This is a genomic window from Bacillus cereus group sp. N11 (assembly GCF_016483605.1).
Lineage (GTDB): Bacteria > Bacillota > Bacilli > Bacillales > Bacillaceae_G > Bacillus_A > Bacillus_A toyonensis.
The window spans coordinates 115344-208745 of sequence record NZ_JAEHBN010000011.1 but is presented as its reverse complement, the minus strand read 5'-3'; the positions used below and the strand labels follow the sequence as shown (position 1 = coordinate 208745).

The window sequence follows — 93402 nt, the reverse complement described above, 5'->3', positions numbered from 1 at the left end:
GGATCAAACTCTCCAATAAAGTTAGTTTGTCTAGCATCTAAAAATAAAAATTGACGTTTCACGTTGTTTGTTTCGTTCAGTTTTCAAAGAACTTGTCCGCCGCTTCATAAGCGACTTCATCATATTAACATCTTCATTTTTCGATGTCAACAATGTTTCTTAATTTCTTTTTGTCGTTTTCTGCGTTTCCGCATCAGCGACGTTTATTAATATACCATCGTGATTTCGAAATAACAAGTACTTTTTATAAAAAAAACAAAAAAATCACCTATCCTACTTTCTTCTATGTAAGGACTCCTTATCCTCTCTACTGAAAACAGGTATTTTGATTGTATACCAATACACTCCGAGCAACCAAACTGTAGGTCACAATAACTTCTCAGATTTTCATTCTCTTCTATATTAAAGTTCATAATCATTTACTCCCTATAGAATAACGATATAAATTAGCCGTAAGAAACGAATCAATCCACATTAAAAAGCAATTCGAACGAACAATTTCCTCCCCCATCAAAAATTGCACTTTATACAAATAATACAATCTCACCAAAAACATTAACTTAAGATTGTTGTTAGAATTTTTTTACATTTAATTAATGAAAAATATCCATTTTTTGTTATATAGTAAGAGAGTGCCCACAAAACTATAAATACTAATGGAGGAATTATCTTATGGATAGGTTAACAAAATTTTCATTAAAAAACCGAGCTGCTATTATTATCATGGTTTTTCTCATTTCCATACTCGGTGTTTATTCCGGCTCTAAATTACCTATGGAATTTTTACCAAGCATCGATAACCCTGCAATAACTGTCACAACATTATCTCAAGGGCTCGATGCTGAAACGATGACTAAAGACGTAACTGATCCCCTTGAAAAACAGTTTCGTAATTTAGAACATATTGATGGCATCATTTCCTCCACACACGAAGGATTATCACGCATCGACATTGCATATACATCCAAGGCAAATATGAAAGATGCAGCACGCGAAGTCGAAAAAGCAATTAATACGATTAAATTACCTAAAGATGTAACTAAACCTGTAGTTAGCCAATTAAATACTTCTATGATTCCACTCGCTCAAATTACCATTCAGAAGCAAAATGGATTTTCAAAAGCTGACGAAAAACAAATCGAGAAAGAAATCGTACCACAACTCGAAAGCATTGATGGTGTTGCCAATGTCATGTTTTTCGGAAAATCAACTTCCGAATTATCCATCGTTCTTGATCCTAACAAACTAAAAGATAAAAACGTAACATCAGAGCAAGTATTAAAAGTTGTACAGGGAAAAGAAACTTCCACTCCCACTGGAGCAATTACTGTTAATAAAGAAGAATACAATCTTCGTGTCATCGGGGAAGTAAAAAATATAAATGAGATTAAAAACATCACCGTAGCACCTCAAGTGAAATTGCAAGATATTGCTCAAATTGAACTGAAACAAAACTACGATACAATATCACACATAAACGGAGAAGAAGGAACAGGATTAATCATCATGAAAGAGCCGAGTAAAAACGCGGTTGCAATTGGAAAAGAGATTGATAAAAAAATTAAAGACATAAGTAAGCAATATAAAGATCAGTTTTCTATTAAACTTTTAGCCTCAACTCATGAACAAGTTGAAAATGCTGTTACTAGTATGGGAAAAGAAGTAATCCTTGGCGCAATCGCCGCTACTCTAATTATCTTAATCTTTTTGCGTAACTTCCGAACGACACTCATCGCTGTTGTCAGTATTCCATTATCTATTTTATTAACACTCTTTTTACTACACCAATCTAACATCACACTTAACATTTTAACTCTCGGTGGCTTAGCAGTTGCAGTTGGACGTCTCGTCGATGATAGTATCGTTGTCATTGAAAATATTTTTCGCCGTTTACAAAAAGAACCTTTCTCTAAAGATATTATTATCGATGCAACGAAAGAGGTTGCCGTCGCAATCACTTCTTCTACTTTAACAACGGTCGCTGTTTTTTTACCTATCGGCCTCGTATCAGGAGTAATCGGAAAATTAATGTTACCTATGGTATTAGCAGTTGTATATTCTATCCTTTCTTCTTTAATCGTCGCATTAACAGTTGTTCCACTTATGGCTTTTTTACTACTCAAAAAAACAAAGCATCGCAAGCCGAGCTCTTCACCACGATATGTAGCTACATTAAAGTGGGCTCTTTCTCATAAATTTATTATTCTACTAACTTCATTTTTATTATTTGCGGGATCAATCGCTGCATATATATTACTACCAAAATCGAACATAAAGTCCGAAGATGATACAATGTTATCCGTTAATATGACGTTTCCAGCTGATTATAATTCTGAATCTCAAAAACAAAAAGCCTTTGACTTCGAAAAGAAACTACTCTCTAATCCTGATGTAACAGATGTTATTTTACGAATGGGATCTAGCGCAGAAGATGCACAATGGGGGCAAACGACTAAAAATAATCTTGCCAGTATATTTGTAGTCTTCAAAAAGGGGTCTAATATCGACCAATATATTAAAGACTTAAAGAAAGATCATAAATCTTTTGAACCTGCCGAACTTGATTATATAAAAACGAGTTATTCAAGCTCTGGTGGGGGTAACAATTTACAATTTAACGTAACTGCTACTAACGAAACGAATCTAAAAAAAGCCGCTAACATCGCCGAAACCAAACTAAAGAGTATGGATGCTCTCTCTAAAGTAAAAACGAATTTAGAAGACTCTAAGAAAGAATGGCAAATTCATATTGATCAAACAAAAGCCGAACAATTAGGTTTAACCCCAGAATTAGCAGCACAACAAGTAGCATTCCTTATGAAGAAATCGCCTATTGGTGAAATTTCAATTAACAATGAAAAAACTACTATTATGATAGAGCACAAAAAAGAAAATATTAATAAACAAACAGATATTTTAAACGCAAACATACTGTCACCTATTAACGGACCAATTCCTTTAAAGGACATTGCAACTATTTCAGAAAAACAACTTCAAACAGAAATTTTCCATAAAGACGGAAAAGAAACAATTCAAATTACTGCTGAAGCCTCAAGTGAAGATTTAAGTAAAGTAAGCGCAGAAGTAAACAATGCGATAACCAACTTAGATTTACCTAGTGGAGCAAAAGTAAATATCGCCGGCGCCACTGAATCTATGCAAGAGAACTTCACAGATTTATTCAAAATCATGGGGATTGCAATTGGGATTGTATATTTAATTATGGTTATCACCTTTGGGCAAGCGCGTGCTCCTTTTGCAATTTTATTCTCCTTACCATTAGCTGCTGTCGGTGGTATTTTAGGATTAATCATTTCAAGAACACCTGTCGATATAAATTCTTTAATTGGCGCATTAATGTTAATTGGGATTGTCGTCACAAATGCAATTGTATTAATAGAAAGAGTGCAACAAAATCGAGAAAATGGCATGGAAACAAGGGACGCCTTACTAGAAGCTGGGTCCACGAGACTTCGTCCAATTATTATGACAGCTGTAACAACAATCGTTGCTATGCTCCCTCTCCTATTCGGTCAATCTCAAGCAGGGAGTATGGTATCAAAAAGTTTGGCAGTTGTTGTAATCGGCGGTTTGGCAGTCTCAACTGTTCTTACATTAGTAGTCGTTCCTGTTATGTACGAATTACTGGATAAAATCGGTAGAAAAAGACGTTCACGCAGAAAAATCAGTACTTCTACAGAAACACCTGATATTTAAAGTAAAAAGGCGTTATCTTCACGAATGAAGATAACGCCTTTTCTTTACCTACCCATATAATCCATCCTTCTTTTGCGCATATCGCTCTATAGGTTGACCAAAGTCTACAATAAGATATTCGTTATTTGAAGGTCTTTTACTCCCCCCCTTTATATCCATTTCTTCTATATTAAAATACAAAAAGAACCCCCTACTTATAAATAGAGAGTTCTTCTTTATAACTTATGCCGCTTTTACCTTCTTCGTCGTTTTACTTTTTCTTTTCGTTCCTGTAAAACGCTTATGCAATACAGATGCTATCAGGCGTGAAATAACATTGAATAGTAATACCATAATAATTAATACAGCTGCAGATTTTGTCGCAATCAACTTCGCATCCGGGATAATCCCTTCAGAATTCAACTTCCAAATATGAACCGCTAACGTTTCAGCTGGTCTAAATGGATTTAAAGGATGCGCAGGACTTGAGAAGTCCGCTGCTGAATTTAAAATTGGAGATGTTAAACCCGCTGTGTAAATTAATGCCGCTGCTTCACCAAATATACGGCCAGCCGCTAAAATAACACCTGTAATAATTTGCGGTAATGACGACGGGATAATAATACGCGCGATCGTTTGCCACTTTGTCGCACCTAATCCAAGACTCGCCTCTTTTACATTATGAGGAACTTCTGAAATCGCATTTTCACAAACACGCGTTAAACCTGGTAAGTTTAAAATAGTTAAAGCTAAAGCACCACCCATTACCGTGTATCCCCAGCCTGTCATTGTAACGAACACTAACAAACCGAATAAACCAACAACAATAGAAGGTAAAGACGCCATTGTTTCAATACATAAACGAACAAAACTTAAAAATCGACCTTGTTTTGCATACTCCGCTAAATATATTCCAGCACCTAATCCAAGAGGAATAGATATAATAAGCGTTATAACAAGCATATAGAAGGAATTGAATAACTGCGGACCAATCCCACCACCAGCTCTTGTATTGCTTGGTTCTCCAAACAAGAAATTAGGATCCCAAAATCCCCATCCCTTTTGTAAAATTTCAAACACTAAGAACACTAGCAAAGCTACAACTAAAGCCGCAACCGCATAAAAGATACCTGTCCAAACTTTATTTACCGTTCTTGCATTCATTATTATCGCTCACCTCTTTGACCAATCGCTCGAATTACTAAAATAAACAGGAATGAAATAACAAGCAAAATCATCGCTAATGTCCATAGCGCATTGTTCCAAGCTGTTCCGTTCAATGTATTCGTCATATCCATTGTCAGAATACCCGTTAACGTTGCTGTTGGACTATATATTCCTTCTGGTAATTTAATCGTGTTCCCGATTACCATTTGAACCGCTAACGCTTCACCAAAAGCACGCGCTAATCCTAAAACTATACCTGTTAAAATCCCCTGTTTTGCAGCAGGAACAATCACTCGACTAATCGCTTGCCATTTCGTTGATCCTAGACCATAAGAAGCTTCTAAATAATCAAATGGAACAGAGCGTATTGCATCAGAAGCGATACTAGCAATAGTAGGTAATATCATAATACTTAGGACAATAATACCCGCAATTAAACTAAAGCCCACTCCTCCAAACGAATCACGTAATAGTGGCACTAAAATCGTAACCCCTAATAACCCGTATACAACTGAAGGAATACCAACTAATAGTTCTAAAACAGGCTTCAATACTTTATTTCCGAACTTCGGCGAAATTAAATTCATAAATATAGCAAGAGCTATAGCAATTGGCGCACTAATAATAACTGCACCTATCGAAACCAATGTTGAACCTATAATAAAAATTACAGCTCCGAAGGTTCCTTCTTCAGCATTCGGATTCCATTTTGTCGATGTTAATACCTCAGTAAATGAGATACCACTTTGCGTAAAAGATTGAATTCCTTTACCACAAATAAACGCAATAATAGCTAATGTAACTAAAACAATAAAAATACCACAAAACGTAACGAGTGATCTTCCTATATATTCACTCTTTACGTAATTTATTTGTTTTTTCCCCTTCATCACAGGACAGACCCCACTTCATAAATTGAAATGAACAGGACTGACCTTGCAGCCAGCCCCATAAATTTTATTACTTATTTAATTTAGACATCGGAATGTAACCCATATCTTCTACTTGCTTTTCGAAATCTTTACCTTTTACATAGTCAATGTAAGCTTTTGTTGCTTCTTTTGCCTCACCTTTTGTTACCATGTACTCGTAAGACCAGAATGGATATTTACCAGCAGCGATGTTCTCAACTTTTGGTTCAGATCCATCAATTTTAACCGTTTGTAGCGCACCTTTTTTCTCACCAACCATGTAAGACATTGCTAAGTAACTCACTGAACCTGGAGTAGAGTTAATCGCTTGCTCTACAGCACCATTAGAATCTTGTGTTGTACCAGTTCCATCATTAATTTTCGCGTCTTTCATCACTGTCTTTTCAAAAGTAGCACGTGTACCAGATGAAGCTGGACGGTTAATTACGTTGATTTTTTCGTCTTTCCCGCCAACCTCTTTCCAATTCGTTACTTTTCCAGTGAAGATATCTTGTACTTGTTGTACTGTTAAGTTATCAACTTTTACATCTTTATTTACGACAAGCGCGAATGCGATACCCGCAACTTTGTTATCTACTAATTCTTTTGCTTTATCAGCATCTTTTATTTTATCTCCAGATGGAACATCCGAATTACCAATTTGTACTGCACCAGATGCTACTTGGTTAATCCCTGTTCCACTACCGCCACCTTGAACTTGAATAGAAACTTTTGAATTTTTCTCCATGAATTTCTTTCCAGCTTCCTCTGCAAGAGGTTGAAGCGCTGTAGAACCTGCAGCTGCAATCGTACCTGACAATTCTTGTTTTGCATTATCGCTTCCTTTAGCATTATCTTTACTAGCTGTATCTTCTGCTTTCCCACATCCAACTAATGCTCCTGCTACCACTAAAGCTGCTAAAGAAAATTTAATACCCTTTTTCATAACCATGTCTTGTACCCCCATTTGGATTATCACTTTTCACATTCGTCTACTTTTTTCGAACACAAATTCATTGTAGGACAACAATATTATGTGAGTGTTAAGCAATTTTTAATTTTAAGTAAATGGCGATAATAATCCTAAAAAGCTAGGAATCCCAACATTTGTAGTTAAAGAACCCAACAAAATCCACACTAAACGAGCTGTAATGTAAATTTATTCTTAATAATGTAAACTCAATGTAAATGTTTTTCTTTCTTTTCACCTTTTAGTTAAAAATATATTTACAAATCCACTATATTTTTAACTTTTACAATCTCATTTTATTTACATTAAACAGAATTTCAGTATTTTTTTTTAGTACAACTAAATAAATTGGAACAATTCTAAAAATAATTGAATATTTTTAAAGTACTAATTGACAGCATCATTCAATGTAGTCTACTATATTAGTAGCAAAAAGTTTACCTAAGGAAACTTTTTAAACTTAAACTAACAATATAGAGATGAGGTAACTTTTATGGTATCGGCTAATACAAGACCACTTTCTGCATTTAAAACAGGAGAGTTTGTACAAATTGAGAAGATACAATTAGAAGGAACTATGAAACGACGTTTATTAGATCTAGGGTTTATCCCTGGGGCAACGATTAAAGTATTACAGCGCAGTCCACTTGGAGATCCGGTCGCTTATCAAGTAAGCAATACAACTATTGCACTGCGTAAAGAAGAAAGCTCCCTTATTTTCGGGGTATTAATAGGAGATGATTTCAGATGAGCAACCACCGTATTGCTTTAGCTGGCAACCCGAATACCGGGAAAAGTACATTATTTAATACTTTAACAGGCTTAAAACAACATACTGGAAACTGGACGGGAAAAACTGTTTTAAAGGCCGAAGGGGAATATGAACATAACGGAAATAAATATACATTAATAGATTTACCTGGAACTTACTCACTATATTCAAACTCTGCGGATGAAGAAGTGGCGAGAGATTATATTATCTTTGAAAAGCCAGAAGTCACTGTAGTTGTTATAGACGCAACTGCTATGGAGAGAAATTTAAATTTAGCACTCCAAGTGATGGAAATGACGAGCAGCGTAGTTATTTGTATTAACTTAATTGATGAAGCTGAGAAAAAAGGCATCGTTATTGATGAAAAGAAATTAGCAACATCACTCGGTGTACCGGTAGTGAAGATTTCAGCTCGAAACCGAATTGGTATCGGGCATTTACTAAATGTCATTGCTAAAGTAGCAAATAAAAAACTAATTCCAACACCAATTAAAATTACTTACAGCGAAAAAATCGAAAATATGATTCAGGAATTAGAACCACAAATTTATAAAGTGTTCGGTGATGCGTATCCAGCACGCTGGATTGCGTTACGTATATTAGATGGGGATAAAAATTTCTTAACTACACTTCAAAAACACCATAATGAACCACTTGTAAGGGAGGTCGTAATAAATGGAATCTCACTCAGCCAGTAAAGCTCTTCCATTGGACTATATTATTCAACATGCACAAACACTATCAAAAGAAGATATACGAGATGATATTGTCGGAGATATTTACCGAACATCTGCAAGCATATGTAAAGAATCTGTTCAATATACAAATACTGATAAATTGTATCGTTCTGAAAAACTAGATAAAATTTTCACATCTCCAATTTGGGGATTTCCAATTATGCTAGGTATTTTATCTATTATCTTTTATCTTACAATTGCAGGCGCTAACGTACCATCTGATATGATTGCTGAGTTCTTTGGATGGGTAGAAGGATATTTAACATCTTGGTTCCAAGCAATGCATTCACCTGAATGGTTACATGGTATTTTAATACTTGGTTTATTCCGTGGTATCGGTGCTGTTATTAGCGTTATGTTACCACCTATGGCAATCTTTTTCCCTATGTTCGCACTATTAGAAAACTACGGATACTTACCACGTGTTGCGTTTAATATGGATCGTTTATTTAAGCGATCTGGTGCTCATGGTAAACAATCTTTAACAATGGCAATGGGATTCGGTTGTAATGCAGCTGCTATTATGTCAACGCGTATTATCGAATCGCCACGTGAACGTATGCTTGCTATCTTAACAAACAACTTCGTTCCATGTAACGGTCGCTGGCCTACGTTAATTTTAATGGCTTCACTATTTATGGCTGCTGGTTATACAGGTAGTATGCAAACATTTGTTACCGCTGGCGTTGTAGTTGGAATGGTTGTAATTGGTGTTATTATGACGTTAACCGTTTCTTGGGTACTATCGAAAACAGCTTTAAAAGGTGTTCCAACTCACTACACACTTGAGTTACCACCGTACCGTAAGCCAAAAATTTGGAATACAATTGTACGTGCAACACTCGATAAATCCATCTATGTTTTAAAACGAGCTATAGTTGTAGCTGCTCCTGCCGCTGCATTAACTTGGTTACTCGCTAATATTTTCATCGGTGACACAAGCCTGCTTATGTATTTTGTAAACTTCCTAGATCCATTCGCTAAAATGTTAGGACTTGACGGCTTTATTCTAGCTGCATTCATTCTTGGACTACCAGCTAACGAAATTGTTATTCCGATTTTATTAATGTCTTACTTATCAACTGGATCTTTAACTGAAATAGATGATTTTAATCAGATTAAAAATCTATTCTTAGAAAACGGTTGGACTTGGTTAACAGCGTTAAACACAATGTTGTTCTCCCTTCTTCATTTCCCGTGCGGAACGACACTAGTTAACATATATAAAGAAACAAAAAGTGCAAAATGGACATTCTTATCATTTGCAATCCCTACCGTTATCGCCATTGTTGTTACATTCCTCTCTACACAATTGGTACATTGGTTAGGGCTAGTATAAAGTGAAATTTTACTCAGTAGGGGCTTGTATTAGCCCTCACTAATCGGGCGTGTACGGGCAGTTGACTTCCTATCTAATACCTTGCTTCCACCGATTTTTTTAGGTAAGAGTCTTACTGCCCATTAACGCGGGAGAAAAACAAAGCATACATAGAAGGTATCCCCCTTCACATATGCTTTGCGCGAAAGAAACCTGAAAATCATTCAGGTTTCTTTTTTTCTTTCCACGGTTGCGCTCCATACGTTGTGAGTTTTTTATGGATGAAGTATATGGTTCCCGGAAGAACCGCCATTAATATCGTGCAACTAATTCCTAATCCAGTAAACAACTTTCATCACCTTATTTCACTCTCTTCGGTAAAGCTGAACCTGAATGTTCAATTATCGGATGAACATGAACAGTAATTTCAGCATCACTAAAATAATTCTGACCTTGATCCCAATTCTTACTTATTTTTTTCCACTCTTTATAATTATGTCTCTTATACACTTCTCCTAATTCTAATACATCTACCTTATATTTTTTTTGAACAAGCTTAATCGATTTTTGAATGCGTTTCTCCATTTCCTCCGAAATATCCTTCTCTAAACGCTTTTCATTCAAAACCTTTTTATGATCACTAAAGTGCAACTCCGCCAATGTGCCTTCCAGCGATATGTGAATATCAAACTTTGGTTTTGTAGCATTCATTGTGGATACTTTAATTTTCCGACGCAGCTTATGAATTTCATATGTAATAAGTTGGTCCTTTTTACGAATGGTAAAAAAACCTCCAATTTTTTTACCTATTATATAATTCATTCCTAATGTTTCTTCCCCACCCAAAATACCTACACACTTATTATCCTTCCCGCGAAACAACGCTGCCCCGTTCATTTGTACCCCTTGTTTTGTTAGTTCGAGAATAGGTAATACAAAACTCCGATTGGAAATCATCTTTTCCTGTACTTCACCAATTCTTGCAGCCTCAATCATTTGGGCATTTTTCGGAGGGTGTTCAGCTAACATATCGATATACTGCGCTGGCAAATTTTCAGGCTTGGCACTCTGCTTTAAAATAGCTTCTGCATTTTTCTTAGAAACGAACAAACGAATATTCCTTCTCATTTCATGATCGCGAATATATACATCTAACGTATTTTGCAAAACATATGGATTCGCTAGTAAATCTTTAGAAAAAATAATCACTTGTATATGCGGAAAGAATAATGAACGACTAATTTTTTTGGCGATAATTCGGATTTGCTCAAAGACACTATCTGCTTTCGCACTAACATTAATATAATTTTCTCCATCTCCATCACCTTGTCCACCTTGTTGCGACAATTTACTGGGCAGTACCATCTGATACGTCCCTTTCATAATTGGATTTGCTTTCTTTGCCTTTACAATATCGTAAGCTGCACCTACTACAAATCCTCTTTCTTCTATTTCTTCTAACTCAGAGCACCCACTTATAGATCCAGCTAAAACCATAACCATTATTATTTTAAGAAGGTGTTTCATTTTTACCATTCCTTCTTTTTATTTTATATACAATAAAAACTAACAAAGGCGCTAACACGACAAACCCCATATCTATCCAAGCTAAATAAGTCCCATAACTTGACAATTCCTTCAAATTACTAGGTATCATATTCACCATAAAAATAATCGGGGCACTTACAAAAATGAAAATATGTTTCTTCACTTTCGGAAACATAGCACAAAATAATAAAGATGCGACGTCATAATACATTGCTGTCGTGTTATAAATAGTAATAATCCAAGTAGTAAAAAAAATTGCATCAAATCTTTCTAAAAACCCTCCACCAATTTCAATTTCTTTTCCTAGTTCAATTGTTGGATATGTCAATCCACGTGTTGTCATATATGTAAAAACACTAATACAAGTTACATAAATTAAAATGTATGACAATACGTTCACCATCACCGCTTTTGCAACTGCCATTGGCGCTTTTTTCGCTGCCTTATCGTTCAACAACACAGCATAAAACAGAGCTACCTCAAATCCGATGAATGTAAAAATAGAATTTTTAACTCCTACAGCATATTGACTGACATTCGTTTGAAAAGCCGGTAGTAAATTATCTATTTCCATTAAGTTCACATTCAATAAAGAAAGAAGCACTATCGCAATTAAAACAATTGGCAAGAATAGAACATTTAACCTTAATAAAGCCGCTCTCGATCCAGCTACTCCATAAATAACAACTAATAAGAAGAAGAAAGACAATAGCTGTATTGGTGTATCACTAAATAAATATGTTTGTGAAATAACCGCAATCATTCGCGATTCATATGCTGTCAAAGCTGCAAATGTTAATACTAAGATGCTACTAATTGTGTATGCAACAGGTTTCGTCAAATGCGCACTCGTATATTGAACAAAGTTTTGTTTTGGGAATAAAATAGCTACCCTCGTTACAAACCAACCTAAAACCGCACATATCAATCCACCCAAAAGTAAAATAATCCAACCGTCCGAAAATAAAGTTTGATCAGCAATATCTCTCGGCATAGACAATGCCCCTATACCAATAATGGTTGACGATACCGCAAACCCAATTTCCCGAGATCCAATCTCTTCATCGCCATACTCAAATGGTTTCAATTATTTTCGCTCCTTTGGACGTATTGTAGAATCTTTTGTTTGTAAATATTCCGGTCTCTCTTTCAACATCGATTTTGGCATACGAATAAGTTCTTCTTTCCAATCTTTATAAAATGCAGGAGCAATAGGCGTTGTATAAGGAATACCAACACTCTTTAAATTCGTAATATGAATCGCAAGTGAAATAAGAGCTAAAATGATTCCGTACAATCCAAAAGCAGTTGCTGCTAATACAAAAACAAAAAGTAAAATTCGAAACGTAATTGTAATGCTATATACAGGCAGTGAAAATGTAGCAATTGCAGTAACTGCAATAATAATAACTAAGAACGGATTTACAATCCCTGCATTCACCGCCGCTTCCCCAATTACAAGCCCGCCTACAATCCCAATTGTTTGTCCCATCGGTTTTGGCAATCTAATTCCTGCTTCTCGTATTAACTCCATCGTTAATGCCATCATTAATGTTTCAATATATGCCGGAAATGGTACCCCTTCTCTGGCTCCCGCAATAGAATAAGCTAGTTTAGATGGGATAAGCCCTTGATGATATGATACAAGTGCTACATACATAGCTGGTAGCAAAACTGCCATTATACCAGAAACCATCCGTAAAACTCTCAATAACGTTCCAATCACCCAGCGCTCATAATGATCTTCGACAGATTGAAAAATATCAACAAATACAAGTGGAGCTATAAGAGCAAACGGTGATCCGTCCACCAAAATAGCTGCCTTTCCTTTCGCTAATGAAGCCACAATATTATCAGGTCTTTCCGTATTTAAAAACTGCGGAAAGGGTGACAAATTATTATCTTGAATTAATTGCTCAATCGTTCCCGTCTCAAAAATGACATCTGTCACTATGGATTGAAGACGCCGATCTAGTTCTTTTACAATATACGGATTAATAATATCTTCTATATATACTAAGGTTACTTCTTTCTGCGATCGTTTCCCCATAATATAAGATTGAAACCGTAACTTCGGATCACGTAAACCACGGCGAATTAACATTTTATTTACATTAATATCTTCATTTAACCCAACTCTTGGTCCACGTATTAAATCTTCTGTCACTGGAGGCTCCAGACTTCTTTTCTCCCAAGCTCTACTGTTAACAACAATAGCCGTTTGAATATTATCAATTAATATAACTGTATCTCCCGCTAAAATCGCATTTATAATATCCGGAAATGTTGTTTTCATACCGACTTCTGCGATAGAAATAAAGCGATCCAATAACGTTTGAACAATAGATGCTTCTTTTTTTATTTCTTCATATTGAAGCGTACGAACTACATATTTATAAACATTATCCTTATCTGTTAACCCACATAAAAAAATAACAGCGCAGCGCGTTAAACTACCAGCAAGAGCAACTTCTCTAATTGTTAAATCATTAGGTGAACCTAACTCATCTCTAATTTCCTCCATAACTTCAAACAAGTTACCTTCTAACTCTAACAATTCCCCCACCTAACTTCCTTTTCAACAAGTTTTTAGTTAGATTCCGCTAATAGAAGAAAATATATACAAAAAAGAGCTATCTCTTTTCAAAGATAGCTCTCGTGCACAGGTTATTTTTCTACTATTATATTGTCTGTTTTTATAGATACTCTTTTCGTAATCCCACTCACTACAAACATCACAATCATATTCATTAATAATGCGATTATACCTACGTTTAAATCTTTTATATACTGCGGGAAACTCGGAAACATCGTAGCTATAGTGGAACCAGATAAGGTAATATATGCAACAACTAACAGACCAATCGCCATTCCTGCAATCGCCCCTTGCTTCGTAATAATTTGACGTGGAAACAAACTACATACAAGTGCAGGGAAAAGTTGCGTTACAATACTGTATCCCATTAAAAGGAGAGCTCCTATTGTTTCTCCTCCTTTAAATGTAAATAAAACTGCTATAAACGTTACTACAGGCACAAATAATTTTGCTACTTTAGCCACTTGTCTATCTGAAGCAGATGGGATCATCGTTCGGTAAATATTTTTCGCTAACAATGTAGACGCGGCCATAACAAGCATGGATGCTGGAACTAATGCCGTTAATACCCCAGCACTACCAATAATTCCAATAAACCAAGGATCAAAAGTTTGTAAAGCAAGACGGAATAATGAAAGATCTACATCTGCTCCCTTTAATCCAGGAACTTGCAGGATAGCAGCAAACCCTGCAAAAAATACGAAAAGTAAAACTAAAGAGTACAATGGCATAATTGCCGCATTTTTACGAAATACTTTTTCATTTTTAGCAGAGAAAGCAGAAGCAAATGTATGAGGCCACATATAAAAACCTAGGGCCGTTAATATAATAGTAGAAACAAACCAAGAAATACTCATCCCTTCTTCAGGTAAAGATAAAAATCCTGGTTTCGCAGCTTCTACAGCTTCGAACATCGGCTGAAACCCTCCGTAATAATGATACGGTAAATATATACCTAAAAACATAACAATAAACAGGATCATAATGTCCTTCAAAGCGGCTGTCCAAGCTGATCCATGTATACCTGAAACCATTACATATATAGTTATAACAATAGCACCAATCCATACTGCAACAACGGGTGATACCCTTCCATAAGAAGCTTCTGAAACGATAATCCCCAATCCCTTCAACTGTAAAACAAGATATGGGATGATGGAAACAACACCAACAATTGAAACAATTAATCCAAGCGCTTTACTTCTATATTTCTTCGCAAAAAAATCTGGCTGTGAAACAAGGTTATGTTCTTTCGCATATTTCCAAATTGGCGGTAATAAGAAATACGATAAAATATAAGCTAGTGCGCCATAACCTAAAATATAAAAAGTAGGCGCTCCTTTACTATACGCCCATCCACTTCCTCCTAAAAATGTGAATGTCGTATAAATTTCGCCTGCCATAAGGAGAAATACGAAAATCGTTCCAAATCCTCTTCCTCCAACTGACCATTGCTCTAAATTCATATCTTTTCCACGCTGCGCCCGAATACCTAAAAATAGCGCTAGAAATAAGAATAAAATAATGATAAATAATGCTGTCATTCCATATCCCCCTTATTAGCAGGATCGAATACGTACACAATACCCATACAAAGAGAGGTAATAAGCACCGATAATAATACCCAAAATAATAAAAATGGCATCCCTAGTACGTAAGGAGTGACCGAATTTGCAAATACTGGTCCAACTACTAAACAAAGAACGGGAATAAGCGCTAGCACGTGTATTTTCTTCATCTCATTCTCCTTTATTTATGAAATTCATAATGGATGATACAAACACTTCCACGCCAATCGGCAGTGCATCTTCGTCAATCGTAAAACGAGGATGGTGATGAGGATATATAATTCCCTTCTCTTTATTTCCTGCTCCGATAAAAAAGAATGTCCCTGGTGCCTTTTGTAAAAATGCTGAAAAATCTTCTCCAGCCATCGTTGGTTGTAAACGAACAACCCTGTCTCGTCCATAAAGTTGCAATGCCGTGCGTTCAATAAGCTCTGTAACTTCATAATCATTTACAACTGGTCGGTATCCATATTCATAAAAAAATGTATATTTCGCTCCGTAAGATTCTGTAATATACTTTACAATCCGTTCAATCTTCCCCTCTGTTTCTTCTCTCAACTCATGTCTTAAACTCCGCACTGTTCCTTCAATTTCCGCTTGTTCTGGAATCACATTATGGGTTGTCCCGGCATGAAATTGCGTAACAGATACTACGAGAGAATCTAACGGATTCGTGAGGCGAGATACAATTTGCTGAAGTTGTGAAACAACTTGTGTACCGATTGCAATACTATCAATAGTTTCATGAGGGATTCCAGCATGCCCACCCTTGCCCTCAATCGTAATTTTAAAAACATCCGGCGCAGCCATTGCCGCACCATAAATTACACCTATTTTACCAACCTCTAACGACGCCCACAGGTGAGCACCAATAATATAATCCACACCTTCCATTACCCCCGCTGCAACCATTTCCTCTGCACCACCAGGAAAATTTTCTTCTGCATGTTGGAATAGAAAACGAATCTCCCCTTTAACCTTCTCTCTTTCCTCTACTAACTTATGTACCACACCAAGTAATATCGCCATATGTCCATCATGACCACATGCATGCATCACACCTTGATGTGTCGAAATAAAATCAAAATCATTTTCTTCATGAATAGGAAGAGCATCCATATCAGCCCGGACCGCAATTGTTTTACCGGGCTGTTTACCTACTAACTTTGCCATCACACTATATTGAGTCGGTCGTGACACTTCTAAATATGGGATTTTTTGAAGTATGTCGAACACAAACTGCGATGTTTTCTCTTCTTGAAAAGATAACTCTGGATACTTATGAAAATGCCTTCTCCACTCAACCAACTGATTTTTTGACAAAACAAGTTCCTTTGCAACATCCATTTCTCTTCTCTCCTTCTTCACCAAGTTAAATGTTATTATAACGCGAATTATTAACTTTTAAAAGAATATTCCGAATTTTCCGTGTTATAGACTTAAAAATAAAAAGCCATCTAAAAGATGACTTTTTCCTTATTACAAAATAGTAATTGCTTGTTTTCCCATTTGCTCCCAAGCTTTCTCAAATTCCGCTCGTGGAACAGCCAAACGTGGATTGTTTTTAAGAGGATCATTTACATATACAAAGTTTTGATCATATCCAATTACTACTGCACTATGCTCATAATATGTAATTTTTACTTCACCTGAACTCGTATTCCATGTTTCAAAACTACTTTCAGCTAGTGGCTTAAACGTTGTATTAATAATGACCCATACTGGAGATCCAGAACTAATTACTTTATATATATCTTGCATGTCTCTACCTGTTAAATTAATTACTTTTTCAGGAACATATTTTTCTGCTAAATTAAAGATTGGTTGATTATATACACCATATCCAGGTTCAGCCTTCGTATAAATGTTTCCAACGAATCCCTCATAAGGATTTCCACGCAAACCATTTTGTTCAAATGGAACACGATGGATTTCGCTAGCAAGCTGCATCTTATCTACTTGTACACCTTTATATTGCAGTAACATAGCCAAACTTGTCACTTCACATCCACGAGGTAATTCTGGTAATTGTTTTATAAATGGAACATCTTCAATCATAGCTGATTCTTTCATTTCAGATAGAAAATCTAAGCGTAGCACTTGCGCCTTTTGTATAATTTTATCTTTCCCTATAAAAAACGCGGCCGCAAGTATAATCCCAAAAACAAAAAGATATTTTAACTTTTTCATTATAAACAAAACTCCATTAATTATTATTTTACAGACACAACTCTTATCATTGTACCCTTCTTCTAACTAGTTTGCTAGAAAGATTCTGTGAATTATTATTCACATTTGTATCGTTATAAAATTCTAATTATTTTTAATAAAAAGAAAAAACAATATACTTTTTCGAAACATTTTGCTAAAATCGAAATTATTAACATAGTGAAGATATCACCTTGTTAATAAACATTCTTAGAGTATTTAGTCATAGTTCGTTTTTTACATACTCCATTCATTTCATAACAAATAAATTGAGTATGTGTCACATCCCCCGCTAATGATTAAACACTCAGAATGAAAACCAGTTAATACATACAAGAAAATAACGGGGTGAGGGGCATATGAATCAACAAGTAGAACAAACAAATTTAAAACGTACAATGAAAAGTAGACACTTATTTATGATCGCACTTGGTGGCGTTATTGGAACTGGACTATTTATGGGATCTGGTCAAATCGTCCATAACGCTGGACCTGGTGGTGCAATTCTTGCATTTTTAGTCGGTGGATTTGTTATGTATTTAACGATGTTATGTCTTGGTGAATTATCCGTTGCTATGCCAGAAGCAGGTTCGTTCCAAAGCTATGCAAGCAAATTTATTTCACCTGGTTTTGGATTTGTTGTCGGTTGGATGTATTGGTTAAATTGGGCTGTTACAGTTGGAGTAGAGTTAACAACTGTAAGTATTTTAATGAAACGATGGTTTCCAGACGTTTCTTCGTGGATTTGGTGCGTTACATTTGCAGCAGCACTTTTTCTTGTGAACGCTCTATCAGCAAAGGCATATGCAGAAACAGAATTTTGGTTCGCAAGTGTAAAAGTTGCAACAATTGTTATTTTTGTCGTACTTGGTGGTGCAGTTATGTTTGGTCTACTAGACTTTAACGGAAAACCCGCTCCAATGCTTCACAATTTCACTGAAAATGGCGGTCTATTTCCAAATGGTGCATTAGCTGTTCTTCTTACAATGATTACAGTAAATTACTCCTTCCAAGGAACAGAATTAATCGGAATTGCTTCAGGAGAAAGTGAAAATCCTGAAAAAACAATTCCAAAAGCAATTAAAAACACAATTTGGCGAACTTTATTCTTCTTCGTCCTAGCAATATCAGTTGTTGTAGGGTTACTCCCATGGCAAGAGGCTAATCTAGTCGAAAGTCCATTTGTACTTGTATTTGATGTAGCTGGTGTTCCATATGCAGCAGACATTATGAACTTTGTTATTATTACAGCCGTATTATCCGTAGCTAATTCTGGTTTATACGCAAATTCTCGTATGCTTTGGGCGATGGCAAAACAAGGAATGGCAAGTCCAGCTTTTACGAAGTTAACTAAAAAAGGGGTACCACTGAATGCACTCATTTTCAGTCTTATTTTTGCAAGCCTTTCTTTATTAACAAGCGTGTTTGCGGCAGATACTGTCTTTCTAGTTTTAACATCTATTGCAGCAATGGCCGCCGTTGTCGTTTGGATGTCAATCGCGGCTTCACAGTTTTTCTTCCGTAGAAATTTCGTGAAAAATGGCGGCGACATAAATGACTTAAAATATCGTACACCACTTTATCCAATAGTTCCAATCGTAGCGTTCTCACTCAACTTTATTACATTTGTTAGTTTAGCTTTCATTCCAGATCAGAGAATTGCTCTTTATTGCGGAATTCCATTTATGATTATTTGCTACATTTTATACCAAGTTAAATATAAAAAAGTTGTCACATTTGAACAGAAAAAAAGTATAACTCAGGAAATAAACTAAATATACAAAATATTCAGCTATCTTTCTTATAATAAGATAGTTTTTTTCTATTTATTGGATATCTTGGTATAACTTTATTTATCTTAAAATTTTCACAATCACGTTTTTCTCTGGAAAATAGTTTACAATATAATCAAGTTACAAATGATATTCACCTTAAAAAGTGTGCATTTGTGTCTATTTTTTAACAATATCTCAAAAACTATTGCCTTCTATAAATTAATAGGTTTATATTGTTTTATTGGCATAGTTTCAATCCAAGGAGAAAGGAGATTTTCAATCGTGCAACTAAAGAAAGCATTTTGGAAGTTGGCTTCGCTTCTTCCGTTATCATTACTTCTGTTCCTCGGTGGCTGTGATAAGAAACTCGCAGTATTAAATCCGCAAGGACCTGTTGCAAAAGCACAGTATGATTTAATTGTTTGGTCATTCTTGCTTATGTCATTAATTATCGCAATTGTATTCATCCTGTTTACAGTCATCTTGATTCGTTATCGTGAAAAACCAGAGAATATGGACTACGAGCCACCTGAACAACACGGTAACACATTATTAGAAATTATTTGGACGCTTGTTCCTGTTATTATCGTTATCGCATTATCGATCCCAACAGTAAAAGCAACTTATGCTTCGGAAGAGGTTCCGGAAGAGTCCAAACATATTAAACCAGTTGAAATTTATGTTACATCTGCAAACTGGAAATGGTTATTCAGTTACCCAGAGGAAAAAATTGAAACCGTTAACTATTTAAACATCCCAGCTGGTGTACCAATTCAATTCAAACTGACTTCTGTCGGCCCAATGAATGCTTTCTGGGTACCAGAACTTGGTGGTATGAAGTACACAATGGATGGCATGATTATGGATCTTTATTTACAAGCTGATAAGCCAGGTTCTTACCTAGGCCGTAGCGCGAACTTCTCTGGTGAAGGATTCACTCACATGGAGTTCGAAGTTGAAGCAAAAACAAAAGAAAAGTATGACAAGTGGGTAAAAGAAGTACAACAAACTGCTCCTAAACTAACAGAAGATAAGTACAACGAAATTGTTAAACCTGGTGTAGTTGGTCGTATGACATTCTCTAGTCATCACTTAAGTTATGTAGATCCAAAATCACTTGAATATTGTGATTACAACTACTACAAAAACAAAAAATAATAGCTATTATTCCAACAGATTGGAGTGAACACAGTGAAGCTTGATGAATTCTTTGTCACAGGTGACCCGATTATTTACGGTGCAGACGCTTCTATCGTTCTTGTGACATTAGCAATCATTTTCGTACTAACAAAGTATAAAAAATGGAAGTGGCTTTGGGATGAATGGTTGACAACTGTTGACCATAAAAAAATCGGAGCCATGTATATTATTTCTGCGGTTATCATGTTATTCCGTGGTGGTATGGATGGTTTAATGATCCGTGCACAATTAACATTCCCAGAAACAACTTATTTAAACGCTGAACACTATAACGGAATCTTTACAACACACGGTACAGTTATGATTCTTTTCATGGCGATGCCATTCGTTATGGGATTAATGAACCTTGTAGTACCATTACAAATTGGTGCTCGTGACGTTGCATATCCGTTCTTAAATGCTTTAAGTTTCTGGTTATTCTTTGTCGGAGCAATGTTATTTAACATCGCTTTCGTAATCGGTGGTTCTCCAGACGCTGGGTGGACTTCTTACTTCCCAATGGCAGGTACAGAGTTTACTTCTGGTGTAGGAAATAACTACTACGCAATTGCATTACAGATTTCAGGTCTCGGTACGCTAATGACCGGTATTAACTTCCTTGTTACTATCTTAAAAATGCGTACACCTGGTATGACTTTAATGAGAATGCCAATGTTTACTTGGTCAATCTTAATTACAACAATTATCATTATTTTCGCTTTCCCAGTATTAACAGTTGCTCTTGCATTAATGACATTTGACCGTCTATTCGATGCTCACTTCTTTACGATGGCGAGCGGCGGTATGCCGATGTTATGGGCCAACCTGTTCTGGGTATGGGGTCACCCTGAAGTATATATCGTTATTTTACCGGCATTCGGTATTTTCTCTGAAATCATTAGTACATTCTCACGTAAACGTCTATTCGGTTACAGTGCGATGGTATACTCAATGGTTGCAATTTCTTTACTAAGTTTCGTCGTATGGCTTCATCACTTCTTCACGATGGGTGCAGGTCCAGCGGTTAACTCATTCTTCTCGATTTCGACAATGGCGATTTCGATTCCAACCGGGGTTAAGATCTTTAACTGGTTGTTTACACTGTATAAAGGACGTATTCGTTTTACAGTTCCAATGCTTTGGTCATTGGCATTTATTCCAAACTTCGTAGTCGGTGGGGTTACAGGGGTTATGCTTGGAATGGCAGCAGCTGATTATCAATACCATAACAGCTACTTCCTAATTGCTCACTTCCACTACGTATTAATCGCAGGTACAGTATTCGCTATGCTTGCTGGATTCACATTCTGGTATCCAAAAATGACTGGTCATATGTTAAATGAACGCCTAGGTAAATGGACATTCTGGATCTTTATGAGCGGATTCAACATCTGTTTCTTCCCAATGTACTTCTTAGGTTTAGACGGTATGACTCGTCGTATGTACACTTACTCTGAAAGTCTTGGATGGGGATGGCTAAACCAAATCGCATCTGTTGGTGCGGTAATGATGGGTATCGGCTTCCTACTTCTTTGCTACAACGTAATTTGGAGTGCACGTCACGGTGAACGTGACACAACTGGAGATCCATGGGATGGTCGTACACTTGAATGGGCAACTCAATCTCCTGTACAACATTACAACTTCGCGAAGCTTCCTGAAATTAAAGAAGCTGATGCTTTCTGGTACATGAAAAAACGCGGAGAAACAGTTACGCCAGCAGCAGAAGATTTAAAACCAATTCACATGCCAAGTAACTCTGGTGTGCCTATTATTGCGTCTTTATTCTTCGGTCTTGCAGGTTTCGCATTAGTATTTAGCTGGTTCTGGCTTGCAGCAATCGGCGGCGTTGGTATTTTAGCTTGCTTAATCTATCGTTCATTCGATTACGACGATGGTTACTACGTAAGTGTTGATGAAATTAAAGAAACAGAACATATAGCATGAGAGGTGAAATGACATGGCGGCTTTAGATAAAAGCTTACCTTTGGAATATCAATCCGAACAAAGCAGATTGAATATCCTAGGATTCTGGATTTTTCTTGGGGCTGAAATTATGCTGTTCGCAACACTTTTCGCCTCTTATCTAGTCCTTGCTGGTCGTACGGCAGATGGCCCAACTCCAGCACAACTGTTTGAACTTAAAACGCTTTTAATTCAAACATTACTACTTTTAACAAGTAGTTTCACATGTGGTATCGTAATTCACGAAATGCGTAAGCACAACCAAAAAGCAATGCTTGGATGGTTCATCCTTACATTACTTTTAGGTGCAGGCTTCCTATTCTTCGAGATTGAAGAATTCATTTTATACGTTGGTGAAGGCGCAACAATTCAAACAAGTGCTTTCCTATCTGCATTCTTCGTTCTTCTTGGAACGCATGGTGCCCACGTAACAGGCGGTATCATTTGGGCAATTTGTGTTATTATCCAAATTTTAAAACGAGGTTTAACACCAGTTACAGCTCGTAAAGTATTCATTATCAGCTTATACTGGCATTTCCTTGATCTTGTTTGGGTCTTTATTTACACACTAGTTTACTTGAACGGGATGGTGGCGTAAATGGGTCAAAATAACAACCAAGCAAACGGGCATGCGCATAGCGGATTCCCTTGGTCACACGTTTTCGGATTTATTTTATCGCTTGCACTAACGTTTCTAGCGTTATACGTGGCACTTTACACAACGTTACCACTTTCAACAGTCTTAACAACTATTATTATAATGGCTGTTGCGCAAGCTTTATTACAATTAATTATGTTCATGCATTTAAAAGAAGGAGAAGGAAGAGTTCAAATTCTTACAATGATATACAGTTTCTTCGTTGCAACTGCAACAGTTGGTTTAACTGTATGGATCTTCTTCTCAATGTAATGTACATGAAAAAGACTGCTGAGATTCCTCAGCAGTCTTTTTTTATTCCCCTCCTCTATTACATCCACATTACAGCATTAACAGCAGAATCATGAAAAATATACTTATTATGACAAATGTTAAGAAAACTCTTTCTTTATGAAATCGAATCCATATGCGTTGATTTTCTACCTATTATATGGCTAAATAGGTACTATATTTATTTGAAGGGAGAGAACGCAATGGAACATCATACTTCTGTTCTATCACTTATGGTTGTAGTTGCAATCGCGTTTTTCGTTCCCCTTTTGTTACAACGCTTTAAATTAAAAGCACTTCCTGTCGTTGTTGCAGAGATCATCGCGGGAATCTTTGTAGGTAAAAGTGGGTTTAATATTATTGAGCCAGATATGTGGCTCCAAGTTTTATCAACACTAGGATTTATCTTCCTCATGTTTTTAAGCGGGTTAGAAATTGACTTTTCTATTTTTAAACAAAAAGGGAAAAAAAGTACGAAAAACGAACCGAACACATTCCAAGCAGCAAGCATTATTTTCTTGTTTATTTTCATCTTATCTTATGCCTTATCATTACTATTCGTATGGCTAGGATTTGTAGATAATGCAATGTTCATGACTTTAATTATTTCAACTATTTCTTTAGGTGTTGTCGTACCAACATTAAAAGAGAATAACTTAGGAAAAACCGCAATCGGACAAATCATTTTATTAGTCGCTGTTATTGCAGACTTAGTTACAATGATTTTACTCGCTGTATTTGTCGGATTAAATTCTGAAAGCGGCCAAAGCATGTGGCTCCTACTCCTTCTATTCGGAGCAGGTATTATCATTTACTTTATTGCAAAACGCTTCAAAAACATCCCATACTTAGATAGCTTAAAAGCTGGTAGTGTACAAATTGATACTCGAGCTGTTTTTGCACTTATCTTAATTTTAGTAGGGTTATCTGAATCTGTTGGTGCAGAAAATATTTTAGGTGCCTTCTTAGCAGGTGTACTCGTATCGTTATTATCACCAAATGAAGATATGGTTGAAAAACTTGATTCCATCGGATACGGTTTCTTTATTCCTATTTTCTTCGTAATGGTTGGTGTAAATCTAGAAGTCTGGTCTATTTTTAAAGAACCTTCTAGTATGCTAATGATCCCAATTTTAATTGTAGGACTCTTTATTTCAAAACTTTTACCATCACTCGTCCTACGTAAATGGTATCCGCGTAATATCGTACTCGGAAGTGCCATCTTATTAACATCAACACTTTCCTTAGTTATTGCGGCGGCACAAATTGGTGAAAAACTAGGAATCATCAGCCCAAGTTTATCCGCTTCTCTTATTTTAAGTGCAGTTATTACTTGCATTTTTGCACCTATATTATTTAAAAAGATGTTCCCAAAAGTGGAAACACCAAAACCGAAAGTATCTATTATTGGCGCGAGCAGAATTACTCTTCCATTATCACTTGATTTAAAACGAGAAGACTATGATGTAACGCTATATATGATGCACCAAAATAAAATAAATGATGAGGAAGCGAAATCACATGACTTCCCTATCGTGAAATTAGATGATATTACAATTGAATCATTAACTGAACGAACAGCATTTGATGCAGATCGCGTTGTCGTTGCAACAAGCGATGATGAACAAAACTTATTATTAGCAGAACATGCGAAAGAACTAGGTGTTGAACATGTCATTGCAAGTGTAGAAGATCCACTTCTACAAGAAAAAGCAACACAAGAACATATCGCTGTATTCTCGACTATTAACTCTACACGTATTTTATTACGTGCTCTTATCGATAAACCGAGTCTCGTTCGTTTAATTACAACAGCGAACGAAACAGTACGTGAAGTTGAACTACGTAGCAATAAATATAACGGCATCGAGCTTCGCCGCCTTCCATTTTTAGGTGATGTACTTGTCATCCAAATTTACCGAGGTAATAAAGCATTAATACCGCATGGTGATACGAGGTTACAACATGGTGACACACTGCTTGTAACAGGTTCAAAAGAACATATTAATACACTAAAAAACATATTAGAATAGAAAATGCCCCTCACATAATTGAGGGGCATTTTTTTCCATTCTATATGGTAAAATGTTACTATCACATATTATGGGGATGGATCACATTATGTCTATTGTAACTTTAGCTCTATTATTATTAGCGGAAGTACTCGTTGCTATTATTCTCATCGGTGTTAGCATTGAAATTTGTAGTTACGGCTGGAAAAAATCAACTGGCGTCAAATATACTTGTCTCTTGCTTTCGCTCCTTCTCGGAACCGCTAGCATACTCGGACTTTTCGCTGCACCTGCCTATTTCTTTATACAACTAACAGAAAAAGGCTTATAAGGAAGGATGTTAATATAATTACCGTGAAATGTATTGATGCATCTGAAACTTGCGTATTACGTCAAAAATTTTTACACCCGAATCAAACAGTAACAGATTGTAAATACTCTTCCGACTACGAAGCAGATACCTTTCACTTAGGTGCTTTTCTAAGCGATGAACCGATTAGTATCGCTTCCTTCTCAAAAAAATATACCTTGACTTACCAACAGGTATTCATTATCGACTACGTGGAATGGCAACATTACCTAACTTTCGAAACAAACACGCTGGAAGCTCTTTAATTCAAAAAGCGTAACAAGTCTTGCAAGAGCGTAAAGCAAATATTTTATGGTGTAATGGCCGAATTACTGTAACTGACTATTACAAGCGCTTAGGCTTCTAGGAACATGGTGTAATCTTTGAAATTGAACCGATTGGCCTTCATAAAGTATTGTATATAAAAAGATATAAGAAAAGTTTTCCGCAATACGGGAAAGCTTTTCTTATATTTCAATCTTCACTTTTTATTTTTTTCATATATATGTATACAAACAAACTAGGAACTAAAAAACAAGCAAACATAATAAGTCCTGTCATACTAATTTCCTTTATCGAAATATCTGGTGTTACAATGATACAAATAGCTAAAATCCCAATAATAATACCTACCGGAATGAATAATAGTTTCATAAAATAGCTGCGTGATACTCCGCCCGTATGCTCATACACTTGCACCGAATTTTTTAAGTTTAAAAAGTTAATACCTATTATCCCACACATAAATACCATTAATAAATCCGAAATACTTTCATATCCTGCACCTTGCAAAACATAGCGATAAAAAACAATACCTAGTATGACGATATTTTGTAAGATGAAAACGAGTCTAATATGTTTTAGCCCCTCAATCATTAAACGTTCATCTTTCACGATTCTCATCCCCTCACTCCTCTTCCTCCCAAAATAAATCATTTAATGTTTTATCTACCGCATAACAAATTTTCAAACATAAATCTAAAGACGGGTTGTATTTCCCCTTTTCAATTAAACTAATCGTTTGCCTTGTAACGCCTACTTTTTCTGCTAATTTTTGCTGTGTTAAATCTAACTGAACACGCGCGACTTTTATTTTACTTACAGCCATTCATGTTCCTCCTCTACCCTAATTGTAACATATATATTCCATTAAGTAATTTATATTTTGCGTAATTAATTTAATTTTCACTTTCCCCCACTATTTGCGGGTAATAAACCCCTCACTAATTATAGTTTCACTTTATTATACACAAAAAAGGAGCCTCTCATAAGAAGCCCCTCTTCTATATCTATATTATAAGAATAAATGACATCCAAATAAAATTGTAAATAAGTATAGTAACGGATGTACTTCCATCCCTTTCCCTTTCACAATCTTTAAGACCGGATACACTAAAAATCCGATTGCAATTCCATTCGCAATACTAGACGTTAACGGAATACCTACGAAAATTAAAAATGCTGGTAATGCATCTTCAAACTCATTCCAATTAATATCACGAATACTTTGTGCCATTAAACTACCGACAATAATTAATGAAGGAGCTGTAATAGCAGCTACACTTGATAAAGATGCAATTACAGGACTGAAAAATGCCGTTATAATTGTTAGTCCAACAACTACAATACCTGTTAATCCCGTTTTACCACCCGCAGCAATACCAGCTGACGATTCAATTGTCGCTGCTGTTGGGCTTGTACCAAAGATAGAACCTGTCGTTCCGCCAATCGCATCTGCAATAAACGCTTTACCAAAACGTTTCTCTGTATTATCTGTAATTAAACCTGCTTGTTTAATTAAACCGAGTAATGCACCTGTCGTATCAAATAAAAGTACAAGTAAAAATGAAAATACAACACCATATAATCCATACTGAATTACATCTGAAAAGGCATTGATTGGATTTGAAACGATAATACCCTCTGGTAAATGAGGCATCGCTACAATTTTATCCTCAAACTTCAGTTGCCCCGTAAAGAAGGCGATAATTCCTGTCACAATCATACTAATAAATAATGCACCACTCACACGTAATACCATTAATACCGCAGCTAAAATTAAACCAATTAAAGTTAAAATAACGGCTGGAGAATGAAAATCACCAATCGTAACTAAATTAGATGGATGATCCACGATAATTCCAGATAGACGTAATCCAATAAAAGCAATAAATAGTCCAATTCCACCTGCAATTGCATGCTTTAAACTATCAGGAATTGCGACAATTAACTTTTGCCTAAATGAAGTGAAAGATAATAAAAGAAAAATAATACCTGTTACAAATACTGCCGAAAACGCAATGACATATGTAATCCCCTCGGCCTGTTGAACAACAGAATAAGCAAAATATGCATTCATCCCCATAGCTGGAGCAATAACAATTGGATAGTTAGCTAAAAACGCCATACATAGCGTCCCAATAACTGTCGCAATAATAGTTGCTGTAAAAGCTTGATCAAATGGTACACCTGCATCAGATAATATTTTCGGATTGATGACAAGAATATACGCAAATGTAAAAAAAGTTGTGATGCCAGCTAAAAGCTCTTGCTTCACAGAAGTGTTATATTTTTGTAATTGAAACATGCTTATGTACCCTTCCTACATCTGAATTATTATCACACATTCTTTTCTTACTAGTATGTGAGAAAATATAATACTTAATCTTAACAATCAATAAAAAGAAGAGTCAATATATTCTCTAATAGTGAGAATTTTAAGTTTAAGTCTGACAACTTCAGATGTAGTACAGTTCTTTTCTGATTATTTTTGTAGCATAACAGATAGAAATGTTTTATAATTTGAAATAGTTAAATATTTAGGTAGCTCATTCTACAAGGGGGATTCTTCTTATGCAGCACACAAACAAATCTGGAACTTTAAATCGAGGTTTAAAAGAACGACATATTACTTTAATGTCACTCGGTTCAGCTATTGGAGTTGGGCTATTTTTAGGATCTGCTTCTGCTATTAAACTAGCTGGTCCTTCCATCTTACTAGGTTATATGATCGCTGGACTCGTTATTTTTTTCATTATGCGAGCGCTCGGAGAAATGGCAATTGAACAACCGGTTGCCGGTTCTTTTAGTAAATACGCTAATGATTATATCGGCCCACTTGCTGGCTATATTACTGGTTGGAACTACTGGTTCTTATGGGTTGTTACTTGTATGGCTGAAATTACGGCGGCTGGAATTTACATGCAGTACTGGTTCCCAGATATCCCGCGCTGGACTTGGGCACTACTCGCTCTATTATTAATGAGCGCTTTCAACTTCTTATCAGTAAAAGTATTTGGAGAACTTGAGTTTTGGTTTGCCCTCATTAAAATTGTCACAATTATCTGTATGATAGTAGTTGGAGCTGGCATTATTTTATTCGGATTCGGAAATGGTGGTATCGCTACTGGTATTTCAAATCTTTGGTCACATGGTGGCTGGTTCCCAAATGGATTTTCCGGATTACTACTTTCCTTACAAATGGTATTATTCGCTTATTTAGGCGTTGAACTAATTGGTGTTACAGCTGGTGAAGCTCAAAATCCGAAAAAAACACTCGCAAAAGCTATCGATAACGTATTTTGGAGAATCCTAATCTTTTACGTCGGGGCATTATTCGTTATGATGGCAATTTATCCATGGAACGAACTTGGTGAGAAAGGAAGTCCATTCGTATTAACATTCCAACAAATCGGCATTGCAAAAGCAGCAGGTATTATTAACTTTGTTGTATTAACAGCTGCACTTTCTTCTTGTAACGGTGGTTTATTTAGTACAGGGCGTATGCTATTTACATTGGCACAACAAAAGAAAGCTCCTGAAAGATTCGGTCGTTTAAATAAAAATGGGATTCCAAGTCAAGGAATTGTAGCAACGGCTATCGTTTTACTTGTTGGTGTTATATTAAACTACCTTGTGCCTGCAAAGGTGTTTACATGGTTAACTAGTATTTCAACTTTCGGGGCAATTTGGACCTGGGGAATTATATTAGTCGCTCAAATTAAATTCCGTAAAGGATTATCAACTGAGAAAAAAGACAAGCTAACGTATAAAATGCCTTTACATCCATTAAGCTCTTACTTCTCACTTGGCTTCCTTGCACTTGTACTATGTATAATGGCGTATTCAGAAGATACACGAATTGCATTAATCGTTGGCCCAATTTGGCTTATTGGCTTAGCTATCGTGTATTACATGAAAGGGTTTCATAAGATTGATGAAACACCTAATTCAAAGATTAGTTAAACAAGTTATCCCTTCCTTATTAATTGGAAGGGATTTTTTATTGTGTACATAAATATTTCTCAACAAAATTCACGGTATTTTTACAATTTTTTAATATTTTTTACGTTTTCTGTCTTTATTTTTTCAGAAAAATAAATTACATTATTAAAGCACATATATTTATTATTAGGGGGATTCTTCTATGAAGAATAAAAAATGGATTACATTTTCTTTAGCAACAGCAATTACACTTAGTATGGGGAGTTCTTTCATACCGTCTACTTATGCCGAAAGCTCTGTAGACCCAGCTCCTGAAATTGCTGCAAAGGTTGTAAATCAAAACAATGGGAAGAAAGTATTATTTGATAATACGCACGGTCAAACTGCAGGGACAGCTGACTGGGTTATTGATGGCGGCTTTTCTGATTTCGGAAACGGCATTGCCCAAAATGGATATCATGTAAAAGAACTTCGTAAATCAACACCTATTACATACGAAGACTTAAAAAATTACAACGTGTTTATCGTTCCAGAGGCAAATATTCCTTACAAAAAATCTGAACAAGATGCAATGTTACAATATGTAAAAAATGGCGGCAGTATCTTCTTCATTGCCGATCATTATAATGCAGATCGTAATAAAAATCGCTGGGACTCTTCTGAAGTATTTAATGGATATAGACGCGGTGCTTGGGAAAATCCCGCAAAAGGAATGTCTAACGAAGAAGCAAACTCACAAGCTATGCAAGGAGTAGAAAGTTCTGATTGGCTATCTAATAATTTTGGTATTCGCTTCCGTTACAATGCACTTGGTGATGTTTCAGCTAAAAACATTGTTTCACCTGAACAATCATTCGGAATTACACAAGGTGTTTCATCGGTAGCAATGCATGCCGGTTCTACTCTAGCAATTACAAATCCAAAACTAGCAAAAGGACTTGTTTATCTTCCAGAAAACCCATCAAAATGGAATAACGCTGTTGATAGTGGTGTTTATAACGGCGGTGGCGTTGCAGAGGGTCCATATGCTGCAATCGCAAAAGTAGGACTTGGAAAAGCTGCCTTTATCGGTGACTCTTCTCCTGTTGAAGATGCTACGCCAAAATACGTTCGTGAAGATTCTGGCCAAACAAAGAAAACTTACGATGGTTATAAAGAAGAAAACGATGCTGTTTTACTAGAAAATATCGTAAATTGGCTATCGAAACAAGAGACATTTACAAGCTTAGATCAAGTAAACGGTTTACAACTTGATTCACCTACTGCTTTACAAACATTTGAACAACCAAGCTTATCAACAGAGCCACAACCAGAACCTTGGAGTGCACCAAACGCTGGTTACCAATGGTTTAATACAAATACATTTAAACCTGGTTCATACGGATATAACGGCGCCGTAACAGCAAACGATTATGTGATTACACGCCCTAGCATTCTACCAAACAATGAAGTGTTCCAAATAAAGATTCAAGTAAACAACTTATTACCTAATACAACTTATAACAACTATTCTTTAGGTATCTTCACGACTGGCGGAACACAAGTAGCAAAAGTCCAAAATACAAACGGCACTTGGCCATCTACTTTCGGATATAGTAGCGCCTTCTCATTCACAACAAACAGCTTTGGTTCTGCTGAAAAAATTGTGAACGTACAACTTGATTCAAATACAACTGGACAAGCAACACTTCGTCTACGCCAAAATACAACTGCTAAATATAATGAAGCCGTAACGATTAATAAGAAGTAAAAGAAAAGGCAATCCACATGCGGATTGCCTTCTTCTCATTTCTCTTCTTTTGAGAAAAACATTCTGGAAATGACGATACCTATACTACCTACAATTAAGAATAACACTGCCCTGATCATCATTGAAACTTCTGGTAAGTCTAGAAGGAATAACTTTCCTATCGTTACTACTAAAACAACTAAGCCAGCATACAATATTTCATTCATATTTTTATTCCGTCCAAGCCAAACTGCAAATAATGCATATACCATCCATAATAACGATACTGATACGCTTATTATACTTCCATCTGTAGAAAGAACTTCGCCAACTCTAGTAATTGTAATAAATACAATGACCATGAACCAATAGAGAGCTATAGAATAAACATATTTTCCAAAACTCGTTAATACATCTTTCGCTCGTTTCATGCAGTAATAAAATGTACCTATTAAAATAATATGAGCAACAAACCCAGCTGAAACAAAATGATCAAACGGGCTAAAAATCGTCTGTACCATTCCAATCGCATAAATAGTGGCACTTACATACAGTTTAATTTGTTGTTTTGCTTTAATAGAAGTAACCATACCGAGAAAACCTTGTAACAATAATACAATTGCTGCATTCACTAAACTGTACTCGTATAAAATCGCTAAACTAAATGACCCCATTGCAAAACCAAATAAGAGATTTGCAAATATAGACTGTTTATTCTTCCTATATTCAAGTACAAACATAACAGTATGCACGAGTGCACTTATGACCAATCCCCACGTAGTAAAATCAGGTATTTTTGCAATAGATAAAATAAAGAAAACGGCATTTGTACTAAATATCGCTACTCTTGCTTCTTGTATAAACTCTCTCTCTGAAAACATATGCCAAAATAACAGCAAATGAATTACACCATATACAATCGTTAACTGTATTTGCAAATTCTCTACTAATATCGACATAACAGCAAAGAAGACAAACAGGACAATGGCAGCAACAACATAAGAAATCATATATAAGTACTTATAACGATTTTTCAACGCATACCATAATAAACTAAGTGTTAATATCGTCTCATATCCAAAGAAAATATAAGGATTCGGAGTCGTACTATTTAACAAGAACGGAACGAAGAAAGCTCCGACCGCTACGAAGATAGTAAGGTATTCCGATTGATACTTTTTCGCTAAATAAATCCCTAAAATAACCCATACAATATTACAGATAAACGCAATACTTGCTGGAATAAATCCATATAAATAATGTGCCGCAAACGTCGTTAAAACAATACCTGTAATACTTCCTCCAGCTAATACTAACCCTAACGCTTGCCGCTCTCGTTTAATTTGAATATCCCCTATATAATACAAACCGATAGATAAGGCGATACCAAACACAATTCGTATCGCTGGTGTTAATAAACCAGCATCTACCCCTGCTTTAAATAACCAAATAACCCCAAGTAGCATAATACCGACAAATATACGTGGCAACCATGTTTGGCAAAACTTAATAATATTGAATGGTTCCGGTTTAAAAGCAGATATATTTACTTGTTTTTCCTCAACTTTTTGCACGGGCTCTTTGATCTTTACTACATCTTCTTGTAATTTTTCATCTATTATCGTTTCGATATATACTTTCTTTTCCTTACTAACACGTTGCTGAGCGTTTTCTACTTCTATTTCCCTTTGTTTTGCTTTCAACTCAAAAAGTGCCTCTTGCATCGTTTCAATTGCAGTTTCGAGTGCTTCTATTTTCTTATTCAAATCTTCCTTCATATACTCCCCCCTCACCATTCATTCGAAACCTATATATTACCAATTATCTTTATCATACTCTTAGTCTATTCATTTTTAAAACTATTTTTCCAAAAAAAGAAAGGTGTTTTCCCATTATGGAAAACACCCTTTCACTTATTTGTCCTTATTTATCATGATACTAACGATTACACCAATACACACACCTACAAGAGCTGGAATGATCCATCCTACACCTTCTGTATAAAACGGAATATACTTCAATATTGGCGTCCACTGATTCGTCATCACATTTTTATTTAAAATATCGATTGCACTAAATACCGCTACAATCAAAATTGTAACAGGATATATGCACACATACTTCCCAATATATTTATGGAATAACCCTAAAATAATAAGCGTTAATGCAATTGGATAAATAAATCCAAGAATCGGTACTGAAACTTTTAAAATTTGTGTTAACCCTAAATTAGCTAAAACCATACTAATAAAGCTCAATATAAACGCCCAAACTTTATACGATACTTTCGGAAATACACTTGTAAAAAACTGACTACAAGATGTAACAAGTCCAATTGAAACACATAAACACGCAATAGTAAAAATAAGGCCTAACAAAACTACTCCGCCTTGTCCAAATAACGTCGTCATCACTTGTGCTAACACATTCGCCCCATTATTAAACGTACCTAACGAACCGCTAATTGAACCCACATATCCGAGGATGACATAAATAATAGATAATAAAAGACCTGCTCCAATACCAGCAATACTCATATATTTCGCTAAGCCTTGATCATCTTCAATACCTTTTGCACGTAAAGCATTTGCAATAACAATACCAAAGATTAAAGCCGCTAGCGCATCCATCGTTAAATATCCATCTAAAAATCCTTGGAACATAGGAGCTTGTCCGTAATTTCCAGTAACCTCTTTCACACTACCAACTGGTGTAAACATAGTTTTTATAAAAATAAGTGCAATCATACATAATAATAAAGGCGTTAAAACCTTCCCAAATAAGCCCATTAATTTAGATGGCGATAAACTTAACCAGTAAACAAAGCTAAAGAAAGCGATCGTATAAACTAGTAAAACTACACTACCTGATTCTAGGAATAACTGACCTGGTCCCATTTCAAATGCTAAACTTCCTGCACGTGGTATACCAAGACCAGGCCCAATAAATAAGTACACAATACACGGAAAAATAATTGCAAATGAAGAATGTACTCTACCCGCTAACGTTTGAAAGCTGCCTGCTTTTGCAACAGCAATAACACCTAATATCGGAAGACCTGTTGCTGATATAATAAAACCTAACAGCGCAATCCACACGTGTTCTCCTGCTTCATATCCAAGGAAAGGTGGAAAGATAAGATTCCCCGCTCCAAAAAACATAGAGAATAGCATAAGACTAATAAGTAAAATTTCTTTTTTCTGTAACAATTTCATTTCTTTCTCCTTCTTCAATTTCATCTCTTGTGAAATCAATTCCATACATAAAAAAACGCGGTAATCCGCTTCCTTACAAAGAAAACATAGTCCATAGTCTATCACAAAAGAAATGCCCATTCTATAGCTATTTCCCTTTTCCAATTTCTTCTGAAAAATCAACCTTTCCCCGCATTAACGGGCAGTAAGACTCCCCCCTAATAATTAAGCTAATAACCGGATATCCAGTGGGAATCAAACTGCCCATAAAAGCCCGATTCGTTCAACTAATAATCATATTGGAATAAAATCTTCCAATATGATTAAAGTTACACTTCATTGACTTATAATAGTTAATAAAGTAAAATATTAAATATACAAAATTATTAACCTTGTTTTTGTTTGTGTCAGGAGGAAAATAACATGGAATCAGCGATACAACTAGAAAAAAAACAGCAAAGAAAAAAGAAACATCCTCCAGGTTTATACTTACTCTTCTTTACAGAAATGTGGGAAAGATTTAGTTACTATGGATTACGAGGATTATTAACATTATATTTAACGACAGCTTTAGTAAGCGGTGGTCTTGGGTTTAGTCCCGCATGGGCACTCTCCATTTACGGATTTTATACTGGAGCCTGTTATTTCACGCCAATGATTGGTGGATACTTAACAGACCGTTTTCTAGGTAGAAGAAAAGCCATCACAATTGGTGGTATAACGATGGCAATCGGTAACCTTACACTATTTGCCTTGCAAAACCAATTAGGCCTATACCTCGGATTAGCGCTTATTATTATCGGTAATGGATTCTTCAAACCGAATATCTCTACACTGGTTGGAGAATTATACGAAGAGAATGATCCAAAACGTGATAGTGCATTTACCATTTTCTACATGGGTATTAACGTCGGGTCATTTTTAGCTCCACTCGTTTGCGGATTTTTATCAGAAAATTTATTCAAAACAACAGTGGATGGCGTTGTTCATTTTGGATTCCGTTACGGTTTCTTAGCCGCTTCAATCGGAATGATCATTGGACAAATTTTATTTACAACACTATCAAATCGCTTCCTTGGTGATATCGGTAAAAAACCAACTCGCGATTTGCAAACAGCTGCTGGACAACCATCAGTAGGAGATACACCGTTAACAAAAAAAGAAAAACAACGTACCGCAGTTATCGTCATTTTAACGTGCTTCGTTGTCTTCTTCTGGGCTGGTTTTGAACAAGCTGGTAGTTCATTAACATTATATACAAACAAATTTGTAGACCGCTCTGTGTTCGGATGGGAAGTTCCAACATCTTGGTTCCAATCGGTCAATCCATTATTTATTATTTTACTTGCTCCAGTCATTTCAGCATTATGGGCAAAACTTGCAACTCGTAAGCGCGGGGATTTAAAAATCCCAACCAAAATGGGACTTGGTATGATCTTACTGGGTATCGGTTATATCATACTTGTTATCGCTACATTAAAAACAGGTAGTGACGAACATAACATTACTGAAAAAGCAAACTTACTATTTATCGTCTTTACGTATCTTTTCCATACGTTAGGTGAGCTATTCTTATCACCTGTCGGACTATCAATGGTTAGTTCTCTCGCTCCAGTAAAACTTGCTTCTTTACTAATGGGGGTATGGCTAGCAAGTTCAGGTATCGCCAACATTTTAGGCGGACAACTTGCAAGCTTCACAACTTCACTTGGATATGCTGAAGTGTTTACTGTTATCGGCGCTGTAGCAATTGTTTTAGGTTGTGTTTTATTATTAATCTCTAAAAAACTAGTAAAATGGATGGATTAAAAAAAGATGAGGAATTTCTCCTCATCTTTTTTATGCCTTCTTACCTTTTTCTATTGCTTGCTCATACAACTCTTTATGTTCTTTATATTCACTTGGTACGAAACTCTTATAGAAGAATGAGAACCAGCTGTCTCCCTTTTTATACCCTTCTTCTCGAATTTCCGCTGCCTTTTTATTCGATTTAAATCCTTCAATAAACCATTTCTTTAAAAATTCATTTCTTTCATACTTAGCAGGAACTTTTAAATCATAGTTTTCAAACGCATACTTATATCCAGCCTTTTCTACTGCCTTTTTTGTAGACTTATAGCCTTTTTCATACGCTGTTTCATATGACTTCACGTATACATCTTTCTCATTATTTCCAGGATTCTTTTCAGCTAGTTCCTTACCAGCCTTTTCCCCTAGTTCAGCTTGCTCTTTTTCAATTTTTTCTGTTCTCTCTTTATTTCCCACTTGGAAACCTTCTGCAAAGATTGGCTTAAACTCTGGAGTAATTTGACTATCGTCCACCGTCTCTTGTGCTAAGCCCTGTTCTTTTCCTTTTTCAAAATGCGTTTTCTTCTGCTCTTCTAAAGACCAAGTAGTAGTATAAGCAGTTGTAAATGCTTGTTTATATGTATCTGATTTTCCAACTAAATGTACTTGAACATCATTTTTCCCTGCTTTAAAATCAGTCTCTCCATTTTTTTCACCTTCAAGTTGACCTTTCTCCATATCAACTTGGCGCTTTGCTTCCTCTTGCTTACGTGCCTCTTCTGCTTTTCTTTGTTCCTCAGCTACACGTTGTCTCTCTTCTTCAGCTTTACGCTGTGCTTCTGCTTGTCTTTCAGCTTCTACAGCACCATTATTATTTGGGCTAGGAGCTGGACTCGTTACACCACTACTAGAAGCTGGTTTATTGTGATAATGATATTCCCCGTACTGTAATCCCCATTTTTCACAGTTTGTACGACACGTATGTCCACCATTCGCATCTGTACGTCCTGGATGCGCATAAGCTGAAATTGGAGCTACCAATAACGCTACACTTGTTGTTAAAAGAAGTTTCTTCACCTGTTGTCTCACTTTTGTTCCTCCCAAAATCTAGAATTCTAACTTTATTATACATAAATAGAAGGATTTTTAAATGCAAACTAAAATATTCTATTATTTCTCAACAATAGTAAAAAAGAAGGTCAACCCTTTAAAGAGTTGACCTTCTTTTTTATTTCTTCGCCTTTGTTCCTACTAAATCACCAGCTACAACATAACGCTTAGAATTATCTTTTACAGATACACATGTAATAAGCGTTATCTCATCTTTCCCATGATCTTCTACAACTTCCCATTTATCCGGAGTTACTTCAGATACACCAGTAACAGCGTACTCATATTCATTTTCATTATCATATAAATAAATTTTATCGCCTTTTTTCAAAGATGCTATATCACTAAATAAAACACCTTTTTTAGACATGTTATGCCCTGCTAGTGCGTAATTCCCTTTTCCCATTACTTGATTTTCTTTTACTGTCGCTGCACCTGATAACAGGTTTTTCTCAGTAGAAGATTTTAAAACAGGAATTTCTAATGAAACACTTGGAATCGAAATACGACCGATTACTTGTTTTTTATCTAACGATGCATTCGCTACTTCTGCCAAGTCTGGTTGATTAATTTTTGACGCATCTACAAATTCTGTCTCATGCTTTTCATAATCCATCTTTTGAACAGCTTGCACATTTTCAGTCTGTTTCTTTTCAGCCTTATATCCATCATAAAATGGCTTTCCAATTAAAAACCCACCTACAACAAATAGAAGGATTGCTACTATACTATAAATTCTTTGCTTATTCATATACAATTCCTTTCCCTTACAAAATCTTACTCTATATAAAATGATAAAATAATATTGCTATATGTACAAGTATAAGCTGAAAAGAAACCTTCTTGCCGATGCAAGAAGGTTTCTTTTTAAGCAATTTTATTTCGATATAAAGACACGTGAAAAATCGTCATCTGAATAAAGAAGATACTAAATGCAATATATATCGGATATGCAGGAACATATAGAATAATAATTGGAGAAAGAGTTAAAAACCCAACCGCACAAGGCAACACATACCATAATGACATAAATGTAGTACGACAAGCCTTTTCTGTAATTGCCTTTTCACGCTCATCTTCTTGAGGAAATAATAGTGGAAACATCCAATACGAGAGCTCTTTATATTTTTTCTTTTGAATTTTATAAATAACCGTCGATACAATACCAAATGTTAAAAGTAATCCGAGCGGTATTAAACTTATTGAAACTTCAAATGGTACTCTCTTCGTTTGAATAAAATTAGCGACTTCAATAGTAAAATAATACAACTCAATAAAAGCCCAACCTGCTAATACCATTAAAAGTACATTTAGCATATAAGAAAATACAAGTCTATTCATCCTCTTTCCCCTCCTTATTTAAAACAAACACATCTTCCATCTTTAACTGGAATACATCACAAATCGTAAGTGCCAATAACAACGAAGGAACGTAATCCCCTTTTTCAATTGCAGCAATTGTTTGTCTCGTCACTCCAACCTTTTCTGCTAATACACTTTGCGAAAAATTGAAGCGAGCCCTTAATTCTTTCACTCTATTTAAAATGGTCAATTTTACCACCTCTCACCATTATTGTATGCTATCCTTAACAAAATGTAAACTCAACTTAACATTATTTTTACAAAAAAATCCAACTTTACGTGTTGTAAAGTTGGATTACGTTTTAGTTTAAGATTGTAACTTTAACTGTTCTTCTACCCCAATTATTAGCTGTTGCTGAATCTGGCATTAATAAATCAATTATGTGCCCTTTTATTGCACTACCAGTATCTCCAGCAATCGCTGTTCCATAACCTTCTACATATACAGTAGAACCTAACGGTATAACAGCTGGATCTACAGCAATTAATTTCATGTTTGGATTTGCAGTTAAATTATGTCCTAACTTAGATTTTACAGTTTCACCCGGTTTATAGCCATTTTCAGATGGATCAGCTGTATAAGCAGTTGCTGTTACATAAAATTCTTTTCCACCTTGAGCTGGTTTCGTGTCAGGCTTAGACTCTGGTGCTGTATTTTTTGCTACAGGCTCTGCCGGCTTAGCAGCTTCTGCTTTCGCTTTCGCTAAAGCTTCTTGCTCAGCCTTTGCAGCCGCTTCTGCTTTCGCACGCTCTTCTGCTGCAATTCTTGCTGCTTCTTGCTCACGAGCAATCGTTTCTTGTACTGCCTTCATATTTGACTCAATTTTAGCTTTTTCTTCTGCTGCTAAATTAAGTTGGCTTGCAATCTGGTTATATTTAGCTTGAACTGCTTGTAAGTTATCTTGACGCTTTTTCAAGTTATCCTGCAAATCAGCTTGCGCTTTTGCTAATTTTTGTTTGTCTACTACTAAAGATGCTTCTTTTTCGTCAATTGTTTTCTTATCTTCTTCAATTTGACGAAGATCTTGTTCTTGTAGACGTAAAATTTCTTTATCAGCTTCTAAAATAGTAGAAACTGCATTCATACGTTGTAAGAAATCTGCAAAGTTTTTTGACTCTACAACAACTTCTACTACTAAACTTGTATTTGAACTGTTTTGAACAGAAACCATACGTTTTCTCATAATATCCTTACGAGCAAGGACTTTATCCTCTAAAACGACAATTTCATTCTTTTTTTGCTCAATCTGCTTATGCGTTTCATCGATTTTACGTTGAATAGCAGCTTGATCCTCTTTATTTTTTGCAATTGTATTATTTAAGTTATGTAGTTCGTTTTCAATACCTTGAATCTCTTTACTAACAGCTTGCTTCTCTTGCTCTTTCTTCTGCATATCTGCATCGTTTTGCTGCAATTGCTGTTGCATGTTGTTAAGTTTCTCGTCGTTTGACTCTGCTTTTACAGCGACTGTACTAGAAAGAACGATAATTCCTGCTAATACTAGACTACTGATTCGCTTAAAATAGTTCATAATCCGACTCCCTTCTTATACAGTTATACATGATTTATTTTACAGTTTGTTTACAATACTATTAAATACAGTTTATTTTTCATGACAAAAAATAGGGAATTATAAATAAAATGTAATAGATTCTTAAATATTTAACAATTCCTATATTTAAAAATTATAAAAGATGCTAAAATCCAAATATAGAGAAAATATAACTTCCAAAGGCGGTTGAAACAAATACATGTTTACTCAAAAGAAATCACTCCAACATAAAATTGATCAATTAGAAGATCGTATAAAAGAATTAGAGGCTGAATTAAAACAAAAAGACATTGAAAAACAAAATATGATTTCTTCTATCCATGACCGTGTGCAAAACGTCATTCAAGAGCATCAACTTGTAAATAACCAGCACCATACACTCCAAAATTTAATTCAGCAATTAAACTCGTGTTTTGAAAATGTTTCAACACGTACAACAACTTCTAATGAATTAAATAGTGAAATGTTACAAAAAGAACAAAGCTTAATTCAGTCTATTGAAGAGATTATTGACTGCTCTAATGAAGGAAAAGAATCTGTTCACCGTTTACTTATTGTAATTAATAAATTAGGTGAACAATCTCAGCGCACATCTAACAGTATGAATCATTTAAGTGAACGCTCAAAAGAAATCGAGCAAATTGTAGAAGTCATTCAAAACATTGCAGCACAAACAAATTTACTTGCGCTAAACGCAAGTATTGAAGCTGCGCGTGCTGGAGAGCACGGTAAAGGTTTCGCGGTTGTTGCCAATGAAGTAAGAAAACTAGCAGAAAGTACGGCAGAGAGTACAAAAAATATCGGCAACTTAACGAAAAAAATTCAAGAAGAAATTGAAAAAGCATACGAAAATACAAAAGATAATTTACATTTAGTTGATGAAGGTGTAGAAATGAGTGCCGATACAAACGCTAGAATCGAAAATATTTTAATTATGATTCAAACGTTACAAAATGGTGCTACAAACGTTATTCAAGCAATTGAAAACCAAAAATCTTGTAATGATGATATATTAAGAGAATTTGCAAACACTCAACAAATGTTCCAAAAATTAAATACTACTATTATGAACCATATTCATGATGCTGAAAAAGTCGATGTTCAATTGACTAATGGTCTTCAAGAAACAGTATCTTCTCATTAACAATAAAAACCCCTTATATCGCTATAAGGGGTTTTTATTATATTTTGAATATTTATTTCTTCTCAATCTTCATCTATATCTTTGTTATAATGGAAAAGTTGTTTCTTTAAATTAATTTACAAGGAGGATGTTATGGAACAATTTTACTACATTTTAAAATACTTAATTCTTGGTCTGTTCCAAGGACTAACAGAACCAATTCCGATTTCTTCAAGTGGTCACCTCGTTTTAGCACAACATTTGCTAGGACTAAAAATAGAAGGATTTAGCTTTGAACTACTTGTTAATTCAGCTTCATTACTAGCTGTATTACTTATTTATAGAAATGATTTAATTCGTCTAACAAAGAATGGTCTATCTTATATATTTACAAGAGCAGAAGATGCAAAATCAGATTTCTTCTTCATTATTTACCTTGTAATTGCAACTATTCCAGCAGGTGTAATTGGCGTTTTATTTAAAGATTATATCGACCAGTACTTAAAAGGCGTGAAAATGGTTGGGATTTCCCTTCTTATTACCGCTGTCGGTCTTTGGATTATTAGAAACTTACGCGGGCGTAAAAATGATGGTGACCTTTCTATGAAAGATGCAATCATTATCGGATTAGCTCAAGCTTGTGCACTTATCCCTGGAATTAGCCGATCTGGCGCTACAATTGTAGCAGCGATGTTACTCGGTATGAAGCAAGAGACCGCTCTTCGCTTCTCATTCTTACTATATATTCCTGTTAGCTTAGGTGGGTTATTGCTAAGTATTACAGATATTGCTAAAGATCCTAATTTAGACACATTATTCGTACCATATATCGTTGCGTTTATAGCAACATTTATCATGACATATATTTCATTAAAATGGTTTATGAACATTATGGCAAAAGGAAATTTAAAATATTTCTCTTTCTATTGTATTATCGTAGGGGTACTTACTATCATTTTCTTATAAAGTAAACTTACAAATTTAAAGCGAGTCATTCTACTACACTAAGATGGCTCGCTTTTTTATACTTCTATTAAGTTGAAGTGCCTTATTTACTTTAAATTTTCAGAATAGTATAATATTAATTATGTTCCTACTAATAAAAATCCGTCTTCTTTACTACTATTATAAAAGAGGTGTTCCTATGTTTATTGTTACTAAACTAATTCATATTAAATATGGCTATGAGAATGATTTACTATATTCACTTAAACAATATTATCCATCAACTGGAACAAATGGTTTTATTAACATAGAATTTTCACATATGCATCGTACAGATGATGGAGCAAAATATATGGTCCGTATGTTATGGAAAACACAACAAGATTACCATGCGTGGCTTTCTCAAAGAAACGAAAATGAAACTTGGAAGCACAAAATGCAAAACTATATCCTTTCTTCCACATCCAATGCTACTTATATGCATTAAACTTCACTCGATATTCCTAAGGAGCTTTTCCTAATATAAAATGATAAAACCCTCTTACCTTTTCTCATCCAGTAAGAGGGCTTTCCTTATTTATAAACTTTCTTTTCTTGACAATACAAACGAATAACATGTTTATTTTGTTGAAATACATCATGCGTTAGGCGGATAATAATAAAATTTCGTTTTGTTTGATCATCATGAACAAAAACCTGTTCTCCCTCTTGAAAACGCCACACACTTTCAAAAGTTGTAATATGATCCCCACTTACAGAAAAAAGCTCATATCGCATATCTTGTACCCTCTCTCAACTTATAATAATCACAATATCCTTATATTAAATTTAGTATAACTTAATTCCATTAAAATTTATAATTTTTTCTATTTCAAAATATTTTAATTTTGTTTTAAGGTTCTTTTAACGTTATAATGATAAACGAATTTTCATTGAAAGGAGCCTCATTTTGACTGCATATTTATTTCCAGTAAAAACAGCATTTATTTTATTTCCTTTTTTAGCAATGTTTCTCTTAATACCTTTTTTAATATTTAACTACCGAAAGTATGGTTATTTAAATAAATGGCGTTCATTTATTTTGTACTCATTATTACTTTACTTATTAAATGCCTATTTTCTTGTGATTTTGCCGTTACCACAAACATATGATACTTGTAGCCTACAACCGGCTAATACGCAGCACATGCAACTATCACCATTTTATTTCATACAAGAAATTAGTAATCATACTTCGGCAATTTTAACGAAACCAGCTACTTATTTCTATTTATTAAAAGAATCTGCGTTCTTACAAGTAGCATTTAACGTTCTATTAACCGTTCCATTCGGTGTTTATTTACGTTATTATTTCCGACGTAGTTTCTTACAAACAGTTTGTATTTCTTTTTGTCTTTCACTATTTTTCGAACTGACACAGGTAACTGGACTATACGGTATATACAATTGTGCATATCGCTTATTCGATATCGATGATCTATTTTTAAACACATTAGGCGGCGTAATTGGTTTTATCATTGCACCAATATTTACGTACTTCCTTCCGAAAACAAGCGAATTAGATAGTCATGTTGATTTAGAAACGAAACCAGTCGGATTCGTTCGTCGTCTTATCGCTATGCAAATTGATTGGCTGTTCTTATCTATCGTTGTTCCTGTCATTAAAAATAAAGGAAACTCTCTATTTATTTCTAATATCCAATCTTACACAAATGTATACGAACTCCTTTTCATTACATGTTCAATCTTTATTTACTTTATTATCATTCCATACTTTACAAATGGAAGAACGATAGGAAAAGCGTTGCTTCGTATTTACATTAAAGGAAAATCAGATCGTATTACGATGAAGGAACTATTCATCCGTTACGGTATATTCTATTTCGTTTTAGGTGGAATCAATTATATTCTTTCTAGTAGCTCTATCTTAAATCTTACAGAGCCTCTAGTATTACTAGTTATACTGTTATTCCAATTCGTAATTAACGGCCTATTTATTATTCATGTTTTATTACATGTATTTAGCCGTGATAAGTTACTATTCTACGAGCATATTAGTCAAACAAGAAATGCAATTATACTAAAAAAAGCTGACAAGTAATACTTTGTCAGCTTTTTTTCATAATCGTAAATAACTTTTCTGTATAAGGGTTTAAAAACATTCCTGTTTCATCTAGTGACTTCCTCATTTTTAGAAACGAATGCAATTCTGGATATATGTTTTGTAACTTTTCGTATGTTAACGTATGCATTTTTCCCCAATGTGGACGACCTTCATATTTCAGAAAAATTTTCTCCACTTCACCAAAATAAGCAGCATACTTCATACCTTTATACATATGAACAGCAATGTATGCCGAGTCTCTTCCATACGCTGGACTAAGCCATATATCATCACTTTTCACGTAGCGACATTCAATCGGGAAGTGCACCTTATACTTTTTCTTTTCAATGAGACTTGAAATTTCTTCTACAACAGCTCTCATATGCTTTGAAGGGACACTATACTCCATTTCATAAAATGGAACCGTACGTGATGTAGCGAACACTTCATAGCTTGGGCCGATTATTTTTGTGTTTGGTACAGCCTTAGCTGATAATCGACTTACTCCTTTACTTATGGAAGGAAACCATTTACACCCTTTAGATAACAAAGAGAACATCCTATTTTCAAGTAACTCCACCTTTAGTTTATGCCATTTCAAATCATTTCCTTTACTCGTTGTTTCATTTGTAAACTTCACTTGTACTTCATTTGAATAAGGAAAAACGAAAAATTCAAAATGACGATTCTTCTTATATTCTTCTAACTTGTTCATTACAGTAGATAGTGACTGTTTTTCGCTTTTATAAACGAGCGAATATGATAGGATAACCTTTAATTTTATCTTTACGATGATACCTAGCATTCCAAGCGATAACTGAAATGCTTTCCAATATTCGACGTTCTCGGTTTCTGAACAAACTATACTCTCACCTGTTGATAAAACTGTCGTAATCTCTATAACTTGTGTTGATAAACTCCCAAAGTTAACACCTGTCCCATGAGTTCCCGTACTAATCGCTCCCGCAATAGATTGTGAATCAATATCGCCTAAATTCTCTTGTGCATAACCTTTTTCTTCAAGCAACTTCCCTAAATCATGTAACTTTGTTCCTGCCCATACTTCGGCAACCATCTTCTCTTCATCAATATTCGTAATACCCTTTAATTCATCTAAAGAAACTAAAATTTCTTCTGTTTGCACGAGAGGCGTAAACGAATGCCCTGAACCGACAACACGAATTTTCTTCCCCTTTTTTCGTGCAAGCTCTACAACTTCTATTACATCTTGTATAGTTTCTGGATACATCGTATAATGCGGCGTTCCTTCTACATTCCCTGTCCAATTTCTCCATTTTTTCCCCTCTATAGAAAGCATTGGCCATCCCCCCGATATGTTGAATACTCCCCAATAATCTTCCCTTGTTTCACACGATACAAAATTGGAAAACGCTCACATAATTCCCCAGCTTTACTATGACGAAACAATATAGAATCTCCTATATTCACTCGCTCCTCACCGTTATAATGAACGGGAGTTTGTACCTCACCAGCACCTTCTAAAGCTAATAGTTTTGCACCATCTGGTCTCCAAACCTCAGGCTCTTTATCTTTACCAACTGCGCCTGAAGCAATATATCCACCACCTAGGCAAGTATAGATAAACGGAGCTGGTTTACGTACAACTGGTAAAGCAAATCCGACAGCTGGATGAAATTGTACTTCTTTATAATAGTCAAACAGTCTAGGGGCATAAAAAGCAGAACCTACTGTAATCTCTGAAACTGAGTTATCTTGCTCAGTTGTTTTTATACTTCCTGTTCCACCCCCATTTACAAACCTAAGTTCAATACCAAGGTTTTGTATTTCTTTCACGATACGTCCTCTTCTTTCTTTAACTTCTAACACTGATTTCTTCTTTAAATAAGAAATTACTTTACTTTTTATCCATTGATTCGGTATATAATCTCCAACCCCAGCAATTTGAGCTTCATATCCCATTACACCATCTAGTATTAAAGATGATGAGTCCTTCACTTTTTCTACTATTTCCAGAGCGCTCCGCACATCTTTTACCGGGGATCTTTTTACACCAAAATGAAATTGAAAAAAACGGCTACTCATATCAATATCCAAACAAACACGAAAACACCCTTTAGACTTCTCAGCAATTTTTTCTAAATAAACAATATGGTCTTCACAATCCACCATACAAGTTATAATAAGCCCTTTCTTTGTTAGCAAACTAATTTCATATAAGGCCCTGTCATCATAAGCTGGATATCCTAATAATAAATCATTAAATCCTTGTTCAATTAAAAACAAAGCCTCTCTAGGTGAAAAACACATAATACCTTGAAATCGGTTGTTTGCAGCTAAAATCCGTTTCATAATTGGAACGGATCGTAATGATTTACTCGCTATTCGAATCTTTTTATCGCCACTTAGTTCAATAACCGATTGAATATTTCTTTCTAAAGCTACTTCATCTAAAAATGCACACGGTAATGGAACTTCTTTAAAAATTCCTCGATCCACATTTTTCGCTCCTCTTCTATATATGTCTTATACATATTGGAAAGAAAGAGTGATTTTCCTGTTTGCAAATAAAAAAAGTTTCTTCTTTACGAAGAAACTTTTTTGACTACTTCATAGAAATAGTAGCCTCTACTGGATAATGATCAGAGTAATCATTATACGTATATTTTTTAAACCATGATGTAACAGTCCATTGTGGAGATTTCGGCTGTAACACTTTATTTTCTATATGCGATGGGTTTGCATGATCTTTACTTGCAATAATATAATCTAAATACTCGGCAGGGCTATCGGGGAAATTGTATTTCGCAATACTGTTTGTCGTCGCATCCCAAGTCGCTGTATGTCCAGTATAAGATGGAATAGAAGCATGTAATGTTTTAAACATAGATGCATACTCTGAATCACTATTATTCTCAGCGTTTATTTTATTTACGTTCATATCTCCACCAATTAACACATACTCGTTATTTGGTATATTTTTATTTTTAATAAAATCTTGAATTTCTTGTAGCTGTTTTGTACGTACAGATGCAGGTGAAGTTTTTCCACACATACTATCTTCAGCTTGTAAATGAGTCCCAATTACATGAACAAAACTATCATTTTTCTTAATTTTCGTGTATACAAATCCTTTATTTGATAAATTATCTGGTCCGCATCCTTTTTCGAATACATATTGAATTTTTTCAACGATTGGCCATTTACTCACAATCGCAACGCCCCCATCTTCAGGAGTCGAAGATGAATAGTTCCCTAATGTTTTATCCCATTCGTTTCCACTACTACGACCTAATACCGCCGTTTGATTTGGATATTCTCTCTTCAAATTTCCTAACAAACGATCTGAGGCGCTATTATCAAACACTTCATTTAATATAACAACGTCCTGATTCTTTATATAATCTGCCGCTCCAATTAAATCAGCACGCTCACTTTGTCCCCAATTCGGATATAAGTTTGTTGATAGCATGTACACGTTATGCGTCATTACTTTTAATGTATTATTTTGATTTGTAGGCGTTTCTGCTTGAGCTGAAGATCCACTATATAAAGCTCCTAAACCAATTCCAAAGCTAAGTACACCTTTTAGCAATTTACTTTTCACGTTTCATACCTCCATGTGTGTAGTGATAAAAAGGCCAAATACTCTATTCTGAGATTTGACCTTTTTTAAATACTTAACGATTTCCGTACGTATCAAACCAAAGCTGGATGTATCCAGCAGTAACACGTTGTGCATCCATTAAACGCTTACCTGTCATTGGTGTAACTTCAGCGCGCCATTTATCTGCATAATCTTGCGATACAGCAGCTCTCACGAACCAATCTTTCGTATTATCATTTACAATGCCAGCGTAATCTTGTTTCGCAACTACTGCCGCTCCATGAATCCAATCTTCTGGATTTGTACCTTTCCAGTTCCAATATCCATTTCCATCCGTTACTTTGTAATTATCTTTTATCGTATCTACAAAGTTTTCATATTTAGAATGGAACCCTTGTGGATACGAAAGATTTGTAAAGTTTGCCGCATGCATCGGTTGGTTTACATCTCCTAAATAATGAAGAGATAATCCTAAATAGAAGAATGCTTGTTTCATATCTTTATTTTTGTATGACTCACCAGCTAATTTAAAATATTTAGCTCCAGTTTCCTTCGCCTGCTTTGCATATGGAATATACGTTTTCCCGTTATCAGGGTCATAGAAGTGTGAAGCAAATGTGCTATTATCATAATAAGGATTTTCATAGTCAGCAGCATAAATACCATTCTCTAACTCCGTACGCCATTCATTTAATAGTGCAACTCGCTCTTGTTTTACAAGTGTTGTATTACGAGACATAATATCCATTGCACGGTTTACAATCCATAAATGAGAGTTTACGCCTTCTTTATGTTTATCTTCAGCAGACCAGCGCTGAATAACGCCTACTCTCTGTCCTCCATCGTTTTCATGAGCAAACGCAACACTTTGTAACGGTGCTACTAACGTAATAGCTGCTGCTAAAGCAAGAACTTTCTTTTTCATCTGAAATCCTCCATTTTATAATTGAATTATTGTAAACATTTTGCTAGGATCCTATGATGTCGTCTGGTTAACCTATGACTAGAATATCCCACCTTTCATAAAATTTCTATCACTAAATTAAAATATGCAAATGTTCATATCATTATAACTTTATACATAGTGAATATAATGAATGAATGCACTTACATTGTAATAAAGTATTGTTAAGCTACTGCAAATACTTGTCTAAACTAATGTAAAAAAAGAGTAAAGCAATTACATGCTTTACTCTTTTCTTCTATTCGATAATATACTTGGTAGTTGCACATTAACCGCCAACTTATGAATAAATCCAAACACTAATCCAATCCCGATAAATATGTATAGTATCGTAAATATCTTCCCAAAATCAGTTTGAGGACTAAAATCTTTATCGCCTACAGTTGTCAGTGTCACAACACTAAAATATAAAGCATCAAGGATACGTAATCCCTCCACTGTGCTATAAAAGATTGTACCCGATATTAAAGTCAAAATTGTTAATACGAATAAAACTTGAAATTCTTTATCCTTCCACGCTCGCAAACAGGCTCTTAGCATACGTTTCAATGTTAAAAAAAATGAAAGCATTCAACTTTCCCTCCCAACCAAAAGTACATTTAGTCAAAGGAAAGTCTATCACCTTTCCGTATAGAAAAAAAGTAGCCCTCTTCTATTTCTAGAAAAGGACTACTTTTTTCAATTCTTTATTATTTGGGTGAAACAAGAATTTTCACTTGTGTTTTATCTTTTACAAGTGCTTCAAATCCTTCTTCAACAACTTGATCCACTGTAATTTTTTTCGTAATTAATTTCTCTGCTTGAATTTGACCAGAGCTAATTAATTTAATAACAGATGGGAAGATGTGACGGTATCCAAGAATACCGATAACTTCTTTTTCTTTTAATACAAGGTTGTTCGGAGTAATTGTTGCATCTTTTTCCCATACGCTAACAATTACCGTTTGTCCTTCGAAACTTGTACTTTCAATTGCTTGACGTAGTACAACTTCAACACCTGTTACTTCGAAGCTAACATTTACACCTAAACCGTTTGTTAAGTTACGAATTTCTGCTAATAGATCTTGAGTTGCTGGATTTAATACGTAATCCGCACCTGCTAATTTTGCTAACTCTTGACGTTCTTTAGAAAGTTCAACTGCGATAACAGGAGTTGCTCCTGCTGCTTTAGCTGCTTGGATAACAAGAAGTCCAATTGGACCACAACCAAATACTGCTACAGCTTCCCCTTCTTTTAATTTACTTTGACGTACTGCATGAACTGCTACTGCTGCTGGTTCTACAAGTGCACCTTGTTCATACGTCATTTCATCTGGAATATGATGAACCATATCTTCTGGTACTACTGTATATTCAGAGAAACCACCACCGTCTCCACCAAGACCGTGGAAAACAAGCTGTTCACAAACATTGTAATGTCCATGTTTACAAGCTTCACATTTACCACAAGAATAAATTGGTTCTACAACAACGCGGTCTCCCACTTTATGAGATGTAACTCCTTCACCAATCTCTATTACCTCACCACTAAACTCATGACCTAAAATAACAGGTGCTTTCACATGTGTTAATGGATGTTCTTCTGTTGGAATAAAAATAGGCCCTGCTAAATATTCATGCAAGTCTGTCCCACAAATACCACACCATTTAACTTTGATTTTCACTGTTCCTGGTTTTACTGTTGGTTCTGGTACTTCTTCTACTCGTACATCACGTTGATTATGCCAAAGTAGTGCTTTCATTTTATACATCCCTCTCTATGTATATACTTAACCTGGTGAAATTTACAATTCTATTATAATACTTCTATCCATATATTTCAAAAAAACAATCACATTTCCACTAATTTTTTACAAATAACGTTCAATATTTTGTCACTTTGTACTTTTTTCCACATCTGTTAATTCAATTTCATTGCAGGTGAAATTAGCATTGTGCCATAATAGCATAGGAGAGGTGAATATCGCTTGAAATATTTTATTTACTTTATCGTTATCGTGGCATTTTTAGATACATTTTCACAATTACCTATTATGAGTACTTTCGCTCAAAGTCTTGGAGGAACCCCTCTTATTATCGGGCTAGTTGTCGGTATGTACTCATTCGCTAATATGATCGGTAATATTATTGCTGGAGCCGCTGTCGATAAATTTGGTGCAAAAAAAATCCTTTATATAAGCATGGGAATTACGAGTTTCATAGTCTTGTTATACACCGTTGTTCAAAGTGGTGAACAACTATTAGTTGTTCGCTTTATGCATGGATTTAGTGATGGCTTTTTAATTCCTGCTGCCTTTACATTTTTATCAAAACAAACAAATGCAAAAAGACAAGGAAAAGCAATGGCTCTATCTGGTGCTGCTGTTGGAACAGCGGCTATCGTAGGTCCTGCTTTCAGTGGCATTATGAAAGCGACAGCTGGAATAGAATGGGTTTTCATTACTATTTCTATTTTAATGGTTCTTGGTACAATCGTATCTCTATTCTTCTTACCAAATAACGTGTCAAGAAAAGATACATCAAGAACACAAATGATGTACAAAGAAGACATGTTTGAACTATTGAAATCAGAACCGTTATTACAGGCATATATTGGTGCTTTCACTCTAATGTTTTCACAAGGAATTGTCACATATATGTTACCAGTAAAAGTTGAGGCGTTAGCACTTAAAGCATCTACAACAGGTATGATGCTAAGTGTATTCGGAATTACCGCTATTCTCTTCTTCTTACTTCCAACAAATCGTATTTACGATCGATTTAATCGTTCAAAACTAATGCTGATTGGTATTGCAGTAATGGCATTAGCGTTATCTTTACTTGGATTATTCGCAACAAAAGGCATGCTCTTTATCGTTATGATGATTTATGGCATTGGATTCGCTATCCTTTTCCCATCGATAAATGCATTACTTGTTGAAAATACGACAGATGATAATCGCGGGAAAGCCTTCGGATTATTTTATGCATTCTTCTCATTAGGAGTTGTTGCTGGTTCCTTTACAGTTGGAGCAATCGGGGCATCACCTAGTGTCAGCTTCGTTATCGGAACTGCATTCTTATTAACGTTTGCCGGTATGATTTACGTAAGAAGCAAAGTAAAAAAGACAATGATGGGTTAATTCCATCATTGTCTTTTTTTTAAATGCATATTGATATAACCCATAATATAACGGCAAAGTTGGAATCACACCAATTAATTTGAATATAAAAGGTAGCGGTTCATCCTTCTCTTCATATAAACATAAAACAAAAACGACACTCAAAGTCCAAATAATGCTAAACACGAAGATGCATTTCCAAACGATTGAGGTTAATATTTCTACATCGAAGACAAAACCAAATAGCCCTATCCACGTAATAATGGATACTACAAAATCAAACTTTTGAATTGGTGTTTGAAACATCCCTCTTATTAATGAAGTAATAGCTAATATCGCTACAATTACTAAATAAATTTTCCACAACATAATGATAAGCTCCTGTTCAATTTTTCACTTTCAATAAACCATACTTAATAAATAAGCTGGCATTATATTTTTCATAGAAATAATACAACGGATAACAAAATAAGAAGAAAATAAGTACGGTTGGTACATTGTCTATAATAGAAAAATATTTTCCTAGCAATTCTTTAGTGCTCTCACCAATCATAATAAACAGTGGGATTATACAAATTGCCGCTAATATTAAACATGGCGTTATCCTTATTTCTTTCAGCTTCACCTTACAATGTGGACACCTTAATGAAAAAAGATGTGGGATGTCGATAATATGTTGTGCAGTAATATTTCCTTCACACTGTGGGCATACAATTGTTTCTTTCATTTATAACTTCTCCTTTCTACTCACAAAAAAAAGCTCTATCGAATAGAGCTCTTTTTTCGCCTAATATACATTACTTTTGCTTATAACCAAGTAATACTGTAAATAAACTTATGTATAAAAGCAATACTACTTTCTCCCTAAAAAAAGAAACTGAATAAATACCGACGATACTTCGACAATTTCCTCGGAAATATTTCCTTTCTCCATATAATTTGATACACTACATATGAACAGACACTTGTATTACATAAACTAAAATAATAACTTACTGTATAAATTAAAAAGCACATTCTTCATATGAAGAATGTGCTTTTTAATTTATTAACGCTTAATCCAAACCGCACCTGCAGACTTATCCTCTGCTTGTCCAACAACTTGGAATTTAAGACCAAGATTTGGCACTTTTCGTCCTGCATCAGCAATTTGCTTGTTACTGTATACTTTTGAATCATCAAATGTTGTAACACCTTGTAATCCAGCATAATTAAACTGTCCACGTGTTAATGAATTTACACTCCATGCTGGTGTTTGATCAAATGAAAATGCAGCGTCTGCAATTTGCATGCCTGTATTACCGTACGCTGATTTCCCGTTCAAATTACCAACAAACGCTTCTGGATGAGAGTCTACAACCCCAAGGAAGCCTTCACCTGGATGCACCCCAACCCAGTTATCTTTGAAACTATCATCTGCATACCAAACGACAAGACCTGTATTGTATACCGGACCTCTTCCTGCTTTTAATCCATTATCTGATCCAGCGTAGTTTCTCCACTCTAAATAATAATAATGAGCTTTCTTCTCTGTCCCATCAGAAACAACGAATCCATTTAACTGCATTTTTGACTGTCCTTCTGCATCATCAGAGAATACACCTTGTCCGTCAACAGTTACACTTACATTATCCATCGCGAAACCTTTATATGTTACAGCTGGATCTGTAATGTAGTCGAATTGTAGTTTCACTTTCTTCCCTTTAAATTGACTTAAATCGTATGATTTATCAATCCATTTCCCATCTGTTGTATCTTTATCTCCTTGTACTACTTTTTCTCCAAGTCTATCAATTAATGTTTTTGTTCCATCTTCTGTTACTGCATGTACTTCAACAAAATCGCACTCTGCTTCTAACTCATAATTTGCTTTATAATCGAATTTTGCATGTGTTCCTTTTGTTAAATCAAAGAATGGTGTCTCTAGTGTTGTGTGCATATCATCTCCTCTTGTACTATAATATGCATGCTTTCCAAACTCAGGTTTAATCGTTTCAACACTCTTACCTGGCAAATTAACACGTACAACACCTGGACGATTTGATTTCGTAACACTTTGATCAATATATGTAGGAATTCCTACACCACGCTTAATTTTATCGTAATCTACTTCTAAAATTTTTGCCCAGTTGCCACCCATATTCTTTTGTAAGAAGTCTTTATTTTGTGGTGAAAAACTAGTCGGCTCTGTTCCTGCAATTTTTCCTGTCCAACTGCCTCCACTCATTAATGACCAAGCTTCAACAGGTGATCCAGCTCCAGTATATTTCGTATCATATTCATCCGGTAAACCAAGGTCATGTCCAAATTCATGTGCAAACACACCTACAGCGCCATCTTCTGGTTCAATTGTGTAATCATGCGCTGCTACTTTTCCACCAAAGTAATCTACCTTTGATTTTGTCCCTTCAATCGCTACTGGATCTGTAGCTAATTTTGAACGATGTGACCAAATTGCATCATCACCTAATTTACCGCCACCAGCTTCTTGACCAACACCAGAATGAATTACCATTAAATGATCAATTACACCATCAGGTTCATTTTGATTCCCATCGCCATTTGTATCATATCTATCGAATTGATCAAACTGAGATAAGTCTAACCCTTTCTCAGCAGCTGCATGTAAAGCTTCCTTCACTAAATCACGTGCACCTTTTGGACCTTTATTATCGTGACCACTACTACCATCAGCTCCATAATCAGATGCTTTTCCTGGAACAGTTAGCCACTCCGTTACATATCCGTCTGTCGTATAGCTACCGCCAGACTGCTCTTCATAATATTGTTTAAATGTTTTTACTTTCGAACCATCAAATAATGTATAAGGCTCATTACCAAACAACATCTTTTGATAATGTTCTCTACTAAAGTCTTTCGAATACATATAACCTGGTGTTTGATCAATATTATTATGTTTATAATCACTAAATTCAACGAGTAGCACTAATACTTTATCAGATCGAACAGATCCCTTATATGGAGCTTGCTTTGCCTTGGAAGTTGGAACTTGTCCATTCAATTGCTTTTTATTTGGTTCCGGCTTTTGCTCAGGGCTAACATTTTTTTCAGCCTTCTTTACGTTCTCCTTTTCTTCCATCTTTTTCTCTTTTACCTTTTTCACGAAATCAGATGCTTCTTTTGCCGTATCCTCTGGAAGAATTTCTTTATTCGCTTGATCTCCTTGCTTCTTTTCAATATACTGCTCGACAGCTTTTTTCGTTTCTTCTTTAGAAGATGCTGGATTAATTGTTCCTCTTTCTTTCAGCGCTTCCGCTAAACGATCTTCTTGAATTAAATTGTAATCAATTGGTGTTGTAGACACATTATCTTTTTCTTTCGCTGGCGTTTCTGCGTATGCTAACGGAGCACTCATTACAGATGTACATCCGATAATTGCCGCAATTGCTAACGTTGATAGTACTTTAAATGGAGCTTTTCTTTTCATCCTCTGTCTCTCCTTTTATAAAACTTAAAATTCAGATAAATAAGTGCGTTTAAATCGAAATCCCGGCTTTCTGCCCTCCCTATATAAAAAGGCATAATTCTATAAACGTTAAGCTTTCTGTTATAGAATCATGCCCTCCAGTTTTCTGGTCAGCCCCTCTATCTTTTTATCCCACTATTTGCTAGGCAGTAAGACTCCCACCTCAAAATTCAGCGAACCCGAGGAAGTTAATTGGGAGATAACTGCCCGTAAAAGCCCAATTGGCGAGGGCTAATAATCCGGTGGGGGATGAACAACCCCCATCACTGATTAAAGTGTTACTTTATATCGAAATATAAAAAATAAAGAGTGATTTGTATATATTAAATAGCTTATATTAAAAATTTAAAAGACAATATGCAAAATTGCATGAAAATTCCTTCAAATAAAAAAAGAACCCTAGTCAATTAAACTAGGATTCTCGATTTCATATTATTTCTCTTGTGTTTTTTCCCAATCAGCTAGGAATTTCTCAATCCCTTGATCTGTTAATGGGTGCTTCACTAATGAAGCAATTACGTTTGCTGGGATTGTTGCAATATGTGCACCATTTAGTGCTGCGTCAGTTACGTGAACGCTGTGACGTACAGATGCTGCAATGATTTCTGTTTCAATGCCGTGAATTGCAAAGATTTCTGCGATTTGGCGAATTAAGTCCATACCGTTATGACCGATATCATCTAGGCGACCTAAGAATGGTGAAACGTATGTCGCACCAGCGCGAGCTGCAAGTAATGCTTGAACTGCTGAGAATACTAATGTAACGTTTGTACGAATTCCTAAATCTGAAAATGCTTTTACTGCTTTTAAACCTTCCGTTGTCATCGGTACTTTTACAACAACGTTTGGAGCAATCTTCGCTAATTCTTTTCCTTCTTCAATCATTTTATCAGCTTCTAAGCTAATTACTTCTGCACTTACAGGTCCTTCTATAAAGCTGCAAATTTCACGAATACGCTCATGGAAATCTACGCCTTCTTTTGCTACAAGTGATGGGTTTGTCGTTACTCCAGCTACTACGCCTAATGCATTTGCCTCTTTAATTTCGTTAATGTTTGCTGTATCAATAAAGAATTTCATTTGTTATTCTTCCTTCCTAATTTTCATTTTATATTTATTTATTTTTTTTAATAAGCTCTAATTCAATCGGAATAGATTTGTCCACTTTTTTACCTTGTGTTATTTCTTTTGCTGTTTGCATCGCCTTCTCTCCGATTAATTCCGGTTTTTGAGCGACTGTTGCAGCCATACGCCCATCGTTAACCGCTTTCACAGCATCATCTGTTGCATCAAATCCAACAACTACTACATCCGTTTTCCCAGCAGATTTTAATGCCTCAAGTGCCCCTAATGCCATTTCATCGTTATGAGCAAATACCGCTTTAATATCGCTATTCGCTTGCAAAATATTTTCCATAACAGATAAACCTTTTGCACGATCGAAATCAGCTGCTTGTTTTGCTACTACTTTTAAAGACTTATCAGCTACGTTATGGAATCCTTTCCCACGCTCACGAGCAGCAGAGGATCCAGGGATTCCTTCTAACTCAGCAACGTTCGCTCCCCCGCCAACTAATTCACGAATGTAATCACTAGCCATTTGACCACCTTCGATATTGTTAGAAGCAATGTGCGAAACAACTTTACCTGAATTCGCAACGCGGTCTACTGTAATAACAGGAACATTCGCTGCATTTGCCGCACTTACTGCTGAAGCAACAGCATCTGAATCGGTTGGATTAATAACAACTACGTCCACACCTTTTTGAATTAAATCTTCAACATCGTTCGTTTGCTTTGCTGCATCGTTTTGTGCATCAACAGCAATCAATTCAATGCCACTATCTTTCGCTTTCTTTTCTGCACCTTTTTTCAAAGTCACGAAAAATGGATTGTTTAAAGTTGAAACAGAGAATCCAACTTTAATAGTTTTATTTCGACCTTTATCGCTAGAATCCTTTGCCCATTCTGGTGGTTCCATTGAACAACCAGCAGTAATGACCATAATACATGCAACGAGTATAAGTAACCATTTCTTCATGAACTGTCCCTCCATTACGCTTCTTTTCGACGATCAATTAATACAGCTAGTAAGATTACAAGTCCTTTTACAACTTGTTGGAAGAAAGAAGATACACCTAATAAATTTAAACCGTTATTTAGTACACCGATAATAAGTACACCGATGAATGTACCAACAATCCATCCTCTTCCTCCAGAAAGACTTGTCCCTCCTAATACAACTGCTGCAATTGCATCTAATTCGTAAGAAGTACCCGCAGTCGGCTGTGCAGAATCTAATCGTGATGTTAAGACAATACCTGCAAGCGCGGCCAAGATTCCGGAAAGACCGTAAATCATTACTTTAATTCTCGTAACATTAATACCTGATAGTGCTGCTGCTTCTTCATTTCCACCAATTGCAAATGTACGGCGACCAAATGTCGTTTTCTTCAAAATGAAGTACAGCACTGCGAAAGCGATCATCATTGTAACAGCTGGTACCGGAATACCAAGAAAATAACCGCGGCCAAACATTTGGAACATTAAATGATCACCAAGACCAGTGATCGGACGTCCGTCCATATAAACAAGCGTCAACCCACGAAAAATAGTCATTGTTGCTAAAGTCGCAATAAATGGAGCTACTTTTCCTTTCGCAATGATGATACCGTTTACAATTCCCATTACAAGACCAGCAAGTAGTCCAACTGCCATTGCAAGGAACGGGTCCATGCCACTTGCCATCATTCCAGCAACAAGTGCACTTGATAATGCTAAAATAGAACCTACCGATAAGTCAATACCCCCTGTTAAAATTACAAAGGTCATTCCGAATGCAATAAGCGCATTAATCGATACTTGACGTAGTATATTAAATAAATTTGGAATTTCAATAAATGCTGGATTTAAAGCTGTAATTACGACAATAATTAATACTAAACCGATTAAAGAACCGAGTTGTTGTAATACATTCCCCTTCTTAGCCATCCTTACTCTCCCCCTGTAGCTAGTGCCATTATAGACTCTTGTGATGCCTCATCTTTCCCTAAAATACCGCCGACTTTTCCTTCATGAATAACAAGAACTCGATCGCTCATCCCTAAAACTTCGGGAAGCTCAGATGATACCATAATAACGGCATCTCCTTGTTCAGTCAGCTTATTCATAATAGAGTAAATTTCTTTTTTCGCTCCAACATCCACACCTCTTGTTGGCTCATCTAAAATGAGTAACTGCGGATGAATACCTAACCATTTCGCAATTACAATCTTTTGCTGATTTCCACCAGAAAGAGATTTCACCGCTTGCTCTCCACTAGATGCTTTCACATTAAGAAGTTTCATCATGTCCTCTGTAAACTGTTGTTCTAGTTCGTTACTAAGGACACTTCCCTTTGAAAGACTTTCTAAATTCGGTAACGCTAAATTTTCTCGAATTGAGAAATCTAACACTAATCCTTCAGACTTTCTATCCTCTGTAATGAAAGCAATTCTTTGTCTAATTGCATCTATCGGACTATCAATCTTTACTTCTTGTCCGTTTATAAAAATTTGTCCAGAGTCTAAAGGTTCATATCCAAATATCGCTTTCATAATATCTGTGCGACCAGCTCCCATCAAGCCAGCTACACCAAGAATTTCACCTTTTCTAACTTGAAACGAAACATTTTCAAATTTCCCCTTTTTCGTTCCGTTACGCATTTCAAAAATTACTTCACCAATTTGACTATTTCGCTCTGGGTAACGTTCACCAATGCTGCGCCCCACCATCATACTCACTACTTCATCAAATGACGTTTCCGGAATTAATCTTTTCCCTACATATTCTCCATCACGCAAAATTGTAATAGCATCACATATTGAGAATATTTCTTCCATGCGGTGTGAAATGTAAACGAATGAAACCCCTTCTTTACGTAACTTATTTATAACTGTAAAGAGCGTTTCAATTTCACGATCCGTCAGTGCCGCAGTTGGTTCATCCATAATAATAACGCTTGCGCTTGTCATCAATGCTTTCGCAATTTCAATAATTTGCTGTTGTCCAACTGATAGTTCTCCTGCTAACATAGCACCTTTTACATGTAATCCTAGCTCCGCCAATTGCTGCTGCGCAATCGCGTTCATTTGACGAGTACGTAAAATACCTGTTTTCCCATACATTAACTCTTTACCGAGAAACATATTTTCAGCTACTGTTAAATTTGGCAATATGTTCAGTTCTTGATGTATAAATGCAATGCCGTACTCTTCCGCTTCTTTCGCATTTTTAAAAGTGCGTTCTTGCCCATCAATCGTGACTGTTCCACCATCTTTTGTATATACACCTGTTAAAATCTTCATGAGCGTCGATTTACCCGCTCCATTTTCCCCCATCAATGCATGGACTTCTCCTGCTTCAATCATAAACTGTGCATTCTTCAAAACAGGATTTCCACTGAACGCCTTTGAAATGTTTTTCATTTCAATACGCATTCTCATCACTTCCCTTTATTAAAAAATCACGCCTGCATGTAAAATTACATTGGCATAAGGCGTAGCCTCTCCTGTACGGATAATTGCCTTCGCTTTTTTTGTATTTTCTTTAAATTGTTCATGTGATACATATTCAAATGCTGGTTCTTTTAATTGCAGCTCAATCTCTTTATTTACTTCCGCATTATTGATAATGACTTCTTCTGCTAACGTCACTTTTTCAATTGCCATATCATCAGCTACAACTTGTAATACATCTAAAAAACTCGGCTTTCCAAGTTCAACAGCTAAATCAATTCGCTTTACTCCATCAGGAATCGGTAATCCACAATCAGCAATTACAAGCGTATCTGTATGTCCGAGTGAAGCCAGGACTGCCGCAATCTCACTGTTTAATACACCGTGCTTTTTCATCCGACAATCACCTGCACTTCACGTACTCTATCTCTCGTCGGCATACCGCCTTGTGCCCCAAGTTTTGTTACAGAAAGGCCTCCAGCAATATTCGCAAAACGAATTGCTTTTTGAAGCGTTTCTCCTTCAGAAAGTGCAACTGCTAACGCACCATTAAATGTATCACCAGCTCCAGTCGTATCCACTACATCAACAGCAATGCTAGGAATATGTAGAATCTCCGTACCATTATGGAAACGAACACCGTTAGAACCTTCTGTCATCAATAGTTTATTTGGATATTTCGCCAGTAAATCTTCAATTGGTGATGTAAAATCATCTAATACAATGCGGCACTCATGTTCATTTGGCGTAATATACGTTGCCTTTTCTAATATGTCTTCTGATAACACTTGTGCTGGCGCTGGATTCAACATAACTGGAATTTTATGTTCTTCGCAAATAGATAGAACATACTTTACTGTTTCAAGCGGAATCTCTAATTGTAGAACAACCATATCAGCTTTTACGAGAAGATCTTTTGAACGATCTACAACCGATTCATTCACAAGAGCATTTGCTCCTTGTACGACAACAATACTGTTATCCTCTTCTGCTAAAACGATATGAGCAATTCCTGTCGTTCCATCTGTAACCGGTACCACATAGTCGATAAAAACACGTTCGTTCTCTAAATTTTTTCTAACTACTGTTCCGTAATCATCATTTCCTACTGCTCCAACCATTGCTACATTGGCACCTAATCTAGCTGCAGCAACTGCTTGGTTCGCCCCTTTCCCTCCTGGGATCGTATGAAATGCTTCACCAATTACTGTTTCTCCTGCTTTCGGCCGTTTCTTTGAAACAGCCACTAAGTCCATTGAAATACTACCTACTACTGCAATATTTGGCATCTGTTTCATCTCCTTACTTCGTTGTATTTCTTTCTATAATTTTAATCGGTAAACGATAGTGTTTCTCTTCCAATGCATTTCCTTCCATTTGCTCTAACAACAACTCTGTTGCAATTTTCCCCATCTCATATATTGGCTGTGCAACAGTTGTAATAGATGGGTACATCATTTCTGTTAAAGAAATTCCATCGAATCCGATAATTTGTAAATCGTCAGGAATAGCCATTCCTTTTTGAAGTGCAGCCTTTACAATACCAATTGCAATTAAATCATTCCCAGCAACAATACCATCAATATGCGGGTATTCTTCTAATAATTCCATTGCTACACGCGCACTATTTGCTGGGTCAAATGTACTCTCTGCAATCATATATGAAAGATTATTTTGCGTAATGATATCTACAAAACCTTCAAAACGCTCATTTGCTGTACTTACATCACGTGGTCCACGAATATGTGCAATATGTTTGCATCCTTTATCTATTAACAACCTTGTCGCATCCTGACTTCCTGCATAGTTATCAGCATATACAGTAGGAATACGCTCATTAAACATACGGTCAATCGCAACGACTGGAACTGATAAATTCATGTAATTTATACTATTTTGTGGATTCGTTGCTACAATAAATCCATCTACATTATTTTGTCTAAGTACATCAATGTATTGTTTCTCTTTTTCTAAACTTTCATCAGAGTTACAAAGGACAACTGTGTAACCTTGTTTATGTGCTACATCTTCTACGGCACGTGCAACTTCTGGAAAGAATGGATTCACGATATTTGGAACTACTAACCCAATTAAACGAGATTTTTTATTATATAAAGAACGCGCTACTGTACTAGGTTTATAATCTAGCATTTCAATTGCTCGTTCTACTTTCTTTAACGTATCCTCATGAACATATCCATTTTTATTTAACACTCTGGAAACGGTCGCAACAGATACTCCCGCTAATTTCGCAACGTCTTTAATCGTACTCATTCTCTTTTCTCCTCATTTCATGTAACCGTTTACAGAAAATAATATAACGCATTTATAAAAATACGTCAATCATTTCTCACAAAAAAGCTTTTAAGGTTATACTCAAAAAAGCATCGCCTAATGGCGATGCTTTTTCATTACGTATATGATACAGTTTTTTCTTGTTCTTCTACAGCAGGCTTTTCAGCATCTTTTTTACGATCCGACAGTTTAATTTTCTGTAAGAAAATCGTAAAAATAGCGCCTACTACGATAAATACTAATCCTGTTAAGAATACAGTATGAAGTGAGTCTACTAAAGAATTTTTCAAAATTGGTACGATACTGTTAGCAAATGCTTCTGGCATTTGTTTTAATGCCTCTGGACTAAATAGCATCGAATATAAAACTTGTGGGTCTGTATGAATCATATCTTTAAATTTTGTTACCATTTGTCCCGCTTCTTTCGGGAATGTATCTAATACAGGTACTAACTTATTTGTTAATGTTGTACCTGACGTGTTATTCATAATTGATCCTAAAATTGTAATACCGAATGTCCCACCGATTTGACGGAAAAACTGACTTGATGATGTTACGACACCAAGGTCTTTTTTCGGGAAGCTTTCTTGTAACGCTAATGTTAATGTCGGCATTACAAGACCCATGCCTAAACCGATAACCATCATATAAGAAGTTGCAGTCAGTTTAGTTGTGTGCATATCCATCGTTGTTAATAACCAGAAACCACCAGCCATAATAAGCATTCCTGCGATAATTTGTGGTTTTACACCGACTTTTAATACAAGTTGCCCACCAATAATACTCATAACAATCATTGTAATCATCATCGGTGTCATAATCGTTCCCGACTCAGCAGCACTTACTCCTACAATACCTTGCATGAAGAATGGTACGAACATAATCGCACCGAACATTCCGATACTCATAAAGAATCCAATCGCATTAAGTATTGTAAACGTACGGTTTTTAAAGAAATGCATCGGTAAAATTGGTTCTTCAGCTTTCGTTTCAACGATAACGAAACTAATGATACCAATTACAGCTAGTGCAAATAAACCGATAATTTGCCAAGAATCCCATGCGTAATCTTTTCCGCCAAACGTTAACGCAAGTAATAAACTTACAACACCGAGAATCATCGTAAAGATTCCAGCGATATCAATTTTAATTGGTCCCGTTTGTTTATGTGATTTTAATCCCATTGCGATAAAGACTGTTGCTAAAATACCAACTGGTAAATTAATGTAGAATACCCATCTCCAGTTCACTGCGTCTACAATCCAACCACCAACTTGTGGTCCAATTACAGAAGCAAGACCGTATAACGCACCAAAAATACCTTGCCATTTCGCACGTTCTTTTCCCGTGAACATGTCTCCAATAATAATCATAGCCATCGGCATCATAATACCGCCACCAAGACCTTGAATACCACGGAAAATAATTAATTCTGTCATACCATTTGCCATACCACATAACGCTGAACCAATCATAAAAATAACTAGCCCTGTTATATATACGTTACGACGCCCAAGTAAATCCGCTAATTTACCTGCAATTGGTACGACTGTCGTTGATGTTAACATATAAGCTGTTGTTAACCATGTCATTAAGCTTAGTCCGCCAAGTTCACCAACGATACGCGGCATCGCTGTACCAACGATTGTTCCGTCTAACGCAGCAAATAGCATCGCAATTACTAAACCAATTAACAACAACTTTCTATTTGTATTGCCTTGTTGCTCCATGTAATCTCCTCAATTCCTCTTATTTATTCTCTTTTTTCTCTTGTGTCCCGCAAATAATGGTTTCTAACTTTTCAAAGAGGCGCAACAAATCTTCTCGTTCTTGTAATTCTAATTGTGAAAAGTATTTTGCGATATGCTCATTACGAGCTGCCATCGCCTCTTTTACTGTATTTTTCCCCTTTTTCGTTAGCTCAATGACAACAACACGGCGATCATTATCATCGTGATAACGCTCTACTAACTCATGATCAATTAAACGGTCGATCATTACTGTAATCGCGCTCGGTTTTACGTACATTTTCTCCGCCAATTGTGTCGCTCTTGAAGCTCCGTAATGATCTAAAATCTTTAAAATATAAAATTGCGGTGGTGTAAGTCCTGATGCTTGCATTTGTTCCAATAGCTCTGTTTGCATTTTCTTTCCTATAGCGAATGTAAGAGCTTGAATCTTATCAATATGAGTCATATCATTTGGCATGTTATCCACCTCTTATTTAAACAATAAAATATTTAACGTATTTAAATATTAATCCCGCGAACAAAATCCGTCAATACCTTTTATTCATAAAAACGTTTACATTTTTGTCACAAAGTTGTATAATTTTCGTCGAAGTTAATATTGACAGTCACGGAGAATCGGAGTATACGGCTATGAATCATAAAAAAGGGAACTTTTTTATATTTCATGGCCTTTTTATATTCTCTCTGTCTTAAACGCTTCCAATTAATTAGGGGAGGATTTTCATTTTATGTTTTTCACACAATTATTTAAACCTGCGCCCCATGCAGAACGCTTACCAGCTGATCGCATTGATAGCGAATACCGTAAATTACGTTTACAAGTATTTTTAGGTATCTTCATCGGTTATGCAGGTTACTACTTTGTTCGAAAAAACTTTTCACTAGCAATGCCATACTTAATTGAACAAGGCTTTAGTAAAGGGGAACTTGGGGTTATCCTTTCAGCAGTATCTATCGCTTACGGATTAAGTAAATTTCTTATGGGTATCGTATCCGACCGTTGTAATCCTCGCTACTTTTTAGCAGCTGGGCTATTTTTATCAGGTATCATTAATATTATTTTCGGCTCATTTTCTTTCATTACAACGAGCATTATACTTATGTTTGTACTTCAGTTTTTAAATGGATGGGTACAAGGGATGGGATGGCCTCCTTGTGGTCGTACGATGGTTCACTGGTTCTCTATTAGTGAACGTGGTACAAAAATGTCTATTTGGAACGTCGCTCATAACGTCGGCGGCGCACTTATGCCTTCTCTCGTTACATTAGGCTTATACTTCTTTGCAAATGACTGGAAAAGTATATTTTACTTCCCAGGTATTCTTTCAATTTTAGTTGGTATTTATGTATTGATTACGATGAGAGATACACCCCAATCTTGTGGATTACCGTCTATTGAGGAACATACTGGCGAATATCCATCAGGTGAAAAAGTGAAAGATCGCGAACGCGAACTTTCGGTAAAAGAAATTTTATTTAAATACGTACTAAACAATAAATTTTTATGGTACATCGCTATCGCGAACGTTTTCGTATATTTCGTACGTTACGGCGTTGTAGACTGGGCTCCTACTTATTTAGTAGAGGAAAAAAGCTTTACTCATAGTAGCTCACGTACAGCTTACGCTCTATATGAATGGGCTGGTATTCCAGGTACACTTCTTTGCGGATGGATGAGTGATAAACTATTTAAAGGACGCCGCGCACCTGCTGGTATTTTATTTATGGTCGGTGTATTCATTGCCGTTCTTGTTTACTGGCTAAATCCTGCTGGTCACCCAATCATTGATAGTATCGCACTTGTTTCCATTGGATTTTTAATTTACGGACCTGTTATGCTAATTGGTCTTCACGCACTTGACTTAGCACCAAAGAAAGCTGCTGGAACTGCAGCAGGCCTAACTGGTTTCTTTGGTTACCTAGGCGGAGCTACTTTTGCTAGCGCAGCTATGGGCTTTATTGTAGATGCATTCGGATGGGATGGCGGATTCATTTTATTACTTGTATCTTGCGTACTTGCAATGTTCTTCCTTGCCCTTACTTTAAATACAGGATCTGCAAAGTCAAAACAAGCTTAAGCAAAATATAAATATGTAAACAAACATAAAAATAGCTCTTAGCGTTTATTCTATACGCTAAGAGCTATTCTTTATTTACAGCACTTTTCTTACTAGCTATAACAATCAATTCCTTCCCTACTATAAAATTAAAAAATTTGATGAAATACCTTTATTAATACAGCTAACGTAACAGATGCAGCAAATCCCCCTAAGCAAATTAAGCTTACCCCTTGACTATATGATAAATTTTGAAATGATTTCATACCTTCCATCCTCCCTATCTCCCCTTTGATACTTTTATTTTACCAATGGGAAAATTTTCATAACATCGATTTTCCTAACAACAAACTTACAAATTTGTAAGTTAACATCTTTTCAACTTATATATCTAGTATTTCCACAAAAGGATGTCATTTATACATAAAAAAAGACCTCGGGTATCCCAAAGTCTTAGTTACGTGCTATTTCATTTTATTTTATAATCATTACTGGACATTTCACTCGTTTTGCTATTTTATGACTTACGCTACCAAGCATCATTTCTTGTAATGTATTTAATCCTCTGCTCCCAGCAATAACAAGATCTATATCCCCTGTATTTACATATTGAACGAGCGTATCACCAGGATCACCATGCAGAATCGTAAATTTATAAGAAATCTTCTCTTCCTTTAATAATCCTTCAATCTCTTTTAATTTATCTTTCCGACTAGCTGATATTGTTTCAAAATCTGTTTGTCCGTGTATAATATCTGATTTTGCTGTTCTATTATCTACGACATATACAATTTCAACATTTGCTTCTTCACTACATTTCGCAATATGTATTGCATGCTCCGCTGCCCGAAGTGCATGTTCAGAACCATCACATGCTAATATAATTTGTTTGTACATATGCTGAATCCCCTTTTCGTTATCCTACTCGTATTATATAATAAAGCCCCCTAAAAAGGAGGCTTTTAACTAGCAATTCTTTTATTATAAGTTGCTAAATTTGCAACAAGTTTTGAGCTACGTTCATTTAATCCCGTTATACTTACTTTCACACCACTTTGTTCATACTTCATGATAACTTTATCAATTGCGGCCACTGCTGAATCATCCCATACGTGTGCATGAGTAAAGTTCATTTCAATTTCTTTTACATCTTCATCAAATGAAAAAGCATTTATAAAATCTGCCGTAGATGCGAAGAATAGTTGGCCATGAATTTCGTATATTTTCTTATTTTCAATATATAAATGTTTCACGTGAATCTTTGCCATGTTGAATGCAAATAAAACAGCACTAATTACTGTCCCGATGATCACGCCTAATCCTAGATTGTGGGTGATAAGAACAACGACAACCGTTACGATCATGACGAACGCATTTCCTTTTGGCACTTTATGAATCGTCGCTACAGAGTTCCAATCAAATGTTCCAATTGAAACCATAATCATAACTGCAACTAAAGCTGCCATCGGAATATGAACAACATAATCACCTAAAACAAATAGTAATACGATTAAAAATCCGCCCGCTATAAATGTTGATAAACGCCCTCGTCCACCTGACTTAATGTTAATAACAGATTGGCCAATCATTGCACATCCTGCCATTCCTCCGAAAAATCCAGCAACAATGTTCGCAATCCCTTGTCCACGTGCCTCTTTATGTTTATTACTTTCCGTATGCGTCATATCATCTAAAACTGAAGCTGTTAATAATGATTCTAGTAAACCGATAATTGCAAGCATAACTGCATAAGGTAAAATAATCCCTAATGTCTCAAGTGTAAAAGGCACGTCAGGAATACTAAAGAACGGTAATTCTTTCGGCAGGCTTCCCATATCTCCTACTGTTTTCAACTGTAATCCGCTTATAAGTGCAATACTCGTCACAATAATAATTGAAATAAGCGTAGACGGCACAGCCGTTGTAATACGTGGAAATAAATATATAATTGCAAGTCCTAATACAACGAGTGCATACATTTGCCAAGTTGTATTTTTAAAATGTGGCAATTGCGCTGTAAAAACTAAAATTCCAAGTGAATTTAAAAAACCACTCATAACAGATTTCGGAACAAACTTCATAAATGAGCTCAGTTTGAACACGCCAAAAATAATTTGGACAATACCTGTTAATATTGTTGTAGCAAATAAATATTGCAAACCATGATCTTTAACGAGCGTTACCATTAATAATGCCATTGCACCTGTTGCAGCTGAAATCATTCCAGTTCTTCCGCCAACAAATGAAATGGTAACTGCAATACAAAAGGCGGCGTATAGTCCAACTGTCGGATCCACGCCTGCAATAACAGAGAAGGCTATCGCTTCAGGGATTAATGCTAAAGCAACGACAATTCCTGATAACACGTCCCCTCTCACATTAGAAAACCAGTCATTTTTTATCGTTTGAAACAAAATACCACTCCTCTACTCCTTTATCATTTGATTTTCTCCATAAGAAAATCTAGCCGACTGCACGAAGGCTATTATATAACGAGGAAAGGATATTGCGCTATGTAAAAGTTTCCTAAAAAAAGACGCTATCTTCATAGCGTCTTTTCTCGTTTCATTAATGTCCACCGTGACCTTGACCACTTTCCTGAACAATTTCTAATCTCTCATCTAATATTCCTTGTGTTTCAAATGAAATATTACTCGTACTACCTAAAAGGAAGCCATGGTTATACGGTCCCAGTGTTGGGTCATCTTTAAACTTCGGCTGAATACTAGCAAGGAAGTCATAAACTGGTTGTGAAGCTTTACCTTCCCCCAGCAAGACAACAGGTGCGTGTTTACCCATATGTGAAAAAGGTGCTCCTGCAATTGCTAAGTCTGGTGTTTCGCTTGAAACAAATGACAAACCGTGACCTGGTTTTGTGAATCCCCAGCCGAATTTTGTTTTTTCATCTTTAAACTTCGCAAATGCGATAGAGTTTTCTACTGGTGTCTCTCCACTAATACGCGTTACTTTCCCATATTTACTTAACTCTCGTTCTACTTCTTTTGACACGATTTTCTCTGGTCCTAACACATATATATTCGCTTTATCTTTTCTCATCTTTAACGCCTCAATTGTCGCTTCTGGCACTTTATTCTTTTCTGTATAGAGTAGTGGCTCTGGCATATGAGAAATCCAGTTTACAGCTGGTGTTGTATACAAACGTCCTTCTTCTTCAGACGAACCGACAATAACGCTATTTGGATAGCTTCCTGTTATATCGGCATATTCTTTATCAACAGCTTTAGCAAATATAGCTGGATCCGTTTCTTTTATTTGCTTTACTTTATATTCTTTTAATTGCTCAAGGATAGATGCACCTACATCCCCCATCACCATAATTTGTGTTCCATCTTTCGTTCCGAGCGGATTTAATCGTTTTATTTCTTTTAACGTCATTTCAGGTACCTTTTCTTTTTCTATAAATAAAATCGGCCCATTATTCGGATGGTGAATAAGATCCGCACTCGCAATACCTAATTGCCACTCATTTACTGGTACTAAAATAATAGCGCCTGGCTGATTCTCTTGATGCGTTGCTGGCCATATCGTTTGCGAAGTTAGTACTGCCATTTGCAATGGATCATTTGTATTTAATCTCGTTATATTTTTTAAACTTGTTGTTAATAAATCATTAGATGCCCCTTTATTCATTTCTTTCGGCGCAGTTACCTCTTGATTCATTTTCATCTCTTTTTGCTCTGTTTTCTTCTCTTTTGTAGATTCATGGTTTTTATGGTCTGTATTCGTTTGTCCGCATGCAGCAAGACCAACTGCTGTAATTATTGTTATCCCAAAAACTCGGGTCACTTTTTTCACTATACCGCCTCCGTATCAATCGTTTTCGAGCCAATATCATTACCTAAATTAGAATTTCACCTTTACAATAACAAGCAATTCTGAAGAAATTATGCAGATGCATGATAATCTGCACCATTTCTTCATGATTTTGACTTACAATTTAAGTAATAACTAAAAATGCGGAGGTACTCTATGGTCGATATACTACTCGTAGACGATGAACCGAGAATGCTTGAATTATTAACGCTTTATCTTACTCCAATCGGATATAACTGCGTATGTGCGACGTCAGGAGAAGAAGCTATTTTACATATAGAAAACCGAAACTTTAAATTTGTTTTACTCGATATTATGATGCCAAAGATGGACGGATGGGACACGTGCAAAAAAATCCGCTCATTTAGTAACGTTCCTATTATTATGGTTACCGCTCGTGATCAAACAGTAGATGTCGTCCAAGGATTAAAACTCGGAGCGGATGATTACGTAACGAAACCTTTCCATGAAGAGGAACTTTTCGCAAGAATTGAAGCTGTTTTAAGGCGCACAAATGAAAATAAACAAATCCAATATCACGGCATTCTATGGGATGAGACGAAGCACTTTGCTTCTGTATATAATGAAGAACTTCTTCTCACACCAATCGAATTCTCTTTACTCGGATTATTTTTACGCCATGTAAATTATGTATTAAGCCGTGATCAGCTCATTGAACGAATTTGGGGATTAAACACAAATACCGAAGATCGCACAGTCGATTCACATATTCGTAATTTGCGTGATAAATTGCGAAAAGCAAATTTCCCTATTGATCATCATTTAAAAACTGTGTACGGGGTAGGTTACAGGTGGGTTGATACCGAATATTTAGGAGCGAAACGATGAAGCGAATTTCTATTCAATTCGGATTTTATTTTTTAATTGTTACACTTTTAATCGAAAGCGTCCTCTTTGTTTTGCTCTATTATAGTCTTGTAAACAATAGAGTGAATGAAGAAATGACTGCTCTATTAAAACGAGGAAATAGTCATCGAGATGTACTTGAAAAATATTATGATAAACAAACAATCTCTCACGTTGCATTAATGGAGTCTGAAGCTGAAACTACTGTTGTTATTACAAATGCAAATAAAGCAGTACTAGCTAAATCTAACGAAATAAACACGACTATAAAAAATCATATTAGTGGAATGCAAACTCGAACCGACCATAACGGAGCTATTATAGAAAATCATTGGAAAACATCTAATTATATTTGTACAGTTAGCCCCATTGTAGTAGGTGGAAAACATGAGGGCTATGTGTACATGTTTCTTGGAACTGAATCAATTGAAGAGATGGTTAATAGGCTAACAAAACAATTCATTATTGCCGGTATCATCACATTTCTACTAACAGTCATCACCATTTTTCTATTATCCCGTTTATTAACAAAGCCATTGTTACACATGAAACATGCCACTGAAAAAATGAGTAAAGGTGATTTATCCGTTTCATTAACGACTACTCGAAATGATGAAATTGGTGAACTCGCACAATCTATTCAAACGCTCGCAAATGATTTACATTATATGAAAACGGAAAGAAGTGAATTTCTAGCAAGTGTTGCTCACGAATTACGTACACCTTTAACATACGTAAGAGGTTACGCTGACATTGCCTTAAAAGACAGCACACCTCCTGAACAACGTTTACGATATTTATCTATTATAAAAGATGAGTCTGATTATATTACGAACTTAGTTCAAGATTTATTTTCACTCGCTCAAATGGAACAACATAACTTTTCTATTCATGTAAACGAGGTACAATTACACACCTTCCTTACTCGCATAGCCGAAAAAGTAAATGCAATGTATAAAGAAAGACACATTAAAGTTTCTTTCACTTGTCCTCCTACACTGTTAGTCAACTTAGATGAACAGCGATTTGAACAAGTTATAATAAACATTTTAAATAACGCTTATAGACATTCAAAAGAGCATTCTCATATCAACATTTCTGTTACAGAAGAATATAAGCATATTTCCATCAACATTGAGGACGACGGTGAAGGTATTCCCCCTGAAGACCTCCCTCACATTTTCGACCGCTTTTATCGTGTTGATAAAGCAAGAACACGAGCTACAGGCGGAACCGGTTTAGGGCTTTCTATCGTGAAGGAAATCGTAGAACTACACGGCGGGAATATTACAGTCACAAGTGAAGTTGATCATGGATCTTGTTTTACAATTTCATTGCCATCTATAAAGAAACACGACTACTATGAGTAGTCGTGTTTCTTTACCCTTTAAGATTTCACTTTATAATATAGATTTACAAATTGCCCAAAACGTTTCGTATCCGTTAAAGTTAAATTGATTTCCGGGTTCTTGTCTTGAAATAACGGAACTCCAGAACCTAATATATGCGGTGTGATCGTGACAACATATTCATCAATTAGATTATTCTTAAAGAACTCTCTTAATAAACTCCCTCCACCAACCATCCATATTTTAGATCCTTCCTGCTCTTTCAAACTTTTCGTAAACTCTACTACATCTTCATTTACAAACTCCACATGTTCGTTTGAGCCTTTTTCCGAGTTAGAAAAAACATAACATTTTTTATCTACATACGGGAATGTTTCCGTATGCTCTACTACATAATCGTACGTTCTTTTTCCCATAATTATTGTATCAATCGTTTCGTACATTTCTGTATAACCGTTGTCTCCCTCTCCTTCCGTTTCCATTAACCACTGTAAATCATCATCTTCTTTCGCAATAAATCCATCTAAGCTCGCCGCAATAAATAAAACAATTTCACGTGACATATTTTTTCCTCCTTACGTTTCATCTTGATAAAATTATGATGTAAGCAATATACTAACAGTAAAACATGACAATTAATGTCATATTAAAAAGAAACAGGTGGTATATTTGTCAAAAGCTAAACGCTTATTAGATATTCTTATATTTGCTTCTGCGAAAAAAACATTTACAGCGCAAGAAATAGCTGATGAATTTAATATTTCCGTTCGTACTGTTCATAGATACATTTTAGATTTAAGTGATATGGGGTTACCTATTTATGCTGAACAAGGTCGTAACGGAGGATATAAAGTATTAACGAATAGGGTCATTCCGCCTATTTTATTTACCGAAGAAGAAGCCGTATCCATCTTTTTTGCTTTTCAATCTTTAAGCTACTATCGAGACTTGCCTTTCAATACAGAAATCAATTCTGTTACTCATAAACTGTATAGCTCTCTTCAAAACGATGCGAAAGCGAAAGTTGATAAAATCCGCTCTTATATCGCCTTTTGGAATCCTAAGAGAACAATTGATACACCACTTTTAAGAGAAGTGTTAACAGCGGCTATTGAAAATAAAAATTTACACTTTCAATACGAATCTAAATCAGGGATAAAAACAAAACACGTTCACCCTATCGGTGTATATGCTCACGATGGTTTATGGTATTTGCCATCCTATGACTTTAGCAGGCAGAAAGTATTACTGTATCGTGTTGATCGTATTCTTTCTATACTATACACGGAAGAAAACGAAGATACTTTTATGAATTTAGAAGAATGGTTTGCCTCTAACTCTAACGTAATAAACATTCCTACTCAGTTACATGTTTTACTCACAACCGAAGGCGTACGTCAATGTAAAAGCGTTCCTTACCTTGAAGAGTTCGTTGAAGTAAACGAAGATGGGACAGGATATATACACTCAACAATTGATAAAGGTGAAATCCATTTTATTACGCCTTTATTTTATAGACTGGGAAAAGATGCACGAGTTTTAGAACCGAGAGAATTGATAGATGGTTTACGTATACGTGCGAAAGAAATTTTAAATATGTATGAAGACTAAAAAGCTGCTAAATATAAGCAGCTTTTTAGTCTAGTTATTCCTATTGTTTTATTATTGACGAATATCGAACCACCAACGATTTTTCGCATTCATATTCTCCGTCCCACTAAACCCACTGTAACGGAAAGCATCAAGGAAGATTGAATCTAGCTTATCCTCATCTACAAAATAACCTAAGTTAACTTTTACCGTTTGTCCTGGTCGGATACTGCCAATATTGTAAAAACTTTTTCCGTCTCCATGAGGTTCTAAATAATCAACTTCACCCGTCATAATATTTCTTTCTGCAATTCCATCTCTTTCAGCGTAGTTCCATGCATTACCTTCAGATTTAAGCAACTTTATGGATGGATGCATATAAATTTCTTCTGTCGACTTTTTCCCAATATTTTTCACTTTTGTTGTTAAGTAAACAAATTTAGGATTAACTAATTTTGATTCTACTAGTTTATCAATTGAATCTTTACCATTTCCGAGTTTATATTCATCCCGTCTGTATGGTAGCAATTCTCCTATCTGATTTAAAGCCTTATTCTTGCTTAGTATTTCTAAGCCAAGTTCATTAAAGTTTTCTTGTTTAAAATCTTTGATTGAATCGAAGACTTCAACTTTTTCTATCACATATTCAATTTGGCTGTTATCCATGATTATAGTTACTGGAGCCTTTTGCCCTATATGAAATAGTCGTTTGCTATCTTTTTTCAAAGGAATCACCTTAGTTTTTTTAGGTTCATCTGCTTTGCTAAAACGATTTTCATCATATTCTACTATATGTGATGCCTTTTCTTTTGACGTAGGCTCAAGTGAAATGCTCCCTAACACTTCCATCATTTGTTCTTCGTTTATATCGGATCCAATATAACTCTCTAACATAATCCCTTCTTTCTCAAAAAAGAGAAAGACCTTTCTGTCAAACATTACATTGTTGTTTCCTGTTTCTTTATGGACAATTACTGCTTTCCTACCATTTATCTCTTTTTCTTCGTAACTTTTCGAATACAGAGTTTGAAAATCTGTATTTTCCCCTACCCTCCGAAGAGCGAATGAAAATCCCCCCATTGCGTAGTTATCTTTAAATGAATATTTCATAGCACTGTCATCAATTGCTTCCATATTTTCTGGCAATTTACCAATCTTCAACTTATACCACTTATCACTCTTTTTCGAATCCTTATTTGTTACTGAAACATTTACTTCGTAATTTTGTTTTTGGACAATCATATTATAAACTTTCACTGCCCCAAAAACGGTTGTCGGCATGCCAATCAATAAGCAAGCAGCAGCGATTAACATACGATGTTTTTTACGCTTTTTCTGCGGTTGTCCATCTTTCAGCTGCATTTCCTCCATAAACAATTTCTTTTTGCGCGTATATGTATGTGAAAATTCATGCTGTTCTTCGAGTTTATCAAAATCATCTAAAGCAATTTTTTCAGCAAGTTCATATATTTCTTTGGAGTTCTTTGAATTCGTCATGTTGTATACCTCCTATCATATTTTGAACTCGTTTTCGAGCGCGTTCAAACTGCTTACGGACATTTGCCTCCGTTATCCCCATTACACTTGAAATTTCTTGATACGTTAAGTTATAGAAGACTTTGTACTTAAACACCTGTCTGTTCGATTCATTTAACTCTTTTAGCAATGTATCAATTTGAACCTCGGACATTAGACGTTTTTCCCACTCTTCAATATTTTCATCTACTGCTTCTATTGATTCTCTTTCATATTCTTCTAAAAATGTTTCATGTCGTTTATTTTTCCGGTAACTATCAATCGCCTTATTTTTCGCGACCCTCAAAGTGTAGCGTTTAAGCTCTTGAGTGTTCAAGCTATGGAGCTTTTCCAAGTTCTTATAAAGAGTAATAAACGTCTCTTGAACTGCATCTTCAGCCTGCTGAATATTATTTAAAATAGAATACGCTACATAATAAACTTTTTGTTCGTACAACTCGTATAGCTCTTCCATCTTTTCATAATCGTTGTTTGTAACTTTCATATAATTCCTCCTCTCATTCTATATAACGAATGAGCGATATACTTTGTGACACTGCAAAATCTTTTTATAGATAAAATTTAATAATAGAATAAACAAAAGCCCAATTTCTCTATTGTAACTGAGAAATTGGGCTTTTGTTTATTGGAATTTTCCTGACTGTTCCATTTTATGTTTCACTTGATTAGTTCAATCGTTTCCGTAACCTTTATACTATCTTTTACAGATTGAACAATCGTACAATTTTTCACTGCAAGCTGTAACGCCTTGTCCAACTGCTCTTCTGTAATGTTTTCTGCTTTAATTTTATAATGTAAATGAACACTTTCAACTGGTTTTGATAATGCTTCACTTCTACCAATTTCAGTCTCAATTGTAAACGTATCATATGTAATACGTTTCTTTTCTAAAATTGTTCGAAAGACAATTGCACTACACCCTGCGATAGAAGAAACGAGTAATTGTAACGGTGAATACCCGTTTTCTTTTCCAATCGCTAATTGACCATATGATAAATCTGCCTCTATATCATCGTGTTTGATTGTTAGTTTCATTTGTATTTTCCATCTCCACTTTCATCGGTTTCTGCCGTTTCTTACTCATATAATAATATATGTAGCAGAAAATGATAAATGGAATACCACAGTATAACGCCATTCTTTGTTCAGGAATAAACGCTAAACTAATAACAACGATGCTATTTGTAATTAAAGCTAAAATTGGAACAATCGGGTATAGTGGTGTTCTATACTTTAAGTCCTCTAACTTTCCTCCACCTTTTATATACTGACTTCTAAAGCGAAGTTGCGATAGAGCAATAATGATCCAACTTGAAACAGCCGATAAACCAGCTATCGATAATAAGTACATGTACACTGTATCTTCTGCAAGGAAACTTGTGAATAGAGATAATCCAGCTACCGCAATCGTTACGACTAGCGCTGTAATTGGAATACCACGTTTATTTACTTTTTTGAAAGAAGTTGGTGCCATTCCTTCATTTGCAAGTGACCATAATATACGCGTTGCTGCATATAATCCTGAATTCGCTACAGATAATAAAGCAGTAATAATAACGAAGTTCATAATATCAGCTGCATACGGAATACCGATTTTATCAAATACAACTACGAATGGACTTTCAATTACGCCTGCTTCTTTCCAAGAAATTAATCCTACTAAAATCGTCATTGTTAAAATGAAGAATAACATAATGCGCCATACTGTATTACGAATTGCGCGTGGAATTGTTTTTTCTGGATCTTTACTTTCTCCTGCTGCAATCCCGATTAACTCTGTTCCTTGGAATGAGAAGTTAACCGTAATCATTGTAAGTAATACAGCAGCTAGTCCATTCGGGAATAACCCGCCATCGCTTACGAAGTTAGAGAAAAGAGGTGCCGCTTCTTTTCCATCGTATGGTAAAAATCCTAGTAATGCACTACCACCAAGTAGAACGAATGCAATAATTGTAACTACTTTAATACTAGAGAACCAAAACTCTAATTCAGCGTAACTTTTCGCTGAGATAGCGTTTGAAGCATATAAAATAACTCCGAATACGAGACACCATACCCAAACATCAACAGTTGGAAACCATCTTTTCATCATTAAACCGATCGATGTTAATTCCAGTCCTACTGTTACTGCCCAGCCAAGCCAATATAGCCAGCCGATCATAAAGCCTGTTCCTGGTCCAATAAACTTCGTCGCATACTTTTGGAAAGACCCTGAAACTGGCATTGCTACCGTTAGTTCTCCAAGACAAAGCATTGTTAAATACATAATAAATCCGCCCACTAAATATGAAAGGATGGCCCCCCCTGGTCCAGCCTGATTAATAGTGTAACCTGAACCTAGAAAAAAACCAGTTCCGATTACACCACCAAGTGCGATCATAAATAAATGTCTACTCTTCATCGTACGATGTAATTTCTCATTTGTTGGTTGCTGCATCTTAATCCTCCCCCTACAAGTACCCCTATCTCTTTTTAAAATTTTCTGATAATAAAAATATACACGAAAGCGATTACAATTTCTATATAAAATTAACACTTTTCTGATAAAATAATATAAAAAATCGAATTATTGCAAGATTTAGATACTATTTAGAGGAAAATAAGGAGAAACAAGGAAAAAACCCTTACATATATTGTAAGAGTTAACGAAGCTCTAATCTTCTCGATAAAATTGATAAACTATAATTCACTATAAAATACATACAAGCCACTACTATAAAAGTCGGAATCATATAATTTACATTTTGCCCGCTAATAATTTGAGCATTATGCATAAGCTCTGGCAATGATATAACAACTGCGAGCGACGTATCTTTTAGCAATGAAATAAACTGACTAACAAGCGGGGGGACCATTCTTCTTAATGCTTGCGGCAAAATAATATGCCAAAGCGCTTGCACATACGTTAACCCTGAAGACCTTGCAGCCTCAATCTGCCCTTTTTCGATAGATAATAGACCGCTTCGAACAATTTCAGATATCATTGCCGCTTCAAATATTGTTAAAGCAACAATTGTAGCTGTTATAATTTCTAACTTCAATCCCGCTTCTGGAAGTGCAAAATACGTAAAAAATATAATTAAAAGTAGCGGTAAATTTCGAATCACTTCCACGATAACTCCTAATATTTGTGAAACGACAGGTATTTTCGTATAGCGCAATATTCCTATTACACTACCAATAATAAAGCTAAGTACAATTGCTACGAGCGCTACCTCTAACGTTATAAGTAATCCTTTTAACAAAAAGAGGATATGATCACCTGTTATTGCTCCTTTAAAATCCATTTATACCGCCTCCTTTGCCAAGCGTTTTTCTAAATAACGCACTAGCATACTGAGCGGAATTGTTAATATTAAATAAAACATCCCGACAAATATATACACATCGAACGTAACAAATGTCTTCGTTGAAATTAAATCTCCTTGATACATTAAATCAGCACCAGCAATAATTCCAAGTATTGAGGAGTTTTTAACTAAATTGAGAAATTGGTTTCCTAAAGGGGGGATTACAATTTTCATAGCTTGGGGTAAGACGATATAATACATTCCTTGCACATACGTTAATCCTGAAGAACGCGCAGCCTCCATTTGCCCTTTTGCCACTGATAAAATGCCAGCGCGAATTACTTCCGCAATAAACGCTGCAGTATATACGGTAAGCGTAAGTGTTCCTGCTACAAAACCATTTAAAGTAATTCCTATTACAGGTAAAGCGAAATAAAATATAAATGCAATTAATACGAGTGGAATATTTCTTACAAACTCTACAAAAGCGGACCCCACCCAATTTAAAATACGAATCGGTGCAATACGCATTACCGCCAAAATTACCCCTAAAATAAAACTACCTATTAATGCGATTACACTAGACATAACCGTATATTTAAATCCTTCTAAATACATATCAATGTTATTCGTTAATATAGAAAAATCAGGCACATATTCTCCCCTCTTTCTTTACAAGAAGAGGATGAGTACTCTCATCCTCTCACTCTTACTATTTATCACGAGAAATAAAGTTTCACTTTACTTCTCTTGTTTTTGACCGATCCATTTTTCATATAATTTGTCGTACTCTCCACTCGTCTTCATATCTTTTAGTAAGTTATTAATCTCTTTCGTTAAATCATCTGCACCTTTTTGTATTGCAATTCCGTACGGTTCATCCGTAAAAATTTTCCCTACAACTTCATAATTCGAATCTTGTTTTGCCATTCCGTAAAGAATCGCATTATCTGTCGTTAAAACATCGCCTTTACCTGCTTTTAACGCTGTAAATGCCTCACTATAATTTTCAAATTCTAATACAGTCGCTTCTGGTGACTTTTGACGAATGTTATTTGTAGATGTTGAGCCTTTTACCGCTAACACTTTAACGCCTTGTTTTATATCATCAATGCTCTTAATATTACTTCCTTTTTTCACAAGTAACGATTGCCCCGCTTTAAAATATACATCTGAAAAATCTACTTCTTTTTTGCGTTCTTCCGTAATTGTCATTGTCGCAATAATTGCATCAATATCACCATTCTTCAACATTGGAATACGTGTTTTAGACGTTACCTCTTTCAGCTCTAGTTTCTTTTCATCACCAAGAATTTTTTTCGCAAGTGCCTTTGCGACATCAACATCAAATCCTTCTACTTGCCCTGTTGAAGGATTTTTCAATCCAAATAAATTCGTATCATTCTTCACTCCAACTACTAATTTTCCACGCTTCTTAATTTGTTCAATGGCCCCGCCTTGCTTCGTATTCGTTTCTTTCACATCATCTTTTTTACTTCCGCACCCAGCGACAACGAGTACGAATAAACATGAAAATACAATTAAAGTAAACAACTTTTTCATTTTAAGCATGAAATTCCTCCTTTAATGATTTAACACTCGGCTTAAAAATAGACGAGCTCTTTCTTGTTCAGGATTCGCAAAAAATTGTACTGGTGTTGTATCTTCGATAATTTGACCATCATCCATAAATAAAATCCGATCTGCTACCTCACGTGCAAATCCCATTTCATGCGTGACGACGACCATCGTCATTCCTTCTTTAGCTAGCGTTTTCATAACGTCAAGCACTTCTCCAATCATCTCCGGATCAAGAGCAGACGTAGGCTCATCAAATAGCATAATTTCAGGCTGCATCGCAAGTCCCCTAGCAATCGCTACCCTTTGCTGTTGACCTCCGGATAATTGATGCGGGTATACATTAGCCTTTTCCGGGATTCCTACTTTCTCTAAATAAAACATCGCTGTTTTCTCAGCTTCCTCTTTTGAAACTTTATTTACTTTAATAGGCGCTAGTGTAATATTTTGAAGAACCGTTTTATGTGGATATAAATAAAAATGTTGAAAGACCATCCCGATATCTCGGCGTAATTCATTCATATCCGTTTTCTTATTGTGTACCTCTGTATTTTGTACAATTAATTCTCCATCTGTAATTGTCTCTAATTGATTTATACACCGAAGCAATGTACTTTTCCCTGACCCTGAAGGTCCAACAACTACTACCACTTCACCCTTTTGTACTTGCAGATTAATATCTTTTAAAACTTGAAAGTCACCATAATATTTATTTACATTACGAAACCCAATCACCATACTCCCCCCTTCCTCTAACAAAGCATGTACATTCTTTTTATATTCAAAAATAGGCAAAAAAATAACTTTCAGCTTCATTTTGTCCATAAAAAAAGAGCAAAGGTCGTTCCCTTTGCTCCTTCGTTCCTATCCTATTAAGATACTTCTTCTTTTTTATCTTTCCCATATTCATGCTCCCAGAAATCAGCATTTTTAATTCCTAATTCCTGCGGATCAAATACTGGATCTTTCCCTTCTTTTTTCTGCTTTTCATAGTCTTTTAAGGCGATCAATGCTGGTTTTTGTAGTAGTAAAATCGCGATAATGTTAACCCATGCCATAATTCCTACACCGATGTCACCTAAAGCCCACGCTGTTGCAGCTGTTTTTACACAACCATAGAATACGACTCCTAAGAATACAAACTTTAGTACGATGGACATCCAAGGACGGTCTTTATCACGATTTAAGTATGCAATATTCGTTTCTGCAATGTAGTAATACGCCATAATTGTTGTAAATGCAAAGAATAATAGCGAGATTGCGACGAAACCGTTTCCAAATCCTGGGAAAACAGATTCTACTGCTGCCTGTGTATAACCAGGACCCGGCTGTGCACCGTTTAATTTATTGACGATAAAGTTTTTTCCGCTTGCATCAAATACGTTATACATGCCTGTAATAATCATCATAAATGCTGTTGCTGAACAGACGAATAATGTATCAATGTAAACGGAAAATGCTTGTACTAACCCTTGTTTAGCTGGGTGTGATACTTCAGCAGCTGCCGCCGCATGTGCCCCAGTTCCTTGCCCTGCTTCATTGGAATAAATACCACGTTTTACTCCCCAAGAGATTGCTAAACCAATAATCCCACCAAAAGCTGCTTCTAATGCAAATGCACTTTTTAAAATTAACATGAAAGCATCTGGTAACTTTTCAATATTCATAGCTACAATTACACAAGCTACTAAAATATAACCAAGCGCCATAAACGGCACTACAACTTGTGCTACGTTAACAATTCGCTTAACTCCACCAAAAATAATAAGCGCTAATGCCGCTACTAATACCGCTCCAGATACAGAAGTATTAATACCGAAAGCTGTTTCCAAACTTACAGCAATGCTATTTGCCTGAACACCCGGTAACAGCATCCCCGTTGCAAGAATTGTTGCCGCAACGAATACTAATGCATACCATTTAACTCCTAGCCCTTTTTCAATGTAATAAGCCGGACCACCACGGAATTGCCCTTGATGCTTCGTCTTATATATTTGTGCAAGTGTTGATTCTACATAAGCAGAACCTGCTCCTAGAAAAGCTACCGCCCACATCCAAAAGACAGCTCCTGGACCACCAAATGCAACAGCCGTTGCAACACCCGCAATATTTCCTGTTCCAACGCGCCCTGATAATGAAAGTGCTAACGCCTGGAACGAAGAAACACCAGCATCCGATTTTTCTCCTTGAAATGTAAGCTTCACCATTTCTCCTACATGCCTTACTTGTAAAAACCTCGTTCGAATAGAAAAATATAAACCTGCTCCTAAACATAAATAAACAAGTGCTGGACTCCAAACAATATTATTGATCCAACTTACGATAGCTTCCAACATTCCCCCTCCTCATTTATAAAGAATATTCAGAATATACATAAAATTATACGTGCATACCGAATCTATAACAATATTATTTTAATAAAATAAACATATTTTTGTATAAAAAAACAAAGTATATATTTATTTTATATACTTTGTTTTAACATGAATGTATTATATATTCACAATCGCTTCTCTTTTTATAATTCTTTCATAGAGTTGTTCAGCTAATTCTCTGAAATGATCTGGCATATCTTTCCCTTTAAATTTCTTTTGGAGCGTGCCATACAAACCTATATCACGTAAACGTAAAAATAAAGGTAACGATTCATACCAACTATCCGCCAGCCTGTGCTCATATTCGTACCCTTTTCTTAACACTTGTAACTGTTTACGAGCGAATGCCGTCTTTTCTTCCACTGTCCACGGTGTAAAAAGAACAGAGTAATAAAGAACCATTGCCAAATCATGAATGAAGTAATTATAGGCCGCATCATCAAAATCAAAGATTGTTAACTCTTTTCCATCATAGTGAAAATTGCCTGGATGAATATCACCATGCATAAGGCCGAATGTTTCTCTTTCAATTGGAAGAGCATTTATTTCCTCCATTAATACAGCTGCAATTTCTTTCACGTTCTCATCTTCTAATTCATTAACAATACTACTTTCATCCTCTTCCCACGTATCACGGTAGTCAGTTTTAGGGTAATTCATTGTAAGGCGGTGCAATTGTCCAATCGCTTTTCCCCACGCTTCAAAGTAAACATTTCCCCAATATGGCGATCCTTCTCCTTTTACTTGCTCACCGTTTGCGTATGTAAATAAGGAAGCAAAAAAGAAAGTTCCATCCTCTACTACAATTTCTTCTACAAGATTTTGAGATGTTGAGTAAAGAGGTCCCGCTACCTTTGCACCGTTCTCCGCAACATATCGTAAAAAATCCAGTTCAGCCTCTACCTCTTTTTTAGAACGATGGGAAGAATGCGTTAAACGTAATACGTAATCTTCATCACTATCACCCTTCGCCTTAAAAATATAATTTTCAAAATCTCCAAGTGGCTTTTCTTCTACAGTCACATGAAACAAACTTGCAGCTCTTGTTAAAATCTCTTTTGTAAAAACTCGTTCTACAGATATTTCCATATGTATCCCTCCTATATATCTTCTTAATTCGACATAAATGTTAGAAGTACTGCTATGAATGTGAAAAGTACCGTTATGCCTACTATAAAAATGCAATCTCTACACATAAAAAAATCTAAAAACAAAAAAGGCTGATTCACTAAATCAACCTTTACACTATTAAAAATACTATTTCTTAATTCTCCATCAATTCATTCTTATATATAACATTTACCTTTATTTCTCTTCACCGTTTGTCTGCATTGAATTGAAGGTCCAATTTAATTTCAATGAATCTCCTTGAAATACATTTTGTTCTTCATCATTATCTACAAATGTGAACATTACATAGAAAGTATCATCATCACCAGGAGCAAGTCCATTTCCTTCTCGGTCTACAACACCTTTTTGTACAAGATCAGGAATACTTCCATTTTGCGTAGCTACCTTTAACTCAGATAATGTAGTAGACCAAATTGGAACCTCATTTTTATCCAAATTCCATAAGAAATCAACACGGATATAATCACCAAAATCAGCATTTCCATTATCTCCTTTAGCATCAATAACACTATAATCTGTAAGAAGTTTCACGTCTCCTATCGCTAAGGTTCCTTTGTTAACTAATTGAAAACCGCGCTCCATTTCATCACCCGGTTTAATATTGTCGACATTAATAACAACTTCAGGATTAACACTCAAATCTAAAGTACCCGCTGCAAACGCGTTTTGTGATACTTCTTTATCACTAAAATACGCATACGTTCCCCCACCAATTAAAGATAGACCAAGCGCTGCAGTTACAACACCCATACCAAGTTTTTTCTTAATACTCATTTCACAAGCCCCCCTATTTTAAAGTTCAAACAACAACCTTATTTTCATCCCACAAACAATATTAATTAAGCAACTACCTTGTCCCATAACGAAAGCAAACTAGCTTTAAACTATTTTCTTCATGTACTCAAATAGCTATTTTTTAAATAACCGGTAATGTTACAGTGAATCATTACCGGTTCGTTGTTAGCAAAAACCATTTTTTCTGTGTTCATTGCTTTATCGTTTAGTTTCCCTTAGAAGTGTATCCCCTTATTTTTTTGGCTCTAAACCAATCGAGCGTAAGATTTTCTCTAACGTCACTGGCCCTACATTTTCTTTCGGTTTCTGATTTTCTTTAGCATCTGGACCCTTTTTCAAGAAGTTTTTCTCGATAAAACGAATATCTGTTTCATCTACAACACCATCTTGATTTATATCTCCATCTTTTACAGATACTTTTCCTTTTCCATACGATAAAGCTGCTATTCTAGCATCTTGAATATCTACCATTTTATCGCCGTTTACATCACCTGCAAGGTTATCATCCATATCAGCTCTAAAGTTTTGTCCCACTAATTCTCCGTCTTGCATTTTCCCTATTTTGGTTGTCAGTTTACTATTTAAATGACCTGGCATTTCTACGAAAATATCGTATTCCTTATCGCTTACAGGAACATTATGAATTTCAAATTGTCCATTATCGCTAACCGTTCCTGTATATTTCTTTCCATCCTTGCCAACTGCGTACACTTTTACTCCTAATTTTGTATAATCATTCTTACCTAAATATCCCTCTTCATGTAAAAATGCTTCTGGTCCAATATATCCTGTAATCATTGAATGCTTCGAAATAATAGAGAAGGATTTATCCTTAAACACAGGAATTTCAATACCTTCTGATGTACCAGCTTTTGTGTAAGAGAATTTATCTGCTCCAAATGCAGTTACATCATTAAAATATTCATCGCTTGTCATTTCAAATGTAACATCTAAAAATGGTGTATCTCCATCTAGTCCTTTAAATTCTTTTCCTTCCAATGACGCGCCAACTTTCACCTTGTTTTCCCAAGTTTCTTCTGTATTTATAGCCGGATCTTCTACTTTCAAGTTTAATCCATGTTGTTTTGCATATTCCGTAAGTGCTGAATTTGGTTTCACATCTATAAATTTAAATAGCTGCTTGTTATAAGGAATTTCAAATGTACCTGTCATAAGTTGCCTTACATTATTGAGGCTCAAAGTTAACGTAATTTTTTCGCCCAATTTTATTTTATCTTTGTCATAGCTTGGAACAGCATATTCTGTCCCTTCTTTTACAAAGACGTAATCTTTAAATCCCGTTGCCATATTCCCTGCAGTTGCGAGGTCATATCCAAATAATTTTAAATTTAACGGCTCATTTATTTCCTCTGGAAGTACTCCAAATTTAAAATCACCATTTGCTTGAATTGTATTCAACCAACCTGATGGGAAGGCTGAGTTTTGATAATATACAATTTGATTCGCTTTTTGATCATACTGCAAGCCTTTTGCTTTTAATGCATCTACTGTAGAATCATAAATATTACCATGCACCCATAATGCACGCTGGCCGTCTTCTTCTTTAAACATAGAATCATTGACTTCGTGTATACCAGGTTGTACATCCATAAATTTCATTTCAGGTATAACATTATCAATGATAATGTTATCGCCTTTTGTATACGATTTACCTTCTTTATCATATCCAACAAAGTTCAATTCGTAATCTCCATCAGGCAACATAACAGGTTTATCCCCAATTGGATGAGCTGGATCTCCTGTGAATGGAAGTACATACCCTCCCATACCAGAAAACATCATATATTCAACATTCGGTGTTAGACTACTTGCATTAAGTGTACCAACGACTCCTAATGCCTTCCCTGTCTTTCGGTCCTTCACAACTGCATCAATGGTTTCAAGAGGACTATTTAATTTAAATGTCAAAGGCGAACTTGGTCTTTCCATAAATGGATGGAATTTAGATGCATCTGTTGCCATTGCATCTCTCAGTAAATCTACAGACGCAATCCCTTTTTCTGTGAATTTAACTGCAAATGGTACTTGATATACTTCTTTTTCATTGTTTTTATTTGAAATATGAATATATCCCTCATATCTACCAAATTCAGCGTTTTCTGGAATCATAATTTCAGGGCTAATTTCCTCTGATGTACCAGGAGCTAATTTGATAGAATCTTTTACGTTTAGCTTCACACCATTCTTCGCTGCATCTTGCACACCTACACTTGTAGGTGAAAACTCTACTTCTAATTTAAACTCTTTCCCATCAGTTTTACTGCTGTTCTTAATTAAGACTTTTCGACTATCTTTAATAGGTCCATTTTCAAGTTGATTTTTATACCCAAATGCAATAGAGCCTGTTTTTTCTTCAATTTCTACTTCTTCATCATCTACAACGTTTGATGTTTTATCGACAACCTCGATAGATGTATCTGCATGAACTGCACGATATGCATCAATTCGTCCTGAGCCCACCTCAAATACAGAACGCTCTTCTTTTAAGTCAACTGCGGTATTCATAAGTGCCTCTTTTACTTCAAATGGATTATAGTTTGGATGTTCTTGTAAAATGAGTGCCGCTACCCCTGCAGTATGAGGAGTTGCCATAGATGTACCTGACATACGCCCATACGCTACCGGATAATTTTCTCCATCTTTTGGATCATTAATATATTCAGGAACAGTTGAGAAAATAGACACACCTGGCGCTACAATATCCGGCTTAATATCATCCGTCTTAGTTGCAGGACCGCGGGAGCTGAAATCAGCTAAGTGATCTCCCTCTGTTTTTATATTACTAAGTTCTCCAAATGCTAACGACACATCTCCTTGTACAGCTTTTGCTTGCAATTTCTCACCATCTACTTTTGTTAAGCGGAACGATGGAATAGATGAAGTACTTTCTCCAAGATAACTTGTAATTTCCCCATCTACATTGTTGTATACAATTACCGCCTTTGCGCCTGCTTCCTTAGCGTTTTTAATTTTTTCATCAAATGTAAGCTCACCGCGTTGAATAAGAGCTAACTTTCCTTTTACATCTTTCCCTGTAAAATCATCTGTTTTCCCAAGTCCTGCATATACAACCGATAATGATTGACCTTTCAAATCTTCAATCTTATCAGTAAAGCTTTTTCCAAGTAGCATCATCTTATCCACATGTAAATCACCTGCATCGACGGAGAACGTCGGGATAGTCATTGCAGCGTCACTGGCTCCAACTGTAATCGGAAGTGCTGCTGCACTAGGTGATCCAATGGTACCTTCTTCCGGACCACTATTACCAGCTGCTACTACTGTAACAACACCAGCCAACATCGCATTGTTCACTGCGACAGAAGTAGGATATAAAGGATCATTAATAGACGCACCTAATGATAAATTGATAACATCCATATCGTCTTTTACTGCTTTATCAATTGCAGCAAGAATACCGCTTGTTTGTCCGCTTCCATACGGACCTAATACGCGATATGAATATAAGTCTACATCTGGAGCGACTCCCGTAACCGCGTAATCAACATTATTCTTTTTGTCTGCAGCGATTGTCCCAGCTACATGAGTTCCATGGGATGTATAATATGCACTTCCATCATAAATTTCAGGATATCCCCCAGAATTTTGCCAATCCTTATACGTTGTCTCCATTGGATCAGCATCATTATTAACAAAATCCCATCCTTTTATTGAGTTCGGATCTATTTTACTTGGATCTTCACCTTGTTTTGCACGATATCCTTTATATGCATCTTTCAAATCCGGGTGGTTGTAATCAATACCTGTGTCCAGTACACCCACCTTAATTCCTTTACCTGTTATTTTTTCAGCATGCAGCTTGTCCACACCAATTTGTGGTACGCTATCTGCCATTTTTGGTTCAACAGCCGCCTTAGCTGTTTCTTTCGGTAAATCAATTTTAACCTCATGATCTTCCCATACGCGCTTAACAATACCAGTGCGAACTAAGTCTTCAATCATATTCGCAGGCAACGAAATCGCCACACCATTAAAAGCACTCTTATATTCTCTTGTTATTTTGGCAGATTTAAAATTCTTCCCTTTATCTTTATTCTTTTGAAGCTGTTCAAGCTCTGCTTTAAATCCTTTATGGGATGCCTCTACCTTTTGTTCCGCATTTGAAAGAGCTAACTTTTTCCCTTTAGCCGCTTGTTTTAACACCTCAATCTTACTAGGTGCTTGCTTAAATTCTATAATCACATTCACATTATTAGGACTTGCTGTATTGATACCTGGTGAAATAACAAAACCCGGTTTTGTATCTAACATTTTCAAAGCATTACGTTGTTCCTTTGTAAGACCTTTCAAGATAGCATTTACATCATCAATTCCAGTTAAATTAGATGTATTTACCTCTTCAGCTAATACGTTATATGGAATTCCTTGGGACAATAACATTCCAACTGTTAGTGTTCCAATAAGAACCTTTCCAAATTTCCCTCGTTTCATATTGCATCTCCCCACTATTAAAATTATTTTTCTAACCAAATTGATTCTTAAGCTCCCATTTAGCATTGAAAATTCTATTAATCTTAAACTTTTATTTTGCATCATTAAGAATTTTCAACACTACTACCATCCCTATATAGCTAATCACTTACTTTACTCTCTCTATAAAAGCCCCCCATCATTTATTTTCAATAAAAGATTTTCACAAAATGAATTATTAATAGGATTAAAATATAATTCTATATTTATTATTTCACGTTCTGACTTTTCTGAAAATTAAACAAAAGGAGTATCTTTTTTCTAATGATTCTATACCTACATAGTACAAAAGAACTATCTTGCTCTTTATTCTTTGTAATAAAGAATAAATAAACATGATAGTTCTTTTAAACATTTCTTATTTAATCCAACGGAACCAATTGATTTCGAACAGCATAAATCACCGCTTGCGATCGACTTTTCACATTTAGTTTTTTAAAAATTTTATTGATGTGAATTTTAACTGTTTTATCACTAATATATAGAGCTTCAGCGATTTCTTTATTACTAAGTCCCTTTACTAATTCAAAAAGAATTTCCTTTTCACGTTCCGTCAGTTCATTTTCATTTGATTCTAATTTCATTTTTTGCTGATGATATGTAATTAATTTTTTAGTCATACGCGGATGAATAACTGAATCGCCTCGATATAACATCCGAATTGCTGCTATTACCTGCTCCGATGATGAATCTTTCAATAAATAACCATCAGCACCAGCCTGGAGTGCATCCATTAAATATTCATCATGCTCATACATTGTAAACACAAGTACTCGGCAATTCGGATAATTTTTTTTCACCAACTCTGTAGCTTCAATCCCATTTTTCCCCGGAAGATTAATATCCATCAAAATACAATCTGGTCTGCATTCTTCTACTTTTCCCAATACTCCGTCCCCAGAGCTAGCTTCTCCAACCACTTTCATATCAGATTCATCCTCTAGTATGTTCCGAATTGCGTCTCGTAAAAAAGCATGATCATCCACTACTAATATTTTAATCATTTTACGCACCCCTTGTTTGTGAATCTGGAATTAATAGTGTAATTTTTGTCCCTTTCCCTACAGAACTATCAATCTGTAAAGTAGCCCCTAATTGTTCAGCTTGTTCATTCATATGTAATATACCATAATGTGGCTCATTCTTCGTTTTAACCATAGACTCAAATAGTGAAAAGCCAATCCCATTATCCTTAACCCTTAAAAGCACGTGCTCACTTTGATAGCTAAGTAAAACATCAGTCTTGTCTGCTTGTGCATGTTTTACAATGTTTTGCAAACTCTCTTGTAATGTATCAAAAATAACCCTTTCTTTTGAAAAGCTAAGCGCACGTGCATGACCTCTTTCATGATATGTAATATCTAGTTCATATTCTTGTTTTAAAGATTTTATTTTACTTGCTATCGCCTGCTTTAGCCCTAATTGTTGTGTAGGATATGGTTTTAAAGCATAAATAGAATAGCGAACTTCTCCTAAGCTTCCTCTTAAATCTTTTATACTTTTCTCTACTATTTGCTGCATATCTTTTGGTTTATCACGGTATTTTTTCTGCGCGGATTCTAGTTGGAATATCACCCCGGCTAATGTTTGCGCAATACCATCGTGAATTTCACGGGCGATTCTATTTCTTTCTTCTAAGATCATTCTTTTTTCCTGTTCAGAAATCAATATCCTTGTTTTAACAACGTTAGCTAATTGGTTAGAAAATGTAGCTAACGACTGTACATCTTCCGGAAAGAAACCCGCATTTCTACTTTTCCCTGCAACAAACATTCCGACTAATTCATCATTTACTATAAGAGGAAAATATACAAGTGAGCGTATAACACTATCAAATATTTCATCTCCAGGAGCCGTACCAATTTTCCAATCATTAAATACAAGATTTTTAGAAAGTTCCTCAAACGCCTCATACTTTTCTGAATCATCAGATACATCTAGGCGGACTTTCCCATCTTTTAATAGAATATTCCAGTTCCCATCATCTTTTGTCCATATTACATATGCTTGTATGCCAAAAAAACCTTTAAGTGCTTGTTTAATATGTTTCAAGTTTCCTCCGGTTAATCCTCGACTAATTTCGGTCGTAATAAGAAATAACTCATATAATCGTTCCTTCTCCATCCTTATCCGTACAGAAAAAGAACTAATAACGGAAGTTGCTACAAGTGGAAAAAAGAAAAACAGTACTGTAATCTCGTTTACTTCCACACTATATGTACTAATTAATACGTGCATCAGTGCCGCATAAGAGAAACCAAAAGTTTCGCAAAGAAATACCGTTACAGTTTTTTTATACCACTGATAGATTGAATATGGCTGCGGAAGGAGTATCATTAACAAATCGTAAAAACGATTGTTGAAAAAACAAAAAAACACGCAAAATAATAACAAAGATATTAAATTTCCATACAGAACTGATATATCTATTTTGTTAATTAATAAGGACATACATTTGTTTGAAAACCATTCGGCCAAGATTAAACTAAGTGCATGCTGAGTACTATTAAATAACATTCTTTGTATCGGTGAACGGCGGTGCAGGTGAATAATTAGCGTAACGAGTACAATAGAAATAATAGTTATATGGATTCCAAACTGCCAACTCATAGCGTAAATTATCGGAAAGGTAAGCGAGCTAGTCCCTCTCCAAAATCGTACAGGAAAATACTCTGCAATCCCCATAAATATTAATAACAATATTAGTATTGTTGGATGAGAAGGGATTTTAATTTCAAGTAAAGATATAGTTATAGTAATCAAACCAAGAAAAGAAATAAAATAAAGATAAGAACTAGCAATCTTTTCTCTCATAAAGATAGAATTTACAGCTTTCAAAACAACCCCTTCTTTCTTTATAGAACTTTATTTTCTCTATTATCCAATAAAAAACCGGCACTGGCAAAATGGAAGAACCTCCACTAGCCAATCACCGGCTGTGTACTGCACCTAAAAAGGCAAGACACAATACTAATAGTATAAATTGCCTTTCATAAATTTCCTATTCATCGAATGATGTAATTATTTATACCGCTAGGCTTATCCTCTATAGTACAAAAGATTTATCTCAACACCGCTAATCTAATATATACTTTCTTTCCATCCCCTACTTCTCATTTTCTTTAGTTTAAAAGATGACGTAACGTAACTTTCAAGCTACTTATTTTCAAATAATACAAGCATAAATTTCTCACAAAAAGCAAAAATTAACAGAAGCGACTTTATTCTAAAAGAGGTGGAAATTATGACAGAGCAAAAAGAACAACAAAAGAGTGAAAATCAAAAGCATATGTTTCCATCGCTTCCGGAAAATATTAATTACATTGAAAATAAACTCTGTCATTCAGATGATATAAAAAAATTAGATATCCCTTTTCAAAACGGAAAAGGAACGATTATATATATCGAATCTTTAGCAGATCCAAATTTAATTCATCAATTAGCTCTTGAGCCATTATTAACGCGGTCGGATTTATCTTTAGATAAAGCTTTTTCCACATTAAATATGAAAATAGAAACGAATTTAAATTATGGGGTGCAGCTTTTATTACAAGGAAAATCATTATATTTTCACGAACATGTCGATAGTTTTTGTATTTTCGAAACAGCTCTATCTTTAAAAAGAGATATAACAGAGCCGGATAATGAAGGCATTGTACGTGGACCACATACCGGTTTTGTAGAAGATTTAGCAACCAATTTAGCTTCTATTCGTAAACTCATAAAAAGCCCAAATGTCGTCGTTAAATATTTCACACTTGGTGAAGAAATGCACACGAAAGTAGCAATTGCTTATATTCAAAATATAGCTAATGACGATCTCGTTGCAGAAGTAAAAAGAAGATTGGAAATGATTAAGACAGACGCACTCATGCCACCAGGCTACATACAGGAATTTATAGAAGATACATCTTTCTCACCCTTTCCGCAGCAATTAAATACAGAACGCCCAGATAGAACCGCCGCTAATTTAATGG

At 35.5% G+C, this 93402-nt stretch carries 81 protein-coding genes and 2 pseudogenes (1 of these 83 cut by a window edge); 25 read left to right on the top strand and 58 right to left on the bottom strand.

Annotated elements, in window-relative coordinates; genetic code table 11:
- The first annotated feature begins 672 nt into the window (after window positions 1-672).
- Entirely contained in the window at window positions 673-3717 is a 3045-nt protein-coding gene (locus JDS98_RS19255) for an efflux RND transporter permease subunit (RefSeq protein WP_199634214.1), read from the top strand.
- Between the two features lie 222 nt (window positions 3718-3939).
- On the opposite strand, the gene pstA is transcribed toward JDS98_RS19255, so the two are convergent.
- The 3 genes from pstA to JDS98_RS19240 all read right to left on the bottom strand — a co-directional run bounded on the left by pstA (window position 3940) and on the right by JDS98_RS19240 (window position 6726).
- Window positions 3940-4860 carry a phosphate ABC transporter permease PstA gene (pstA, locus tag JDS98_RS19250; RefSeq protein WP_000994143.1) on the bottom strand — a complete coding sequence of 307 codons (921 nt, stop codon included), beginning with the start codon at window positions 4858-4860 and terminating at the stop codon, window positions 3940-3942.
- A gap of 2 nt (window positions 4861-4862) precedes the next feature.
- A complete protein-coding gene (gene pstC, locus JDS98_RS19245; protein ID WP_199634213.1) occupies window positions 4863-5753 on the bottom strand; it encodes a phosphate ABC transporter permease subunit PstC in 891 nt (296 codons plus the stop codon).
- A 70-nt stretch (window positions 5754-5823) separates the two neighbouring features.
- Complete coding sequence (locus JDS98_RS19240) at window positions 5824-6726, bottom strand: phosphate ABC transporter substrate-binding protein PstS family protein (protein WP_000245100.1); 903 nt, start codon at window positions 6724-6726, stop codon at window positions 5824-5826.
- A gap of 511 nt (window positions 6727-7237) precedes the next feature.
- On the opposite strand from JDS98_RS19240, the gene JDS98_RS19235 reads away from it, so the two are divergent.
- Genes JDS98_RS19235 through JDS98_RS19225 form a run of 3 tightly spaced genes read left to right on the top strand, consistent with a single transcriptional unit; the run spans window position 7238 to window position 9592 of the window.
- Window positions 7238-7495, top strand: a complete 258-nt coding sequence (locus JDS98_RS19235; RefSeq protein WP_000252995.1) for a FeoA family protein — start codon at window positions 7238-7240, stop codon at window positions 7493-7495.
- A complete protein-coding gene (locus JDS98_RS19230; protein WP_000064957.1) occupies window positions 7492-8214 on the top strand; it encodes a FeoB small GTPase domain-containing protein in 723 nt (240 codons plus the stop codon). The genes JDS98_RS19235 and JDS98_RS19230 overlap by 4 nt, the downstream gene beginning before the upstream one ends.
- Window positions 8192-9592: a nucleoside recognition domain-containing protein gene (locus JDS98_RS19225; RefSeq protein WP_000443614.1), complete on the top strand. Its 1401-nt coding sequence runs from the start codon at window positions 8192-8194 to the stop codon at window positions 9590-9592. The genes JDS98_RS19230 and JDS98_RS19225 overlap by 23 nt, the downstream gene beginning before the upstream one ends.
- Window positions 9593-9931: 339 nt before the next feature.
- On the opposite strand, the gene JDS98_RS19220 is transcribed toward JDS98_RS19225, so the two are convergent.
- The 7 genes from JDS98_RS19220 to JDS98_RS19190 form a co-directional block, all read right to left on the bottom strand.
- Window positions 9932-11098, bottom strand: a complete 1167-nt coding sequence (locus tag JDS98_RS19220; protein WP_141554649.1) for a Ger(x)C family spore germination protein — start codon at window positions 11096-11098, stop codon at window positions 9932-9934.
- Entirely contained in the window at window positions 11082-12206 is a 1125-nt protein-coding gene (gene gerLB / locus JDS98_RS19215; RefSeq protein WP_000801987.1) for a spore germination protein GerLB, read from the bottom strand. Before gerLB ends, JDS98_RS19220 begins: the two co-directional genes overlap by 17 nt.
- Window positions 12207-13685, bottom strand: a complete 1479-nt coding sequence (gerLA, locus tag JDS98_RS19210) for a spore germination protein GerLA (protein WP_002042673.1) — start codon at window positions 13683-13685, stop codon at window positions 12207-12209. It lies immediately after the preceding gene.
- A 101-nt stretch (window positions 13686-13786) separates the two neighbouring features.
- Entirely contained in the window at window positions 13787-15259 is a 1473-nt protein-coding gene (locus tag JDS98_RS19205) for a sodium:solute symporter family protein (RefSeq protein ID WP_000125691.1), read from the bottom strand.
- Window positions 15256-15453, bottom strand: a complete 198-nt coding sequence (locus tag JDS98_RS19200) for a DUF3311 domain-containing protein (RefSeq protein ID WP_000719865.1) — start codon at window positions 15451-15453, stop codon at window positions 15256-15258. The genes JDS98_RS19205 and JDS98_RS19200 overlap by 4 nt, the downstream gene beginning before the upstream one ends.
- Window position 15454: 1 nt before the next feature.
- On the bottom strand, window positions 15455-16630 hold the full coding sequence (locus tag JDS98_RS19195) for an amidohydrolase (RefSeq protein ID WP_199634212.1): 1176 nt from the start codon (window positions 16628-16630) through the stop codon (window positions 15455-15457).
- Between the two features lie 132 nt (window positions 16631-16762).
- The gene (locus JDS98_RS19190; protein ID WP_000734486.1) at window positions 16763-17473 is read right to left on the bottom strand and encodes a C39 family peptidase; all 711 of its coding nucleotides are present in this window, start codon (window positions 17471-17473) and stop codon (window positions 16763-16765) included.
- Window positions 17474-17850: 377 nt separating this feature from the next.
- Here JDS98_RS19190 and JDS98_RS19185 point away from each other — a divergent pair, with 377 nt between their 5' ends.
- The 8 genes and pseudogenes from JDS98_RS19185 (at window position 17851) to JDS98_RS19150 (ending at window position 26066) form a co-directional block, all read left to right on the top strand.
- Window positions 17851-19266 carry an amino acid permease gene (locus JDS98_RS19185; protein WP_001076085.1) on the top strand — a complete coding sequence of 472 codons (1416 nt, stop codon included), beginning with the start codon at window positions 17851-17853 and terminating at the stop codon, window positions 19264-19266.
- Between the two features lie 282 nt (window positions 19267-19548).
- Window positions 19549-20424: a cytochrome aa3 quinol oxidase subunit II gene (locus JDS98_RS19180; RefSeq protein WP_001176160.1), complete on the top strand. Its 876-nt coding sequence runs from the start codon at window positions 19549-19551 to the stop codon at window positions 20422-20424.
- 33 nt (window positions 20425-20457) lie between these two features.
- Window positions 20458-22392, top strand: a complete 1935-nt coding sequence (gene qoxB, locus JDS98_RS19175) for a cytochrome aa3 quinol oxidase subunit I (RefSeq protein ID WP_000762376.1) — start codon at window positions 20458-20460, stop codon at window positions 22390-22392.
- Between the two features lie 13 nt (window positions 22393-22405).
- Complete coding sequence (qoxC, locus tag JDS98_RS19170; protein WP_000729311.1) at window positions 22406-23008, top strand: cytochrome aa3 quinol oxidase subunit III; 603 nt, start codon at window positions 22406-22408, stop codon at window positions 23006-23008.
- On the top strand, window positions 23009-23320 hold the full coding sequence (gene qoxD, locus JDS98_RS19165) for a cytochrome aa3 quinol oxidase subunit IV (protein ID WP_000531386.1): 312 nt from the start codon (window positions 23009-23011) through the stop codon (window positions 23318-23320). It abuts the gene before it with no gap.
- Between the two features lie 221 nt (window positions 23321-23541).
- Entirely contained in the window at window positions 23542-25371 is a 1830-nt protein-coding gene (locus tag JDS98_RS19160) for a monovalent cation:proton antiporter family protein (RefSeq protein WP_097959054.1), read from the top strand.
- Window positions 25372-25423: 52 nt separating this feature from the next.
- Window positions 25424-25681, top strand: coding sequence for a DUF4022 family protein (locus JDS98_RS19155; RefSeq protein WP_000926990.1), 258 nt, complete (start codon window positions 25424-25426; stop codon window positions 25679-25681).
- A gap of 14 nt (window positions 25682-25695) precedes the next feature.
- Window positions 25696-26066: pseudogene (locus JDS98_RS19150) on the top strand (GNAT family N-acetyltransferase).
- Window positions 26067-26173: 107 nt separating this feature from the next.
- On the opposite strand, the gene JDS98_RS19145 reads toward JDS98_RS19150, so the two are convergent.
- The 3 genes from JDS98_RS19145 to JDS98_RS19135 all read right to left on the bottom strand — a co-directional run bounded on the left by JDS98_RS19145 (window position 26174) and on the right by JDS98_RS19135 (window position 28286).
- The gene (locus JDS98_RS19145) at window positions 26174-26602 is read right to left on the bottom strand and encodes a hypothetical protein (RefSeq protein ID WP_087969048.1); all 429 of its coding nucleotides are present in this window, start codon (window positions 26600-26602) and stop codon (window positions 26174-26176) included.
- Between the two features lie 4 nt (window positions 26603-26606).
- On the bottom strand, window positions 26607-26807 hold the full coding sequence (locus JDS98_RS19140; RefSeq protein ID WP_000301176.1) for a helix-turn-helix transcriptional regulator: 201 nt from the start codon (window positions 26805-26807) through the stop codon (window positions 26607-26609).
- A 186-nt stretch (window positions 26808-26993) separates the two neighbouring features.
- A complete protein-coding gene (locus tag JDS98_RS19135) occupies window positions 26994-28286 on the bottom strand; it encodes an NCS2 family permease (protein ID WP_087949404.1) in 1293 nt (430 codons plus the stop codon).
- Between the two features lie 266 nt (window positions 28287-28552).
- Here JDS98_RS19135 and JDS98_RS19130 point away from each other — a divergent pair, with 266 nt between their 5' ends.
- Both JDS98_RS19130 and JDS98_RS19125 read left to right on the top strand, forming a co-directional pair.
- On the top strand, window positions 28553-29944 hold the full coding sequence (locus JDS98_RS19130) for an amino acid permease (protein ID WP_001164886.1): 1392 nt from the start codon (window positions 28553-28555) through the stop codon (window positions 29942-29944).
- Window positions 29945-30125: 181 nt separating this feature from the next.
- Entirely contained in the window at window positions 30126-31673 is a 1548-nt protein-coding gene (locus JDS98_RS19125) for a DNA-binding protein (RefSeq protein ID WP_000791528.1), read from the top strand.
- A gap of 35 nt (window positions 31674-31708) precedes the next feature.
- On the opposite strand, the gene JDS98_RS19120 is transcribed toward JDS98_RS19125, so the two are convergent.
- Together JDS98_RS19120 and brnQ1 are read right to left on the bottom strand one after the other, a co-directional pair.
- Entirely contained in the window at window positions 31709-33430 is a 1722-nt protein-coding gene (locus tag JDS98_RS19120) for a DUF2339 domain-containing protein (protein ID WP_088055954.1), read from the bottom strand.
- A gap of 135 nt (window positions 33431-33565) precedes the next feature.
- Window positions 33566-34867, bottom strand: coding sequence for a branched-chain amino acid transport system II carrier protein BrnQ1 (brnQ1, locus tag JDS98_RS19115; protein WP_472926308.1), 1302 nt, complete (start codon window positions 34865-34867; stop codon window positions 33566-33568).
- A gap of 402 nt (window positions 34868-35269) precedes the next feature.
- On the opposite strand from brnQ1, the gene JDS98_RS19110 reads away from it, so the two are divergent.
- Window positions 35270-36655, top strand: coding sequence for a peptide MFS transporter (locus JDS98_RS19110; RefSeq protein ID WP_000443137.1), 1386 nt, complete (start codon window positions 35270-35272; stop codon window positions 36653-36655).
- A gap of 30 nt (window positions 36656-36685) precedes the next feature.
- Here JDS98_RS19110 and JDS98_RS19105 read toward each other — a convergent pair whose 3' ends face one another.
- From JDS98_RS19105 to JDS98_RS19085, 5 genes are all read right to left on the bottom strand, one after another.
- Window positions 36686-37723 (bottom strand): YHYH domain-containing protein, encoded by a 1038-nt coding sequence (locus JDS98_RS19105; RefSeq protein WP_199634211.1) that lies wholly within the window; start codon window positions 37721-37723, stop codon window positions 36686-36688.
- A 139-nt stretch (window positions 37724-37862) separates the two neighbouring features.
- Complete coding sequence (locus tag JDS98_RS19100; RefSeq protein ID WP_001041710.1) at window positions 37863-38495, bottom strand: class A sortase; 633 nt, start codon at window positions 38493-38495, stop codon at window positions 37863-37865.
- A 116-nt stretch (window positions 38496-38611) separates the two neighbouring features.
- The gene (locus tag JDS98_RS19095) at window positions 38612-39085 is read right to left on the bottom strand and encodes a DUF2178 domain-containing protein (RefSeq protein ID WP_199631851.1); all 474 of its coding nucleotides are present in this window, start codon (window positions 39083-39085) and stop codon (window positions 38612-38614) included.
- Window positions 39078-39296 (bottom strand): helix-turn-helix transcriptional regulator, encoded by a 219-nt coding sequence (locus JDS98_RS19090; RefSeq protein ID WP_000154014.1) that lies wholly within the window; start codon window positions 39294-39296, stop codon window positions 39078-39080. Before JDS98_RS19090 ends, JDS98_RS19095 begins: the two co-directional genes overlap by 8 nt.
- 112 nt (window positions 39297-39408) lie before the next feature.
- Window positions 39409-40638, bottom strand: a complete 1230-nt coding sequence (locus JDS98_RS19085) for a 3D domain-containing protein (RefSeq protein WP_098911611.1) — start codon at window positions 40636-40638, stop codon at window positions 39409-39411.
- 220 nt (window positions 40639-40858) lie between these two features.
- Between JDS98_RS19085 and JDS98_RS19080 the strand changes: the two genes are divergently transcribed.
- The 3 genes from JDS98_RS19080 to JDS98_RS19070 all read left to right on the top strand — a co-directional run bounded on the left by JDS98_RS19080 (window position 40859) and on the right by JDS98_RS19070 (window position 43214).
- Window positions 40859-41803: a methyl-accepting chemotaxis protein gene (locus JDS98_RS19080; RefSeq protein WP_199634210.1), complete on the top strand. Its 945-nt coding sequence runs from the start codon at window positions 40859-40861 to the stop codon at window positions 41801-41803.
- Between the two features lie 132 nt (window positions 41804-41935).
- On the top strand, window positions 41936-42748 hold the full coding sequence (locus tag JDS98_RS19075; protein WP_000434781.1) for an undecaprenyl-diphosphate phosphatase: 813 nt from the start codon (window positions 41936-41938) through the stop codon (window positions 42746-42748).
- Between the two features lie 178 nt (window positions 42749-42926).
- Window positions 42927-43214: an antibiotic biosynthesis monooxygenase gene (locus tag JDS98_RS19070; protein WP_000471244.1), complete on the top strand. Its 288-nt coding sequence runs from the start codon at window positions 42927-42929 to the stop codon at window positions 43212-43214.
- Window positions 43215-43300: 86 nt separating this feature from the next.
- On the opposite strand, the gene JDS98_RS19065 is transcribed toward JDS98_RS19070, so the two are convergent.
- Window positions 43301-43504: a hypothetical protein gene (locus JDS98_RS19065; RefSeq protein ID WP_001268335.1), complete on the bottom strand. Its 204-nt coding sequence runs from the start codon at window positions 43502-43504 to the stop codon at window positions 43301-43303.
- Between the two features lie 172 nt (window positions 43505-43676).
- On the opposite strand from JDS98_RS19065, the gene JDS98_RS19060 reads away from it, so the two are divergent.
- Window positions 43677-44828 carry a VanZ family protein gene (locus tag JDS98_RS19060; RefSeq protein ID WP_199631848.1) on the top strand — a complete coding sequence of 384 codons (1152 nt, stop codon included), beginning with the start codon at window positions 43677-43679 and terminating at the stop codon, window positions 44826-44828.
- A gap of 7 nt (window positions 44829-44835) precedes the next feature.
- On the opposite strand, the gene JDS98_RS19055 is transcribed toward JDS98_RS19060, so the two are convergent.
- The 6 genes from JDS98_RS19055 to bdhA all read right to left on the bottom strand — a co-directional run bounded on the left by JDS98_RS19055 (window position 44836) and on the right by bdhA (window position 51123).
- Window positions 44836-46149 (bottom strand): D-arabinono-1,4-lactone oxidase, encoded by a 1314-nt coding sequence (locus JDS98_RS19055; protein ID WP_199634209.1) that lies wholly within the window; start codon window positions 46147-46149, stop codon window positions 44836-44838.
- Window positions 46137-47309, bottom strand: a complete 1173-nt coding sequence (locus JDS98_RS19050; RefSeq protein ID WP_098911609.1) for an amino acid deaminase/aldolase — start codon at window positions 47307-47309, stop codon at window positions 46137-46139. The genes JDS98_RS19055 and JDS98_RS19050 overlap by 13 nt, the downstream gene beginning before the upstream one ends.
- Before the next feature lie 106 nt (window positions 47310-47415).
- Window positions 47416-48417 carry a sphingomyelinase C gene (gene sph / locus JDS98_RS19045; RefSeq protein WP_097959047.1) on the bottom strand — a complete coding sequence of 334 codons (1002 nt, stop codon included), beginning with the start codon at window positions 48415-48417 and terminating at the stop codon, window positions 47416-47418.
- 73 nt (window positions 48418-48490) lie between these two features.
- Entirely contained in the window at window positions 48491-49342 is an 852-nt protein-coding gene (cerA, locus tag JDS98_RS19040) for a phospholipase C (protein WP_199634208.1), read from the bottom strand.
- Between the two features lie 264 nt (window positions 49343-49606).
- A complete protein-coding gene (locus JDS98_RS19035; protein WP_000947914.1) occupies window positions 49607-49951 on the bottom strand; it encodes a potassium channel family protein in 345 nt (114 codons plus the stop codon).
- Window positions 49952-50070: 119 nt separating this feature from the next.
- Window positions 50071-51123, bottom strand: coding sequence for a (R,R)-butanediol dehydrogenase (gene bdhA / locus JDS98_RS19030; protein ID WP_097959046.1), 1053 nt, complete (start codon window positions 51121-51123; stop codon window positions 50071-50073).
- A gap of 225 nt (window positions 51124-51348) precedes the next feature.
- Between bdhA and JDS98_RS19025 the strand changes: the two genes are divergently transcribed.
- A complete protein-coding gene (locus JDS98_RS19025) occupies window positions 51349-52503 on the top strand; it encodes an MFS transporter (protein ID WP_097959045.1) in 1155 nt (384 codons plus the stop codon).
- A gap of 21 nt (window positions 52504-52524) precedes the next feature.
- On the opposite strand, the pseudogene JDS98_RS19020 reads toward JDS98_RS19025, so the two are convergent.
- The 12 genes and pseudogenes from JDS98_RS19020 to JDS98_RS18965 form a co-directional block, all read right to left on the bottom strand.
- A pseudogene (locus tag JDS98_RS19020) lies at window positions 52525-52851 on the bottom strand (hypothetical protein); the annotation flags it as partial.
- Between the two features lie 16 nt (window positions 52852-52867).
- Window positions 52868-53209, bottom strand: coding sequence for a hypothetical protein (locus JDS98_RS19015; protein ID WP_000665294.1), 342 nt, complete (start codon window positions 53207-53209; stop codon window positions 52868-52870).
- A 321-nt stretch (window positions 53210-53530) separates the two neighbouring features.
- Window positions 53531-55930, bottom strand: coding sequence for a M6 family metalloprotease immune inhibitor InhA2 (gene inhA2, locus JDS98_RS19010; RefSeq protein ID WP_016107545.1), 2400 nt, complete (start codon window positions 55928-55930; stop codon window positions 53531-53533).
- A gap of 471 nt (window positions 55931-56401) precedes the next feature.
- Entirely contained in the window at window positions 56402-57049 is a 648-nt protein-coding gene (fsa, locus tag JDS98_RS19005; RefSeq protein ID WP_000667666.1) for a fructose-6-phosphate aldolase, read from the bottom strand.
- Window positions 57050-57083: 34 nt separating this feature from the next.
- Window positions 57084-58010: a ribose ABC transporter substrate-binding protein RbsB gene (rbsB, locus tag JDS98_RS19000; protein WP_000758982.1), complete on the bottom strand. Its 927-nt coding sequence runs from the start codon at window positions 58008-58010 to the stop codon at window positions 57084-57086.
- Window positions 58011-58024: 14 nt separating this feature from the next.
- Window positions 58025-58960, bottom strand: a complete 936-nt coding sequence (locus JDS98_RS18995) for an ABC transporter permease subunit (protein WP_001074641.1) — start codon at window positions 58958-58960, stop codon at window positions 58025-58027.
- A gap of 2 nt (window positions 58961-58962) precedes the next feature.
- Complete coding sequence (gene rbsA / locus JDS98_RS18990; RefSeq protein ID WP_016107544.1) at window positions 58963-60447, bottom strand: ribose ABC transporter ATP-binding protein RbsA; 1485 nt, start codon at window positions 60445-60447, stop codon at window positions 58963-58965.
- Window positions 60448-60465: 18 nt separating this feature from the next.
- On the bottom strand, window positions 60466-60861 hold the full coding sequence (gene rbsD / locus JDS98_RS18985) for a D-ribose pyranase (RefSeq protein ID WP_000716145.1): 396 nt from the start codon (window positions 60859-60861) through the stop codon (window positions 60466-60468).
- Window positions 60858-61754, bottom strand: coding sequence for a ribokinase (gene rbsK / locus JDS98_RS18980; protein ID WP_001132871.1), 897 nt, complete (start codon window positions 61752-61754; stop codon window positions 60858-60860). Before rbsK ends, rbsD begins: the two co-directional genes overlap by 4 nt.
- Window positions 61755-61767: 13 nt before the next feature.
- Entirely contained in the window at window positions 61768-62739 is a 972-nt protein-coding gene (rbsR, locus tag JDS98_RS18975; protein WP_098911607.1) for a ribose operon transcriptional repressor RbsR, read from the bottom strand.
- Window positions 62740-62876: 137 nt separating this feature from the next.
- Window positions 62877-64490, bottom strand: a complete 1614-nt coding sequence (locus JDS98_RS18970; protein ID WP_199634206.1) for an MDR family MFS transporter — start codon at window positions 64488-64490, stop codon at window positions 62877-62879.
- A gap of 19 nt (window positions 64491-64509) precedes the next feature.
- Window positions 64510-64968 carry a MarR family winged helix-turn-helix transcriptional regulator gene (locus JDS98_RS18965; RefSeq protein ID WP_001132370.1) on the bottom strand — a complete coding sequence of 153 codons (459 nt, stop codon included), beginning with the start codon at window positions 64966-64968 and terminating at the stop codon, window positions 64510-64512.
- Window positions 64969-65239: 271 nt separating this feature from the next.
- On the opposite strand from JDS98_RS18965, the gene glpT reads away from it, so the two are divergent.
- Window positions 65240-66589 (top strand): glycerol-3-phosphate transporter, encoded by a 1350-nt coding sequence (gene glpT / locus JDS98_RS18960; RefSeq protein ID WP_000466380.1) that lies wholly within the window; start codon window positions 65240-65242, stop codon window positions 66587-66589.
- Window positions 66590-66717: 128 nt separating this feature from the next.
- On the opposite strand, the gene JDS98_RS18955 is transcribed toward glpT, so the two are convergent.
- The 4 genes from JDS98_RS18955 to JDS98_RS18940 form a co-directional block, all read right to left on the bottom strand.
- A complete protein-coding gene (locus JDS98_RS18955) occupies window positions 66718-66834 on the bottom strand; it encodes a DUF4027 family protein (RefSeq protein ID WP_000834733.1) in 117 nt (38 codons plus the stop codon).
- 208 nt (window positions 66835-67042) lie between these two features.
- Window positions 67043-67465, bottom strand: coding sequence for a universal stress protein (locus JDS98_RS18950; RefSeq protein WP_000277986.1), 423 nt, complete (start codon window positions 67463-67465; stop codon window positions 67043-67045).
- 65 nt (window positions 67466-67530) lie between these two features.
- A complete protein-coding gene (locus tag JDS98_RS18945) occupies window positions 67531-68982 on the bottom strand; it encodes a SulP family inorganic anion transporter (protein WP_199634205.1) in 1452 nt (483 codons plus the stop codon).
- 154 nt (window positions 68983-69136) lie between these two features.
- The gene (locus JDS98_RS18940) at window positions 69137-70384 is read right to left on the bottom strand and encodes a cell wall-binding repeat-containing protein (RefSeq protein ID WP_098911605.1); all 1248 of its coding nucleotides are present in this window, start codon (window positions 70382-70384) and stop codon (window positions 69137-69139) included.
- A gap of 174 nt (window positions 70385-70558) precedes the next feature.
- Here JDS98_RS18940 and JDS98_RS18935 point away from each other — a divergent pair, with 174 nt between their 5' ends.
- On the top strand, window positions 70559-71251 hold the full coding sequence (locus tag JDS98_RS18935) for a response regulator transcription factor (protein ID WP_199634204.1): 693 nt from the start codon (window positions 70559-70561) through the stop codon (window positions 71249-71251).
- Window positions 71248-72639 carry a sensor histidine kinase gene (locus JDS98_RS18930; protein WP_087969029.1) on the top strand — a complete coding sequence of 464 codons (1392 nt, stop codon included), beginning with the start codon at window positions 71248-71250 and terminating at the stop codon, window positions 72637-72639. Before JDS98_RS18935 ends, JDS98_RS18930 begins: the two co-directional genes overlap by 4 nt.
- Window positions 72640-72656: 17 nt before the next feature.
- On the opposite strand, the gene JDS98_RS18925 is transcribed toward JDS98_RS18930, so the two are convergent.
- Window positions 72657-73181, bottom strand: coding sequence for a dihydrofolate reductase family protein (locus JDS98_RS18925; RefSeq protein ID WP_098911603.1), 525 nt, complete (start codon window positions 73179-73181; stop codon window positions 72657-72659).
- 106 nt (window positions 73182-73287) lie between these two features.
- Between JDS98_RS18925 and JDS98_RS18920 the strand changes: the two genes are divergently transcribed.
- Window positions 73288-74229, top strand: a complete 942-nt coding sequence (locus JDS98_RS18920) for a helix-turn-helix transcriptional regulator (RefSeq protein WP_097959039.1) — start codon at window positions 73288-73290, stop codon at window positions 74227-74229.
- 51 nt (window positions 74230-74280) lie between these two features.
- On the opposite strand, the gene JDS98_RS18915 is transcribed toward JDS98_RS18920, so the two are convergent.
- The 14 genes from JDS98_RS18915 to JDS98_RS18850 form a co-directional block, all read right to left on the bottom strand.
- Window positions 74281-75705, bottom strand: coding sequence for a DUF4367 domain-containing protein (locus JDS98_RS18915; RefSeq protein WP_098911602.1), 1425 nt, complete (start codon window positions 75703-75705; stop codon window positions 74281-74283).
- Window positions 75671-76228: an RNA polymerase sigma factor gene (locus tag JDS98_RS18910; protein ID WP_000869288.1), complete on the bottom strand. Its 558-nt coding sequence runs from the start codon at window positions 76226-76228 to the stop codon at window positions 75671-75673. The genes JDS98_RS18915 and JDS98_RS18910 overlap by 35 nt, the downstream gene beginning before the upstream one ends.
- A 173-nt stretch (window positions 76229-76401) precedes the next feature.
- Window positions 76402-76779, bottom strand: coding sequence for an OsmC family protein (locus JDS98_RS18905; RefSeq protein WP_000778838.1), 378 nt, complete (start codon window positions 76777-76779; stop codon window positions 76402-76404).
- Window positions 76754-78181, bottom strand: a complete 1428-nt coding sequence (locus tag JDS98_RS18900; RefSeq protein ID WP_001187121.1) for an amino acid permease — start codon at window positions 78179-78181, stop codon at window positions 76754-76756. Before JDS98_RS18900 ends, JDS98_RS18905 begins: the two co-directional genes overlap by 26 nt.
- Window positions 78182-78386: 205 nt before the next feature.
- Window positions 78387-79031 carry an amino acid ABC transporter permease gene (locus tag JDS98_RS18895; protein WP_000345979.1) on the bottom strand — a complete coding sequence of 215 codons (645 nt, stop codon included), beginning with the start codon at window positions 79029-79031 and terminating at the stop codon, window positions 78387-78389.
- The gene (locus JDS98_RS18890; RefSeq protein WP_016107533.1) at window positions 79032-79688 is read right to left on the bottom strand and encodes an amino acid ABC transporter permease; all 657 of its coding nucleotides are present in this window, start codon (window positions 79686-79688) and stop codon (window positions 79032-79034) included.
- 87 nt (window positions 79689-79775) lie between these two features.
- Window positions 79776-80606, bottom strand: a complete 831-nt coding sequence (gene glnH, locus JDS98_RS18885) for a glutamine ABC transporter substrate-binding protein GlnH (protein WP_087949307.1) — start codon at window positions 80604-80606, stop codon at window positions 79776-79778.
- 12 nt (window positions 80607-80618) lie between these two features.
- Entirely contained in the window at window positions 80619-81347 is a 729-nt protein-coding gene (locus tag JDS98_RS18880) for an amino acid ABC transporter ATP-binding protein (RefSeq protein ID WP_374191408.1), read from the bottom strand.
- A gap of 137 nt (window positions 81348-81484) precedes the next feature.
- Window positions 81485-82945: an alanine/glycine:cation symporter family protein gene (locus JDS98_RS18875; protein ID WP_000387486.1), complete on the bottom strand. Its 1461-nt coding sequence runs from the start codon at window positions 82943-82945 to the stop codon at window positions 81485-81487.
- 159 nt (window positions 82946-83104) lie between these two features.
- Window positions 83105-84076 (bottom strand): phosphotransferase enzyme family protein, encoded by a 972-nt coding sequence (locus JDS98_RS18870; RefSeq protein WP_199634202.1) that lies wholly within the window; start codon window positions 84074-84076, stop codon window positions 83105-83107.
- A gap of 216 nt (window positions 84077-84292) precedes the next feature.
- Entirely contained in the window at window positions 84293-84892 is a 600-nt protein-coding gene (locus tag JDS98_RS18865; protein ID WP_016107529.1) for a TasA family protein, read from the bottom strand.
- A gap of 252 nt (window positions 84893-85144) precedes the next feature.
- Window positions 85145-89386 carry a S8 family serine peptidase gene (locus tag JDS98_RS18860; protein WP_199634201.1) on the bottom strand — a complete coding sequence of 1414 codons (4242 nt, stop codon included), beginning with the start codon at window positions 89384-89386 and terminating at the stop codon, window positions 85145-85147.
- A 401-nt stretch (window positions 89387-89787) separates the two neighbouring features.
- On the bottom strand, window positions 89788-90429 hold the full coding sequence (locus JDS98_RS18855; protein ID WP_199634200.1) for a response regulator: 642 nt from the start codon (window positions 90427-90429) through the stop codon (window positions 89788-89790).
- Between the two features lies 1 nt (window position 90430).
- Window positions 90431-92263 carry a GAF domain-containing sensor histidine kinase gene (locus tag JDS98_RS18850; protein ID WP_000648906.1) on the bottom strand — a complete coding sequence of 611 codons (1833 nt, stop codon included), beginning with the start codon at window positions 92261-92263 and terminating at the stop codon, window positions 90431-90433.
- 406 nt (window positions 92264-92669) lie between these two features.
- On the opposite strand from JDS98_RS18850, the gene gerKA reads away from it, so the two are divergent.
- Window positions 92670-93402, top strand: partial view of a spore germination protein GerKA gene (gene gerKA, locus JDS98_RS18845; RefSeq protein WP_199634199.1) — the start only. It continues 770 nt past the right edge of the window; only the first 733 of its 1503 coding nucleotides appear in the window; it begins with the start codon at window positions 92670-92672; the stop codon falls past the right edge of the window.

What these genes read in the sequence shown, in the direction of transcription:
- JDS98_RS19255 (WP_199634214.1), top strand. Translation starts at nt 673, where the DNA reads ATGGATAGGTTAACAAAATTTTCATTAAAAAACCGAGCTGCTATTATT.
- pstA (WP_000994143.1), bottom strand. Translation starts at nt 4,860, where the DNA reads ATGAATGCAAGAACGGTAAATAAAGTTTGGACAGGTATCTTTTATGCG.
- pstC (WP_199634213.1), bottom strand. Translation starts at nt 5,753, where the DNA reads ATGAAGGGGAAAAAACAAATAAATTACGTAAAGAGTGAATATATAGGA.
- JDS98_RS19240 (WP_000245100.1), bottom strand. Translation starts at nt 6,726, where the DNA reads ATGGTTATGAAAAAGGGTATTAAATTTTCTTTAGCAGCTTTAGTGGTA.
- JDS98_RS19235 (WP_000252995.1), top strand. Translation starts at nt 7,238, where the DNA reads ATGGTATCGGCTAATACAAGACCACTTTCTGCATTTAAAACAGGAGAG.
- JDS98_RS19230 (WP_000064957.1), top strand. Translation starts at nt 7,492, where the DNA reads ATGAGCAACCACCGTATTGCTTTAGCTGGCAACCCGAATACCGGGAAA.
- JDS98_RS19225 (WP_000443614.1), top strand. Translation starts at nt 8,192, where the DNA reads ATGGAATCTCACTCAGCCAGTAAAGCTCTTCCATTGGACTATATTATT.
- JDS98_RS19220 (WP_141554649.1), bottom strand. Translation starts at nt 11,098, where the DNA reads ATGAAACACCTTCTTAAAATAATAATGGTTATGGTTTTAGCTGGATCT.
- JDS98_RS19205 (WP_000125691.1), bottom strand. Translation starts at nt 15,259, where the DNA reads ATGACAGCATTATTTATCATTATTTTATTCTTATTTCTAGCGCTATTT.
- JDS98_RS19200 (WP_000719865.1), bottom strand. Translation starts at nt 15,453, where the DNA reads ATGAAGAAAATACACGTGCTAGCGCTTATTCCCGTTCTTTGTTTAGTA.
- JDS98_RS19195 (WP_199634212.1), bottom strand. Translation starts at nt 16,630, where the DNA reads ATGGATGTTGCAAAGGAACTTGTTTTGTCAAAAAATCAGTTGGTTGAG.
- JDS98_RS19190 (WP_000734486.1), bottom strand. Translation starts at nt 17,473, where the DNA reads ATGAAAAAGTTAAAATATCTTTTTGTTTTTGGGATTATACTTGCGGCC.
- JDS98_RS19185 (WP_001076085.1), top strand. Translation starts at nt 17,851, where the DNA reads ATGAATCAACAAGTAGAACAAACAAATTTAAAACGTACAATGAAAAGT.
- qoxC (WP_000729311.1), top strand. Translation starts at nt 22,406, where the DNA reads ATGGCGGCTTTAGATAAAAGCTTACCTTTGGAATATCAATCCGAACAA.
- qoxD (WP_000531386.1), top strand. Translation starts at nt 23,009, where the DNA reads ATGGGTCAAAATAACAACCAAGCAAACGGGCATGCGCATAGCGGATTC.
- JDS98_RS19160 (WP_097959054.1), top strand. Translation starts at nt 23,542, where the DNA reads ATGGAACATCATACTTCTGTTCTATCACTTATGGTTGTAGTTGCAATC.
- JDS98_RS19155 (WP_000926990.1), top strand. Translation starts at nt 25,424, where the DNA reads ATGTTACTATCACATATTATGGGGATGGATCACATTATGTCTATTGTA.
- JDS98_RS19145 (WP_087969048.1), bottom strand. Translation starts at nt 26,602, where the DNA reads ATGAGAATCGTGAAAGATGAACGTTTAATGATTGAGGGGCTAAAACAT.
- JDS98_RS19140 (WP_000301176.1), bottom strand. Translation starts at nt 26,807, where the DNA reads ATGGCTGTAAGTAAAATAAAAGTCGCGCGTGTTCAGTTAGATTTAACA.
- JDS98_RS19135 (WP_087949404.1), bottom strand. Translation starts at nt 28,286, where the DNA reads ATGTTTCAATTACAAAAATATAACACTTCTGTGAAGCAAGAGCTTTTA.
- JDS98_RS19130 (WP_001164886.1), top strand. Translation starts at nt 28,553, where the DNA reads ATGCAGCACACAAACAAATCTGGAACTTTAAATCGAGGTTTAAAAGAA.
- JDS98_RS19125 (WP_000791528.1), top strand. Translation starts at nt 30,126, where the DNA reads ATGAAGAATAAAAAATGGATTACATTTTCTTTAGCAACAGCAATTACA.
- JDS98_RS19120 (WP_088055954.1), bottom strand. Translation starts at nt 33,430, where the DNA reads ATGAAGGAAGATTTGAATAAGAAAATAGAAGCACTCGAAACTGCAATT.
- brnQ1 (WP_472926308.1), bottom strand. Translation starts at nt 34,867, where the DNA reads ATGAAATTGTTACAGAAAAAAGAAATTTTACTTATTAGTCTTATGCTA.
- JDS98_RS19110 (WP_000443137.1), top strand. Translation starts at nt 35,270, where the DNA reads ATGGAATCAGCGATACAACTAGAAAAAAAACAGCAAAGAAAAAAGAAA.
- JDS98_RS19100 (WP_001041710.1), bottom strand. Translation starts at nt 38,495, where the DNA reads ATGAATAAGCAAAGAATTTATAGTATAGTAGCAATCCTTCTATTTGTT.
- JDS98_RS19095 (WP_199631851.1), bottom strand. Translation starts at nt 39,085, where the DNA reads ATGAATAGACTTGTATTTTCTTATATGCTAAATGTACTTTTAATGGTA.
- JDS98_RS19085 (WP_098911611.1), bottom strand. Translation starts at nt 40,638, where the DNA reads ATGAACTATTTTAAGCGAATCAGTAGTCTAGTATTAGCAGGAATTATC.
- JDS98_RS19080 (WP_199634210.1), top strand. Translation starts at nt 40,859, where the DNA reads ATGTTTACTCAAAAGAAATCACTCCAACATAAAATTGATCAATTAGAA.
- JDS98_RS19075 (WP_000434781.1), top strand. Translation starts at nt 41,936, where the DNA reads ATGGAACAATTTTACTACATTTTAAAATACTTAATTCTTGGTCTGTTC.
- JDS98_RS19070 (WP_000471244.1), top strand. Translation starts at nt 42,927, where the DNA reads ATGTTTATTGTTACTAAACTAATTCATATTAAATATGGCTATGAGAAT.
- JDS98_RS19065 (WP_001268335.1), bottom strand. Translation starts at nt 43,504, where the DNA reads ATGCGATATGAGCTTTTTTCTGTAAGTGGGGATCATATTACAACTTTT.
- JDS98_RS19055 (WP_199634209.1), bottom strand. Translation starts at nt 46,149, where the DNA reads ATGCTTTCTATAGAGGGGAAAAAATGGAGAAATTGGACAGGGAATGTA.
- cerA (WP_199634208.1), bottom strand. Translation starts at nt 49,342, where the DNA reads ATGAAAAAGAAAGTTCTTGCTTTAGCAGCAGCTATTACGTTAGTAGCA.
- JDS98_RS19035 (WP_000947914.1), bottom strand. Translation starts at nt 49,951, where the DNA reads ATGCTTTCATTTTTTTTAACATTGAAACGTATGCTAAGAGCCTGTTTG.
- bdhA (WP_097959046.1), bottom strand. Translation starts at nt 51,123, where the DNA reads ATGAAAGCACTACTTTGGCATAATCAACGTGATGTACGAGTAGAAGAA.
- JDS98_RS19015 (WP_000665294.1), bottom strand. Translation starts at nt 53,209, where the DNA reads ATGAAAGAAACAATTGTATGCCCACAGTGTGAAGGAAATATTACTGCA.
- inhA2 (WP_016107545.1), bottom strand. Translation starts at nt 55,930, where the DNA reads ATGAAAAGAAAAGCTCCATTTAAAGTACTATCAACGTTAGCAATTGCG.
- fsa (WP_000667666.1), bottom strand. Translation starts at nt 57,049, where the DNA reads ATGAAATTCTTTATTGATACAGCAAACATTAACGAAATTAAAGAGGCA.
- rbsB (WP_000758982.1), bottom strand. Translation starts at nt 58,010, where the DNA reads ATGAAGAAATGGTTACTTATACTCGTTGCATGTATTATGGTCATTACT.
- JDS98_RS18995 (WP_001074641.1), bottom strand. Translation starts at nt 58,960, where the DNA reads ATGGCTAAGAAGGGGAATGTATTACAACAACTCGGTTCTTTAATCGGT.
- rbsA (WP_016107544.1), bottom strand. Translation starts at nt 60,447, where the DNA reads ATGCGTATTGAAATGAAAAACATTTCAAAGGCGTTCAGTGGAAATCCT.
- rbsD (WP_000716145.1), bottom strand. Translation starts at nt 60,861, where the DNA reads ATGAAAAAGCACGGTGTATTAAACAGTGAGATTGCGGCAGTCCTGGCT.
- rbsK (WP_001132871.1), bottom strand. Translation starts at nt 61,754, where the DNA reads ATGCCAAATATTGCAGTAGTAGGTAGTATTTCAATGGACTTAGTGGCT.
- rbsR (WP_098911607.1), bottom strand. Translation starts at nt 62,739, where the DNA reads ATGAGTACGATTAAAGACGTTGCGAAATTAGCGGGAGTATCTGTTGCG.
- JDS98_RS18970 (WP_199634206.1), bottom strand. Translation starts at nt 64,490, where the DNA reads ATGGAGCAACAAGGCAATACAAATAGAAAGTTGTTGTTAATTGGTTTA.
- JDS98_RS18965 (WP_001132370.1), bottom strand. Translation starts at nt 64,968, where the DNA reads ATGCCAAATGATATGACTCATATTGATAAGATTCAAGCTCTTACATTC.
- glpT (WP_000466380.1), top strand. Translation starts at nt 65,240, where the DNA reads ATGTTTTTCACACAATTATTTAAACCTGCGCCCCATGCAGAACGCTTA.
- JDS98_RS18955 (WP_000834733.1), bottom strand. Translation starts at nt 66,834, where the DNA reads ATGAAATCATTTCAAAATTTATCATATAGTCAAGGGGTAAGCTTAATT.
- JDS98_RS18950 (WP_000277986.1), bottom strand. Translation starts at nt 67,465, where the DNA reads ATGTACAAACAAATTATATTAGCATGTGATGGTTCTGAACATGCACTT.
- JDS98_RS18935 (WP_199634204.1), top strand. Translation starts at nt 70,559, where the DNA reads ATGGTCGATATACTACTCGTAGACGATGAACCGAGAATGCTTGAATTA.
- JDS98_RS18930 (WP_087969029.1), top strand. Translation starts at nt 71,248, where the DNA reads ATGAAGCGAATTTCTATTCAATTCGGATTTTATTTTTTAATTGTTACA.
- JDS98_RS18925 (WP_098911603.1), bottom strand. Translation starts at nt 73,181, where the DNA reads ATGTCACGTGAAATTGTTTTATTTATTGCGGCGAGCTTAGATGGATTT.
- JDS98_RS18915 (WP_098911602.1), bottom strand. Translation starts at nt 75,705, where the DNA reads ATGACGAATTCAAAGAACTCCAAAGAAATATATGAACTTGCTGAAAAA.
- JDS98_RS18910 (WP_000869288.1), bottom strand. Translation starts at nt 76,228, where the DNA reads ATGAAAGTTACAAACAACGATTATGAAAAGATGGAAGAGCTATACGAG.
- JDS98_RS18905 (WP_000778838.1), bottom strand. Translation starts at nt 76,779, where the DNA reads ATGAAACTAACAATCAAACACGATGATATAGAGGCAGATTTATCATAT.
- JDS98_RS18900 (WP_001187121.1), bottom strand. Translation starts at nt 78,181, where the DNA reads ATGCAGCAACCAACAAATGAGAAATTACATCGTACGATGAAGAGTAGA.
- JDS98_RS18895 (WP_000345979.1), bottom strand. Translation starts at nt 79,031, where the DNA reads ATGGATTTTAAAGGAGCAATAACAGGTGATCATATCCTCTTTTTGTTA.
- glnH (WP_087949307.1), bottom strand. Translation starts at nt 80,606, where the DNA reads ATGCTTAAAATGAAAAAGTTGTTTACTTTAATTGTATTTTCATGTTTA.
- JDS98_RS18870 (WP_199634202.1), bottom strand. Translation starts at nt 84,076, where the DNA reads ATGGAAATATCTGTAGAACGAGTTTTTACAAAAGAGATTTTAACAAGA.
- JDS98_RS18865 (WP_016107529.1), bottom strand. Translation starts at nt 84,892, where the DNA reads ATGAGTATTAAGAAAAAACTTGGTATGGGTGTTGTAACTGCAGCGCTT.
- JDS98_RS18860 (WP_199634201.1), bottom strand. Translation starts at nt 89,386, where the DNA reads ATGAAACGAGGGAAATTTGGAAAGGTTCTTATTGGAACACTAACAGTT.
- JDS98_RS18855 (WP_199634200.1), bottom strand. Translation starts at nt 90,429, where the DNA reads ATGATTAAAATATTAGTAGTGGATGATCATGCTTTTTTACGAGACGCA.